General features: G+C 72.6%; 113 protein-coding genes and 1 riboswitch (2 of these 114 cut by a window edge). Of the genes, 49 read left to right on the plus strand and 64 right to left on the minus strand.

The genetic code is table 11. The features are described 5' to 3' along the window. The 10 genes from AC57BS_RS20470 to dacB form a co-directional block, all read right to left on the minus strand. On the minus strand, positions 1-199 hold the beginning of the coding sequence (locus tag AC57BS_RS20470; RefSeq protein ID WP_496413291.1) for a DUF3180 domain-containing protein. It extends 296 nt beyond the left edge of the window; 199 of the gene's 495 nt are visible here — the first part of the coding sequence; the start codon lies at positions 197-199; its stop codon lies off the left edge, out of view. A 14-nt stretch (positions 200-213) separates the two neighbouring features. Continuing rightward, the gene (gene folK, locus AC57BS_RS20475) at positions 214-783 is read right to left on the minus strand and encodes a 2-amino-4-hydroxy-6-hydroxymethyldihydropteridine diphosphokinase (RefSeq protein WP_496413292.1); all 570 of its coding nucleotides are present in this window, start codon (positions 781-783) and stop codon (positions 214-216) included. After that, entirely contained in the window at positions 776-1150 is a 375-nt protein-coding gene (gene folB, locus AC57BS_RS20480) for a dihydroneopterin aldolase (protein ID WP_496413293.1), read from the minus strand. Before folB ends, folK begins: the two co-directional genes overlap by 8 nt. Continuing rightward, a complete protein-coding gene (folP, locus tag AC57BS_RS20485; protein ID WP_496414213.1) occupies positions 1147-1959 on the minus strand; it encodes a dihydropteroate synthase in 813 nt (270 codons plus the stop codon). The genes folB and folP overlap by 4 nt, the downstream gene beginning before the upstream one ends. 32 nt (positions 1960-1991) lie before the next feature. Then, positions 1992-2612, minus strand: a complete 621-nt coding sequence (folE, locus tag AC57BS_RS20490; RefSeq protein ID WP_496413294.1) for a GTP cyclohydrolase I FolE — start codon at positions 2610-2612, stop codon at positions 1992-1994. After that, on the minus strand, positions 2609-4675 hold the full coding sequence (gene ftsH, locus AC57BS_RS20495) for an ATP-dependent zinc metalloprotease FtsH (RefSeq protein WP_496413295.1): 2067 nt from the start codon (positions 4673-4675) through the stop codon (positions 2609-2611). The genes folE and ftsH overlap by 4 nt, the downstream gene beginning before the upstream one ends. 126 nt (positions 4676-4801) lie before the next feature. Further along, entirely contained in the window at positions 4802-5353 is a 552-nt protein-coding gene (hpt, locus tag AC57BS_RS20500; protein ID WP_129454905.1) for a hypoxanthine phosphoribosyltransferase, read from the minus strand. A gap of 116 nt (positions 5354-5469) precedes the next feature. After that, complete coding sequence (gene tilS, locus AC57BS_RS20505; RefSeq protein WP_496413296.1) at positions 5470-6468, minus strand: tRNA lysidine(34) synthetase TilS; 999 nt, start codon at positions 6466-6468, stop codon at positions 5470-5472. A gap of 7 nt (positions 6469-6475) precedes the next feature. Then, positions 6476-7492, minus strand: coding sequence for a zinc-dependent metalloprotease (locus AC57BS_RS20510; RefSeq protein WP_496413297.1), 1017 nt, complete (start codon positions 7490-7492; stop codon positions 6476-6478). 177 nt (positions 7493-7669) lie between these two features. Further along, entirely contained in the window at positions 7670-9181 is a 1512-nt protein-coding gene (dacB, locus tag AC57BS_RS20515; RefSeq protein ID WP_496413298.1) for a D-alanyl-D-alanine carboxypeptidase/D-alanyl-D-alanine endopeptidase, read from the minus strand. A gap of 111 nt (positions 9182-9292) precedes the next feature. Here dacB and AC57BS_RS20520 point away from each other — a divergent pair, with 111 nt between their 5' ends. Further along, on the plus strand, positions 9293-9832 hold the full coding sequence (locus AC57BS_RS20520) for an inorganic diphosphatase (RefSeq protein WP_496413299.1): 540 nt from the start codon (positions 9293-9295) through the stop codon (positions 9830-9832). 1 nt (position 9833) lies between these two features. Here the strand turns inward: AC57BS_RS20520 and AC57BS_RS20525 are convergent, their stop codons facing one another. The 5 genes from AC57BS_RS20525 to AC57BS_RS20545 all read right to left on the minus strand — a co-directional run bounded on the left by AC57BS_RS20525 (position 9834) and on the right by AC57BS_RS20545 (position 14707). Then, positions 9834-10700 carry an RNA polymerase sigma-70 factor gene (locus tag AC57BS_RS20525; protein ID WP_496413300.1) on the minus strand — a complete coding sequence of 289 codons (867 nt, stop codon included), beginning with the start codon at positions 10698-10700 and terminating at the stop codon, positions 9834-9836. Next, complete coding sequence (locus AC57BS_RS20530) at positions 10697-11293, minus strand: carboxymuconolactone decarboxylase family protein (RefSeq protein ID WP_496413301.1); 597 nt, start codon at positions 11291-11293, stop codon at positions 10697-10699. Before AC57BS_RS20530 ends, AC57BS_RS20525 begins: the two co-directional genes overlap by 4 nt. A 67-nt stretch (positions 11294-11360) precedes the next feature. Next, a complete protein-coding gene (locus AC57BS_RS20535; RefSeq protein ID WP_496413302.1) occupies positions 11361-12044 on the minus strand; it encodes a class I SAM-dependent methyltransferase in 684 nt (227 codons plus the stop codon). Position 12045: 1 nt separating this feature from the next. Next, complete coding sequence (locus AC57BS_RS20540; RefSeq protein WP_496413303.1) at positions 12046-12639, minus strand: hypothetical protein; 594 nt, start codon at positions 12637-12639, stop codon at positions 12046-12048. 1 nt (position 12640) lies between these two features. Then, positions 12641-14707, minus strand: coding sequence for an acyl-CoA dehydrogenase family protein (locus AC57BS_RS20545; protein ID WP_496413304.1), 2067 nt, complete (start codon positions 14705-14707; stop codon positions 12641-12643). Between the two features lie 35 nt (positions 14708-14742). Here AC57BS_RS20545 and AC57BS_RS20550 point away from each other — a divergent pair, with 35 nt between their 5' ends. After that, complete coding sequence (locus AC57BS_RS20550) at positions 14743-15618, plus strand: sulfotransferase domain-containing protein (RefSeq protein WP_496413305.1); 876 nt, start codon at positions 14743-14745, stop codon at positions 15616-15618. A 109-nt stretch (positions 15619-15727) separates the two neighbouring features. On the opposite strand, the gene AC57BS_RS20555 is transcribed toward AC57BS_RS20550, so the two are convergent. Next, entirely contained in the window at positions 15728-17209 is a 1482-nt protein-coding gene (locus AC57BS_RS20555; RefSeq protein WP_496413306.1) for a C40 family peptidase, read from the minus strand. A gap of 323 nt (positions 17210-17532) precedes the next feature. On the opposite strand from AC57BS_RS20555, the gene AC57BS_RS20560 reads away from it, so the two are divergent. Then, entirely contained in the window at positions 17533-18504 is a 972-nt protein-coding gene (locus tag AC57BS_RS20560; protein ID WP_496413307.1) for a putative endonuclease domain-containing protein, read from the plus strand. A gap of 103 nt (positions 18505-18607) precedes the next feature. Here AC57BS_RS20560 and AC57BS_RS20565 read toward each other — a convergent pair whose 3' ends face one another. From AC57BS_RS20565 to AC57BS_RS20580, 4 genes are all read right to left on the minus strand, one after another. Beyond that, positions 18608-19654: a phosphatase PAP2 family protein gene (locus tag AC57BS_RS20565; RefSeq protein WP_496413308.1), complete on the minus strand. Its 1047-nt coding sequence runs from the start codon at positions 19652-19654 to the stop codon at positions 18608-18610. Positions 19655-19675: 21 nt separating this feature from the next. Continuing rightward, positions 19676-20680 carry an ABC transporter ATP-binding protein gene (locus AC57BS_RS20570; RefSeq protein WP_496413309.1) on the minus strand — a complete coding sequence of 335 codons (1005 nt, stop codon included), beginning with the start codon at positions 20678-20680 and terminating at the stop codon, positions 19676-19678. Continuing rightward, positions 20680-22314, minus strand: a complete 1635-nt coding sequence (locus tag AC57BS_RS20575) for an ABC transporter permease (protein WP_496413310.1) — start codon at positions 22312-22314, stop codon at positions 20680-20682. Before AC57BS_RS20575 ends, AC57BS_RS20570 begins: the two co-directional genes overlap by 1 nt. Beyond that, a complete protein-coding gene (locus tag AC57BS_RS20580; protein WP_496413311.1) occupies positions 22311-23411 on the minus strand; it encodes a thiamine ABC transporter substrate-binding protein in 1101 nt (366 codons plus the stop codon). The genes AC57BS_RS20575 and AC57BS_RS20580 overlap by 4 nt, the downstream gene beginning before the upstream one ends. Further along, positions 23401-23510: riboswitch (TPP riboswitch) on the minus strand. It overlaps the preceding gene by 11 nt. Positions 23511-23552: 42 nt before the next feature. Here AC57BS_RS20580 and AC57BS_RS20585 point away from each other — a divergent pair. The 5 genes from AC57BS_RS20585 to AC57BS_RS20605 all read left to right on the plus strand — a co-directional run bounded on the left by AC57BS_RS20585 (position 23553) and on the right by AC57BS_RS20605 (position 28170). After that, on the plus strand, positions 23553-24455 hold the full coding sequence (locus AC57BS_RS20585) for an alpha/beta hydrolase (RefSeq protein ID WP_496413312.1): 903 nt from the start codon (positions 23553-23555) through the stop codon (positions 24453-24455). Continuing rightward, complete coding sequence (locus tag AC57BS_RS20590; RefSeq protein WP_496413313.1) at positions 24452-24892, plus strand: GNAT family N-acetyltransferase; 441 nt, start codon at positions 24452-24454, stop codon at positions 24890-24892. The genes AC57BS_RS20585 and AC57BS_RS20590 overlap by 4 nt, the downstream gene beginning before the upstream one ends. Positions 24893-24956: 64 nt before the next feature. Beyond that, the gene (locus tag AC57BS_RS20595; RefSeq protein ID WP_496413314.1) at positions 24957-25604 is read left to right on the plus strand and encodes a hypothetical protein; all 648 of its coding nucleotides are present in this window, start codon (positions 24957-24959) and stop codon (positions 25602-25604) included. A gap of 59 nt (positions 25605-25663) precedes the next feature. Further along, positions 25664-27538, plus strand: a complete 1875-nt coding sequence (locus AC57BS_RS20600; RefSeq protein ID WP_496413315.1) for a putative nucleotidyltransferase substrate binding domain-containing protein — start codon at positions 25664-25666, stop codon at positions 27536-27538. Continuing rightward, positions 27535-28170: a 3'-5' exonuclease gene (locus AC57BS_RS20605; RefSeq protein ID WP_496413316.1), complete on the plus strand. Its 636-nt coding sequence runs from the start codon at positions 27535-27537 to the stop codon at positions 28168-28170. Before AC57BS_RS20600 ends, AC57BS_RS20605 begins: the two co-directional genes overlap by 4 nt. 56 nt (positions 28171-28226) lie before the next feature. On the opposite strand, the gene AC57BS_RS20610 is transcribed toward AC57BS_RS20605, so the two are convergent. Continuing rightward, positions 28227-29912, minus strand: a complete 1686-nt coding sequence (locus tag AC57BS_RS20610) for a sodium:solute symporter family protein (protein WP_496413317.1) — start codon at positions 29910-29912, stop codon at positions 28227-28229. Then, positions 29909-30199, minus strand: a complete 291-nt coding sequence (locus AC57BS_RS20615) for a DUF4212 domain-containing protein (protein WP_496413318.1) — start codon at positions 30197-30199, stop codon at positions 29909-29911. Before AC57BS_RS20615 ends, AC57BS_RS20610 begins: the two co-directional genes overlap by 4 nt. Before the next feature lie 281 nt (positions 30200-30480). Here AC57BS_RS20615 and AC57BS_RS20620 point away from each other — a divergent pair, with 281 nt between their 5' ends. Further along, entirely contained in the window at positions 30481-30933 is a 453-nt protein-coding gene (locus AC57BS_RS20620; protein WP_496413319.1) for a hypothetical protein, read from the plus strand. Here the strand turns inward: AC57BS_RS20620 and AC57BS_RS20625 are convergent. Beyond that, complete coding sequence (locus AC57BS_RS20625) at positions 30861-32000, minus strand: aldehyde dehydrogenase family protein (RefSeq protein WP_496413320.1); 1140 nt, start codon at positions 31998-32000, stop codon at positions 30861-30863. The genes AC57BS_RS20620 and AC57BS_RS20625 overlap by 73 nt on opposite strands. An 83-nt stretch (positions 32001-32083) precedes the next feature. Here AC57BS_RS20625 and AC57BS_RS20630 point away from each other — a divergent pair, with 83 nt between their 5' ends. From AC57BS_RS20630 to icmF, 3 genes are all read left to right on the plus strand, one after another. Then, on the plus strand, positions 32084-32839 hold the full coding sequence (locus AC57BS_RS20630; RefSeq protein WP_496413321.1) for a helical backbone metal receptor: 756 nt from the start codon (positions 32084-32086) through the stop codon (positions 32837-32839). 11 nt (positions 32840-32850) lie between these two features. After that, on the plus strand, positions 32851-33342 hold the full coding sequence (locus tag AC57BS_RS20635) for a MarR family winged helix-turn-helix transcriptional regulator (RefSeq protein WP_496413322.1): 492 nt from the start codon (positions 32851-32853) through the stop codon (positions 33340-33342). Between the two features lie 134 nt (positions 33343-33476). After that, entirely contained in the window at positions 33477-36746 is a 3270-nt protein-coding gene (icmF, locus tag AC57BS_RS20640) for a fused isobutyryl-CoA mutase/GTPase IcmF (protein ID WP_496413323.1), read from the plus strand. On the opposite strand, the gene AC57BS_RS20645 is transcribed toward icmF, so the two are convergent. After that, positions 36747-38708 (minus strand): sensor histidine kinase, encoded by a 1962-nt coding sequence (locus AC57BS_RS20645; RefSeq protein ID WP_496413324.1) that lies wholly within the window; start codon positions 38706-38708, stop codon positions 36747-36749. 122 nt (positions 38709-38830) lie between these two features. On the opposite strand from AC57BS_RS20645, the gene AC57BS_RS20650 reads away from it, so the two are divergent. Beyond that, positions 38831-39196 carry a response regulator gene (locus AC57BS_RS20650; protein WP_496413325.1) on the plus strand — a complete coding sequence of 122 codons (366 nt, stop codon included), beginning with the start codon at positions 38831-38833 and terminating at the stop codon, positions 39194-39196. Here AC57BS_RS20650 and AC57BS_RS20655 read toward each other — a convergent pair. Beyond that, positions 39186-40022, minus strand: coding sequence for a SurA N-terminal domain-containing protein (locus tag AC57BS_RS20655; protein ID WP_496413326.1), 837 nt, complete (start codon positions 40020-40022; stop codon positions 39186-39188). The two genes, AC57BS_RS20650 and AC57BS_RS20655, sit on opposite strands and share 11 nt — an antisense overlap. Before the next feature lie 134 nt (positions 40023-40156). On the opposite strand from AC57BS_RS20655, the gene AC57BS_RS20660 reads away from it, so the two are divergent. Further along, positions 40157-40426, plus strand: coding sequence for a hypothetical protein (locus tag AC57BS_RS20660; protein ID WP_496413327.1), 270 nt, complete (start codon positions 40157-40159; stop codon positions 40424-40426). Between the two features lie 249 nt (positions 40427-40675). Here AC57BS_RS20660 and AC57BS_RS20665 read toward each other — a convergent pair whose 3' ends face one another. The 4 genes from AC57BS_RS20665 to AC57BS_RS20680 are packed head-to-tail and all read right to left on the minus strand — an operon-like array spanning position 40676 to position 44575. Continuing rightward, positions 40676-41086 (minus strand): hypothetical protein, encoded by a 411-nt coding sequence (locus tag AC57BS_RS20665; RefSeq protein ID WP_496413328.1) that lies wholly within the window; start codon positions 41084-41086, stop codon positions 40676-40678. Between the two features lie 32 nt (positions 41087-41118). Next, a complete protein-coding gene (locus AC57BS_RS20670; protein WP_496413329.1) occupies positions 41119-42546 on the minus strand; it encodes an aminobutyraldehyde dehydrogenase in 1428 nt (475 codons plus the stop codon). 23 nt (positions 42547-42569) lie between these two features. After that, the gene (locus AC57BS_RS20675) at positions 42570-42893 is read right to left on the minus strand and encodes a cupin domain-containing protein (RefSeq protein ID WP_496413330.1); all 324 of its coding nucleotides are present in this window, start codon (positions 42891-42893) and stop codon (positions 42570-42572) included. A gap of 50 nt (positions 42894-42943) precedes the next feature. Next, a complete protein-coding gene (locus tag AC57BS_RS20680) occupies positions 42944-44575 on the minus strand; it encodes a PucR family transcriptional regulator (RefSeq protein WP_496413331.1) in 1632 nt (543 codons plus the stop codon). 105 nt (positions 44576-44680) lie between these two features. Here AC57BS_RS20680 and AC57BS_RS20685 point away from each other — a divergent pair, with 105 nt between their 5' ends. From AC57BS_RS20685 to AC57BS_RS20715, 7 genes are all read left to right on the plus strand, one after another. After that, positions 44681-46234: a CoA-acylating methylmalonate-semialdehyde dehydrogenase gene (locus tag AC57BS_RS20685; RefSeq protein ID WP_496413332.1), complete on the plus strand. Its 1554-nt coding sequence runs from the start codon at positions 44681-44683 to the stop codon at positions 46232-46234. Next, positions 46227-47594, plus strand: a complete 1368-nt coding sequence (locus tag AC57BS_RS20690) for an aspartate aminotransferase family protein (protein WP_496413333.1) — start codon at positions 46227-46229, stop codon at positions 47592-47594. The genes AC57BS_RS20685 and AC57BS_RS20690 overlap by 8 nt, the downstream gene beginning before the upstream one ends. Next, the gene (locus AC57BS_RS20695) at positions 47591-49000 is read left to right on the plus strand and encodes an NAD(P)/FAD-dependent oxidoreductase (protein ID WP_496413334.1); all 1410 of its coding nucleotides are present in this window, start codon (positions 47591-47593) and stop codon (positions 48998-49000) included. The genes AC57BS_RS20690 and AC57BS_RS20695 overlap by 4 nt, the downstream gene beginning before the upstream one ends. Before the next feature lie 44 nt (positions 49001-49044). Further along, positions 49045-50259: an MFS transporter gene (locus AC57BS_RS20700; protein WP_496413335.1), complete on the plus strand. Its 1215-nt coding sequence runs from the start codon at positions 49045-49047 to the stop codon at positions 50257-50259. 96 nt (positions 50260-50355) lie between these two features. Continuing rightward, positions 50356-51078 (plus strand): matrixin family metalloprotease, encoded by a 723-nt coding sequence (locus tag AC57BS_RS20705; protein ID WP_496413336.1) that lies wholly within the window; start codon positions 50356-50358, stop codon positions 51076-51078. Between the two features lie 157 nt (positions 51079-51235). Then, positions 51236-52282, plus strand: a complete 1047-nt coding sequence (locus AC57BS_RS20710) for an IS30 family transposase (RefSeq protein ID WP_496413337.1) — start codon at positions 51236-51238, stop codon at positions 52280-52282. Positions 52283-52329: 47 nt separating this feature from the next. Continuing rightward, positions 52330-53835 (plus strand): HNH endonuclease signature motif containing protein, encoded by a 1506-nt coding sequence (locus AC57BS_RS20715; RefSeq protein WP_496413338.1) that lies wholly within the window; start codon positions 52330-52332, stop codon positions 53833-53835. Positions 53836-53909: 74 nt separating this feature from the next. On the opposite strand, the gene AC57BS_RS20720 is transcribed toward AC57BS_RS20715, so the two are convergent. Together AC57BS_RS20720 and fgd are read right to left on the minus strand one after the other, a co-directional pair. Further along, positions 53910-54392 (minus strand): hypothetical protein, encoded by a 483-nt coding sequence (locus AC57BS_RS20720; RefSeq protein ID WP_496413339.1) that lies wholly within the window; start codon positions 54390-54392, stop codon positions 53910-53912. A 101-nt stretch (positions 54393-54493) separates the two neighbouring features. Then, on the minus strand, positions 54494-55528 hold the full coding sequence (fgd, locus tag AC57BS_RS20725; protein ID WP_496413340.1) for a glucose-6-phosphate dehydrogenase (coenzyme-F420): 1035 nt from the start codon (positions 55526-55528) through the stop codon (positions 54494-54496). Between the two features lie 56 nt (positions 55529-55584). Between fgd and AC57BS_RS20730 the strand changes: the two genes are divergently transcribed. Beyond that, positions 55585-56520, plus strand: a complete 936-nt coding sequence (locus AC57BS_RS20730) for a TIGR03619 family F420-dependent LLM class oxidoreductase (protein WP_496413341.1) — start codon at positions 55585-55587, stop codon at positions 56518-56520. On the opposite strand, the gene AC57BS_RS20735 is transcribed toward AC57BS_RS20730, so the two are convergent. Both AC57BS_RS20735 and AC57BS_RS20740 read right to left on the minus strand, forming a co-directional pair. Next, entirely contained in the window at positions 56517-57503 is a 987-nt protein-coding gene (locus tag AC57BS_RS20735) for an LLM class flavin-dependent oxidoreductase (RefSeq protein ID WP_496413342.1), read from the minus strand. The genes AC57BS_RS20730 and AC57BS_RS20735 overlap by 4 nt on opposite strands. Before the next feature lie 101 nt (positions 57504-57604). Next, entirely contained in the window at positions 57605-59131 is a 1527-nt protein-coding gene (locus tag AC57BS_RS20740) for an AMP-binding protein (protein WP_496413343.1), read from the minus strand. Positions 59132-59196: 65 nt separating this feature from the next. Here AC57BS_RS20740 and AC57BS_RS20745 point away from each other — a divergent pair, with 65 nt between their 5' ends. After that, positions 59197-59661 (plus strand): PNPOx family protein, encoded by a 465-nt coding sequence (locus AC57BS_RS20745; RefSeq protein WP_496413344.1) that lies wholly within the window; start codon positions 59197-59199, stop codon positions 59659-59661. A 9-nt stretch (positions 59662-59670) separates the two neighbouring features. On the opposite strand, the gene AC57BS_RS20750 is transcribed toward AC57BS_RS20745, so the two are convergent. Further along, positions 59671-61005: a GAF domain-containing sensor histidine kinase gene (locus AC57BS_RS20750; protein ID WP_496413345.1), complete on the minus strand. Its 1335-nt coding sequence runs from the start codon at positions 61003-61005 to the stop codon at positions 59671-59673. Further along, positions 61002-61718 carry a response regulator gene (locus AC57BS_RS20755; protein WP_496413346.1) on the minus strand — a complete coding sequence of 239 codons (717 nt, stop codon included), beginning with the start codon at positions 61716-61718 and terminating at the stop codon, positions 61002-61004. Before AC57BS_RS20755 ends, AC57BS_RS20750 begins: the two co-directional genes overlap by 4 nt. 123 nt (positions 61719-61841) lie before the next feature. Here AC57BS_RS20755 and AC57BS_RS20760 point away from each other — a divergent pair, with 123 nt between their 5' ends. Further along, a complete protein-coding gene (locus tag AC57BS_RS20760; protein ID WP_496413347.1) occupies positions 61842-64217 on the plus strand; it encodes a bifunctional FO biosynthesis protein CofGH in 2376 nt (791 codons plus the stop codon). Here AC57BS_RS20760 and AC57BS_RS20765 read toward each other — a convergent pair. Next, positions 64192-65052, minus strand: coding sequence for a sigma-70 family RNA polymerase sigma factor (locus AC57BS_RS20765; RefSeq protein WP_496413348.1), 861 nt, complete (start codon positions 65050-65052; stop codon positions 64192-64194). The two genes, AC57BS_RS20760 and AC57BS_RS20765, sit on opposite strands and share 26 nt — an antisense overlap. Positions 65053-65170: 118 nt before the next feature. Then, complete coding sequence (locus AC57BS_RS20770; protein ID WP_496413349.1) at positions 65171-66139, minus strand: AraC family transcriptional regulator; 969 nt, start codon at positions 66137-66139, stop codon at positions 65171-65173. Between the two features lie 187 nt (positions 66140-66326). Here AC57BS_RS20770 and AC57BS_RS20775 point away from each other — a divergent pair, with 187 nt between their 5' ends. Together AC57BS_RS20775 and AC57BS_RS20780 are read left to right on the plus strand one after the other, a co-directional pair. Beyond that, positions 66327-66653 carry an ANTAR domain-containing protein gene (locus AC57BS_RS20775; RefSeq protein WP_496413350.1) on the plus strand — a complete coding sequence of 109 codons (327 nt, stop codon included), beginning with the start codon at positions 66327-66329 and terminating at the stop codon, positions 66651-66653. 9 nt (positions 66654-66662) lie between these two features. Continuing rightward, positions 66663-67373, plus strand: coding sequence for a GAF and ANTAR domain-containing protein (locus AC57BS_RS20780; protein ID WP_496413351.1), 711 nt, complete (start codon positions 66663-66665; stop codon positions 67371-67373). Positions 67374-67376: 3 nt separating this feature from the next. Here the strand turns inward: AC57BS_RS20780 and AC57BS_RS20785 are convergent, their stop codons facing one another. Continuing rightward, a complete protein-coding gene (locus AC57BS_RS20785) occupies positions 67377-68087 on the minus strand; it encodes a GAF and ANTAR domain-containing protein (RefSeq protein WP_496413352.1) in 711 nt (236 codons plus the stop codon). Positions 68088-68256: 169 nt separating this feature from the next. Here AC57BS_RS20785 and AC57BS_RS20790 point away from each other — a divergent pair, with 169 nt between their 5' ends. The 7 genes from AC57BS_RS20790 to AC57BS_RS20820 are packed head-to-tail and all read left to right on the plus strand — an operon-like array spanning position 68257 to position 75051. Then, positions 68257-69387, plus strand: coding sequence for a glycosyltransferase (locus AC57BS_RS20790; RefSeq protein ID WP_496413353.1), 1131 nt, complete (start codon positions 68257-68259; stop codon positions 69385-69387). Next, a complete protein-coding gene (locus tag AC57BS_RS20795) occupies positions 69384-70451 on the plus strand; it encodes a glycosyltransferase family 4 protein (protein WP_496413354.1) in 1068 nt (355 codons plus the stop codon). The genes AC57BS_RS20790 and AC57BS_RS20795 overlap by 4 nt, the downstream gene beginning before the upstream one ends. Then, positions 70448-71479, plus strand: a complete 1032-nt coding sequence (locus AC57BS_RS20800; protein ID WP_496413355.1) for a glycosyltransferase — start codon at positions 70448-70450, stop codon at positions 71477-71479. Before AC57BS_RS20795 ends, AC57BS_RS20800 begins: the two co-directional genes overlap by 4 nt. Beyond that, the gene (locus AC57BS_RS20805) at positions 71476-72357 is read left to right on the plus strand and encodes a glycosyltransferase family 2 protein (RefSeq protein WP_496413356.1); all 882 of its coding nucleotides are present in this window, start codon (positions 71476-71478) and stop codon (positions 72355-72357) included. The genes AC57BS_RS20800 and AC57BS_RS20805 overlap by 4 nt, the downstream gene beginning before the upstream one ends. After that, entirely contained in the window at positions 72354-72791 is a 438-nt protein-coding gene (locus AC57BS_RS20810) for an SRPBCC family protein (protein ID WP_496413357.1), read from the plus strand. The genes AC57BS_RS20805 and AC57BS_RS20810 overlap by 4 nt, the downstream gene beginning before the upstream one ends. Beyond that, positions 72788-74437 carry a phytoene desaturase family protein gene (locus AC57BS_RS20815; protein ID WP_496413358.1) on the plus strand — a complete coding sequence of 550 codons (1650 nt, stop codon included), beginning with the start codon at positions 72788-72790 and terminating at the stop codon, positions 74435-74437. The genes AC57BS_RS20810 and AC57BS_RS20815 overlap by 4 nt, the downstream gene beginning before the upstream one ends. Then, on the plus strand, positions 74434-75051 hold the full coding sequence (locus tag AC57BS_RS20820; protein ID WP_496413359.1) for a methyltransferase: 618 nt from the start codon (positions 74434-74436) through the stop codon (positions 75049-75051). The genes AC57BS_RS20815 and AC57BS_RS20820 overlap by 4 nt, the downstream gene beginning before the upstream one ends. A 3-nt stretch (positions 75052-75054) precedes the next feature. On the opposite strand, the gene AC57BS_RS20825 is transcribed toward AC57BS_RS20820, so the two are convergent. Genes AC57BS_RS20825 through AC57BS_RS20835 form a run of 3 tightly spaced genes read right to left on the minus strand, consistent with a single transcriptional unit; the run spans position 75055 to position 77401 of the window. After that, entirely contained in the window at positions 75055-75264 is a 210-nt protein-coding gene (locus AC57BS_RS20825) for a CDGSH iron-sulfur domain-containing protein (protein ID WP_496413360.1), read from the minus strand. Positions 75265-75272: 8 nt separating this feature from the next. Then, positions 75273-76223 (minus strand): iron-containing redox enzyme family protein, encoded by a 951-nt coding sequence (locus AC57BS_RS20830; protein WP_496413361.1) that lies wholly within the window; start codon positions 76221-76223, stop codon positions 75273-75275. Then, on the minus strand, positions 76220-77401 hold the full coding sequence (locus AC57BS_RS20835) for an alcohol dehydrogenase catalytic domain-containing protein (protein WP_496413362.1): 1182 nt from the start codon (positions 77399-77401) through the stop codon (positions 76220-76222). The genes AC57BS_RS20830 and AC57BS_RS20835 overlap by 4 nt, the downstream gene beginning before the upstream one ends. Positions 77402-77508: 107 nt before the next feature. On the opposite strand from AC57BS_RS20835, the gene AC57BS_RS20840 reads away from it, so the two are divergent. After that, positions 77509-78015, plus strand: a complete 507-nt coding sequence (locus AC57BS_RS20840; protein WP_496413363.1) for a CinA family protein — start codon at positions 77509-77511, stop codon at positions 78013-78015. A gap of 20 nt (positions 78016-78035) precedes the next feature. Here the strand turns inward: AC57BS_RS20840 and AC57BS_RS20845 are convergent, their stop codons facing one another. Beyond that, the gene (locus tag AC57BS_RS20845; protein ID WP_496413364.1) at positions 78036-78464 is read right to left on the minus strand and encodes a CBS domain-containing protein; all 429 of its coding nucleotides are present in this window, start codon (positions 78462-78464) and stop codon (positions 78036-78038) included. Positions 78465-78585: 121 nt separating this feature from the next. Here AC57BS_RS20845 and AC57BS_RS20850 point away from each other — a divergent pair, with 121 nt between their 5' ends. The 3 genes from AC57BS_RS20850 to AC57BS_RS20860 all read left to right on the plus strand — a co-directional run bounded on the left by AC57BS_RS20850 (position 78586) and on the right by AC57BS_RS20860 (position 80322). Beyond that, entirely contained in the window at positions 78586-78996 is a 411-nt protein-coding gene (locus tag AC57BS_RS20850; RefSeq protein WP_496413365.1) for a hypothetical protein, read from the plus strand. 82 nt (positions 78997-79078) lie between these two features. Next, positions 79079-79753, plus strand: coding sequence for a DUF6766 family protein (locus AC57BS_RS20855; protein WP_496413366.1), 675 nt, complete (start codon positions 79079-79081; stop codon positions 79751-79753). Positions 79754-79860: 107 nt separating this feature from the next. After that, positions 79861-80322: a hypothetical protein gene (locus tag AC57BS_RS20860; protein ID WP_496413367.1), complete on the plus strand. Its 462-nt coding sequence runs from the start codon at positions 79861-79863 to the stop codon at positions 80320-80322. A gap of 19 nt (positions 80323-80341) precedes the next feature. On the opposite strand, the gene AC57BS_RS20865 is transcribed toward AC57BS_RS20860, so the two are convergent. The 3 genes from AC57BS_RS20865 to AC57BS_RS20875 form a co-directional block, all read right to left on the minus strand. Continuing rightward, entirely contained in the window at positions 80342-81304 is a 963-nt protein-coding gene (locus AC57BS_RS20865) for a TIGR03557 family F420-dependent LLM class oxidoreductase (RefSeq protein ID WP_496413368.1), read from the minus strand. Further along, complete coding sequence (locus AC57BS_RS20870; RefSeq protein WP_496413369.1) at positions 81304-82050, minus strand: response regulator transcription factor; 747 nt, start codon at positions 82048-82050, stop codon at positions 81304-81306. Before AC57BS_RS20870 ends, AC57BS_RS20865 begins: the two co-directional genes overlap by 1 nt. 70 nt (positions 82051-82120) lie before the next feature. Continuing rightward, a complete protein-coding gene (locus tag AC57BS_RS20875; RefSeq protein WP_496413370.1) occupies positions 82121-82783 on the minus strand; it encodes a hypothetical protein in 663 nt (220 codons plus the stop codon). A gap of 123 nt (positions 82784-82906) precedes the next feature. Between AC57BS_RS20875 and AC57BS_RS20880 the strand changes: the two genes are divergently transcribed. The 5 genes from AC57BS_RS20880 (at position 82907) to AC57BS_RS20900 (ending at position 86964) form a co-directional block, all read left to right on the plus strand. Then, positions 82907-83581 (plus strand): HAD family hydrolase, encoded by a 675-nt coding sequence (locus AC57BS_RS20880; RefSeq protein ID WP_496413371.1) that lies wholly within the window; start codon positions 82907-82909, stop codon positions 83579-83581. Between the two features lie 248 nt (positions 83582-83829). Continuing rightward, positions 83830-84027 (plus strand): hypothetical protein, encoded by a 198-nt coding sequence (locus AC57BS_RS20885; RefSeq protein ID WP_496413372.1) that lies wholly within the window; start codon positions 83830-83832, stop codon positions 84025-84027. Then, positions 84024-85460: an FAD-dependent oxidoreductase gene (locus AC57BS_RS20890; protein WP_496413373.1), complete on the plus strand. Its 1437-nt coding sequence runs from the start codon at positions 84024-84026 to the stop codon at positions 85458-85460. Before AC57BS_RS20885 ends, AC57BS_RS20890 begins: the two co-directional genes overlap by 4 nt. After that, positions 85460-85957, plus strand: a complete 498-nt coding sequence (locus AC57BS_RS20895; RefSeq protein WP_496413374.1) for a transporter substrate-binding domain-containing protein — start codon at positions 85460-85462, stop codon at positions 85955-85957. Before AC57BS_RS20890 ends, AC57BS_RS20895 begins: the two co-directional genes overlap by 1 nt. After that, the gene (locus AC57BS_RS20900) at positions 85954-86964 is read left to right on the plus strand and encodes a cation efflux transmembrane domain-containing protein (protein WP_496413375.1); all 1011 of its coding nucleotides are present in this window, start codon (positions 85954-85956) and stop codon (positions 86962-86964) included. Before AC57BS_RS20895 ends, AC57BS_RS20900 begins: the two co-directional genes overlap by 4 nt. On the opposite strand, the gene AC57BS_RS20905 is transcribed toward AC57BS_RS20900, so the two are convergent. The 4 genes from AC57BS_RS20905 to AC57BS_RS20920 are packed head-to-tail and all read right to left on the minus strand — an operon-like array spanning position 86961 to position 89680. Beyond that, on the minus strand, positions 86961-87425 hold the full coding sequence (locus AC57BS_RS20905; RefSeq protein ID WP_496413376.1) for a hypothetical protein: 465 nt from the start codon (positions 87423-87425) through the stop codon (positions 86961-86963). The two genes, AC57BS_RS20900 and AC57BS_RS20905, sit on opposite strands and share 4 nt — an antisense overlap. A gap of 51 nt (positions 87426-87476) precedes the next feature. After that, a complete protein-coding gene (locus tag AC57BS_RS20910) occupies positions 87477-88067 on the minus strand; it encodes a rhomboid family intramembrane serine protease (protein WP_496413377.1) in 591 nt (196 codons plus the stop codon). Between the two features lie 49 nt (positions 88068-88116). Beyond that, complete coding sequence (locus tag AC57BS_RS20915; RefSeq protein ID WP_496413378.1) at positions 88117-88608, minus strand: PPOX class F420-dependent oxidoreductase; 492 nt, start codon at positions 88606-88608, stop codon at positions 88117-88119. 10 nt (positions 88609-88618) lie between these two features. Then, positions 88619-89680, minus strand: coding sequence for an HNH endonuclease signature motif containing protein (locus AC57BS_RS20920; protein ID WP_496414214.1), 1062 nt, complete (start codon positions 89678-89680; stop codon positions 88619-88621). On the opposite strand from AC57BS_RS20920, the gene AC57BS_RS20925 reads away from it, so the two are divergent. After that, a complete protein-coding gene (locus AC57BS_RS20925) occupies positions 89679-90074 on the plus strand; it encodes a hypothetical protein (RefSeq protein WP_496413379.1) in 396 nt (131 codons plus the stop codon). The two genes, AC57BS_RS20920 and AC57BS_RS20925, sit on opposite strands and share 2 nt — an antisense overlap. A gap of 93 nt (positions 90075-90167) precedes the next feature. Here AC57BS_RS20925 and AC57BS_RS20930 read toward each other — a convergent pair whose 3' ends face one another. From AC57BS_RS20930 to AC57BS_RS20950, 5 genes are all read right to left on the minus strand, one after another. After that, a complete protein-coding gene (locus AC57BS_RS20930; RefSeq protein WP_496413380.1) occupies positions 90168-90881 on the minus strand; it encodes an HAD family hydrolase in 714 nt (237 codons plus the stop codon). Continuing rightward, positions 90878-91570 (minus strand): ComEA family DNA-binding protein, encoded by a 693-nt coding sequence (locus AC57BS_RS20935; protein WP_496413381.1) that lies wholly within the window; start codon positions 91568-91570, stop codon positions 90878-90880. Before AC57BS_RS20935 ends, AC57BS_RS20930 begins: the two co-directional genes overlap by 4 nt. A 58-nt stretch (positions 91571-91628) precedes the next feature. After that, entirely contained in the window at positions 91629-93458 is a 1830-nt protein-coding gene (locus AC57BS_RS20940) for an alpha/beta hydrolase family protein (RefSeq protein WP_496413382.1), read from the minus strand. A gap of 113 nt (positions 93459-93571) precedes the next feature. Beyond that, complete coding sequence (locus tag AC57BS_RS20945) at positions 93572-95176, minus strand: amidohydrolase (RefSeq protein WP_496413383.1); 1605 nt, start codon at positions 95174-95176, stop codon at positions 93572-93574. Positions 95177-95186: 10 nt separating this feature from the next. Then, complete coding sequence (locus AC57BS_RS20950) at positions 95187-95891, minus strand: GAF and ANTAR domain-containing protein (RefSeq protein ID WP_496413384.1); 705 nt, start codon at positions 95889-95891, stop codon at positions 95187-95189. 114 nt (positions 95892-96005) lie between these two features. On the opposite strand from AC57BS_RS20950, the gene AC57BS_RS20955 reads away from it, so the two are divergent. From AC57BS_RS20955 to AC57BS_RS20965, 3 genes are read left to right on the plus strand one after another with little or no spacing between them, the layout of a single operon-like run. Next, on the plus strand, positions 96006-96740 hold the full coding sequence (locus tag AC57BS_RS20955; RefSeq protein ID WP_496413385.1) for an ANTAR domain-containing protein: 735 nt from the start codon (positions 96006-96008) through the stop codon (positions 96738-96740). Positions 96741-96744: 4 nt separating this feature from the next. Continuing rightward, positions 96745-97461, plus strand: coding sequence for a GAF and ANTAR domain-containing protein (locus tag AC57BS_RS20960; protein ID WP_496413386.1), 717 nt, complete (start codon positions 96745-96747; stop codon positions 97459-97461). A gap of 54 nt (positions 97462-97515) precedes the next feature. Further along, positions 97516-97749 carry a DUF7218 family protein gene (locus AC57BS_RS20965; RefSeq protein WP_496413387.1) on the plus strand — a complete coding sequence of 78 codons (234 nt, stop codon included), beginning with the start codon at positions 97516-97518 and terminating at the stop codon, positions 97747-97749. A 3-nt stretch (positions 97750-97752) separates the two neighbouring features. Here the strand turns inward: AC57BS_RS20965 and AC57BS_RS20970 are convergent, their stop codons facing one another. Then, positions 97753-98259: a nucleoside deaminase gene (locus tag AC57BS_RS20970; RefSeq protein WP_496413388.1), complete on the minus strand. Its 507-nt coding sequence runs from the start codon at positions 98257-98259 to the stop codon at positions 97753-97755. A gap of 97 nt (positions 98260-98356) precedes the next feature. Here AC57BS_RS20970 and AC57BS_RS20975 point away from each other — a divergent pair, with 97 nt between their 5' ends. After that, the gene (locus tag AC57BS_RS20975; protein ID WP_496413389.1) at positions 98357-98797 is read left to right on the plus strand and encodes an SRPBCC family protein; all 441 of its coding nucleotides are present in this window, start codon (positions 98357-98359) and stop codon (positions 98795-98797) included. A 108-nt stretch (positions 98798-98905) separates the two neighbouring features. Next, positions 98906-99760: a mechanosensitive ion channel family protein gene (locus AC57BS_RS20980; RefSeq protein ID WP_496413390.1), complete on the plus strand. Its 855-nt coding sequence runs from the start codon at positions 98906-98908 to the stop codon at positions 99758-99760. A gap of 141 nt (positions 99761-99901) precedes the next feature. Here AC57BS_RS20980 and AC57BS_RS20985 read toward each other — a convergent pair whose 3' ends face one another. The 7 genes from AC57BS_RS20985 to AC57BS_RS21015 form a co-directional block, all read right to left on the minus strand. After that, positions 99902-100324: a Fur family transcriptional regulator gene (locus tag AC57BS_RS20985; protein ID WP_496413391.1), complete on the minus strand. Its 423-nt coding sequence runs from the start codon at positions 100322-100324 to the stop codon at positions 99902-99904. Positions 100325-100428: 104 nt separating this feature from the next. After that, the gene (locus AC57BS_RS20990) at positions 100429-100752 is read right to left on the minus strand and encodes an HU family DNA-binding protein (protein WP_496413392.1); all 324 of its coding nucleotides are present in this window, start codon (positions 100750-100752) and stop codon (positions 100429-100431) included. A 118-nt stretch (positions 100753-100870) separates the two neighbouring features. Further along, entirely contained in the window at positions 100871-101536 is a 666-nt protein-coding gene (locus tag AC57BS_RS20995) for a PAS and ANTAR domain-containing protein (protein WP_496413393.1), read from the minus strand. 74 nt (positions 101537-101610) lie between these two features. Then, positions 101611-101982, minus strand: coding sequence for a universal stress protein (locus AC57BS_RS21000; RefSeq protein WP_496413394.1), 372 nt, complete (start codon positions 101980-101982; stop codon positions 101611-101613). Positions 101983-102037: 55 nt separating this feature from the next. Beyond that, the gene (locus AC57BS_RS21005) at positions 102038-104101 is read right to left on the minus strand and encodes a tripartite tricarboxylate transporter permease (RefSeq protein WP_496413395.1); all 2064 of its coding nucleotides are present in this window, start codon (positions 104099-104101) and stop codon (positions 102038-102040) included. A gap of 10 nt (positions 104102-104111) precedes the next feature. Next, on the minus strand, positions 104112-105302 hold the full coding sequence (locus tag AC57BS_RS21010; protein ID WP_496413396.1) for a Bug family tripartite tricarboxylate transporter substrate binding protein: 1191 nt from the start codon (positions 105300-105302) through the stop codon (positions 104112-104114). A 70-nt stretch (positions 105303-105372) separates the two neighbouring features. Then, positions 105373-106494 (minus strand): PrpF domain-containing protein, encoded by a 1122-nt coding sequence (locus AC57BS_RS21015; protein ID WP_496413397.1) that lies wholly within the window; start codon positions 106492-106494, stop codon positions 105373-105375. A 180-nt stretch (positions 106495-106674) separates the two neighbouring features. Between AC57BS_RS21015 and AC57BS_RS21020 the strand changes: the two genes are divergently transcribed. Continuing rightward, a complete protein-coding gene (locus AC57BS_RS21020; protein ID WP_496413398.1) occupies positions 106675-107613 on the plus strand; it encodes a LysR family transcriptional regulator in 939 nt (312 codons plus the stop codon). Positions 107614-107617: 4 nt separating this feature from the next. Here the strand turns inward: AC57BS_RS21020 and AC57BS_RS21025 are convergent, their stop codons facing one another. Both AC57BS_RS21025 and AC57BS_RS21030 read right to left on the minus strand, forming a co-directional pair. Further along, a complete protein-coding gene (locus tag AC57BS_RS21025; protein ID WP_496413399.1) occupies positions 107618-108658 on the minus strand; it encodes an aldose epimerase family protein in 1041 nt (346 codons plus the stop codon). 93 nt (positions 108659-108751) lie between these two features. Next, positions 108752-111833: the 3' portion of an immunoglobulin-like domain-containing protein gene (locus AC57BS_RS21030; protein ID WP_496413400.1), read on the minus strand. Its footprint extends 578 nt past the window's final position; 3082 of the gene's 3660 nt are visible here — the last part of the coding sequence; its start codon lies off the right edge, out of view — the gene reads right to left on this strand; the stop codon is at positions 108752-108754.

The following is a 111833-nucleotide window of genomic DNA, read 5'->3' on the forward strand; positions in this document are numbered from 1 at the left end:
TCGCGGCGACCATCACCAGCGCCAGGGCCTGCACCCAGGACACCAGCGGCGGGCGCCCGGTCAGGGCCGTGGCGAGGGGGTGGATGCCCCAGCCGACGACGAGCCCGAGCACGGCACACACCGTCAGTGCACGTGCCGTCGTGGGGCGCAGGGTGCCGCGCGGCTCCGGCGGGTCGTCCTCGGGTCCGGTCTCGCCCACCTGAGGACCTGGGCTCACTCGACCTCGAGCACGAGGTCGTCGCGCTTCTTGACCCCCGACGTGTCCGCGGACTGCAGCAGCTCGGCGATCGGACCGCGGTCGGGGAACACGGCGTCGGGCTCGAGGTCGTGCCACGGCTGGAGGACGAAGGCGCGCTCGTGGGCGCGCGGGTGCGGCAACCGCAGGAAGTCCTCGTTGGACCGGCGGTCGCCGACGACGATCAGGTCGACGTCGAGGGTGCGGGGCGCGTTGCGCACGTCGCTGCGCTCGCGCTCGAACGCGTCCTCGACGGCCAGGGCACGCTCCATCAGGCGCCTGGCGGGCAGCGTCGTGTCGGCCAGGAGGACCGCGTTGAGGTAAGGGCCGGCGTCGGTCGGGGAGTCGACGGGCTCGGTCTCGTAGACCGGCGAGACGCCGGTGACGAAGAAGTCCGGGGTGTCGGCCAGCGCCTCGACCGCACCCTGCAGGGCCGCCATGCGCTCTCCGAGGTTGGACCCCAGTCCGACCACCACCCGGCGGATCGGGTGCATCTCCCCGGTGAGGGAGTCGGCGTCCACGATGTTGGGGTTGGGGGACTCAGTCATGAGCGTTGCCTCGCGTTCTGGTGATCGTCAGCGCGACGTCCGAGAACGTCGCGTCGATGGGTGCATCAGGTTTGTGGAGCGTGACTCGGGCCCATTCAACACGAGTGTCCAGCAGGCACACATCCGCGATGCGCTGAGCGACGGTTTCTATCAGGTCGACCGGGTCGCGCTCCACGGCGGCCTTCACGTCGTCCACGAGGGTTCCGTAGTTCACGGTGTCCGCGAGGTCGTCGGAGGCGGCCGCGGGCCGCGTGTCGATGCCCAGCACCAGGTCGACCACGAAGACCTGGCCCTCGCGTCGCTCGAAGTCGAAGACGCCGTGGTGGGCGAAGCACTCGACCCCGGTCACGGACAGCTCGTCGCTCATCCCGTTGTGGCTCCCGTCCCCCTCATGGCGTCCGCCACGGCCAGCGCATCCAGCGTGGCGCGTACGTCGTGCACCCGCAACACCTCGACGCCGCGGCCGGCCAGCAGCGCGACCAGCGCGGCGTGTGCGTGCTCGCGGTCGTCGACCGGCCGCGCGACGCCGTCGGCGGCCAGCAGGGCGCCGAGGAACGACTTGCGGCTGGCACCCACGAGCAGCGGGCAGCCGAGCTCGCGCAGCACGTCGAGGTGGGTGAGCAGCTCCCAGTTGTGGTGCGGCTCCTTGGCGAAGCCCAGCCCGGGATCGAGGACGATCCGCTCGCGGGTGATGCCGGCGGCCTCGGCCGCGTCGAGGCGCTCGGCCAGCTCGCGGCGTACGGACGCGACGACGCCGTCGGGCCCGTAGTCGCTGAAGTCGCGCATCCGGTCGGCGTGGGCGCGCCAGTGCATCGCGACGTACGACGCCTCGCTCGAGGCCACGACGTCGAGGATCCGCGGGTCGGCGAGGCCGCCGGAGACGTCGTTGACGATCCGCGCGCCGGCGGCGAGGGCCGCCTCGGCGACCTCGGCACGCATCGTGTCGACCGACACGACCGCACCGCCGGACGCGAGCTCGCGGATCACCGGGACCACGCGGTCGAGCTCCTCGGCGACGAGCGGGCGGGTCGCGCCGGGGCGGGTGGACTCGCCGCCGATGTCGAGGATGTCGGCGCCCTGGGCGAGCAGGGTGCGGCCGTGGGCGACGGCGCGCTCGGTGGTGTCCCAGCGCCCGCCGTCGGAGAAGGAGTCCGGGGTGACGTTGACGATCCCCATCACCCGGGGAGTGGGCGGCCGGTGGGCCACGGTCACCTGGTGCTCGCGTGGATCAGCGCCATCGCCTCGGCCCGGGTGGCCTGGTTGGTGAGGAAGGCGCCGCGCACCGCGGAGGTGATCGTGCGGGCGCCGGCCTTCTTGACGCCGCGCATCGTCATGCAGAGGTGCTCGGCCTCGATCACCACGATCACGCCGCGGGCACCGAGGATCTCCATCAGCGAGTCGGCGACCTGGGTGGTGAGCCGCTCCTGGACCTGGGGCCGCTTGGCATAGACGTCGACGAGGCGCGCCAGCTTGGACAGGCCGGTGATCTTGCCGGTGTCGGCGGGGATGTAGCCGACGTGCGCCACCCCGGTGAAGGGCACGAGGTGGTGCTCGCACATCGACCACAGCTCGATGTCGCGGACGAGGATCATCTCCTCGTGACCGAGGTCGAACGTGGTGGTCAGCACGTCCTCCGCGGCCTGTCGCAGGCCGTGGGTGAGCTCGGCGTACGCCCGCGCGACGCGCGCCGGAGTCTCGCGCAGGCCCTCGCGGTCGGGGTCCTCGCCGATGGCGTACAGCAGCTCGCGCACCGCCGCCTCTGCGCGAGCGTGGTCGAAGTCCGGGACGTCCTCGGGGGCACGCTCGGGCACGGTGATCGGGTCGGTCACGGCGCGTCCGGGCGGGGTGGGACGGGCGTGTCGCCGCCGAGCTCGGGGGTGCCGTGGACGTCACCACCTGCTCCGGGCGGGGTCAGGATCGCCCCGGCGCTGCGCGTCTCCTCCTCCTGGGCCGTCGCGTCCGCGAGGACCCGGTCGCGGATCTCCTGCGGGATGTCGACCGGCGGGATCGTCGACGGCACCCGCTCGGGCGAGCCGGTCCACGCCGGACGGGCCGGGCGCCTGGTGAGCGGCTCGAAGATCTCGGCGATCTCCGCCTTGTCGAGCGTCTCCTTGTCGAGCAGCGCGAGGACCAGCGCGTCGAGGACGTCGCGGTTGGTCTCCAGGATCTCGAAGGCCTCCTGGTGGGCGTGGCCCAGCAGGGTCTTGACCTCCCCGTCGACGGCGGCTGCCGTCTCCTCGGAGTAGTTGCGGGTGTGGCCCATGTCGCGACCGAGGAAGGGCTCGGAGTTGCTGTCGCCGAGCTTGACCGCGCCGAGGCGCTCGGTCATGCCGTACTGGGTCACCATCGCGCGGGCCAGGTTGGTGGCCTTCTCGATGTCGTTGCCGGCGCCGCTGGTGACGTCGTGGAAGATCAGCGCCTCCGCGGCCATGCCGCCGAGCATGTAGGCGAGGGAGTCGAGCATCTCGCTGCGCGTCTGGGAGTACTTGTCGCGGTCGGGCAGCACCATCGTGTAGCCCAGCGCGCGACCGCGCGGCAGGATCGTGACCTTGTGCACCGGGTCGGTGCCGGGCAGCGCCGCGGCGACCAGGGCGTGGCCACCCTCGTGGTAGGCGGTGATGAGCTTCTCGCGCTCGCTCATCAGGCGCGTACGCCGCTGCGGGCCGGCGATGACGCGGTCGATCGCCTCGTCGAGGGAGGCGTCGGTGATCATCTTGGCGTTGCTGCGCGCGGTGAGCAGGGCGGCCTCGTTGAGCACGTTGGCGAGGTCGGCGCCGGTGAAGCCGGGCGTACGGCGGGCGATGCTCAGCAGGTCGATGTCCTTGGCGATCGGCTTGCCGCGGGAGTGGACCTGGAGGATCTTGTGACGGCCGTTGAGGTCGGGGGCGTCGACCTGCACCTGGCGGTCGAAGCGGCCCGGGCGCAGCAGTGCCGGGTCGAGGACGTCGGGGCGGTTGGTGGCGGCGATGAGGATGACGCCGCCGCGCACGTCGAAGCCGTCCATCTCGACGAGCAGCTGGTTGAGGGTCTGCTCGCGCTCGTCGTGGCCGCCGCCCATGCCGGCGCCGCGGTGGCGGCCGACGGCGTCGATCTCGTCGATGAAGACGATCGCGGGCGGGTTCTCCTTGGCCTGCTCGAACAGGTCGCGGACGCGGGAGGCGCCCACGCCGACGAACATCTCGACGAAGTCGGAGCCGGAGATGGAGTAGAACGGCACGCCCGCCTCGCCGGCGACGGCGCGTGCGAGCAGGGTCTTGCCGGTGCCGGGCGGGCCGTAGAGCAGCACGCCCTTGGGGATCTTGGCGCCGACGGCCTGGAACTTGGCCGGGTCGGTGAGGAACTCCTTGATCTCGCCGAGCTCCTCGATCGCCTCCTCGCACCCGGCGACGTCGCTGAAGGTCGTCTTGGGCATGTCCTTGGTGATCAGCTTGGCCTTGGACTTGGCGAACTGCATCACGCCGCGTCCGCCGCCGCCCTGGGCCTGGTTCATCAGGAAGATGAACAGCAGGATGATCAGCGCGAAGGGCAGCAGGGTGGCGAGCAGCGAGCCGAGGAAGCTGGGCTGCGGGTTCTTGGAGTTGTAGGTGTCGAGGGTGTCGGCGGCCTTCGCCTCCTTGACCGCGGCCAGCAGCACCTCCTGCTCACCCTGGATGTAGTAGGCGACGACCTTGTCGCCCTCCTCGCGCGTGCCCTCGTCGAGGGTCGCCTGGATCTCCTGGTCGCCGTCGATGAAGGTGATCTTGTCGACCGTGCCCTCCTCGATGTAGGAGGCGAGGGTCGAGGTGTTGACCTCGTCGTAGCCGTCACTGGGCGCGAGGAACTGGATCGCCAGGAGCACCGCGAAGGCGGACAGGACGATCCACAGCCAGGGACCCTTGAATATGCGCTTCACAGGCAACTTTCACCGGTTCGGAGTTGAGGAGGCGACGCTACACGCCGCCGGGGCCCACATTGTTTCAGGCGGGGTGAAGCGGGGCGACCCGCCGAGGCCCGTCGTGGGCCCCTCCCGTGCCGGGCCTCAGGAGTAGACGTGGGGCGCGAGGGTGCCGATGTCGCGCAGGTTGCGGTAGCGCTCGCGGTAGTCGAGGCCGTAGCCGACGACGAACTCGTTGGGGATGTCCCACCCGACGTACTTGGGCTCGACGGGCATCGACAGCGCCTCGGGCTTGCGCAGCAGCGTGGCGATCTCGACGCTGGCGGGGTTGCGGCTGGAGAGGTTGTTGACCAGCCAGCTGAGCGTGAGACCGGTGTCGATGATCTCGTCGACGATCAGCACGTCGCGACCGCTGATGTCGGTGTCGAGGTCCTTGAGGATCCGTACGACGCCGCTGGACTTGGTGCCGGACCCGTAGGAGCTGACCGCCATCCAGTCCATCTCGAGGTGGCGCGGCATCGACCGCGCCAGGTCGGCCATCACCATGACCGCACCGCGCAGGACACCGACCACGAGCAGGTCACGCCCCTCGTAGTCCTCGGTGATCTGGGCGGCCATCTCGGCCAGTCGCTGCTGGATCTGCTCCTCGGTGAAGAGGACGTTGACCAGGTCGTGCTCCACGTGGGACGTGTCCATGGGCTGCAGCCTAGGGCGTCCGCCCGGAGCACCGTGCAGGCAGTTCGAGGTCAGCAGCCTCCGCCTGAGCGTGCGTCACGTGCCGGCGCGCGCGAACTGCCTGCACGGTGTCGCGGTCAGGCGCTCGTGAACACCAGCAGCCCGTCGCTGCGGAGCGCGCGCAGGTGGCCGGGGAGGTCGATCCACTTCTGGCCGCGCCAGCTGGTGAGGAGCGCGTCGACGGCTAGCACGTGGTCGCGGGTGAGCTCGGAGGCGGGCGAGCCGGCGTCGAGGGCCGCACGGTGGACGACCCGGTGGCGGATCGCGGGCGGCTCGGCGGCGAGGGCTGCCACGTCGAGGCCGAAGTCGAGGCCGGAGCCGGAGTGGCCGTCGCGCCAGGCCCGCGCCAGGGCCTCGGCGGCGAGGCCGTCGAGCAGGGCGGTGTCCTCGCGCAGCTGCCCGGCCGTACGGGCCAGCGCCTCGGCGACACCGGGCCCGAGCTCCGCCTCGAGGACTGGCAGCACGCGCTCGCGGACGCGTACGCGGGTGTAGCCGGGGTCGTGGTTGTGCGGGTCGTCCCAGGTTTCGAGCCCCTCGACCAGGCAGGCGGTGACGGTGTCGGCACGGCGTACGCCGAGCAGCGGGCGCGCGAACACGCCGAACGCCGGGCGCATCCCCTGCAACGACCGGCCGCCGGAGCCGCGGGCCAGGCCGAGGAGCACCGTCTCGGCCTGGTCGTCGAGGGTGTGGCCCAGGAGCACGAGCCGCGCCCCCAGGTGCTCGGCGACCTGCTCGAGGACGGCGTACCTCGCCTCCCGCGCGGCCGCCTCGGGACCCAGACCGGACGCGACGTCGACAGCGACGCGAGCGGCCAGCGTCTCGTCGACCCCCATCCCCGCGAGCTGGGCGACCACGCGCTCGGCCTGGTCGGCCGAGCCGGCCTGCAGGCCGTGGTCGACGGTGACGCCGACGACGCGCAGGCCGAGCTTGCGGGCCTCGAACACGGTCGCGGACGCGAGCGCCAGCGAGTCGGCGCCGCCGCTGCACGCCACCGCGACGGTCTCCCCCGGGGCGAGGTCGGACAGCGCCGCCCGGACCGGGAGCCGGACCGCGGCGACCGAGGGGTGCAGGGTCACCAGAGGGTCACAGCACCCGGGCGACCCACGCGTCGGGGTCGCTGATCTCGGCCTTGGACGGCAGCGTCTCCGGGCCGCTCCAGACGGCGTTGAAGTCCTCCATGCCGACCTTGTCGACGACGTGGCGGACGAAGACCGCGCCGTCGCGGTACTGGGCCATCTTGGCGTCGAGGCCGAGCAGTCGGCGGACGAGCTTGTCGAGCGAGCCGGCGCCCTTGCGCCGCTGGTTGAACTTCGTGCGGATCTCGGCGACCGACGGGATGACCGTGGGGCCGACCCCGTCCATCACCACGTCGGCGTGACCCTCGAGCAGCGACATCACGCCGGTGACCCGGTCGAGGATCACCTTCTGCTCGGGCGTGGAGACGAGGTCGAGCACGCTGCCGTTGCCGCCGCGGAGGACCTCGGCCCCGCGGCGCAGGCCGTCGAGTAGCGCGCTGGGCTCGATGGTGTCGGCGACGGCGTGCATCTGGGCGAGGAGGTGCGGGCCGAGCCACGGGTTGGCGGTGAACTGCACCCGGTGGGTCTCCTCGTGCAGGCACACCCAGAGCCGGAAGTCGGTGGGGTCGGCGCCGATCTCGCGCTCGACGTGGACGATGTTGGGGGCGACGAGGAGCAGTCGTCCGTGGGGGTCGTGGAACGGGTCGAACTGCCCGAGCACCTTGCTGCTGAGGAAGCCGAGCATCAGCCCGACCTCTGCGCCGGTGACCCGCGAGCCGAACGCCTCGGCGAACGCGGACGGCGGGCCCTTCTTCTCGACGAGCCTGTCGACGATCGGGCTGAGGATCGTGGCGAACCCGTCGGCGTTGGCGCGCAACCAGCCCGTGCGGTCCACGACGAGCACCGGTGCGGTGCCCGTCTCGGTGTGGAGGCCGGTGAAGTCGCGTACGAGCGGGGTGGAGCGCTCGGCGCCCTGGCGGAGCTCGACCACCGCCGCGGCGGCCTCGTCGGGCGAGACGTCAGGCCCGGGCCCCGCGATCCGGGATCCCACGGTGACGGCGAAGTCCCAGTCCACGAGGTTCATGTCCCGACCCTAGCCGGGAGCGAAGAATGAGCTCCCGGCGTGGGGAGGGAGGTCGAGTGGCCCCACGACCGAGCCTGCGAGGTCGTGACAGGGCGTATCGAGACCCGCGTCCCCGCGTGGGAAGGTCTCGATACGGCCGCTCGCTGGCGCTCGCGACCTACTCGACCACCGAGACGCCTACTCGGCCACCGAGGTGCTGCAGCGGCAGGCGGCGAGCGCGGCGGCGGCGCGGTCGAGGGCCTCTTGGGCGTCGTAGCGCTCCTCCGGGGGCGACTTGTCGGCGCCGAGGACGAAGGCCATCGGCACCCCGTCGCGGCCGACGGCGATGCCCGCGAGGGCGTGCACGCCGGTCAGGGTGCCGGTCTTGGCGCGGACCAGCCCGCGCGCGACAGGGGGACCCTCGGCGAAGCGGTAGGTGAGCGAGCCGGTGAAGCCGGCGACAGGCATGCCGGTGACGAGGCTGCGCGCGACCTCGCCCTCGGGCCCGGCGGCGTGCTGGAGCAGCCCGATGAGCGTGGAGGTGGCGACGCGGTTGCGCCGCGACAGGCCGGAGCCGTCGTAGACCTCGTCGCGGGAGACGTCGATGCCGAGGCCCGCGAGGGTGTCGAGCACCCCGGCGGCGCCCGCCTCGAAGGACCCCGCGCCGGAGGTGGCGAGGCCGACCTGGTGGGCGACGACCTCGGAGCCCTCGTTGTCGCTGACGTCGAGGATCCGCTCGGCGATCTCCGCGAGCGGTGCGCTCTCGGCTGACGCGAGCTCCTCGGCAGCGGCCGGTGCCACGACGCGGCGCGGCTCACCTGCCACCCGGAGCCCGGCGGCGCGCAGGGCGTCGGCGAAGACCCGGGCGGCGGCCTGCGACGGGTCGTCCTGCTTGAGGTCGCTGTCGGGCTCGTCGCCCCCGTCGACCATCAGCGCGGTGATGGGGCTGACGATGTCGTCGGGGACGTAGTCGCGGCGCCAGGCCGGGTTGTCGGTCGGACCGGTGAAGAGGCTGTCGTCGAAGCGGACCCGCACCCGACCGCTCCCCCCGAGCGCCTCGGCGGCCTCGAGGGCCAGCGTGGTGACGTCGGCGCGTGCGGGATAGGTGGACTCGGCCTCGGCGAGCGTGAGCGGCTTGCTGGCCAGGAGCGGGTCGCCGCCACCGACGAGCACCAGCTCGCGCGGGCGCTCGCCGCGCACGACCCGCGTGGTGAAGGTGTGGTCCGGGCCCAGCATCTCCAGCGCGGCGCCCAGGGTGAGGAGCTTGGTGGTCGAGGCCGGCAGGTAGCGGCCGTCGCCCGAGGTCCAGGTGGGCGAGCCGGGCGACAGCGACGCGACCTCGGCGACGACGTGACGACCGAGGTCGGGGTCGGCGAGGTCGGCGGAGAGGGCCGCGGCGACCTTGTCGGTGTCGATCGCGGGCGACGAGGTGGGAGCCGGGTCGAGCGGGGCGTCGTCGACCGCAGGCGGCGACCACTCGGGCAGGTCGAGGCCGGCCGGCGCGAGCACCTGCTCGGGCTCGGTCACCGGGTCGGCTGCCAGCCACGGGAGGTAGCGCTGGCCCCACTCGAAGCGGTACGCGCCGACCCCGGCGGCCAGCAGCGCGAGGACCAGGAGCGTCGGGACCCACACCGACAGCCAGCGGCGCGCGCCCCCGTCGGAGTGGCGTACCTCACGTCGCCGGACTTTCGACCCTCTCGCTTCGCGCATCGGGGCCATTGTGCGCGACACTGCCCCGAGGAAACGCGTCGGGCCATCGCCGGACGCGGCGAGCTTTGACTCGGCGACGGCCCGACGGCGTGCCGGAGAGTGGAGGAAGACGTGCAGACGTTCGACGTGCTGGTGGAGATCCCCAAGGGTGAGCGCAACAAGTACGAGGTCGACCACGAGACCGGGCGCATCCGCCTGGACCGCATGCTCTTCACCTCGACCGCCTACCCGGCCGACTACGGCTTCATCGAGAACACCCTCGGCCAGGACGGCGACCCGCTCGACGCCCTCGTGATCCTCCAGTCGCCGACCTTCCCGGGCTGCCTCATCGAGTGCCGCGCGATCGGCATGTTCCGCATGACCGACGAGGCCGGCGGCGACGACAAGGTGCTGTGCGTGCCCGCGCACGACCCGCGCCTGGAGCACCTGCGCGACATCAACCACGTCTCCAAGTACGACCGGCTCGAGATCCAGCACTTCTTCGAGGTCTACAAGGACCTCGAGCCCGGCAAGTCCGTCGAGGGTGCCGACTGGGTCGGCCGCACCGAGGCCGAGCTCGAGGTGCAGGCGTCCTTCGAGCGCTTCAAGACCGAGGGCCACGGCAACGACCTCGACAACATCGCCGACGAGAGCCTCGGCGAGGACGCCTGAGTCACCGGCTGAGGCCGACCTCCTCGCCGACCGCTCCCAGCTTGTCCGGGTTGCGGACGAGGAACAGCCGCGTCACGACGCCGTCCTCGACGAGCATCGTGCCGACCCCGTCGCGCTGCCCGGCGACGACGAACTGGATCGCCGGCGAGCCGTTGAGCCAGACCGGCTCGAGCTCGAGCGCGTCCGGGGTGACGGCGGTGAGGAAGCGGAGCACCTTCTCGCGGCCCAGGATCGGGTTGAGCGCGGCCTTGACCTTGCCGCCGCCGTCGGTCATCAGCACCACGTCCGGGGCGAGCACGTCCATCAGCCCCTGGAGGTCCCCGGTCTGCGTGGCCGCCCGGAACCTGTCGATCACCGCGTCGCGCTCCGCGGCGCTGACCGAGGCCCGCGGACGGCGCGCGGCCACGTGCGTACGCGCCCGGCTGGCGACCTGCCGCACCGCCGGCTCGGACTTCCCGACCGCCTCGGCGATCTCGGCGTACGGCACGTCGAAGACCTCCCGCAGCACGAAGACGGCCCGCTCGGTGGGCGGCAGCGTCTCCAGCACCAGGAGCATCGCGGTCGACACGCTGTCGGCGAGCTCGACGTCCTGCGCCACGTCGGGAGCGGTGAGCAGCGGCTCCGGCAGCCAGGTGCCGACGTACTCCTCGCGGCGGCGTGCGAGGGTGCGCAGCCGGTTGAGCGCGAGACGGGTGGTCATGCGCACGAGGTAGGCGCGCGGGTCGCGCACCTCCTCGGTGTGGACGTCCGCCCACCGCAGCCAGACCTCCTGGAGCACGTCCTCGGCGTCGGCGGCCGAGCCGAGCATCTCGTAGGCGACGGTGAACAGCAGGTTGCGGTGGGTGGTGAAGGCCTCGGTCGTGCTCACCCCTCGATGCTCCCAGCACCGGCGAGCGGCAGCTCGCACACGTCGCTGAAGCCCTGCGAGGCCAGGCCCATGGCCGCGTTGAAGCGCGAGCGCTCGTTCTCCACGGCGACCATCATGGTCAGCTCGACGACCGCCGCGTGGCCGAGCTGCCGGTCGAGGCTGGCGACCATCTCGTCGGTGACTTCCGGCGGCGTCGCGGTCATCGCCTCGGCGTACGCCATCACCTCGCGCTCGAGCCCGGTGAAGACGTCCGACTCCCGCCAGCGCGGGACCTCGCGCACCTTGGCCTCGTCGAGGCCCCTGGTGTGGGCCAGGAAGTAGCCGAAGTCCAGGCACCACGAGCAGCCGATCGCGCCGGCGCTGGCCATCTCGGCGTACGCCTTGAGGTGCGGGTCGAGCGCCTTCCACCTGCCGACCTTCTGCTCGAACCCGAAGACCGCCCTGAGGACCGGCTTGTTGTGCCAGAGCACGTAGGCGTTGTCGGGGACCTGGCCCCACATCCGCGTCGCCACGCGGGTCATGATCGCGCCGTAGGCCCCGTCGAGGGTGGCCTTCGGCAGTCTCATCTTCTGGGGCGGGAACTGGCTGGGCATCGGTCTCTCCTTCTCATCGGGTGTCGATGACATGGAGACACCGCCCGGGCCGGACCTGTGACAGCGACTACTCCTTGACCGCGCGGAAGTAGCCGATGCCGCCGCTCATCTCGAGCCGGGCGCCGGGAGCACCCGCCTCGGCGAGCCAGCGCCGCGCCTCGGCCGCGGTGCACATCGGCCCGAGCACCTGCGAGAGCCGGCCGGCGGCGTGCACCAGGCCGTAGCGCCGCTCGAGGCCGCGGAACGACCCGGCGAACAGGGCGCTGCCCGTGATGGCCGCGCCCGGCCGCAGCACCCGCACCATCTCGGTGATCGCGCGGTGCGGGTCGGGGAAGACGTGCAGCCCGGTGAACGAGACGACGAGGTCGAACGAGTCGTCGGGGAACGGGAGACGGCCGACGTCGGCGAGCGACGTCGTCACCTGGTCGGCCACCCCGCGGGTGCGGGCGGCTTCGCGGGCACGCTCCAGCATGCGCGGTGAGATGTCGGCGGCCACGAATCGCAGGCGACCGCCGGGGCGCAGGCCGCGTAGCGCCACCCCTCCCCCGACGGGCACGTCGAGCACGCGCGCACCGTCGGGCAGCTCTCCGATCTCGCGGATCGCGGCGTACAACCGGGTGATGTCGGTGCCCAGCCCGATGCGCCACAGCGGCGCACCGACGGCCGGGTGCTCCACCAGCAGCGGGTAGACCTTCGCCCACAGCGGGTCCTCGCTCCACGCCCCGACGATCCCGTTCCTGCGGACGCGCATGTCAGGTCCCGGCCGGACCCGACAGGAACCTCTCGACGGCCCGCGCGACCTCGAGGTGGATCTCGGCGGTGCGGACGGCGTCGGCGGTGCCCATCGTGTGGTCGGCGTCGGGGACCTCGAGCACCTCGCAGCCGTTGTCGGCGAGCTCGCGGGCGATCCCCGCGTCCCACAGCTCGTCGTCCAGCCCGCCGACGAGCAGCTGTCGGCCGGGGTTGGCCGCGATCGCCTCGGCGACCGCTGCGTCGACCAGCAGCGGGGTGAACCAGATCGCGTCGAGCCCCCGCTCGGCGGCGTACGACGCGGCGCGGGTGCCGAGCGACTTGCCGACCACCAGCACGTGGTCGGCCTGCTCCTCCGCATGGGCTGCGGCCACGTGCCGGCGTACCCAGCGCTCGGGGTCCGCCTCGTCCTCCCGGCCGCGGGTCGTGGTGTCCCACCACAGCTGCCGGACCGTGAGGTCGTGCTGGAGCAGCGCCCGGCGGGCGAACTCGAGCAGCGGCGCGCTCGGCGGGTAGGCGCGCCCGGGGGCGACCAGGGCGACGCCGCGGCTCGCACCCTCGGGTTCCCACCGGGTCGGCGCCCCGCCGAAGGTCACCTCAGGCGTCCTGCCCGATCGGCCACCCCAGCAGCTCGGGGCTGCGCAGCATCTCCTCGGGCACGCCGAAGGCGTCGACGAGGTCCACGGCGAGCGGCCGGAGCTTGCGGCACAGCGCGTTGATCTCGCGGCTGATCGCCTTGGAGCGCGTGCTGGAGAGCCGCCCGTGCTCCATGAACCAGGCCCGGTCGGCCTCGATCGTGGTGAGCGCGTGGAGGTCGCACAGCAGGTTGACCGTGACCTTGAGGTCACCGTCGGGCAGCGCCGCGGCCTTCATCACGAACGCCTCCAGCACCAGCCGCTCGGTGTGGGCGCGCGCGGCGGCGATGACGTGGTCCTGGACGCGGGAGAAGACGGCGCCGGGGTTCATCCCCTGGTCGATGCCGCGCTTGAGCCGGCGGGCCACGCCGCCGATCATGTGCTCCTCGCGGAAGCGGAGCATCGCGAGCTGGTAGTTGGGGTCGAGCAGCCCCGCCTCCTGGTCCCAGCGGTCGCCGCCGGGCAGCAGGTCGCGTACGGACTGGACGAGCTTGTGCACCGCGGTGCGCTCGACGACGGTCTCGACGGCGAGCCCCGCGACGAAGCGGGCCATGCCGAGCTGGTCCATCTCCTCGAACTCGCCGGCGTAGTCGGTGAGCAGGCCCTTGGCGACGAGCTGGAGCAGGACGTGGTTGTCGCCCTCGAAGGTGGTGAACACGTCGGTGTCGGCCTTGAGCGCGGCGAACCGGTTCTCGCTGAGGTAGCCCGCGCCGCCGCACGCCTCGCGGCACTCCTGGATGGTGCGGGTGGCGTGCCAGGTGCCGAGCGCCTTGGTGCCCGCGGCGCGCGACTCGAGCATCCGCCGCGCGTGCTCGTCGCTGCCCTCCTCGGTCGGGCCGGGGCCGGAGAAGACCTCGTGCAGCTGCCCGGCGACGACCTCCTGGGCGAAGTGCAGGGCGTACGTCCGCGCGATGAGCGGCAGCAGCCGGCGCTGGTGCATGCCGTAGTCGAGGAGCACCTGCTCCTCGTCGGGCGAGACGGCCTCGAACTGTCGGCGGCGCACGGCATAGCGCGTGGCGATGGTGAGCGCGACCTTGGCGGCGTTGATGCCGGCGCCGCCGACGCAGACGCGGCCCTGGACGAGGGTGCCGAGCATGGTGAAGAACCGCTTGTTGGGGTTGTCGATCGGCGAGAGGTAGCGGCCCTCGGGGGTGACCTCGGCGAACTGGTTGAGCAGCGCGGTGCGCGGCACGCGTACGCCGTCGAACCACAGCCGTCCGTTGTCGACGCCGTTGAGCCCCATCTTGGGCCCGCAGTCCTCGATGCGTACGCCGTCGACGACCCGGCCGTCCTCACGGATCGGGACGACGAAGGCGTGCACGCCGTGGCCGACGCCGTCGACCTCGAGCTGGGCGAAGACCACCGCGAGCTCGGCGTGGGCCGCGGCGTTGCCGATGTAGTCCTTGCGGCTCACGTCGTCGGGCGTGGTGATCACGAACTCCTGCGCCGCGGAGTCGTACGTCGCCACCGTGCCGAGCGCCTGGACGTTGGAGCCGTGCCCGCTCTCGGTCATCGCGAAGCAACCCATGGTGCGGCCGCTGACGAGGTCGGCGAGGTGGGCGTCGTGGTGGGTCTTCGTGCCGAGCTGGAGGATCGCGCCGCCGAACAGGCCGAACTGCACGCCGACCTTGACCAGCACCGAGAGGTCGCCGAACGCGAGGGTCTCGAAGGCCGCGATCGAGGCGCCGATGTCGCCCCCGCCGCCGTACTCCTCCGGGAAGCCCATGCCGGTCTGCCCGGTCCCGGCCATCATCACGACGACGTCCTTGACCCGCTCGCGGAAGTCGGCGGTGGTCATCTGCTCCTCGTCGAGCAGGATCTGCGCGTGCTCGGCGAGGTTGGCCCGGACGAGGTCGCGGACCTCGCGGTAGGGGCCGTCGAGCAGCGTGCGGAGCGCGTCGACGTCGACCTCAGGCTGCCGGTAGCCCTTGTCGGCCGGGACGTCGGCGTCGTCGATGTGGGCCGTGGCAGCCTCGGGCTCCACGGTGGGCATCTCGTCGGCGATCGGAGGGACCTGGTCGGTGGCCATTCACCAAAGGTAGCCATGCCGGTAGGTTCACCGCGATGAACGTGTCAGATGCCACCCCTCCGGGCGATGCGCTCGGGTCGATGGCCTACAACTTCGCGGTCGTCGGCGTGCAGAAGGGCGGCACGTCGACGCTCGCGGTCACGCTCAACCAGCACCGGCTGGTGTGCCAGGCCCCCGACAAGGAGCGCCACTACTTCGACGACGAGACGGTCGACTGGTCGTCGCCGGACTACGGGCGCGACTACACCGCGCCGCGCCGCGCCCGGGTCCACCGGCTGCTCGGGGACGCCTCCCCCACCTATCTCTACTGGCCGCACGCCCTCGAGCGGATGCGCGCCTACAAGCCCGACATGCCGCTCATCGCCGTCTTCCGCGACCCGCTCGAGCGGCTGTTCTCGCACTGGGTGATGCTCCGCTCGCGCAACCTCGCGTGGCCCGACTGGCCGGACTTCCTCACCGAGTGGCCGCACACGTCGCTGCCCGACGAGGTGCCCGACGACGTACGCACGATGCGGTGGCGGCACATGACGGGCCTGGCCCGCGGCTTCTACGGCGAGCAGCTGCAACGGGGCTTCGAGCTCTTCGACCGCCGGCAGTGGCTGCTGTTGGAGCTGCGCTCGATGCTGGGCGACTTCGAGGCCACCGTCCACCGCACGACCGACTTCCTGGACCTGCCACGCTTCGAGCACGTGCCGCCGCTGAAGAACTGGCACGCCGGGGCCGAGCAGGTGCCCGGCACCGCGCCGACCGCCGACGACCTGGCCCGGGTGGCCGAGGTCTACGCCAAGGACCTCGCGCTCTTCGAGGAGCTGTCCGGGATCGACACCTCGGCCTGGCCGACCCGCCTGGTCCTGGACGGCGGGATGGACCCCGGGGAGCTGGCCGCCCGGTTCGCGCGGAAGGTGCGCTGAGGCCGGGCGGGTGTTGATGCTCTTCTGGAGTCCCCGGATATCCGGTGACCGCCCTGCTTACAGGTAGGGATCTCGACCTAGAAGCACGAAACTCGGGTGCGAAGCAGCGTCAGGGCCGGGCGAAGAAGTTCGGGGCCCGCCAGTAGTACATCGACTCCTGGGTGACCGGCCGGCCCGTACGCGGCGCGTGGATGATCTGGCCGTCACCGATGTAGATCGCGACGTGGTAGATCGAGCTCGCGCTGCTCGACGAGCCCCAGAACACGAGGTCGCCGGGGGCCAGCTGGCTCGCGCTGATCTTCGTCGACTGGGTGTACTGCGCGACGGAGTAGTGCGGCAGCGACTTGCCACCCTTCGCCCACGCTACCGACGTCAGGCCCGAGCAGTCCCAGGCGTCCGGCCCTGCAGCGCCCCACTTGTAGGGGTCGCCGATCTGCGAGGCGGCGAACGCGATCGCTGCCGACGCGCCGCTCGAGGCCGGCGGCGGGGTGGGCGTGGGGGTGGGCGTGGGGGTGGGCGTGGGGGTGGGCGTGGCGGTGGGCGTGGAAGTGGGGGTCGGCGTCGGGGTGGGCGTCGGGGTCGGCGTCGGGGTGGGCGTGGGGGTCGGCGTCGGAGTTGGGATCGGGGTCTGCGTCGGAGTGGGGGTCGGGGTCTGCGTCGACTGCTGCTCCTGCTCGGCCTGCGCCTCCGCGTCGGCCTCTGCCTCTGCCTCTGCCAGAGCTTCTGCCTCCGCCTGTGCTTCTGCCTCCGCCTGTGCTTCTGCCTCCGCCTGTGCTTCTGCCTCCGCCTGGGCCGCTGCTGCGGCTGCCTCGGCCGCCGCCAGCTCGAGCGCGGACTGCCGCTTCTCCGCCAGCCGGACGCTGATCCCCTCGAGCTCGGCGAGCTCGGCGATCAGGTCTGCCTTGGTGGCCGAGATCGCCTCGGCCTGCGCTCCGGCCGCCGCCTCCGCGGCTGCCGCGGTGTCGCGGGCCGCCTGTGCGTCGGCCTCGGCCGCGGCGGCTCGCTCAGCAGCCTGGTCAGCCGTCGACGCCGTGACCTCGGCGACGGCGGAGGAGGCGGTGAAGGAGTCGTACTGGTCGTCCAGCGCGTCGGACGTGTTGCCCATCGTGACGGTGCGGTCGATGAGCGCCTCGATGCCGTCGGCCTCGACGATGGCGGAGAGCCCTTGCACCTGGTTGCCGTCCTCGTAGGACTGGACGACCGTCGCTGCGTAGAGCTCGCGCTGCCGGTCGACGTCCTCGCGAGCGGCGTCGGCGGCCGCCTCGGCCGCCTCGGCGTCCCTGCGTGCCTCGTCAGCCCGCCAGCGGGCGCCGTTCCACGCCTCGGCGGCCTGGGCAGCCTGGTCACCCGCCGTGGTCATCGCGAGGTTGGCGCGGATGAGGTCGGCCTGGACGGCCGCCACGTCGCGACCCTTCTCGGCCGCTCGCTCCTGCGCCGCGGCGACGTCGCCCTCGCTGGGCACTGGGTCGTCCGCGTACGCCCCGTGCCCGCCACCGACGGCCAGTCCCGCGACCAGGACGACGGCGCTCGTCCAGCGCGCGGTCGTACGCCGTGGCGCGTGCTGGTGGTGCGGTGACGGTGCGAAGGGCACGGGGGCTCCCCTGGGTGGTCTCGGGCCCGTGCGACTTCCCCATCGCACGGGCAACTCGAGGCACGTTAGTGAACTTTCGTCACACTGGGAACACTTTCCTCAAGTTTTTCACTGTCGCGCGGCGTGTCGACTTGACGAATCTCAGACATGTAATTCCGAACTACAGGGTTGTCATTCGTCTGGAGTCCCCGGATATCCGGGGACCGCCCTGCTTCGAGGTACGGATCTCCACCACCAGGCAGGGAACTCGGGTGCAAACCTCCGTTGTCCACAGATCGCACTCGGGATGCGTACGCCGTGAAACGGCCGGGAAGACACCGCGCATGAACCGACCGCCCACCATCCCGATGCCACCTCGCGACCTCACCGGACTCGTACGCCTGCGCCGCGACCTGCTCGCCGAGGGGATGACCGACACCCAGATCGACTGCCAGGTGCGGACCAAGCGCCTCCGTCGCGTGCGGTACGGCGCCTACGTGCCGCACCACGTCTGGGAGGACTGTTCGCCCGAGGACCGGCACCGACTCCTCGCGCGGGCAGTGCTCGCCCGCGCGCATGACGAGACAGTGCTCACCCACGTGTCGTCGCTGGTCGAGCGCGGCGTACCGCTGTGGGGCGTACCGCTGGACGTCGTCCACACCACGCGCGAAGGACCCGAGCGAGCCGGCCGCCGGCAGGGCGACTGGGTGCCGCACCGCGGACTTTTGGGGCCGACGGACGTCGAGGTCCTCAACGGTGTGGCGGTCAGCACCGCGGCCCGGTCTGCGTTCGAGCTGACGACCATCGTCGGCGTCGAGGCGGGACTCGTGGCGGTCAACCGGTTGCTGCACGCCGGTCTGATGACGATGGAGGAGTTCAAGGCCCAGATGGAGGCCCACACCTACTGGCCGGGGAGTCTCACTGCCAACCTCGTCGTGCACCTCGCCGACGGCCGGCTCGAGTCGGTGGGTGAGGACCGGTTCCTCTACATGGCGCACCGGCAGGGCCTGCTCATCCCCGAACCCCAGGTCGAGGTCCTCGACGAGCGCGGACGACTCGTGGCGCGGGTCGACTTCGCCTGGGTCGAGCTAGGAGTATTCGTCGAGTTCGACGGGCGGCTGAAGTACGAGAAGTTCCGCCGCGAGGGCGAGAGTCTCGAGGAGTTCCTGATGCGGGAGAAGAAGCGCGAGGAGCTCGTGTGCTTGTTGACCGGCTGGACCTGCATCCGCATCACCTGGGCAGATCTCGCCCGGCCCGAGCGACTGGCGGCACGGATCCGGAACGTTCTCAGGGCACGCGGACTCAAGGCTGGGTGACCTGCTTCGCACCCCAGTTGCGGGGTTACAGGTAGAGATCTCTACCTCGAAGCAGGGCGGTCCCCGGATATCCGGGGACTCCAGCCGGCCGACCCGGCCACCCTCACTCGGCGTCGACCGGCACCTGGCGGGTCGTCGACGTCGGGTGGGAGGACAACCCGCGTCTGTCGAACTTCTGCCCGCTCGCGAGCCCCCCGAGCCAGAAGGAGAACAGGGCGATCACGACGCCGGCGAGGTCGTCGGCGATGTAGTGCCAGCCGAAGTAGAGCGTGGCCACGACGGTGATCGCGAAGTTGGCCCAGAAGACGATGTGGAGGATCCGGTTGCGCAGCGTGTACTGGACCATCAGCGCGACGAGCAGGGTGATCGCGACGTGCAGGGACGCGAAGCCGGCGACCGACTGCACCGCCCCCTCGGCGCCCTTGCGCAGCACGCCGTCGCGTCCGTAGGACAGGGCGTCCATCAGCGCGCTCGAGCCGGTCTCGGGGAGGTCGGTGTAGAGGTAGCTGTACTGGAAGCCCGGGCCGAGGGTCGGCAGCGCGTAGTAGGACGCGGTGCCGATCGACCAGGCCAGGCACTGCGAGGTGGCGAACCAGTAGCCGAAGGTGATGTTGCGCGACCACACCAGCCACGCGGCGAGGGCGAGCGGCACCAGCGGCAGGAACCACAGGTAGATCGTGGACAGGAAGTGCGCGGAGAACCCGGTGCCGAAGATCGTGTGCAGGATCGTGGCCGGCTCGTGGCCGAACATCAGCGCCCGGTCGATCAGGTGCAGCTCGCGGTCGTACTTGTCCTCGCCCATGATGAAGGGGAGGAACGACTTGAGGTTCCGGTAGCAGACGTAGGTGATGTAGAAGCACACCAGCCCGAGCACCACCAGGATGATCCGCTCGCGGTCCCAGTGGGTGCGGATCCGCTCGCGCACGATGTCGGGCATCAGCGCGGGCTTCATCCGCGAGTACCACAGCGTCCGCGGCAGCAGGTCGAGCAGGAACGCGCCGAGGACCAGCAGCGGCAGCCTCAGCCAGGACGGGCCGAGGAAGCCCTCGGGGTCGACGAGCGGCCGGTCGAGCGTGAACGACGCAGCCAGCGCGAGCACGCCCATGAGGGCGGCGACTCCCACGAGCAGGGCATAGGCCGGTCTGTACACGGACGTCAGTGTAGGGACGGGTCAACCCCCCGCCGCGATCGGCAGCACAGCGAGCCGCGTCACGTCGACCCGCAGCGCGACCTCGTCGCCCGGCGAGACCCGGCTGCCCAGCGGCGCCACCGCGTCGACCGTGCCGATGCCGTCGGCGGCGACCACCAGGCGGACGACCTCGGGCGTCACCCGCGCGGACTCGACCACGGCGCGGAGGTCGCCGGCCGGGTCGACCACCAGGGCCGAGCGGCGCAGCGCGACGGCGTACGCCGGGGGCAGGTCGGTTGCCGCCAGCACCCGCGCTGCCGCGTCCTGTCGCACGACGCGCGCGTAGCCCAGGAACAGCGCGGTCTCCTCGTCGACCGGCTCGCGCCACACCTCGTCGATCGCCCCCTGCTGCACCACACGGCCGCCGCGCATCACCGCCAGCCGGTCGGCCAGAGCGAACGCCTCGTCGTGGTCGTGCGTCACCAGCAGGGCCGTCGTCCCCGCGGCGTGCAGGATCTCGCGCAGGTCGCCGGCCAGGCGCTCGCGAAGGGTCGCGTCGAGCGCCGAGAGCGGCTCGTCGAGCAGGATCAGCCGCGGCTCGACCGCGAGGGCGCGGGCCAGCGCGACCCGCTGCCGCTCGCCTCCGGAGAGCGTGCCGGGGAGCCGGTCGTCGTAGCCGGCGAGCCCGACCAGGTCGAGCAGCTCGCGCACCCGCGCCGCGACCCGCGCGGACGGCGTACGCCGCAACCGCAGGGCGTACGCCACGTTGCGGGCGACGGTGAGGTGCGCGAAGAGCTGGCCGTCCTGGAACATCAGCGCGAAGCCGCGCTTGTGGGTCGGCACGCCCGCGAGGTCGGCGCCGGCCCACGAGATCGAGCCCGACGTGAGCGGCTCGAGCCCGGCGACAGCGCGCAGCAGGGTGGACTTGCCGCAGCCGGAGGGGCCGAGGACGGCGAGCACCTGCCCGGGGTCGAGGGCGAGGGACACCTCGTCGACGGCGACGGTGTCGCCGTAGCGGACGGTGACGTCCTGGAGCCTCAACACCATCAGAACGCTCCCACACCGGGGACGCGGAGCCGTTCGACGGCCAGCATCACCACGGCGGTGGCGACCGCGAGGACGACGGACGCGGCCAGGGCCATGCCGTAGTTCATCTCGCCCGGGTGGCCGATCAGCCGGAAGATCACGACCGGCAGCGTCAGGCTCTCGTCGCGGGCGAGGAAGGACGTCGCCCCGAACTCCCCGAGCGAGGCGGCGAACGCGAAGCCGCTGGCGGCGAGCATCGGCTTCCACACGACCGGCAGGTCTACGGTGAGCAGGGTGCGCCAGGCGGACGCGCCGAGCGAGGCAGCGGCCTGCCGCTGGCGGTCGTCGATGCCGCCGAGGACCGGGGCGAGCGTGCGCACCACGAGCGGCAGCGCGACCAGGGCCTGCGCCATCGGCACCAGCAGCGGCGAGTCGCGCAGGTCGAGCGGCGGCCGGTCGAGGGTGATGAGGAAGCCGAAGCCGAGGGTCACCGCGCTGACGCCGAGCGGCAGCATGAAGAAGCCGTCGAGGGTGGAGCGGACCCGCCGCTCGGCGACCGAGTGCGAGCGCCGCGTGACGATCACCGACACCATCACGCCGACCAGCAGCGCCATCCAGGTCGCGTCGACGGCGGTCCGCAGGCTGGTCGCCAGCGCGGCGGTGACCGGCACCAGCAGCGCCTGGTTGTCGCCGACGGTCGTGAGCGCGCGGTAGTTGTCGAGGCCCCAGCCGTCCCCCACCGCGAGCGAGCCGAGCACCAGCGTGAGGATCGGCAGGAGCATCGCCCCGAGCACCAGCAGCGTGGCGACGACGACGGGCGCGTCGGAGCGGCGTACGGCCCGCGCGGGCGACACGGTGCGCTGGGCCGTCGGGTCGGGCGTCGCGCGCAGCCGCGCGGCGAGGGCGAGCAGGCCGACGACCACCACGATCTGCAGCACCGACAGCGCCGCCGCCGCCTGCAGGTCGAAGATCGTCGTGGTCAGCAGGTAGATCTCGGTCTCGACCGTCGCGTAGCGGACGCCGCCGAGGGTGAGCACGATGCCGAACGCCGTCGCGCAGAAGAGGAAGACGATGCTGGCGGCGCCGACGATCGCCGGGCGCAGCGCCGGCAGGGTGACCGTGCGGAGCACCTGCCACGGGGACGCGCCGAGCGCGGCGGCCGCCTGCCCGGGGCGGGGGTCGAGCGACTCCCACGCCGCCCCGACGGTCCGCACCACGACGGCGACGTTGAAGAACACCAGTCCGGCCACGATCGCGACCGGCGTCCCGTCGAGGCCGAGGAATCCGAGCGGGCCGCCCTCGCCCAGCAGCTGCCGGAACGCGACGCCCACGACGACGGTCGGCAGCACGAACGGCACGAGCAGCGCCGCCCGCACCGCCGCGCGGCCCGGCAGCGCGAGCCGGTGGAGGGCGTACGCCGCGGGCAGGCCGAGCACGACGGCGAGCAGCGTCGCGGTGCCGGAGGTCCACACGGTGAACCACGCGACCCGGCGCACGCGCGACCGGGCGAGGACGTCGAGCACCGCCCCGGGCGCGAACCGGCCGTCGACGACGAACCCCTCGGCGACCATGCCGGTCACCGGCAGGACGAACAGCACGCCGAGCACCAGCACCGGCCCGGCGGCCAGCGCGAGGAGGGCGAGGACCCGCCTCACCTGGAGATGACGTCGGTCCACTCGGTCAGCCACTGCTCGCGGTTGGCGGCGATCTCGTCGGGGGAGACCTCGAAGGGGTCGGTGGGCTGGGGGGCGAACTCGGCCCAGTCGTCGGGGACGGTCGCGCCCGGCATGACCGGGAAGACGTACATCGACTCCGGGAGCGCGCTCTGCACCTCGTCGGTCAGCATCCAGTCGACGAGCGCCGCGGCGCCCTCGGGGTTGTCGGCACCCGCGAGCACCCCGGCGTACTCGACCTGGCGGAAGCAGGTGTCGAGCAGTGCCGCGGTGGTGGTGCGGCCGTCGGCGACGGTGAAGGCCGGGGAGGAGTCGTAGGAGACCACGATCGGGCGGGTGCCCTGCTCGGACCCGGCGGTGAAGTCACCGTAGTAGGCGTCCTCCCACCCGTCGACGACCTTGGCGCCGTTGGCCAGCAGGTCGGTCCAGTAGTCCTGCCAGTCGTCGCCGTAGGCCGCGACGGTGGCGAGGAAGAAGGCCATGCCGGGGCTGCTCGTCGAGGCGCCGGGGGTCACCATCAGGTCGGCGTACGCCGGGTCGGTGAGGTCGTCGAGGGTCTCCGGCGGTGCGAGGCCCTCGGCGTCGAACCAGTCGGTGTCGACGTTGACGCAGACGCTCGCGGAGTCGATCGGCACGAGCTTGTCGCCGCCCTCGGCGAGGACGTACTCCTCCGGCGGGGTCGCCGTGGTGGTCACCTCCGCGAACGCGCCCTCGCCCAGAGGCCGCGAGGCGAAGGTGTTGTCGATCCCGAAGGCCGCGTCGGCGATCGGGTTGTCGGCGGTGAGGCTGAGCTTGGTGGCCAGCGTGCCGGCGTCGCCGGCGGCGCGGACCTCGAGCGTGTAGCCGGACTCCTCCTCGAACGCCCGCACCAGCTTCTTGGGCAGCGTGAACGACTCGTGGGTGGCGAGGACGACGGTGCCACCGGGCTCGCCGGTGTCCCCCGGCTCTGCCGACGAGGTCGACGGCTCGGTCGCGGTCGGACCGTCGCCCCCACCTGCGAGGCTGCAGCTGCCCAGCAGCAGGGTCGCCGCGGTGGCGGCCCCCGCGGTCAGGGCAGCGCGGACGCGTACGTGCTTCATCTGGACTCCCTTGCGCCGGTGCTAACCGGATCAGGTTCGGAGGGTCTGCGGCTGGTCCGCACTCTCAGCACGCCTGCGCGTGCTCCCCTGTCTTCTGTCCCTCAGCCTAGCGCCGTCCCCGCGGGCCCCTACGCTGCGTCCATGCCGAGCCGCCGCCACGACCTCCTGGCCACGCTTGTCCCGCGGCTGCGCCGCGCGCAGGAGATCGGGAGCGAGCCGGAGGAGCGGGCCCGGGTCGAGGCGTGGCACCGCACCCTCGACCGGTCGCTGCCGACGCGCGCCGTGCCGGACTTCGCGAAGCGGTGGGAGCACGCGGTGACCGACCTCGGCTTCCCGTGCCACGTCCTGACGCCGCGGGACCGGCCGGCGACGCGGACGCTCTACTACGTGCACGGCGGCGGCTACATGGCGCCGATCGACGCCTTCCACGTGCGCTACGCGACCCGGCTGGCGTCCGCGATCGGCGCCCGGGTCGTGCTGCCCGACTACCCCCTCGCCCCCGAGCACACCTGGCGCGACTCCCACGACGCGCTCGTCGACGACCTGGCCCGCTGGACCACCGAACCGGGCGGCGTGGTGCTGGCCGGCGACTCGGCCGGCGGTGGCCTCGCGCTCGCCCTGGCGCTCTCCGTGCGAGACCGCGGGCTGGTGCCCGCGACCCACCTGGTGCTCCACGCGCCGTGGGTCGACCTGACCACCTCGACGGCAGAGGAGACGAGGGCCGCCGACGCGATCGACCCGTGGCTGTTCATCGGCAAGGTCGAGGCGTACGCAGGGTGGTGGGCCGGCTCGCCCGACGACCTGGGCCGTCCCGAGGTCTCCCCCGCCCTCGCCGACCTCGCCGGCCTGCCGCGCACCCTCATGCTCTACGGCACCCGCGACCTGCTGGCTCCGGGGTGCCGCCTGCTCGCGCGGCGCGCGGCCGAGGCTGGCTGGGACCTCACGTGGGTCGAGGAGGCCGACCTCATCCACGTCTACGGGCTGCTGCCGATCGCCCCCGAGGCACGGCGGGCGTTCGACCAGGTCGTGGAGTTCGTCCGGTGAGGGTGCTCGTCGCCGGCGTCGACGACCTGCCGGCGCGCACGGCGTACGGCGTGTGGCGGCTGCGGCAGCAGGTGTTCGTCGTGGAGCAGGACTGCCCCTATCCCGACCTCGACGGCCGCGACCTCGAGGAGACCACCCGCCACGTCGTGCTGCTCGACGACGACGGCTCGGTGCTGGGCACCCTCCGCGTGCTCGACGACGGCGACGCCGCACGGATCGGCCGGGTCGTGGTCGCGCCGGCCGCCCGGGGACGCAGGCTCGCGGCGCTGATGATGGACGAGGCGATGGCGCTGTGCGGCAGCCGCGAGGTGCGCCTCGACGCCCAAACCGAGCTGACGGGGTTCTACGAGGCGTACGGCTTCGCGGTGACCGGGCCCGAGTTCGACGAGGACGGCATCATGCACGTGCCGATGCGTCGGCCGGCAGAGATCCTCTAGGCCTTGCGCTGGGGCCGGGACGAGCGAGACTGGAGTGACACGGCTTCCGAAGGAGATGACCGCCGTGATCACCCTCGCCCACGATCTAGAGAGCATCCACCACGACCTCGCACACCGCCTGGCCCTGGCCGCCGACGCACGACCCGACGTGCGCCACCCCCGCGACCACTACACCGCCATCGACACGTTCCTGGCAGCGGCCAGCCGGCACAACGCCGCCATGGTCGACGCGATCGCGCCACTCGTTCGCCACCTCCCCGGTGGTCACGACCTCGCCCACGAGTTCCTGGCCGCCAGCCGCTCCTACGAGGAGTCCCTGGCCCAGGTGAAGGCCAAGCTGTACGGCTCCACGTTCGCGGTCGGACGGCCGTGGCCGCCCATCTGGCAGGACGTGCGTCACGAGTTCGCGTTGGTGTGCGACCTGGAGCGACGGCTTGCCGCAGCCCTGCTCGACGCGGAGCCGGACGACCCCCGGGACCTGGGCATGGTGCTCCACCACGCCGAGCTGGCCTCCCCCACGCGGCCGCACCCGTGGATCCCGCACCGGGGGGAGGTCGGCCGGATCGCCCGCGCGGTGGCCCGTCGGGTCGACAGCTTCTGGGACGCCGCCGAGGGACGCATGGTCCCTGAGCCGGTGCGCCACCACGACCGCGAGCACCAGGGTCCGCTGACGCAGTACCTCCTGGCCGACCCGCACCTGGAGGAGGAGTGACCGCTCGAACGTCGCAGCAATAGCCAGCACCAGACCGTGCCGGTCGTCATGATGGGTCGGTGCCCCTCAACGTCGAGCTCGCGGAGATCCGGGACTTCCTCGTGGCCCACGCACCGTTCGACTCCCTCCCGGCCGCGGTCCTCGAGTCGATCCCGCCGCGGCTGAGCATCGGCTACCACCGCCGCGGGACCGTGGTGCTGGCCGAGGGCACCACCCCGGTGGAGCTGCTGGTGGTGAGGTCGGGGGCCGTCGAGCTGCGCGCCCGCGACGGCGAGCTGGTCGAGCGGGGCGCCGCCGGCACCTGCATCGGCGGCGCCGCGCTGGCGACCGGGTCGCCGCAGCCGGTCACCGTCCACGCGATCGAGGACACCCTGGTCCTGGCCTGCCCGGCCGACCTGTTCGACCAGCTCCGCGGGCAGCACGCCGACTTCGCGTCCTTCTTCGAGCACCGCGCCGGACGGCTGCGCGAAGCCGTCGCCCGGCAACGACGGGAGGTGACCGGCCCGGAGCGGTCGATGCTGTCCAGCACGGTGCGCGACCTGGTGAGCCGGGCGCCGGTCAGCATCCGTGCCGACGCCTCCGTCCTGGAGGCTGCCCGGTTGATGTCGGCCGAGCGGATCTCCTCGGTGCTGGTCACCGACGGCGAGGCCCTCGTCGGCATCCTGACGGACCGCGACCTGCGCACCCGGGTCCTGGCCGCCGCCGTGGACCCGGCTGGTCCCGTGTCCGCGGTGATGACGCCGGACCCGGCGACCACCCGCCCCGACTCCCCTGCCCTCGAGGCGCTGCTCGAGCTGGTGCGCCGCAACATCCACCACCTTCCCGTGGTCGACGACGGACGACCTGCCGGCATGGTCACGGCCACCGACCTGCTCCGGCTCCAGCAGGCCAACCCGGTGTTCCTCGTCGGCGACATCGCCAAGGCCCCTGACGTCGCTACGATCGCGGAGCTGGCGACCCGTCTGCAGCGAGTGGTCGCCGGGCTCGTCCGGCAGGGCACGTCGGCCCACGACGCCGGTCGCGTCGTCACCACCGTCGGGGACGCGATCGAGCAGCAGGTCATCGCGCTCGCCGAGGCCGAGCTCGGCGCGCCACCGGTGCCGTACGCCTGGCTGACCCTGGGCTCCCGGGCCCGCTTCGAGCAGGCCCTCGCCCCCGACCAGGACCATGCCCTGCTGCTGCACGACGACTACCGGCCCGACGAGCACGGGCCCTGGTTCGGCGAGCTCGCCGAGCTCGTCACGGGCGGCCTGGAGGCCGTCGGCTACCCCCGGTGCCGCGGCGACAAGATGGCCACGAACCCCAGGTGGCGCCAGCCCCTGGTCACCTGGCGCGGCCACGTGGCGCGCTGGGTCGGCACCCCCACCCCGGAGGCGATCCTCGAGGCCAGCGTGTTCTTCGACCTGCGGCACCAGTACGGCGACCCGGACCTGACCGCCGAGCTGGTCGCCGACCAGCGCCGGGCAGCCAAGGGCGCGCCGATCTTCCTGGCCCACCTGGCCGCCGCCGCGGCGTCGCACCACACGCCGCTCGGCTTCTTCCGCGGCCTGGTCGTGGACCGGTCCGGCGAGCACCGCGACACGCTCGACGTGAAGCGGGGCGGCATCAACACCATCGTCGAGATCGCCCGCCTGCACGGGCTGGCGTGCGGGTCGCAGGAGATGTCGACCCTCGCCCGGCTCGAGGACGCCGTCGCCGCCGGCCTCGTCAGCCCGACGCTCGGAGCCGACCTGCGCGACGCGTGGGAGTTCCTGGCGCACCTGCGGCTGCGGCACCAGGTCGAGCAGGTCGGCGCCGGGACACCGGCCGACAACTGGGTCGACCCGTCGTCGCTCAGCCACTTCGAGCAGCGCCACCTCAGGGCGGCGTTCGGCGTCATCAGGTCCGCCCAGGGCGCCATCGCGCAGCGCTATCCCGTCCGCGAGCTGACGTGACGCCCGACGACCGGACCCCGCTCGACCGGCTGCCCCTGCTGGCAGTGGACCTCGAGACCACCGGGCTCTCCCCGGCCCGCGACCAGGTGCTGGCCGTGGGCTGGGTGCCGGTGGACGGCCTGCGCATCGATCTCTCCGGGGGCCGGCGCCACGTCGTACGCCGCGACGACCCCGGCGACGCGGTCACCATCCACGGCCTGACCCACGACGACCTCGAGGAGGGCCGGCCGCTCGCGGAGGTGCTGGCCGAGCTGCGACGTGCCCTGGCGGGACGCGTGCTCCTCGCCCACCACGCCCCGTTCGAGCTGGCCTTCCTCGACGCGGCCTTCCGCACCGTGGGCGAGCGTCCGGTCCTGCCGCCGGCGGTGTGCACCCTGGAGCTCCAGCGGCGCCTGCTGGTCCGCCACGGCGAGGTCCGCCCCGGGGAGCTGCGCCTCTGGAGGGCCAGGGAGCGCCACGGGCTGCCGGTCACGGCGGCCCACGACGCCCTCGGGGACGCGCTGGCCTGCGCCGAGCTCTACCTGGCGCAGACGGCCGAGCTCGGCGCGAGCGGGCCGCTGAGCCTGCGGGACGTACGCCGCCGCGAGCCGTGGTTCGACCGCCTCAGGTCCTGGCTGCGCGGACGCCGCTGAACGACGTCGACGCCGGGGCGGCGGGCGCCCCGGCGTCGACGGTCCTCAGCGTTGCGTCAGTGGATCTCGCCCTGGGCGTGCTTGGCGACGAGCTCGGTCTTGCCGGGGTAGCGGATCTCCTCGACCAGCTCCTGCATGACGGGGCTCGGCTTCGGGGTGAACTGGGAGACGATGATCGTCACCGCGAAGTTGATCAGCATGCCGATCGTGCCGAAGCCGGTCTCCAGGATCCCGAAGATGCCCTCACCGTTGCCGTAGATGTCGATCGTCCACAGCATGTAGGCCATCGTCGTGACGAGTCCGGCGAGCATGCCCGCCGTCGCGCCCATGGCCGTGCAGTTCTTCCAGAAGATGCCGAGCACCAGGATCGGGAAGAAGCTCGCTGCCGCCAGCCCGAAGGCCAGCGCCACCACCTGGGCCACGAATCCCGGCGGGTTGATGCCGAGGTAGCCCGCGACCACGATCGCGCCGCCCATGGCGATGCGGCCGACCATGAGCTGTCGCGCCTCGGTGGCCTGGGGGTTGATCTTCTTGAAGTAGACGTCGTTGGCGACGGCGCTGGAGATGACCAGCAGCAGTCCGGACGCCGTCGACAGCGCCGCGGCCAGCGCGCCCGCCGCCACCAGGCCGACGATCGGGGCCGGGAGACCGCCGATCTCGGGCGAGGCCAGCACGATGATGTCGTTGTTGATCAGGATGTCGCTGTAGTTGACGACCGTGTCCGCGCCCAGGTCGGAGACAGGAGAGCCGTCGGCCTGGGTGATCAGGCCGACCTCGGACCACGTGTTGAACCACGACGGCATCTCGCTCAGCGCAGTGCCGTTGACGTCCTCGATGATCTGCAGCTTGCTGAAGGCCGCCACCGACGGGGCGGTGGTGTAGAGCAGGGCGATGAAGAAGAGCGCCCACAGCGCCGAGTACCTCGCGGCCCGCACGCTCTTGGCCGTGTAGAAGCGGACGATCACGTGCGGCAGGCCCGCGGTGCCGAACATCAGCGACGCGGTGATCAGCAGCATGTTGAGCATGTTGGTGCTGCCGAAGGCGGCGGTGTACTCGGGGATGCCGAGCTCGGTCTGCAGCGCGTCGAGCTCCGCGAGGATCGTGCCGAAGCCGATCTGCGGGATCGGCACGTCGGTCACCTTGGCGGAGACGGCGAACGCCGGGATCAGGTAGGCGATGATCAGCACGGTGTACTGGGTCACCTGGGTCCAGGTGATGCCCTTCATGCCGCCGAGGACGGCGTAGAAGAACACGATCGCCATGCCGATGATGACGCCGGTGGTCGGGTCCACCTTGAGGAACCGGGTGAAGACCAGGCCGACGCCCGCCATCTGACCGGCGACGTAGACGAACGAGACGACGATGGCGGCGACCACCGCCACCAGCCGTGCGGTCTCGTTGTAGCGGTCGCCGACGAAGTCCGGGATGGTGTACTTGCCGAACTTGCGCAGGTACGGGGCCAGCAGCAGCGCGAGGAGCACGTAGCCGCCGGTCCAGCCCATGAGGTAGACCGAGCCGCCGTAGCCGTTGCCGGCGAAGGCGATGATGCCGGCCATGGAGATGAACGAGGCGGCGCTCATCCAGTCGGCCGCGATGGCCGCGCCGTTGGCCGGCGCCGGGATGCCGCCACCGGCGACGTAGAAGCCGGACGTCGTGCTGACCCGACTCCGGTAGGCGACGAAGATGTAGATGCTGAAGGTGAGGATGACGAACACGAGGGTCCAGGTCTGGATGTCGCTCACGAGTGGTGCACCTCCTCCTCGTACTCGTCGATGCCGTACTCGGCATCGAGCTTGTCCATCCGGACCACGTAGACGGCGATGAGGATCACGAACGTGATGATCGAGCCCTGCTGGGCGAACCAGAAGCCGAGCGGGAAGCCCGCGACCACGACCTCGTTGAGGGGCTCCACGAACAAGATGCCCGCACCGAACGACACGAGCGCCCAGATCGTGAGCAGCACTGCCATCAATCTCAGATTTCGGCGCCAGTACTCCCGGCGCTGGTGTTCATCCACGGTGTCCTCCACTGGCTGACGACTCGGAGTTGCGTGCCCGGCAGCGAAACAGCGCCGTCACCGCTGGTCAAGACGCAGATGTGACCGCCGTCACACTTTTCGCCGAGCGGTCGGAAATCGTCGTCCGGTGGCGGCGCGGCTCCTGCGAACGCCGGTGGCGTCCGGCGTGGGTGCCGTTGGTCGCACGGGATCGACCGTTCGTCGCGTGACGGGCGACCGTTCGCCGCGCGCGACGGCACCCCGTCGTACGCCGGTCCCGCCCGATCGCGCGCGCCGTTCCGTACAGTCCCCCCATGACCGGAGCAACGGCGACGAGGGTGGTCCGAACGCGACGCGGACCCGACCCGGCGAAGCGCCGCCTGGCAGGGGCCGTCGCGATGGTGCTCTTCGGCTCCTTCCTCCCCTGGATCGACACCGCCGTCGGCTCGGTGTCAGGTGCCCGCGGCGCCGGCCTGTGGACGTTCTACGCGGCGATGCTCGGTCTCGCGGGGGCACTGGTCCCGATGCGCCGGGTGGCGGCGGTGCAGGCGGCGATCTTCGCCCTCGTGGCGCTGGTCGTCCCCGCCTGGCAGGTGGTGCACCTGCTCACCCTGGTCGGCACCGACGGCTGGGTCCCCGGCCCCGGTCTGGTGCTGGTCCTCGGCGGGGGCGTGCTCGGTGCGACCGCGGCCGCTCAGCTGTTCCGACCGTCGGCCACCACCATGAGCACCGGCCCGAGCACCTCCTCGCGCACCAGGCGGGACTGACGCGACAACCCACCGATCACCGTCGGGGCGAACCACCACCCGTCGCGGTCGAGGACGCCGCCGCCGAGCGCGACGTCCCCGCCCTCGGACCGCGCGAGGTCCACGTAGCGGCGCACCCGGTCGCGGGCCACGCCCGAGCGGAGCGGGCCGCACAGGGTGTCCGACGCCGACGGGTCGCCGGGCACCACCTCCGCCATCGCCTCGACGGCTGCGCGCAGGGCCTCCGCGTAGCGGTGCCGGGGCACCACGACGCTCGCGGGCACCCGGCACGCCTGGCCGGCGTTGGCGGCGACCGTCACCGCCGCCGCGGACACGACCGCGGCGAGGTCGTCGTCGTCGGCGGCCTCGATGGTGAGCGGACCGCCGACGTCGAGGCGTACGCGCTTGCCGGCCCGCTCGCCCGCGACCTGCACGCGCTCGCCCGTGACCGCCGACCCGGTGAACGAGACCTCGTCGACGCGGTCGTCGAGGGTGAGGGTGATAGCGACGTCGACGTCGCGGGTGGCCAGCACGTTGAGGACCCCGCGCGGCAGGATGTCGAGGGCGATGCGGCCGAGCTCGATCGCGGCGCTCGCCGCCTCGGGCGCGGGCTTGAGCACCACGGTGCCGCCGGCCGCGAGGACCCGGCCGACCTCCTCGATCGCCACCGCGAGCGGCGAGGTGGCGGGCGTGACGACGGCGGTGACGCCGGCCGACCGGCCGGGCTCACCGGGCAGCTCAGCGCGCATGAGGGCGATCGGCGCGTCGAGGTGGGCGGCGCGGAGGGACACCGGCACCCCGGTCTCTGCGGCCATGAGGGCGGCGAGGTCGTCGGAACGCTCGGCGATTGCGGCCTGCAGGCGCCGGAGCGCGTCGGCGCGCAGGCCGACGTCGGTGCTCCACTGGGTCGCGTCGAAGGCGCGACGCGCGGCAGCGGCCGCCGCGTGCGCCTCGGTGACGCCGGCGTCCGGCACGTCCCAGAGGGTCTCGGCGGTCGCGGGGTTGCGGGCGGCGTACGTCCACCCCTCCGCCGTCGGCTGGTCCACGCCGTCGATCGGCAGCCCCCGAGGCCGGGCGTGCTTGCTCATGAGAGAACTCCATCATGCGACCGGTCCGGATCCCATCACCCGGTCGTCCTGTTGCCCGCACCCCATCTGACTAGCCTCGACTCATGCGTGACGACCTCGGTGCCGACGTCCCCCTGAACGGCCCCGCACGACGGATCGTCTCCCTCGTCCCCTCGCTCACCGAGGCGATCGCGGCGACCGCGCCCGACCGCCTGGTCGGGGCGACCGACTGGTGCACGCACCCCGCCGACCTCGACGTGGCGCGCGTGCGGGGCACCAAGAACCCCGACCTCGCCGCGGTCCGGGCCTTCTCCCCCGACCTCGTCGTGGCCAACATGGAGGAGAACCGCGAGCTCGACGTGCGCCGGCTGCGTGACTCCGGGGTCGCGGTCTGGGTGACGCGGATCGAGACCGTGGAGCAGGCGCTGGAGTCGATGTCGCGGCTGTTCACCGCCGCCCTCGACCTCGCCGATCCGCCGTGGCTCGTCGAGGCGAGGTCGCTGTGGTCGACCCCCGTCCCGCGACGGCTGGCGGTCGCCGTGCCGATCTGGCGCGATCCGTGGATGGTCGTCGGCTCGCCGACCTACACCGACGACCTGCTCACCCGGGCAGGGCTGGCCAACGTGCTGGCCCATGGTCCGGCCGAGCGCGACGGGCGTTACCCCACGGTGACGCCCGGCGAGATCGACGACGCGGGCGCGGACGTCGTGCTGCTGCCCGACGAGCCGTACGTCTTCACCGCCGACGACGGCCCGGAGGCGCTGCGCACGCCGACCCGGCTCGTGTCGGGGAGGCTGCTGACCTGGTACGGGCCCGCCATGGTCGAGGCGCACGCGGTGCTGTCCGGGCTGTCTGGATAGCCTCCGGTGCCATGACGCGCGACCCGATCAGCGAGGCCCACCGGCAGTGGGTCGCCCACGGGTGGGGCGACGCCGCCGACGGGATGGCGATGGTGACGTCGGTCGTGCGCGCCCAGCAGTTGCTGATGGAGCGGATCGACGCCGTCCTGCGCCCGCGCGGGCTGACCTTCGCCCGCTACGAGGTGCTGCGGCTGCTGTCCTTCACCCGCGACGCGGCGATGCCGATGTCGCGGCTCGGCTCCCTGCTCCAGGTGCACCCGACCAGCGTCACCAGCGCCGTCGACCGGCTCGTCGCGCAGGGCTACGTCGAGCGCGTGCGCAGCGACGAGGACAGGCGGGTCGTCCGCGCCGTGCTCACCGACGCCGGTCGCGACGCCGTCGAGGAGGCGACGGCGGCCCTCAACGGCGAGGTCTTCGAGACGCCCGGCGTGCCCGGCCCCGACGTACGCGCCCTCACCGATCGCCTCACCGCGCTGCGTACGGGCCTCGGGGACGGGTCGTGATGCTCGCGGGGTTTGCACCCGCGTTGCGTGCTTGCAGGTAGAGATCTGGACCTGTAAGCAGGGCGGTCCCCGGATATCCGGGGACTCCCGCAAGTGACTCGCCGGTAGATACTTGGATGTCCTAGTATCTGACCATGGCCGACCTGCCCCGCCCTGAGCTGCACCGTCCGAAGAACCCGATCCGCCTCGTCACCGCGTCCGCGCTGTTCGACGGGCACGACGCGTCGATCAACATCATGCGGCGGATCTTCATGAGCCAGGGCTGCGAGGTCATCCACCTCGGGCACAACCGCTCCGTGCAGGAGGTCGTCGACGCGGCGCTCGAGGAGGACGTGCAGGGTGTCGCGGTGTCGTCCTACCAGGGCGGGCACGTGGAGTACTTCGAGTACCTCGTCGAGTCGTTGCGCGCCGCCGGGGCCGACCACGTGAAGGTCGTCGGCGGCGGTGGCGGCGTGATCGTGCCGTCGGAGATCACGCGGCTCCGCGAGTCGGGCGTGACCATCTTCTCGCCCGAGGACGGCCAGAAGATGGGCCTCGTCGGGATGATCAACTCCGTCGTCGCCGACTGCGACACCGACCTGTGGGCCGACCGGGCGGTCACCGTCGAGCAGGTGCTGACCGGCGACCGCTTCGCCGTCGCCCGCGCCATCACCGGGGCCGAGGAGGGCCGTCTCGACGAGGCGATGCTCGCCGAGCTCCGGTCCGCGGCCGCGCGCCGCGTCGTACCCGTCCTCGGCATCACCGGCACCGGGGGGTCGGGCAAGTCCTCGCTCACCGACGAGGTCGTGCGCCGCTTCCGCACCGACCAGCAGGACAAGCTGCGCATCGGGGTGATCGCGGTCGACCCGACCCGGCGCAAGGGCGGCGGCGCGCTGCTCGGCGACCGCATCCGTGCGAACTCGCTGGACGGGGACCGGGTCTTCTTCCGCTCGCTCGCCACCCGTGGCGCCCACGAGGTGCCCGGGCACCTCGCCGACGTCGTCGACGTGATGAAGGCTGCCGGCCACGACCTCGTGATCATCGAGACGCCCGGCATCGGGCAGGGCGACGCCGGCATCGTCCCGCTCGTCGACCACTCGCTCTACGTCATGACGCCGGAGTTCGGCGCCGCCTCGCAGCTGGAGAAGATCGACATGCTCGACTTCGCCGACACCGTGGCGATCAACAAGTTCGAGCGCCGCGGCGCCAAGGACGCGCTGCGCGACGTCGGCCGCCAGCTCGTCCGCAACCGCGAGGCCTTCGGCAAGCAGCCGCACGACATGCCGGTCTTCGGCACGAGCGCCGCGACCTTCAACGACGACGGCGTCACCGCGCTCTACCAGCACCTGCGCGACGAGCTCGCCGCTGTGGGGCTGGTGGTCGGCGAGGGCACGCTGCCGCACGTCGACGTACGCCACTCCTCCGGCATCCGGCAGGTCGTCCCGGCCGACCGGGTGCGCTACCTCAGCGAGATCACCGAGACCGTCCGCGGCTACCACGCCCGTACGGCCGAGCTGGCCGAGGCGGCGCGCAACCTCCAGCGGGTCCAGTACGTCGCCGACCAGCTGGGTCTCGATACACCCGCCTCGTCCCTCGGCGGGCACTCGACCAACGATGGGTTGACCGCGCTCCTGGACGAGGCCCGCAAGGCCGTGCCCCACGAGGTCGCCGACCAGATCGAGCGCTGGCCGGCCGTCGTGGAGTCCTACTCCGGCGACGAGCAGGTCGTCGTGGTGCGCGACCGGGAGATCCACACCAAGCTCACCAAGGAGTCGCTCAGCGGCAACAAGATCCCGCGCGTCTCCCTCCCCCGCTTCACCGACCACGGCGAGCTGGTGAAGTTCTGGCGCAACGAGAACCTCCCGGGCTACTTCCCCTTCACCGCCGGTGTCTTCCCGTTCAAGCGCGACAACGAGGACCCGGCCCGCATGTTCGCCGGCGAGGGCGACCCGGCGCGCACCAACCGCCGCTTCAAGATCCTCTCCGAGGGCAACGACGCGACCCGTCTGTCGACGGCGTTCGACTCGGTGACGCTCTACGGCCGCGACCCCGACCCGCGCCCGGACGTCTACGGCAAGGTCGGCACCTCGGGCGTCAGCGTCGCGACGCTCGACGACATGAAGGCGCTCTACGACGGCTTCGACCTCGTCGCGCCGACCACGAGCGTCTCGATGACGATCAACGGTCCCGCCCCCACGGTGCTGGCGTTCTTCCTCAACACCGTGATCGACCAGCAGGTCGACGCCTTCCGCGAGCGGGAGGGCCGCGAGCCGTCCGAGGAGGAGCGCTCCCAGGTCGCGGCGTACGCGCTCGCCAACGTGCGCGGCACGGTGCAGGCCGACATCCTCAAGGAGGACCAGGGCCAGAACACCTGCCTGTTCTCCACCGAGTTCTCGCTGCGGATGATGGCCGACATCCAGGAGTGGTTCATCGAGCAGAAGGTCCGCAACTTCTACTCCGTGTCGATCTCCGGCTACCACATCGCCGAGGCCGGGGCGAACCCCATCAGCCAGCTCGCGTTCACCCTCGCCAACGGCTTCACCTACGTCGAGGCCTACCTCGCGCGAGGCATGGACATCGACGACTTCGCGCCGAACCTGTCGTTCTTCTTCTCCAACGGGATGGACCCCGAGTACAGCGTCCTGGGCCGCGTCGCGCGCCGCATCTGGGCGGTCACCATGAAGGAGAAGTACGGCGCCTCCGAGCGCTCGCAGAAGCTGAAGTACCACGTCCAGACGAGCGGCCGCTCGCTGCACGCGCAGGAGATGGACTTCAACGACATCCGCACCACGCTGCAGGCGCTGATCGCGATCTACGACAACGCCAACAGTCTCCACACCAACGCATACGACGAGGCGGTGACGACCCCGACGGAGGAGTCCGTACGCCGCGCGCTGGCGATCCAGCTGATCATCAACCGCGAGTGGGGCCTGGCGATGAACGAGAACCCGCTCCAGGGCTCGTACGTCATCGACGACCTGACCGACCTGGTGGAGGCCGCGGTGCTGGCCGAGTTCGACTCGATCAACGAGCGCGGCGGCGTGCTCGGCGCGATGGAGACCGGCTACCAGCGCGGACGGATCCAGGACGAGTCGATGCTCTACGAGCACCGCAAGCACGACGGGTCGCTGCCGATCATCGGCGTCAACACGTTCGTCAAGGAGTCGGCCGCGGACGCCCAGCCCCAAGAGATCGAGCTGGCCCGCGCGACCGAGGCCGAGAAGGAGTCGCAGCTCTCGCGCGTGCGCGCCTTCCAGGCGGCGCACGCCACCGAGGCGCAGGAGGCGCTCGCTCGGCTCAAGGACGCGGCGGTCTCCGGCGAGAACGTCTTCGCCGTGCTGATGGACGCCGCTCGGGTCTGCTCGCTCCAGCAGGTCACGGAGGCGTTCTTCGAGGTGGGCGGGCAGTACCGGCGCAATGTCTGACTAGTCGGCCGCCGGCAGGTCGAACCGGAAGACCGACCCGTTGCCGGCCGGCCGCGCCAGGCACTCGATGGTGCCCCCGTGCCGCTGCACGATCGTCTGGCAGATCGTGAGTCCCATGCCGGTGCCACGGAAGTGCGCGCGCACGGCGCCGCTGCGGTGGAAGCGCTGGAAGATGAGCGAGCGCTCCTCCTCCTCGACCCCGACCCCGCGGTCCTCGACCTCGACCACCACCCGGGCGCCGTGGCGGTGCGCGCGCACCGTGATCATCGCGGGCTCGCCGGGAGTGGCGTACTTGACGGCGTTGCCGATGAGGTTGCCGAAGAGCTGGCGCACCGCGACCGGGTCGGCGTGGACCGCGGGCAGGTCGGGGTCGACCTCCAGCACGTCGTCGGGCCCGAGCAGCCCGGCGGACTGGGCGAGGACGCCGTCCGGACCGCCGAGGCGCACGTCGGTCGCGCGGAGCTCGCCGGACTCGGCGAGCGCGTGCTCGAGGAGGTCGCCGATCAGGTCGGCCATCTGCTCGGCGGAGCGCTCGGCGCGGCGCAGCGGCATCATCGCGTCCGAGTCGGGCTCGAGGTCGTCGACCGCGAGGGAGAGCCAGGAGCGGATCGCGGACAGTGGCCCGCGGAGGTCGTGCGCGGCCGTTGAGGCGAAGCCGGCCAGCGGGCGCAGGCCGGAGCGGTGCTCGGTCACCTCCCGGAGCACGAGCAGCACGCCGGAGCGCCCGCCGCCACGCGACAGCGACGCACGGGACACCGCGAGCACGATCTCCTCGCCGCTGCGCAGCGGGATGACGACGTCGCCGACGCCGAGCTCGGCGCGCGCGGCGTCGGTGTGGGCGGGGTCGGGCTCGAGGAGCAGCCTCACGAGCTCGCAGAGCGCGGCGTCGTCGGCCGCTCCCGGGCTCACCCGGTGGGCGAGCCGACGGCTGGCGCCGTTGCTGCGCTCGACCCGACCGAAAGGGTCGAGCACGACGAGCCCCTCGCCCATGCTCTCGGTCATCTCGGCGAGCAGCTCGGCCTGCTCGGCCGCGTCCTCCCGGGCACGGGTCGCCGCGGCGAAGAGTGCGTCGACACGGTCGCCCAGCGCGCCCACCGTCAGCCCGGTGAGCAGCATCCCGACCACGAAGAGCTGGGAGACCAGCACCTCGGCCACCGGGTCCACGATCGTGTCGAACGGGCCGTGGCCGGTGAGGCTCAGCGTCAGGGCGATCAGGCCGAGGGTCAGGCAGTGCAGCGCCGCCGGGTAGGTCCGGAAGCGCGCGGCCGACCACACGGCGAACCCGATCGGCAGGAAGGTCACCGGGTACGGCTGGGTGAACACGATGAGCACGACGACCACCGAGACGATCCAGAGCACCGCCAGCTCGACGCGGCCACCCTCGTGGGTCCGGGCCGGGATGTCCTGGGTGTACCACTCCCAGGCGAGGTGGCCGACCGCGCCGACCGTGAGGACGCCGACGACGTGCCGAGCTGACCACGCCACGGCGGTCATCACCGTCGCGTCCGCGGCGTCGGCCCAGATGCCGGCGGTGCCGATCAGTGCCCCCACGACGCAGCCGGCGGCGGCAGCCGCGCCGGCCATGGCGAGCGTGCGCGGCGACCGGATGCTGGCCGTGCCGCCGGCGCCGAGCATCTCGGGGCACCACCGCCGGATGAACAGGCCGATCACGGCCGTCTGCACGGTGACCGAGAGGGCACCGAAGAAGCCGAGGACCGGTGAGACCCCGGTCGCGACCACCAGCACGCCGTGGATCGCCATCAGCGGAACCAGCACGCGGGCGAGGTGGCGGGGCGACTCGGCGAGCAACCACAGGATCGCCACACCGGATCCCGGCCAGATCAGGCTCAGGACCTGTCCCTCGATCGCGGTCAGCCGGCCGACGACGGTCAGCAACGCGTACGCGAGAGCGAAGCGTGCGGCCCGAGCCGGCGACAGGGCCGTCGTGGGGGCCGTCGTCATGGCGCACAGACTACGTTTCGGATCGGCCGCGCGCCCCCGATCCCGGTGTGCCGAGGTCACGATCTGCTCAAGGCTCGGCGTGCGCGTAGGCAGCGGCCGCTGATCGGGTCCACACTCGGACCATGGGCGTGCGCAGCCTCGTGGCCGACGACGAGCCGGACATCCGCGACTTCATCGGCCACGTGCTGGCGCGGGCCGGGCACGACGTCACCACCGTGGGCGACGGGGCGGAGGTCCTCGAGCTCGCGTCGGAGGTCGACTTCGACCTGGTCGTCGTCGACCACCACATGCCCCGGATGACCGGTCTCGCGGTGGCCGACGAGCTGAGCCGGGCGTGCCCGGACACGAAGGTCCTGGTCATGTCGGGCGACCTCGACGTGGGTCGCGCGCACCCGCACTTCCTGCCGAAGCCGTTCAACCGCGGCGAGTTCATGGCCGCGGTGGACAGCCTGCTCGACCCTCCGGGCCGATCCGGACCTACAGGTTGATCGTGATGTCGGCGTCGGCGCGCAGGTCCTCGACGAGCGCCGTCGCGACCTTGCCGATCTCCTGGTTGGTGGCCTGCTCGACGAGCTGCTCGCGCACCTGCGCGAACGGCGGGATCTTCTGCCCGCCCTGACCCGACTGGCCGGCCTGCGCCTGCTGCTGCTTGGCCTGCTCGTAGAGCGCGCGCAGCTCCTTGTCGGTCGGCTCGATCGGACCGTTCTCGTCCGCGACGAGCTGCTCGACGAGGACCTGGGTCTCGACCTGGTCGCGGGCCTGCTCCGCGGTGACGCCCTGCTGCTCGACGGCCTTCAGGAGCTCGTCGGCGGACTTCATGCCGTTCTGCTCGGCGAGGTCGGTGAGCTCGGCATCGACGTCCTCGTCGCTGACCTCGAGCCCGCGCGCCTCGGCCTCCTGGGCGAGGAGCTCGGTGTCGACGAGGTCGTCGGCGGTCTGCTTGCGCAGCTGCTCCTCGTCGGGTGCCTCGCCGCCCATCTGCGCCTGGGACGCCGCCTGGGCGAAGGCCGCCTCGTAGATCGGGACGAACTCGTCCTTGGTGACCTCCTCGCCGTTGACCTCGGCCACCACGTCGGGGATGGCGTCGAGGTCGGGCTGGGTGCCGGCGGCGGCACCGTCCGAGGCGCCGTCCGACGGTGAGGCGCTCGAGGAGGACTCGGCCGAGGCGTCGTCGGAGCCGGAGTCGGAGCCCGACCCGCCGCCGCAGGCGGAGAGCGTGAGGACCGCAGCGACCGAGAGGGCACCGAGGGCCGTACGGGTGCGGCGACGGGCAGAGGAGGTCAGGGACGTCAGGGAGGTCTTCGTGGAAGTCATCGCCGTCGACGGTACGCACCGAACCTGAGCGCGATCCTCAGGGTTCTCAGAGGGTGTGTCCCTATTGGCGACGCCGTTCTACCGGATCTGCCGAGTTGAGTGCGATTGGATGGCCACCTCCGTACGCTCACCTGGTGCCTGACGAAAAGTGCTACACCTGCGGTCACGTCATGTCGGCTGCCCGACCGGTGCTCTTCGCGTGCCGCGAGGATGGCGACCTGATCATGGCCTGTGGCGGTGACGATCACGAGCAGAGCATTGAGGATTGGAATGTCGTCCATCGCGAGCATTTGCTGGACCTCGACTCCAGCCTGACGACAATCACAGACCTCACCGAGAACGAAGAGGCGACACGAGCCGGGGTGGGCGAGCCTTGGACCCGGGGGCCCATCACGGACTGCTAACAGCGTCCGACTTACCGCTCATGCCGCGATCAGTGCGGTGGCTGTGGTGCACGTGGTGCGTCACAGCCACCGCACAGCTGAGCCGACGCCGAGGACGTGGGCTCAGTGACTGGATCCCGCCGCGTTGAGGCGGTCCGCACAGCGTCCTCAGGCTCGGGTACGGCATGCCCGGGGACTACACGACTCGTCCAGGCAATAGGGACACACCCGGTCAGACCGGACGCCGCTGAGCTGGGCCAGCAGGTCAGGTCACAGGTCGTCGAGGGAGTCGGGGACGATGAGCGCGTCGGGGTCCTGGCGCACGGGGAGCTGGGCGAGGGCCGTACGGACGAGGGTGAGGCGCGCGGCGACGGCGACCTTCTGGCGCAGCCGGCCCACACCGCTCTCGCCGAGGGTCTGCTCCACCGCGGCCGCGATCTGCGCGTCGGTGAAGGTGGGCCGGGTGCCGGCGGGGACCTCGACGTCGGGGAGGGCGAGCAGCACGGGCAGCACCTGGCTGCCGACCGCCTCGAGCAGGTGGTAGCGGTCGATCTTGCTCATCGACTCCCACGCCGCCTCGCCTGCCGCCCCGCCCCTGGCGCGGCGCCCGACCTTGCCGCCGGCCACGATCTTGGCGGCAGCGGTGACGGCGACGGTCAGCTCGTGCTCGGTGAAGCGCATGGGTCCCAGCATGCCGGATGCCGGACGGACGCTCAGTAGTGCGCGGTCATCACGTGCTTGATGCGCGTGTAGTCGTCGAAGCCGTAGCCCGACAGGTCCTTGCCGTAGCCCGACGACCCGAAGCCGCCGTGGGGCATCTCGGAGACGAACGGGATGTGGGTGTTGACCCACACGCAGCCGAAGCCGAGCTCGCGGGTGAGGCGGTCGGCGACTCCGACGTCGCGCGTCCACACGCTGGCGGCGAGGCCGTACGGCACGCCGTTGGCCATGGCGACCGCGTCGGCCTCGTCGTCGAAGGACTGCACGGTGAGCACCGGCCCGAAGACCTCCTCCTGCACGATGCGGTCGTCCTGGCGTACGCCGGTGACGACGGTCGGCGCGAAGAAGAAGCCCGCGTCGCCGTGGCGGCCGCCGCCGGTGCGGACGGTGGCGTGGTCGGGGAGGCCGGCGAGGAACGCCTCCACCTTGGCGAGGTGGGCGGCGTTGTTGAGCGGGCCGTAGTCCGCCTCGTCGTCCGACGGAGGCCCGGGCCGGGTGCCTTCGGCCGCCTTCACCAGCAGGTCGACGAGCTCGTCGTGGACGCTGCCGTGGGCGACGACGCGGGTGGCGGCGGTGCAGTCCTGGCCGGCGTTGAAGTAGGCGGCCGCCGCGATCATCTCGGCGGCGCGGGGCAGGTCGGCGTCGGGCATCACGACGACGGGAGCCTTGCCACCGAGCTCGAGGTGCACGCGCTTGAGGTTCCTCGCCGCCGAGGTCGCGACCTCGATGCCGGCGCGCACCGACCCGGTGATCGCGACGAGCCCGGGGGTCGGGTGCTCGACGAGGTAGCGGCCGGTCGAGGCGTCGCCGTTGACCACGTTGAGCACGCCCGGCGGCAGGATCGCGCCGGCGATCTCGGCGAGCAGCACGGTCGAGCGCGGGGTGGTGTCGCTGGGCTTGAGCACGATCGTGTTGCCGGCGGCGAGCGCGGGCGCGATCTTCCAGATCGCCATCGCGAAGGGGTAGTTCCACGGCGTCACCTGGCCGACCACGCCGATCGGCTCGCGGCGGATCGCGGAGGTGTGGCCCTCGAGGTACTCCCCCGACGACTTGCCCTCGAGCAGCCGCGCCGCGCCTGCGAAGAAGCGCAGCTGGTCGACGCCCTGGTCGACCTCCTCGCTGGCGATGTAGCGCACCGGCTGGCCGGTGTCGCGGGCCTGCACCTCGCTGATCTCGTCACGGCGCTCGGCGATCGCGGCGGCCAGGTCGAGGAGGTACGCCTGTCGCGCCCCGGGGGTGAGCCGCTTCCACGACGCCGACGCCCGCTCCGCGGCGGCGTACGCCCGGTCGACCTCGGCGTGCGTCGAGACCGGGGAGCGGCCGTCGGGCTCGCCCGTCACCGGGTCGACGAGGTCGATGAAGTCGGTGGTGGCCGAGGCGACCAGCTCGCCGTCGATGAAGTTGTGGATCGTGTGGGTCATCAGGACTCCAGGGTCGGTCGAGGTCAGGCGACGTAGATCTTGCGGATGGTCTCGCGGACGACCCAGGTGGTGTGCTCGCCGGCGCGCAGCCGTACGACGCTGCCGGGGCCGAGGTCGACGCGCTCGCCGTCGTCGAAGGACACGGTCCCGGAGCCGGACAGCACGACGAACACCTCGTCGACCTCGACGTCGGTCGCGGTGCCGGGGGTCATCTCCCACACCCCGACCTCCACCCCGGCCACGGCGGCGAGGGCGCGCGAGCCGGCCTCCGGCGCCCCGTCGACGACGGTGCCCGCGTCGAGCGGCGTGGTCGGCACGAGCGCCTCGACGTCCAGCACACGGTTCATGCCGAGCATCGTCCCCAGTGGCGCGGCCGCCGCGGCCCGACGATCTGTCGTCACTTCGCCGGCCTGCCCAACAGTTCGTCGGCGACCAGCGCCACGTGCAGCGAGACACGGACGTCAGGGTCGTCGAGGTCGGCGCCCAGGACGGCCTCGATCCGCGCCAGCCGGTCGTAGAAGGCGGCGCGCGACAGGTGCAGGCTGGCCGCGGCCTCGGTCTTGCTGGCGGGGTGGAGCAGCAGGGCGCGGAGGGCGGCGAGCAGCTCGGTGCGCGAGCCGTCGGCGCGGTCGTGCGCCTCCAGCGGGCCGAGCTCGCGCTCGACGAACAGCCGGACCCGGTCGTCCTCGCCGAGCAGCGCCAGCAGGCCGCGCAGGTGCAGGTCGGCGAGCCGGTGCACGTCGGGGTCCTCTGTGCGCCGGACCTGCGGGGCGGCGTCCGCGACCTGCCCCGCCTCGGTGACCGTACGCGCGACGCCGCCGCGGTCGGTGACGGCGCGGCCGGCGGCGACCACGACGTCGTGGTGGGGCAGCACGCGGGCGGCGAGCCGGTCGACGAGGTCGTCGGCGTCGGCGGCCGGCGCGGCCGAGACCAGCACGCGCAGGTCGCGGTCGACCTCGCAGACCAGGGCGGGCAGCCGCAGGCCGTGGGCGGCGCGCACCACGGTGGCGGCGACCTCGTCGAGGTCGGCGGGCGCGCCGGTGCCGATGCGCGGACGGACCACGAGGCCGACGAAGGTGCGCCGGCGGACGGGGAAGCCGGCGAGCTCGCAGCGGCGCCCGACCTCGTCGGAGCCGGTGTCGTCCGGGTCCGGGTCGGCCATGAGCCCCGTCAGCAGCTCGAGGTGCGTGCGCCGCATGAGGGTGCCGCGGTCGCGGTCGTGCAGCCGGTGCAGCGCGAGCGCCGCCGCGGCTCGCTCGGCGACGGCGACGAGCCGCTGCGAGGGCGCCTCGGGCGAGCCGATCACGAGCCGCCCCCACGCCTGGTCGGCGGTGCCGAGACGGGTGACGAGCCAGCCGTTGGTGGCGTCCCACCTGGTGCGTCCGGCCACCTCGACCCGTCGCGAGCGGGCGGGCCAGCCGTCGAGGAAGCCGCCCGGGTCGTCGGGGCCGGCGAAGTAGTCGAGGGGGCGGTGCTGGGCGTTCTCCACGACGACCGGGCCGTCGGAGAGCCGCTGCACCGCCCGGAGGATCTCGACGGGGCCGGCCTGGCCGAAGCTGAGCTCGGTGAAGGTCTCGTGCACCCGCTGCGCCTCGCGGAGCTCGGAGACCTGCTGGTCGACGACCCGCTCGCCGATCTCCTGCGCCAGCGCGGCGAACCGTGTCTCCCGGCCCAGCGCGACCAGCGGCAGGCCGTGGCGCTCGCAGGCCGCGACGAGGGCAGCGGGCAGCGCGGACCCCCAGCGCCGGCCGAGCTCGACGACCATCCCCGCGCTGCCGACGTCGGCGAGCTCGTCGACGAAGGCCGTCAGGCCGGCCACGTCGTCGTCGGCCGGCAGCCCGGTGCCCATCGTCAGCAGGAGGTCTCCCTCGCGGAGCAGCGCACCGACGTCGAGGCGCTCGGTGGCGTGCACCCAGCGGATGGGCCGGGCCGACCCCTCGGCGCCGGCGACGACCTCGGGCGCGGCCCGGCGGAAGGCGGGCAGCGCCAGCGCCTCCCGGAGCGTGACGCCGGGCGTCCTGTCGACCACGGGCGCAGCCTACGCGTGAGCAGGGTGACGAAGTGTCCGACAACTGCCGTCCATGCCGACGATCCGACACCCGCGCCGCCGCGCGGCGGCGAGCAGGATGGCGGCATGACCGACCCGATCGACATCGTGCCCTCCGACATCGTGCACTGGGCCGACGGCGCCCCCCTGACCGGCGAGCCCACAGGCTGGGCCGACGTGACCAACCCCGCGACGGGCGAGGTGACCGGTCGCGTCGCGCTGGCGAGCGAGGCCGACGCCGCCGCCGTCATCGCCGCCGCGGCCCGCGCCGCCCGCGCCTGGGGCACCACCTCGCTCGCGCGGCGTACGCAGGTGCTGTTCGCGTTCCGCGAGCTGCTCAACGCCCGCAAGGACGAGCTGGCCGCGATCATCACGAGCGAGCACGGCAAGGTGCACTCCGACGCGATGGGCGAGATCGCCCGCGGTCTCGAGGTCGTCGAGTTCGCGTGCGGGATGTCGCACCTGCTCAAGGGCGGGCACAGCGAGGAGGCCTCGACCGGCGTCGACGTGCACTCCAAGCGGGTGCCGCTCGGCGTGGTGGGCATCATCAGCCCGTTCAACTTCCCGGCGATGGTGCCGATGTGGTTCTTCCCGATCGCGATCGCGGCGGGCAACACGGTCGTCCTCAAGCCCAGCGAGAAGGACCCGAGCGCGGCCGGCTGGATCGCCGCGCTGTGGCAGGAGGCCGGGCTGCCCGACGGCGTCTTCAACGTGCTGCACGGCGACAAGACGGCCGTCGACGCACTCCTCACCAGCCCGGACGTGCAGGCGATCAGCTTCGTCGGCTCCACCCCGATCGCGGAGTACGTCTACGAGACCGCGAGCCGCCACGGCAAGCGCGTCCAGGCGCTCGGCGGCGCGAAGAACCACATGGTCGTGCTGCCCGACGCCGACCTCGACCTGGCTGCCGACGCGGCCGTCAACGCCGGGTACGGCAGCGCGGGCGAGCGCTGCATGGCGATCAGCGTCCTCGTCGCGGTCGACCCGATCGGCGACGAGCTGGTCGCCCGGATCGCCGACCGCACCCGCACGCTGCTCATCGGCGACGGCGGCCAGGCGGCCACGGGCGCGGACTCGTCCGGCAAGGAGGCCGACATGGGCCCGCTCGTCACCAAGGCCCACCGCGACCGGGTGAGCTCCTTCATCGACTCCGGCGAGGCGGCCGGCGCGAAGGTCGTCGTCGACGGCCGTGACGTGCAGGCCCGGGGCGGGGAGGAGGGCTTCTGGCTCGGCCCGACGCTCTTCGACGACGTCACCCCCGACATGGACATCTACCGCGAGGAGATCTTCGGCCCCGTGCTGTCGGTGGTGCGCGTGCCGTCGTACGACGAGGCGGTCGCACTCGTCAACGCCAACCAGTACGGCAACGGCACCGCGGTCTTCACCAACGACGGCGGCGCGGCCCGCCGCTTCGAGGCCGACGTCGAGGTCGGGATGATCGGCGTCAACGTCCCCGTCCCCGTGCCGGTCGCCTACTACTCCTTCGGCGGGTGGAAGCGCTCGCTCTTCGGCGACACCCACGCCCACGGCTCCGAGGGCGTGCACTTCTTCACCCGCGGCAAGGTCGTCACCACCCGGTGGATCGACCCCGCCAACCGCCCCGAGGGCGGCCTCGAGCTGGGGTTCCCGCGCAATGACTGACCTCCTCTCCTCCACCAGCGACCTCAGCACGACCCACGACGCAGAGCGGGCGTACGAGCTCGACCGCGCGCACGTCTTCCACTCCTGGTCGGCGCAGGCCGAGATCAGCCCGATGGTGATCACCCGGGCTGAGGGCAGCCACGTCTGGGACGGGGCGGGCAGGCGCTACCTCGACTTCACCTCGCAGCTGGTCTTCACCAACCTCGGCCACCAGCACCCGCGCATCGTCGCCGCGATCCGGGAGCAGGCGGCGACGCTGTGCACGGTCGCGCCGGCCTTCGCCAACGGCACCCGTTCCGAGGCCGCCCGGTTGATCGCGAGCCACACGCCCGGCGACCTCGACCACGTCTTCTTCACCAACGGCGGTGCCGACGCCAACGAGCACGCCGTACGGATGGCGCGGCTGCACACCGGCCGGCACAAGGTGCTGACCACCTACCGCAGCTATCACGGCGGCACCCATCTCGCCGTCAACATGACCGGCGACCCGCGTCGCTGGGCCAGCGACCACGGCTCGACCGGCACGGTCCACTTCTTCGGCCCGTTCCTCTACCGCAGCGCGTTCCACGCCACCACCGAGGCCGAGGAGTGCCAGCGCGCGCTGGAGCACCTCGAGCAGGTCGTCGCCCTCGAGGGGCCCTCGACGGTCGCCGCGATCGTGCTCGAGGCGATCCCGGGCACCGCCGGGATCATGGTCCCGCCGCCGGGCTACCTCGCCGGCGTCCGCGAGATCTGCGACCGGCACGGCATCGTGCTGATCGCCGACGAGGTGATGTCGGGCTTCGGCCGCTCGGGCCGGTGGTTCGCGGTCGAGCACGCCTCTCACGGGTCGGTCGTCCCCGACCTGCTGACCTTCGCCAAGGGCGTGAACTCCGGCTACGTCCCGCTCGGCGGCGTGGCGATCAGCGACGAGATCCACGCGACCTTCGCCCACCGCGCCTACCCAGGCGGGCTGACGTACTCCGGACACCCGCTGGCCTGCGCCGCGGCCGTCGCGACGATCCGCACGATGGAGGACGACGACCTCGTCGGCCGTGCCGACCGGCTCGGCGCCGAGGTGATCGGCCCCGGCCTGCGGGCGCTCGCGGAGAAGCACGACTGGATCGGTGAGGTGCGCGGCACCGGCGCCTTCTGGGCGGTCGAGCTGGTCAGCGACCGGCAGACCCGCGAGCCGCTCGCGCCGTACGGCGGGTCGAGCCCGGAGATGTCCGCTGTCGTGAAGGGCTGCCAGGAGCGCGGGATGCTGCCGTTCAGCAACTTCAACCGCATCCACGTCGTGCCGCCGCTGACCACCACCGACGACGAGGCCCGCGAGGGCCTGGCGATCCTCGACGCGGCGCTGGCAGCTGCGGCGGGGTGAGCAGCCACCTCACTGCGTACGAGCGCAACGCGCCCGACCCGCGGCTCGTCTCGCAGTCGCTGGCCGGCAGCGAGCTGGGCGTCTTCTGGCTCGACGACGCGGGTGCTTCCCCGGCGTACGACCCGCTCACCGCCTCGACCCGCGCGGACCTGGCCGTCGTGGGCGGGGGCTACCTGGGGCTGTGGACCGCGGTGCACGCGAAGCGTCGCGACCCCGGGCGGCGGGTCGTGCTGCTCGAGGCGCAGACCGTCGGCTGGGCGGCATCGGGCCGCAACGGCGGCTTCTGCGACGCCTCGATCACCCACGGCGAGGAGAACGGGCGCTCCCGCTGGCCCGAGGAGTACGACACCCTGGCGCGGCTCGGGCGGGAGAACCTCGATGCCTTCGAGGCCGACGTGCGCGACCTCGACCTGGCCTGCGAGTGGGAGCGCACGGGCGCGCTGTCGGTGGCGGTCGAGGAGCACCAGGTCAACTGGCTGCAGGGGTCGACGCAGGTCCTCGACGCGGCCGCCGTACGCACCGAGATCGACAGCCCGCTGTTCCTCGGCGGCGCGCTCGAGCCCGACACGTCCGCGCTGGTCCACCCCGCGCGGCTCGCCCTCGAGCTGGCGCGGGTCGCCGCCGACCTCGGCGTCGAGGTGCACGAGCACTCGACCGTCACCGCGCTGCGCCGCGAGGGCCGTACGGTCGAGGTGGCGACCGACCGCGCCACGGTGACCGCCGACCACGTGGTCCTCGCCGGCGGTGTCTTCCCGTCGCTCGCGCGGCGCAACCGGCTGATGACGGTGCCGGTCTACGACTACGTGCTGATGACCGAGCCGCTGTCGGCCGAGCAGCTCGCCTCGATCGGCTGGGCGGGCCGCCAGGGGCTCGGGGACCTCGCCAACCAGTTCCACTACTCGCGGCTGACCCGCGACGACCGGATCCTGTGGGGCGGCTACGACGCGATCTACCCCGCCGGCGGGCAGGTCCACGTCCGTCACGAGGACCGCCCGGAGAGCCACGCCCGGCTCGCCTCGCACTTCCTCGCGACCTTCCCCCAGCTCGAGGGCATCCGGTTCACGCACCGGTGGGCCGGGGCCATCGACACCTCCACGCAGTTCGCGGCGTTCTACGGGCTGACCCACGGCGGCCGGGTCGCCCACGCGTCCGGCTTCACCGGGCTCGGGGTCGGGGCGACGCGGTTCGCCGCCGAGGTGCTGCTCGACCTGCTCGCCGGGCGGCCGACGGAGCGTACGGAGCTGCGGATGGTCCGCGAGCGCCCGCTCCCCTTCCCGCCCGAGCCGCTCGCGTCGGTCGGGATCAACCTCACCCGCTGGTCCCTGGACCGCGCCGACCACCGCGAGGGGCGGCGCAACGGCTTCCTGCGGGCGCTGGACCGGGCCGGGCTGGGATTCGACTCCTGAGTGGGGCGGGAGGGTCCTCGAGTGGTCGCCGTAGGCTGCGGGCCGTGAGCGAGCGGGGGCCGATCTGGCGACAGCCGGGCATGGCGCCGCTGATGGTGATGACGTGCGCGGGGTTCTCCGGGTACGCAGTGCTGCTCACGGTCGCGCCGCTGTGGGCGGTCGAGGGCGGAGCGACCACCGCCGGTTCCGGGCTGGTGAACGGCGTGCTCCTGCTGTTCACCGTGCTGACCCAGCTGCTCGTCCCTCGTGCGTTGCGGACCTTCGGGTGGGGACCGGTGCTCGCCGTCGGCCTCGCGCTGCTGGGGATCCCCGGCGTCCTGATGTCACTGGACGACGGGCTCGTCGTGGTCCTGGCGCTCTCGGCGGTCCGGGGAGTCGGGTTCGGCGTCCTCACCGTCACCGGGAGCGCCGCCGTCGCCGCGCTGGTGGGTGCGAGGCGCCGCGGGGAGGCGATCGGGGCCTACGGCCTGGCCGTCGCCCTGCCCAACCTCGTGCTGCTGCCCGCCGGACCGTGGATCGCCGAGAGCGTCGGCTTCTGGGTGGCGTTCACCGTGAGCGCCCTGCCCCTGGTCGGCATCCCGGCGGCCCTCCGGCTCGCGTCGGCGCTCCGGGTGAGCGCGCCCGACCTGCACCCCGGCACGACGGCGGCGCCCGACCCGGCCGACCCGGAGTCGACCGCCTACCGACGACTGCTGCGGCCGATGCTGCTGTTGCTGGTGGTCACCTTGGCCGGCGGCGCGCTGATCACCTTCACGCCCCAGATGGTCGAGAGCCCTGTGGTCGTGGCGGGCGGCCTGCTCCTGATGGGGCTGTCGGCTGCGCTGAGTCGTTGGCGCATCGGGGTGCTCGCGGACCGCTACGGCCCGCAGCGCTTCCTCGTGCCGCTGGTCGTCCTCACGGGGGCGGGGATGGCGCTGGTCGCCTGGTCGATCGCGAGCTCCGACGACGTCCGCGTCGGACCCTTCCTGGGCGCCATGCTCCTGGTCGGCCTCTGCTACGGAGGGCTGCAGAACCTCACGCTCGTGATCTCCTTCGCAGCCGTCTCGCGTCGGCACCACAACCTCGCCAGCGCGGTGTGGAACGTCGGTTTCGACGCGGGAACGGCGCTGGGCTCGGTGGCCGTCGGGGGGATCGCGGGCCTCACGTCCTTCGCCACCGCCTTCCTGGTGACGGGCGCGATCGCCGTGGCGACGCTGCCGCTCGCGTGGCGGCGCCCGGGCGCCGTCGACGTGAACGCCCCTGCACCCTCTCGGGAGTAGTCGACCTCTTCCCGATCATGTCCCAGCGGCGTAGCGTCGAGAACCCCACTGGAGCCTGCTCTCGGTCGGGCTCCCCCGACCTCCCTGGAGCGCGCGATGAGCGTTCGACGACTTCTTCTCGTGCTGGCCCTCCTGCTGGGCAGCCTCGGCCTCGCGGCTGCTCCCGCGACGTCGGCCAAGCCGGGATCGACCGCCGAGAGCGGCGCGGACTGCAACCTTCCCGAGTCCGACGCCGAGGAGCTGGTGATCCTCAACTACTACTACCCCAACAAGTACGTCTGGGACGACACGCACCTCACGGTCTCCGTGCAGGCCGCGCCCAACGTCTCCGACGCCCATCTCGCGGCCGTGCGCGACGCCATCGAGTCCTGGGACGAGGTGCTCCGCTCCTGCTTCGACGGGGAGATCACGTTGACCGACGTGACGGGCTCCAAGCGCAGGTCCGCCGACATCGTCCTGCACTACGTGCCGCACGCAGGCGGGGTCGTCTTCGCCGGGTACGCGATCTGCGGCGCCACGGGCTGCGGCAACATCATCGTCTCCTCGGAGTTCGCCACCGAGGAGGGCTACACGCCGGAGTACCTCTACTACGTGACGCTCCACGAGCTCGGCCACGCCCTCGGCCTCGGCCACGCCACCAACCTGCGTGAGAGCACGGACCTCATGGGGTACGGCTGGATCGGCGACGCCCCCGACCCGCTGTTCTCGCAGTGCGACCTGGACGCCCTGGCGTACCTGTTCGGACCGGTGCTCACGGGGGCGGAGCCCGCGGCCCCCGGACCGAGTGAGCTGGGCCCCACATTCGACTGCTCGGGCTGACTCGCGGGACGCGTGATCGCCCCCAGCCGTGTCGTTGGTTGAGGTGCGAGCGCAGCGAGCCTCGAAACCACGCCGATCTCGCAGACCACGAACCGTTCGCACCCGGCGAACGCAATCGGTTGTTGCAACTCGATCGTGAGGTGAGAGGTTGCGGCGCATGCCGGGAGTGAGGTTGACCGCGAATCAGCGGTTGGTGATTGAGCGGGCGTATCTGGCGGGACTGGACCAAGTCACGATTGCGGCGTTGGTGGACAAACACCCTTCGACGATCTCGAGGGAGCTGCGTCGTGCTGGGTCGTTCGGGACCAGGTCCCCGCGTGCTCGTACGGCCCGCGATCGAGGTCGGGGGTATCGGGTGAAGTACAGCGCGAAGTGGTCCCAGCGCGAGGCCGCGCGCAAGGCGCGCCGGCCGAAGGCCCGGCGGCTGGATCACGCGCCGTTGCGGGAGAAGGTGTGGGAGCTGTTGCGGGACAACTGGTCGCCGGAGCAGATCGCGGCGATGCTGCCGGTGTTGTTCCCACGCGATCTGAGGATGCGGGTGTCGCACGAGACGATCTACCAATCGCTGTTCGTCCAGACCAAGGGCGAGCTCAAGCGTGAGCTGACCGCCCACCTACGCACCCGGCGGCAGCGCCGCAAGGCCCAGACCGGCGGCGCCAAGCGCGTCACCCTCGGGATCACCGACGACATCCGGATCTCTGCGCGCCCGGCCGAGGCCGAGGACCGGGCGGTGCCCGGGCACTGGGAGGGCGACCTTCTGCTCGGCGGCACGGGCAAGGGCGCGGTGATCACACTGGTGGAGCGGTCCTCGCGGTTCGTGCTCCTCGCGCCGCTACCGGGTCGCCACACCGCGGAGATCGCGCGGATGAAGCTGAGCGAGATGATCGCGACTCTGCCGCTGGAACTCAGGAAGTCGATCACTTGGGACCGGGGATCGGAGATGGCCCAGCACGCACGGTTCAAGACCGAGACCCGGATCCCGATCTACTTCTGCGATCCCCAGTCGCCGTGGCAGCGCGGCACGAACGAGAACACCAACGGGCTGCTGCGCCAGTACTGGCCCAAGGGCGCGGACCTGCGCCAGCTCACCGACACCGACTGCGACGCCGTCGCCCTGCAGCTCAACACCCGACCCCGCAAGACCCTCGAATGGCAGACTCCAGGTCAGGCACTCAACAAGAGGCTCGTTGCAGCAGCCGGTTGAACTAGCGCCCATGGTCGCTGTCGGTGGGTGTCCGTAGACTCGAACACATGATCGACGGACTGGCAGCAGAGGCACGAGGGGTCGCAGACGACCTCTCGGCCTCCGAGGTGCTGTCAGAGATCCGCGACCGCAAGGCTGCCGAGGAGCGGGCTGCGGCCGACCAACTCGTGCTTGCCGCCCGGTGGGCGGACCTGCATCCGCCGGAGTCGATCCACGACGCGGCCTCGTTCACGGTGCCGGGGTGTGAGCACGAGGAGCCCATCGCCGGCGACGGCGCCCCGCTGGTCGCAGAGTTCTGCGTCGCCGAGCTCGGCACCACCCTCGGCATCTCCACCACCGCGGCGAAGAAGCTCATCGGTCACGCCCTCGAGCTGCGACACCGCCTGCCCCGGCTGTGGGAGCAGGTCCACGCCGGCCAGGTGCCAGCGTGGCGGGCCAGGGTGGTCGCGGACACGACCATCCACTCCTCGCCCGCCCTGACGGCCGAGGCGGCAGGCTTTGTCGACGCGCAGGTCGCCGCTGTCGCCGGACGTATCGGCACCGCGCAGCTCGACCGGCTCATGGCGGAGACGATCAAGCGCTACGACCTCGCCACCGCCGACCCGACGAAGGACCCCGAAGACGGGTGGCAGCACGTCGACCCCCGTCACGTCACCGTCAACAAGGACGACGTGCACTACGCCGGCACCTTGCACGTGGAAGCCGACCTCGACATCGCCGACGCCCTCGACCTCGACCGCGCCGTCGCCCACCACGCCGCCACGCAGAAGGCCCTCGGATCCCAGCTGCCCCTCGACGCACGCCGCGCCAAGGCCCTCGGCGACCTCGCCCGGACGCAGACTGCCCTGGACCTGGCGTTCCAGGATGGTGCGGCCCAGGACGGTGCCGGCATGGACGGTGCAGCTCAGGCGGGTGCAGCCCAGGAGGACGATGCCGAGGCTCGTACCTCAACCACCGAGGACACCAGCACCGACGCCGACCAGCCGAACCTCCCGGCCGCTCGCGAGGTCGTGATCCACGCCCACTTCGACGCCAGCATGTCCGGCGACGCCACGGTGTTCGGGCCGACCGGGCGCATGGAGAACGGCCAGCGCCTCGTCCTGCTCGACCAGATCAAGTCGTGGTGCGCCGACACCCGGACGAAGGTCACGATCAAGCCCGTCATCGACCTCAACACCAACCTCACCGCGCAGGGCTACGACATCCCCGACCGGATCCGCGAGCAGGTCCAGCTCCGCGACCGCACGTGCGTGTTCCCCCGGTGCACCCGCCCCGCCCGGGCCTGCGACATCGACCACGTCATCGCCTACGACCACGACGCCGAAGCAGACGGCAGACCACAACCCGGCCCGAGTCGGACCGACAACCTGGCCTGCCTGTGCCGGTTCCACCACCGGCTCAAGACCCACTCCGCCTGGCGCTACGAGACGACCGCGAACGGGGTGTTCGAGTGGACGTCCCCGCACGGCCACCGCTACCGACGCGACCACACCGGCACGACGGCAATCGCCCCACCCGATCCGCCCGGCATTCCGCGACCACGCCGACGATGACCCCGCCCCACACCCCGCCGAAACAGGTCCGGCGGGGCTGGTGGCACGTCCGGCTCAGGGAGCTCGCGCCTTCGTCAAGAGCTGCCGCCTGTCCCCTGATCCGGCGTCGCCGGCTCGATGTCGGAGAGCATGACGTCAGGGCATACCTCGACCTCGATGGCGCCGCGATTGGTGTTGAGCACGAGGTAGGTGCCGGCCTCGACGTCGACGACTCCGGGCATCCGGAGCGAGGTCCTGACCCGGAAGAGGGCCTCGGTGGGGGCGGCGGGGTCGCTGAGCTGGACCTCGGTGTCCTCGATCTCGCCGAAGATCGATCCGGTGGGCAGGCTCTCGACCGTGAAGCGGTGCCGCCCGCCCGACGTGGTGAGTCGAGCGGGCCGCCGGACTGTCGGGACGCCCAGGCCGGTGGCAACGGTGTCGTCGCACGACATCTCCAGTGCTGGCCCCGGCGGAATGTCGGACGTCGTCCGGCACCCCCCGGCGACCATCACGAGGACTACCGACCCGACGCCCAGACCTGCCATGACCGGCCCACCGCTCCGCAGCAAGACGTTCACGGCACAAGGATGGACCAGACCGAGCCCGGGCACCGCGGTTCTCGGCAGGTACGAGCGACTGGCGTCGTCGACAGGGACACGCCTCGGTGACCACTCGCCTGCTACTCGACCAACGAGGGACCGCCCAGTGCCCGCACCCCCGGCAGCACCTCGTCGGCGAAGGACGTGAGGAACTGCTCCTGGTCGTGGCCGGGGCCGTGGAAGACCAGGTGGTCGAAGCCCGCCTCGACGTAGGGCCGGACCGCGTCGACGACCTCCTCGGGCGTGGTCGCGACGATCCAGCGGGAGGCGACCTGCTCGATCGGCAGTGCGTCGGCGGCGGCGGCCATCTCCATCGGGTCGTCGAGCTGGTGCTTCTGCTCGGCGCTCAGCGACAGCGGTGCCCAGAAGCGGGTGTTCTCGAGCGCCTCCTCGCGCGTCGGGGCGTACGACAGCTTGATCTCGATCATCCGCGCGATGTCGCCCGAGGCGCGTCCGGCGGCGGCGAGGCCCTCCTCGACCGCGGGCAGCAGCTTGTCGGTGTAGAGGTCCATCCCCTTGCCGCTCGTGCAGATGAAGCCGTCGCCGACGCGCCCGGCGTACTTCGCCATCTGCGGACCGCCCGCGGCGACGTAGATCGGGACGCCGCCCTCGGGCCGGTCGTAGATCGTGGCGTCGACGGTGCGGTAGTAGTCGCCGTCGAAGGTGACCCGCTCCCCCGCCCACAGCTCGCGAAGCAGGCGTACGGCCTCGCGCAGCCGCGCCCAGCGCTCCTTGAACTCCGGCCACTCGGCCAGCCCGACGGAGATCTCGTTGAGCGCCTCGCCCGTGCCCACGCCGAGCACCACGCGGCCGGGGTTGAGCAGGGCGAGCGTCGCGAACTGCTGCGCCAGCACGGCCGGGTTGTAGCGGAACGTCGGCGTGAGCACGCTGGTGCCGAGCACCACCCGCTCCGTGCGCTCACCGATCGCGGCCATCGCGGCGAGGGCGTTGGGCGCGTGGCCGCCCTCGTGGCGCCAGGGCTGCAGGTGGTCGCTGATCCACACGCTGTCGAGGCCGACCTCCTCGGCGCGGACGCCGAGCTCGACGAGCTCGCGCGGGCCGAACTGCTCGGCGGAGGCCTTGTAGCCGACGGCGAGGGGGGAGGTCTGGTTCACGGGCGGGTCCGTTCGTTCGGGGTGCGGGTTCTATGAGGCGGTGTCATCGTGGCCCGATGGACGACGATCTCCCCGCGCTGGGCTTCGGGCTGCCAGTCTCCGGGAGCTGGGCAACACCGGCCGCGATGATCCACGTGGCGCGCCTCGCCGAGGAGCTCGGCTACGACTCGCTGTGGACCTTCCAGCGGGTGCTCCAGCCGGTCGCCGACGCCACCCCGGCGTACGCCGCCGTCCACGACGCCGTCCTGCCGCTGGCCCACGTCGCCTCGCACACCACGCGCATCGGCCTCGGCACGGCGACGCTGTGCGCACCGTTCACCCCGCCCGCGCTCCTCGCCAAGGCGATGACCACGCTCGACCACCTCTCGGCCGGACGGTTGACGGTCGGCGTCGGGATGGGGTGGATGCCCGAGGAGTACGAGGCCGCGGGGGTGCCGTACGCCGGGCGCGGGGCGCGGTTCGAGGAGTACCTGCGCTGCCTCGTGGCGCTGTGGACCGAGGACCCGGTCGAGCTCCACGGCGAGCACTACTCCGTCCCGCGGTCGCACCTCGGCATCCGGCCGGTCCAGCGCCCGCACCCGCCGGTGCTCGTCGGCGGCGCCGCGCCGGCCGCGCTGCGGCGGGCCGGCCGGCTGGCCCAGGGTTGGATCGGCAGCACCCGGCAGGACGTCGACACCCTCGGCGACTCCGTGGAGCTGGTGCGCGAGGGCGCACGCGAGGCCGGTCGCGATCCCGGAGCCGTACGCGTCCTGCTGCGCGCGGTCGTCGACCTGGTCGACGTCGACCCTGGTCCCGGACGGCGCCCCTTCCACGGCACGCGCGAGCAGGTGCTCGAGGACCTCGCAGCCGTACGCCGCCAGGGTGCCGGCGAGGTCCTCGTCGACCTCAACTTCTCGCCGCGGGTGGGCTCGCCCGACGTCGATGCGGAGGGCGCCGTGGCCGAGGCCGAGCACGTCCTGCACGCCCTCGCCCCGGCCCGCCGGGGCTCCTAGGACGCCTCCACCTTGGGCATGATGTCGTTCTTGAGGCGCTTGAGGTCGTCGAGGGTCTTGGACACCGGCACGTCGGCGAAGGGGGGCCACAGCAGCGGCATCGTCATCCCCGCCTCCTGGTAGGTCTTGAGCATGTCGACGATCTGCCGCTCGCTGCCGACGAGGATGTTGGAGACCTTGCCGTTGTCGGTCTGGTCGACGTCCTCGTCGGTGATGGTGAACCAGATCATCGAGCACATGTCGAGGTCGTCGATGGACTTGCCGAGCTCCTCGAGCTCGCGGGCGATGGCCGTGCGCCACTCGGTGAACTCGCGCGGGGTGTCCTGGATGCCGATCCAGCCGTGCAGGCCGTACTTCGCGACGCGGTTGGCCGAGCGCTTGGGGTCGCGCAGTCCGCTGAAGTAGATCGGCGGGTGCGGCTGCTGGAGCGGCTTGTGGCCGAAGCCGCACGGCTCGAAGTCGGCGTGCTCGCCGTGGTACTCGAAGGTCTCGTTGGTCCAGATGCCCTGGGCGATCTCGATGGTCTCGCGGACGTGGGAGTGCCGGCGCGCGAATCGCTCGGGGACGCTCGCCGCGGCGAACTCCTCGGGCATCCAGCCCGACCCGATGCCGACGTTGAGGCGGCCGTTGGAGAGGTGGTCGATCGTGGCGCACTCGGCGGCAAAGAGGGCAGGGCTGCGGAAGGGCGTGTTGGTGATGCTCATGCCGAAGCGCAGCTTCTCGGTGCGTGCCGCCAGCCACGGCAGGATCGGCCAGCCCTGGAACCACTTGCCGCGCGACTCCACCGGCAGCTGGGTCGGAAACTCCTTCATCATGCCGAAGGGGAACTGGAGCTCCCCGCGGTCGGAGGCCTCGGGGACGACGAGGCGGTCGAGGGTCCACACGGAGTCGAAGTCGAGCTCCTCGGCCAGGTCGGTCAGGTCGGCGAGCTCCTGCACCGTGACGTGGTTGCGGAAGGTCGGCAGGTAGAGGGCGAGCTTCATCTCACAACATCTCCTCGGGGGGATCTGGCCCGGGTCGGCCCTTGTGACGTATCCCACAGTCGAGCCCCGCGCCCCGCAAGGCCGGGGCGCTCATGGTTTCCTCAACGCTGCTGCAGGCGCTCCCGCAGCTCGCGCTTGAGGACCTTGCCGTAGTTGTTCGTCGGCAGCGCGTCGACGAAGCGGTAGTCCTTGGGCCGCTTGAACCGGGCGATGCTGTCGAGGCAGACCCGGTCGAGCTCCTCGACCGGCGGCTCGGTGCCGTCGGTGACCACGAAGGCGACCACGGACTCGCCCCACTCGGGGTCGGGCCGGCCCACGACGGCCGCCGCCTCGACGTGGGGGTGGCGCAGCAGCGCCTCCTCGACCTCACGGGGATAGATGTTCATCCCGCCGCTGATGATGAGGTCCTTGGACCGGTCGTGCAGCGTGAGGAACCCGTCCTCGTCGAAGCTGCCGACGTCGCCGGTGTGCAGCCACCCGTCGCGCAGCGCCTCGGCGGTCTCCTCGGGCTGGTCCCAGTAGCCCGCCATCACGACGGCGCCGCGGACGAGCACCTCCCCGGGCTCGCCCGCAGGCAGGGGTTCACCGTCGTCGTCGGCCACCCGCACCTCGACGTCGGTGCGCGGGAAGCCGACGGACTGCATCCGCTCGCGCCACCGCGGGTGGTCGGTGTCGGCGTGGTCGCGCATCGAGAGACCGGTGATCGTCATCGGCGTCTCGCCCTGCCCGTAGATCTGCGCCAGCCGCGGGCCGAAGGTGGCCAGCGCGGCCTCGAGGTCGGCGAGGTACATCGGGGCGCCGCCGTAGATGATCGTCTTGAGCCCGCTGAGGTCGGCTCCGGCGAGCGCGTCGTCGCCCGCCAGCCGCCGGACCATGATCGGCGCGGCGAAGAACGACATGCCGGGCCAGCGTCGGGTCAGGTCGAGGAGCTCGCTGCCGGCCAGCGGGCCGTGGGAAGGGAACACGCTGACCGCGCCGCGCGCGACGTGCGGCAGGCCGTACAGGCCGGAGCCGTGCGACAGCGGCGCGGCGTGCAGGACGCTGTCGTCCGCCGAGACCGGGCCGATGTCGGCGAAGTAGCTCAGCGAGGCCATCAGCAGGTTGCCGTGGGTGAGCGTCGCGCCCTTGGGCCGCCCGGTGGTGCCGCTGGTGTAGAAGAGCCACGCCGGGTCGTCGCTGCCACGGGCGGTCATCGCCGCCGGCTCGGACGCGGTGAACCGGTCCCAGCCGGGTCCGGGCGCCAGCACGACCTCCTCGACGGTGTCGATCCGGTCGCGCAGGGTCCTCACGTCGTCGGCGTGCGCCTCGTCGGTGACGACCGCGCGGGCGCCGGAGTGCTCGAGGATGTAGGCGACCTCGTCGCGGTGCAGCCGCGCGTTGACCGGCACGGCGACCAGCCCCGCGTGCCACACGGCGAACTGCGCCTCGAGGTACTCCGGGCGGTTGTCCATCACGAGCGCCACCCGGTCCCCCGGCTCCAACCCGAGGTCCTCGCGGAGGCCGCGGGCGGCGCCCGCGACGCGCGCGGCGAGCTCGGCCCAGGTCGCGTGCACGTCCTGCCCGGCGGCGAGGGCCGGACGGTCGCGCAGCCGGCGGCCCTGCCGCTCCACCCAACTGGCGAGATTCATGGCGACAACCTCTCCGGCAACCGGGTGCGGGTCAAGGAGATCGGGCCGGCGTTGAGGAAGGCGTGATGGTCCGGCGCCCGCGGGTGGTGGAGGCTGGCGGCATGCGGCTCGACGAAGAAGTGTCCCGGTCCCGGCTCGGCGCACACGTGCACGGCGTGTTCTGCACGCTGCACCCCGAGCGCGGCCCCGACCCCCAGCCCGTGGTCTACGCCGTCACCGAGGACGGCTACGTCGGGGTCCCGATCGACAAGGTCAAGCCCAAGAAGTCCTCGCGACTGCAGCGCGAGGACAACCTGGCCGCCGACCCCCGGGGCTCGCTGCTGGTCGAGCACTGGGACGCCGACGACTGGTCGCGGCTGTGGTGGGTGCGCGCCGACTGCGAGCACGTCCCCGACCCGCCGGCGGCCGTCGTCGACGACCTGGCCGACCGGCTCGCCGGCACGGTCCCGCAGTACGCCGACAAGCCGTTCCACCGCGTGCTGGTGTGCCGCATCGTCAAGGTCACCGGCTGGGCCGCCGCCGAGGGCTGACCGGGCCGGTCACGCCCCCACGCTGGGGGATGGGCGCGGCAGGCGGAGGTGCATCGAGGTGCCGTCGGGCCCGGAGCTGCCGACGGAGAGGTCGCCGTCCATCGCGCGGACCAGCCCGTGCGCGAGCGCCAGGCCGAGCCCGATGCTCTCCGTGCTCGGCTCGGCCGCGTCGTCGTCGGCGGCGGCCCGGGCGTACGGGGTGAAGATCCGCGGCAGCAGCTCGGGCGGGATGCCCGGGCCGTCGTCGTCGATGGTCACGAGCACCGACGAGCCGTCGGACGCCGGGCGACAGGTGACCTCCACGCGCCCGCCGGGCCGGCCGTGGCGCACCGAGTTCGCGACGAGGTTGATCAGCACCTGCCGCAGCCGCCGCCGGTCCCCGAGGACCCGGTGGTCGCCACGGAGGTCGTCGCAGTGGTCGTGCACCAGGCGGCACTCGCGCCGGCCCGCCTGCGCCGAGAGCAGGCCGAACGCCTCGTCGACCACCTCGCCGAGGTCGACGGGCTCGAGGGCGACCGGCAGCACGTTGGCCTCGAGGCGACTGAGGTCGAGGACGTCGGAGAGCAGGTCCATCACGTGCCCGGCCGCAGCGCCGATGTGCTGCAGCGCCTCGCGGCGGCGGGGCTCGTCGAGGTCCATGGTGCCGAGCAGCTCGGCGAAGCCGACGATGGCCTGGATCGGCGTACGCGCCTCGTGCCCGACGGCGGCCAGCAGCTCGAGCCGCGCGTGGGAGAGCTCCTCGGCCGTGCGTCGCGCCGTCTCGGCCTCGAGCCGCGCCCGGCGCTCCTGGACGAGGCGGGCGTGGTCGATGGCGACCGACGCGAGGTGGGTGAAGCGGTCCACGAGGAGCTGCTCGCGGGGGTTCGGGCAGTGAGGGCGCGCGTGGTAGACCGCGAAGGTGCCGACCGGGCGGCCGTCGCGGCCCTCGATCGGGGTGGACCAGCAGCTGCGCAGCCCGGCGGCGGCGGCGATCTCGCGGTAGCCGGCCCACCGCGGGTCGGACCGCACGTCGGTGGCGACCACCGCGACGTTTAGCGAGGCGGCCGTGCCGCACGAGCCGGCCGCCGGCCCGATCGCCATCCCGTCGATCGCCCCGACGTACGTCTCCGGCAGGCTCGGCGCCGCACCGTGGTGCAGCGTGCCGCGCTCGCGGTCGAGCAGGAGCACCGAGCACCGGGCGCCGGGCATGAGGTGCTCGAGCGAGGCCAGGATGCCGGTGAGCACCTCGGTCAGCGGCGCGGCGCGGGCGATCATCTCCAGGACCTCGGTCTGCCGCTCCAGCAGCTCGCGGGCGTCCTCGGCCCACAGGTCGGGCGTCGGCTCCGCGCGATCAGGGGAGGTCATTCGTCCACCAGCTGGTAGCCGACGCCCCGCACCGTGCGCAGCAGCCGCGGGCTGGACGGGTCCGCCTCGAGCTTGAGCCGCAGCCGGTGGACGTGCTCGGTGACGGTGGCCTCGCCCAGCCACTCCGACGAGGAGTTCCAGACCTGGTCGACGAGCTGGGGCCGGGTGAAGACGTGGCGCGGGTGGGTGGCGAGGAACAGCAGCAGGTCGAACTCCTTGGGCGTCAGCTCCTTCTCCTCCGCGCCGAGCAGCACCCGCCGGCTCGCGGGCTCGATGCGCAACGGCCCGACCACGACCGCCTCCACCGACGGGTCCGGCGCGCTGCGGCGCAGCACCGACCGCACCCGCGCCGCGAGCTCGCCGGGGGAGAACGGCTTGACGAGGTAGTCGTCGGCGCCGAGGTCGAGCCCGGCGATGCGGTCGCTCTCGCCGCTGCGCCCGGACAGCACGATGATCGGGGTGTCGGAGCGACCCGCCTGCCCGCTGCGTACGGACCGCAGCACGTCGAGACCGCCCAGGCGCGGGAGGGAGAGGTCGAGCACGACGAGGGTCGGGTGCTCGTCGCGGATGCACTTGAGCGCGGAGGAGCCGTCGTCCGCCTCGAGGACGCGGAAGCCCGCGTCGTCGAGCTGCCAGCGCACGACCGTACGGATCGCCGCGTCGTCGTCCACGACGAGGACGACCGGCGCGCGCGGGTCCACCGCCTGGCTCATGCCTGATTGATACCCCACGGCACCGCCGACCGTCACCCGCTCGACCCCGCCCGCCCCGGGCCGTTGTGGCTCCGTTGAGCGCCTGGTGGTCGACGGACGGGCCGCGTTCCCGACAATGGACGCATGCCGCTGCCCAGCACGGACCTCAGCCCGGACCTCACCGAGCTCTCCACACCCGCCCTGCTCGAGCTGGCCGCGGCCCGCCGCGACGCCCTCTTCGGCACCCGCTTGACCTACTCCCCCAAGGTCTTCATCCCGCTCACCCACCTGTGCCGCGACCGCTGCGGCTACTGCACGTTCGCCGAGTCGCCACGCACGACCGTCCCCTACCTCACGCCTGAGGAGGTCCTCGCCGTCGCGGAGGCCGGGGCAGCCAGCGGGTGCCACGAGGCGCTCTTCACCCTCGGAGAAGCGCCGGAGCTGCGCTATCCCGAGGCCGCTGACTGGCTGGCCGCGCGCGGGCACCGCACCACCGTCGACTACCTCGTCGAGGCGACGGCGCTGGTGCTCGAGGAGACCGGCCTGCTGCCGCACGCCAACGCCGGGGCGATCGGCCGCGACGACCTCGCACGGCTGCGCCGGACGTCCCCCTCGCAGGGGATGATGGTCGAGAGCCTGCGCGACGACCTGCCCGCACACCGCGGTGCCCCCGACAAGGCCCCGGCCCGCCGCCTCACCACGCTCGACCACGCCGGGCGGCTCTCGATCCCGTTCACCACCGGGATCCTGGTCGGGATCGGCGAGACGGAGGCCGACCGGGTCGAGGCGCTCGGGGCGATCGCCCGCAGCCACCGCGAGCACGGCCACGTGCAGGAGGTGATCGTCCAGAACTTCCTGCCCAAGCCCGGCACGGCGATGCGCGGCGCCCCGCCGTGCCCGCACGAGGACCACGTGCGCGCGATCGCGCTGGCCCGGCTCGTCCTGCCCGACGACGTGCACGTCCAGGCGCCGCCCAACCTGTCCGCCCCCGAGGAGCTCGCCGGGCTGCTGGCCGCGGGCATCGACGACTGGGGCGGGGTCTCCCCCGTCACCGCCGACCACGTCAACCCCGAGCGCCCGTGGCCGTCGCTGGACTCGCTCCGCGAGGCGACCGAGGCCGCCGGCCACCAGCTCGCGCCGCGCCTGACGGTGCACCCGGCGTACGCCGCGGAGCCGGACCGCTGGCTCGACCCGGCCCTGCACTTCCCGGTCCTCGACCGGGCCGACGCCGACCTGCTCGCCCGCGACGACCCGGGCGCGCTGTGGCCTGAGCGGCACCGCGACGCCGCCAATGTCGGCACCGGCGCGGAGGTCGTGCAGATCGGCCGCCGCTCGACCGCGTGGTTCTCCGGGGCGGGCGTCGACCCGACGCCGCTGCCGCGGACCGGTCGCGCCATCACCGGCCGGGTGCGCGAGGTGCTCGACGGCGTACGCGCCGGGCAGGACACCGGACCCGCCGAGCTCGAGGCGCTGTTCGCCGCGCGCGGCCAGGAGGTGGCAGCCGTGGCGGAGGTCGCCGACGAGATCCGTCGCCGGGTCGTCGGCGACGAGGTGACCTTCGTGGTCAACCGCAACATCAACTACACCAACGTCTGCACCTTCCGGTGCACCTTCTGCGGCTTCTCCAAGGGCCCGCTGTCGCTCAACCTGCGCGGCGCCCCGTACCTCCTCGGCCTCGACGAGATCGCCGGGCGCAGCGCCGAGGCGTATGCGCTGGGGGCCACGGAGGTCTGCCTGCAGGGCGGCATCCACCCGAGCTTCGACGGCGACTTCTACGTCCAGGTCGCGCGGGCGGTGCACGAGCGGGTGCCGGAGATCCACATCCACGGCTTCACCGCGCTGGAGGTGCTGGAGGGGTCGCGACGGCTCGAGGAGCCGCTCGAGAGCTACCTCCTCCGGCTCAAGGACGCGGGGCTGCGGTCACTGCCGGGCACCGCGGCGGAGATCCTCGACGACGAGGTCCGCGCCGTCCTGTGCCCCGACAAGATCACCACCGACGAGTGGCTCGAGGTGCACCGCACGGCGCACCGGGTGGGGCTGCGCAGCAACGTCACGATGATGTTCGGCGCGGTCGAGCGGCCGCACCACTGGGTGCGGCACCTGCTCCGCACGCGCGGGCTGCAGCGCGAGACGGGCGGCTTCACCGAGTTCGTCGGGCTGCCCTTCGTGCACATGGCGGCCCCGATCTACCTCAAGCGCGGTGCCCGCCGCGGGCCGACGTGGCGCGAGACGGTGCTCGTGCACGCCGTGGCCCGCATCGCCTACGCCGGCGACATCGACCACGTGCAGGCGTCGTGGGTCAAGCTCGGCCGGGTCGGCGCCCAGCAGCTGCTCGCCGCGGGCGTGGACGACCTGGGCGGCACGCTCATGGACGAGAACATCAGCCGCGCCGCCGGCGCCAGCCACGGCCAGGGCCTCACGCCGGCCGACCTCGCCGCCATCGCGGCGGAGGCCGGCCGTCCCCTGCGCCAGCGCACGACCCTGTACGGGGAGGTCAGGCAGCCGGCGGGTGCTCGATGAGGTCGGCGCGCAGGTCGGCGAGGATGCGGGCGAGCACGCGGGACACCTGGGCCTGCGTGAGCCCGACCTCCTCCGCGATCTCCTGCTGCGTGTGCTCGTCGTAGAACCGCAGCCGGAGGATCATCTGGTCGCGACCGGACAGCCCGCGCACGAGCGGGGCGAGCATCACCTTGGCCTCGACGTGCTCGAGTGCGCGGTCCTCGCCCCCGAGGAGGTCACCCAGGGTGGACGAGCCGTCGGCGACGGTCGCGTCCAGCGAGGTGGGGGTGAAGCACCCGTCGGCCGCCAGGGCCTCGACGACGTCGGACAGCTGCTCGTCGAGGTGCTCGGCGATCTCGCTCGGCCGCGGTGAGCGACCCAGCTTCGACTCGAGCCGGCCCTGCGCACCGGCGATCCGGGTCTGGAGGTCCTGTACCCGGCGGGGCGGGCGGACCGTCCAGCCGGCGTCGCGGAAGTGGCGGCGCAGCTCGCCACGGATCGTCGGCACGGCGAAGGACAGGAAGTCGTGCCCGGCCGAGGGGTCGAACCGCTGAGCGGCCTTGGTCAGGCCGAGCAGCGCGACCTGCTCGAGGTCGTCGAGGTCGATGCCCCGGTTGCGGTAGCGCGACGCCATGCTGCGGGCCACGGCGGCGTTGGTCTCGATGAGCTGACGGGTCAGCTCGTGGGTGTCCGCGTCGCGCAGCGTGTCGCGGAGGTCGTTGACGATGGCGTCCGTACGACGGGCGCGGGCCTTGCCCTCCAGCGGAGGGACGGCGGAGAGGGTGCGGGTTCGGACAGACGCGACGTCAGTGACGGTGGTGGTGTCAGGGACAAGTGCGGCAGAGGCGATCGACATGGAAACCACGGCTCGCTTCCTGGGATGTTGATGGTGCTTGCCGTGGTCTCCAGCAAGACGATCAACTCCACAGTCGCATGGTCTGGACCAGTACGACAGCCGGAAAGCGAACCATCCGTCAGGGCGTGTTGCTGGACAAGGTCTGTCCAGGGTTCTCGCCGTAGACCTGCCGGTAGTCGGATGCGAACCGGCCGGGGTTGAAGAAGCCGAGACGGGCCGCCGCATCGCCCACCGTGGCCACCGAGCCGGCGCGCAGGAGCTGGTGGACCAGGTCGAGGCGGACCTGCCGGAGGTAGGTGTTCGGCGTGCAGTCGAGGTGGCGCCTGAAGGCGTACTGCAGCGTCCGTGGCGTGACACCGCACTCGCGGGCGATGTCGGCGAGCGAGATGTCGTCGTGGGCCCGGTCGTGGATGATCCGCTGGGCCTGCCACACCGTGGCCTGCGTCGCGTCGCGGAGGTCGCGTGCGAGCGTCGAGTCGTCGCTGACGAGGTTGTTCTCGAAGGTGTGCAGGAGGGTGTGGGCCAGCATCCGGGACGCCTGCCCGCGCGCGATGGGGCTGTCGTCGACCGACGGGGCGCTGAGCCGGTCCACGACGGCGCGCCACTGGGCGGCCGCGGCCGGCGAGCGCGGGACGAACCTGTCGAACCGGAGGTCCGCGCTGGTCCGCTCCGGGGTGACCTCGGCGATGGCCGCGGTCAGCACGTCGCCGGAGATGCCGGTGTTGCGCACCTCGTAGCCGTTGCCGCCTCCCGTGAAGGGCTGGTCCCACCCCGCGGCCAGGACCGTGTCCCCCTCGCGCCCCCTGTCGGTCACCTTGCCGTGGGTGTACTCGACCTCACCGCCGAGGACGTCCACGACCACGAGGACCGGCATCGCGTCGGCGTCGAAGCGCACGGGAGCGTCGATCCGGAGGCGGTCGAACGAGACGCCGCCGAGGTCTCGTCGCCGGTGGTGGATGGTCCCCATCCGGCCGCTGAGGCCCAACGAGGTGCCGTAGGCGGAGTCGAGCCACTGGCGTGCGTCGTCGCCGTCGCCCTCGAAGTCGAAGGCGTCGACGGGATCGCAGCGGGAACGGAGCTCGGGCACGGGCACCTCCAGGGAAGGAGTGTGCGGACGACCCGGTGGCTTGAGTCTCATCGAGGGTAACCCAGAAGTACGTACCTCGCCCACCGGGGCGACCGGGCCTCCACCCTGTAGGATGGACTCCAAGTAGCTGTTCGACTTCCGCCCTGTGTCCGCGGACCTACGTCATGTGAAGGTGACGATGTCTGGGATGCCCCTACCTCCGGGCGAGCCTGCTCCGCAGGCGGACGCCCTGCGCGACGAGGTCGCGCACCTGCACGAGGCCGTGCGGTCGCAGCGCGACATCGGCGTGGCCATCGGGCTGATGTCGGCCCGTTTCGGGTGCAGCACCGAGCAGGCGTGGCGCACGATGCTGCGCGTCTCGCAGGACAGCAACACCAAGGTCCGCGCCGTGGCGCGCGTCCTGGTGAACACCCACGACGGCACCGCGGACGCGGAGGACCGCGACCTGCTGGAGCGGTTCGTGCACCACCTCCCCGTGTCGGGGTGGCCGGGAGGGCCCCCGCCCCGGGGATAATCACCTCCCATGAGCATCGACGACGCCGCCCTGGCCGAGAGTCTGCGCCGGCTGTCCCAGCCCCGTGACGACGACGGGACCCTCACCGCGACGCTCCACGTCGTGGTCGCGGCCTGCGTCGACCTGTTCGCCGTCGACGGCGCCGGGATCCTCGTCGCCGACGAGCAGGACATGCTCACCTACGCCGCCGCGAGCGACGGCCCCGGCCGGCTGCTCGAGCAGACCGAGGCCGAGGCCGGTGAGGGCCCGTGCACCGAGGCGTTCGTCACGGGACAGGTCGTCACCTCCCGCGACATCACGGCGGAGACGGACCGGTGGCCCACGCTGGCCCGGGTGATGGCCTCGCAGCCGGTGCGGGCCGTGCTCGGCACGCCGGTGGTGCTCGGCGGCGTGCCGATCGGCACGCTCGACGTCTACAAGGAGCGCCCCCACCACTGGGACGACAGCGAGGTGGCGGCGATCGGGAGGTACGCCGAGGTCGTCTCGACGACGCTCGGAGCCGCGCTGCAGGCGCACACCGCCGGCGAGCTGGCCCGCCAGCTGCAGTACGCCCTCGACTATCGCGTGGTGATCGAGCGCGCCGTCGGCTACCTGATGGCCAAGGAGTCGCTGGACGCGGTCGGCGCCTTCAACGCGCTGCGCACCGCCGCCCGCAGCCGGCGTACGAAGATCGGGCTCGTGTCCGAGCACGTCCTCGAGACCGGCACGCTGCCGACCTGAGACTCAGTCGACCGGTTCGCCGACCCGCTCGTGCGGGATCGCGCGTGTCTCGACGATCTGGGCGGCGACGTCGCGCAGCTTGACGTTGGTCGTCGACGACAGCCGCCGCAGGAGCTCGAAGCTCTGGTGCTGGTCGATGCCGTAGCGCTCCATCGCGATGCCCTGCGCCATGCCGATCACGTGCCGCGAGCTGACGGCCGTCTGGAGGGTGCTCGTCCGGCGCGCCGACGACAGGGCCGTCGTGGCATGCACGGCGTAGACGAGGGCGAGGTCGACGACGTCGCGGTCCGCGAAGGCCCCCGTGCGGGCACTGTAGACGTTGAGCGCGCCGAGCGGTCCCTCGCGGTCGGCGACCGCGACGGCCAGCAGCGAGCCCACCCCCAGCTCCGCCGCGCGCGGCCCCCAGGTGGGGTAGCGCGCGTCGGCGCCGACGTCACCGCTGCGCAGCCAGCCGCCGGTGTCGGCGATCTCGACGCAGGGGCCCTCGCCGAGGGCGTACTGGAGGGCGTCGGCCTCCTCCGCGAGCGGGTCGCTGCTCGCGAGGGTCTTGTGACCGCCGCGCGAGGTGCGGATGGTGAGGCTGACCTGGTCGGCCTCCGGGACGAGCTCGCGCATCCGGGTGACGATCGCGCGCGAGGTGAGGGCCTCGTCAGGCTCCTGCTGCAGCTCGGCAGCGAGTGCCGCGAACACGGCCAAGGAGTCGTGGGACGACAATGCGGATCCTTGAGGACGATCTGCTGAGACCCGTGTTCTGGAGTCGGGAGGAATTTATCCTCCCGACCCGCCGGAGCCCAACGCGACACCGGGAAACGGGACAGATCGTGGTGCTGCTCGCGCATGCCGGCGCGCACCGGGGGTACATCTGCGTGTGACCACCTCGGACGTGACCGGCGCACCCACGACGCCGCTGCCGCCCCGCCCCCGGGGCGCCGGCCGCATCGTCGTCGCCTCGGTGCCCGCCAACCACGTCTACGTCCGGCACCTGGCGCCCGAGGACGGTCCCGGGCCCGTACGCCTCCCCGACCCGCCGCCCGCCGAGGCCGCGTCCACCCAGCAGTGGTGGCCGCCGGTGATGCTCGACGCCGCGTGGGTCGAGGACAACGACTTCGACGTCTTCCACCTGCACTTCGGCTTCGACGCCCGGAGCCCCGCCGAGCTGCGCGAGCTCGTGGCCGCGCTGCGGCGGCGCGACAAGCCGTTCGTGTTCACCGTGCACGACCTCCGCAACCCGCACCACCCGGACCGTCGCGACCACGACCGCCAGCTCGACGTCCTGGTCCCGGCGGCGGACGCGCTGGTGACCCTCACGCGGGGAGCCGCCGAGGAGATCCGTACGCGGTGGGGACGGGACGCAGTGGTGGTCCCGCACCCCCACGTCGTGCCGTTCGAGACGATGCGACGTGCCGCCGCGATGCGGGAGGTCCGGCGCCGCGGGCCGCGACCTCGGGAGTTCCGCGTCGGCCTGCACGTGAAGAGCCTGCGCGCCGGGATGCACCCGCACCCGATGATCCCCGTGCTCGTCGACGCCGTCCGCGACCTGCCGGGCGCCGTGCTCCAGGTCAACGGGCACACCGACGTGCTGCACCCGGACGGGAAGCGCTACGACGCCGCGCTCGCCGAGGCACTGCAGCACCACGCCGCCCGCGGCGAGGTCGACCTGCGCATCCACGACTTCCTCGACGACGACGCCCTGTGGGCCTACCTCGCCTCCCTCGACGTGTCGGTGCTGCCCTACCGCTTCGGCACCCACAGCGGCTGGCTGGAGGCCTGCCGCGACCTCGGGACCGCGGTCGTGGCGCCCTCCTGCGGCTACTTCGCCGACCAGGCGCCCGTGCTCACCTACGGCCACGACGAGGACCACCTCGACGCGGCCGGGCTGGTCGCGGCGGTGCGCGAGGCGTACGCCGGCCACGTCCCGCCTCCGTCCGGGGTGGAGGAGCGGCGGGCGCAGCGCGCCCGGGTCGCGGCCGCGCACGCGCGGCTCTACGAGTCGCTCGTGGGGGACGGGCGGTGAGGGTCTGCCTCATCGCCTCCAGCCGCTACCCCATCCGCGAGCCGTACGCCGGGGGGTTGGAGTCGATGACGGCCACCATCGCGCGCGGACTGGCCGAGCGCGGGCACGAGGTCACCCTGTTCGCCGGCGCCGGGTCCGACGAGTCGCTGCCGGTGCGGGTCCTGCCGCTGTCGGCCGTGGAGGTCAGCACCGCGGCGATGGCGGACAAGTTCGCCCCGGGCCCGGACTGGCTCGCCGACCACCACGCCTACCTCGCACTGATGCTCTCGCTCTCACGCACCGGGGCCGAGGACTACGACGTGGTGCACAACAACAGCCTCCACCACCTCCCGATCGCGATGGCCCCCGCCGTCGACGTGCCGATGCTGACCACGCTGCACACGCCGCCGCTGCCGATGCTGGAGTCCGCGCTCGCCCTCTGCCCGCGCCCGCCGCACTTCGTCGCGGTGAGCGAGTGGACCGCCGCCGCCTGGCGCCACGTCGTGGACAGCGACGTGGTGCCCAACGGGCTCGACCTGCGCGACTGGCCCGCCGGCGAGGGCGGCGGACCGGCGGTGTGGTCGGGCCGCATCGTCCCGGAGAAGGCCCCCCACCTCGCCGTCGAGGCGTGCCGTCTGGCCGGGGTGCCGCTCCTGCTCGCCGGGCCGGTGCAGGACCGCGACTACTTCGACCGCGAGCTCGCCCCGCTGCTGGGCGGCGACGTGCGCCACGTCGGCCACCTCGGGGGTCGCGAGCTCTCCGCGCTGCTGCGCGCGGCATCGGTGGCGCTCGTGACGCCCGTGTGGGACGAGCCCTACGGGCTGGTCGCCGCGGAGGCGATGGCCAGCGGCACGCCCGTCGCGGGCTTCTCGCGCGGCGGCCTCAACCAGGTCGTGTCACCCCGCTCCGGCGTCCTGGTGGGCGCCGGCGACGTCGCAGCACTCGCCGAGGCGGTCCTCACCGCGTCCCGCCTCGACCGGCACGAGGTCCGCGCCCACGCCGAGGCCTCGTGCAGCGCAGACGTGATGGTCGAGCGCTACCTCGACCTCTACGCCGAGCTCGCCCGCCGGGACGACGCGGCGTGACCGGGGTCGTCGGCTACTACGTGCACCACGTCGGCAGCGGGCACCGGCACCGCGCCGAGGTGCTGGCCGCCCGTCTGGCCTGCGACGGCATCTCGGTGACCGGGCTGTCGTCCCTGCCCCGCCCGCCGTCCTGGACCGGTGACTGGGTACGGCTGCCGCCCGACGACGACGGCCACCCGCGGGACGTCACCGCCCACGGCCACCTGCACTGGGCTCCGCTCCGGCACGACGGAACCCGCTCCCGCGCGGCGGCGATGTCGGCGTGGCTCGAGGCTGCGCGTCCCGACCTGGTCGTCGTCGACGTGTCGGTCGAGGTGCTGCTGCTCACCCGGCTGCACGGGATCCCTGCCGTGGCGGTGGTGCTCCCCGGCCGTCGCGACGACCCCGCCCACCTGCTCGGCCTGGGCGTGGCGGAGGCACTCGTCGGCTTCTGGCCGCGGGCGGCCCGCGGCATGACACCGGGCCTGCCGGACGACCTGGCCGAGCGCCTGGTGCCGGTGGGCGCACTCTCGCGCCACCCCGTACGCCCCGCGCTCCGCAGCCAGCCGCACGACGGCGAGCGCAGCGTCGCCCTGCTCCTCGGGTCGGGCGGGCACGACGTCGGCGCCGACGACGTACGGGCTGCGCGGCGCGCCACCCCCGACTGGCAGTGGACCGTGCTCGGGGCGGATCGCGACACCTGGGTCGACGACCCGTCCGCGGTGCTCGCCGGCGCGGACGTCGTCGTCACCCACGCCGGGCAGAACGCGCTGGCCGAGACCGCGGCTGCCCGCCGCCCCGCGGTGGTCCTGCCGCAGCGACGGCCGCACGCCGAGCAGCGCACCACCGCCGACGTCCTCGCGGGCGACTGGCCGGCCGTCGTCAGGTCGGCCTGGCCCGCCGCCGAGGAGTGGCCCGGCGTTCTCGACCACGCCGCGTCGCTCGACGCCCGCGGCTGGACGCGGTGGTGCGACGGGTGGGCGGCCGACCGCTTCGCCGACGTCGTCCTCACCACCCGAGCGCGCGTGCTCGACGGAGGCGCGTCGTGACCGAGGCAGGACGAGCCCACGTCGCCGTCGTCACCATCGCGCACGGGCGCCACGACCACCTCGCTGCCCAGCACCGCTCACTCGCCCGCGGGTCCGTGCTCCCCGACACCTACCTCGCCGTGGCCATGGACGACGCCGGCATCGTCGAGGACCGCGTGGAGGCCCCGGCAGGCGCGCTGACGCGCGAGGTCGTGCGCATCGGCCGCAGCCGGGAGGGCGCGCTGCCGCTGGCCGCCGCGCGCAACCTCGGAGTCCGTACGGCGCTCGAGCGGGGTGCCGACGTGGTCGTGCTGCTCGACGTCGACTGCCTGGCCGGCGACCGCCTCGTCGAGGCGTACGCCGAGGTGGTCACGGCACGACCGCGGTGGATCTGGTCGGGCCCGGTGACCTACCTCCCCCCGCCCCCGCCCGGCGGCTATCCCGAGGACCCCGCGGAGCTCGCGGCGTGGGACGACCCCCACCCGGCACGGCCCCGGCCCGAGCCCGGCCAGCTGGTCCACTCGGTCGACCCCGACCTGTTCTGGTCGCTGTCCTTCGCCGTCGACGCGCGCACCTGGCGGCACCTGGGCGGCTTCTGCGAGGACTACGTCGGCTACGGCGGCGAGGACACCGACCTGGCCCGTACGGCGCTCGCCGTGGGCATCGGCCTGGGCTGGGTCGGAGGCGCGCGGGCCTTCCACCAGCACCACCCGGTCAGCAGCCCCCCGGTGGAGCACCTCGACGACATCCTGCGCAACGGGCGCCTGTTCCACGAGCGGTGGGGCGAGTGGCCCATGGGAGGGTGGTTCGAGGAGTTCGAGCGGCGGGGACTGGTCCGGCGCGTGAATGGGCACTGGGTGCGGGAGACGTCCGACCCCAGCCCGAAGGAGACAGCGTGAGCACCACGAGCCGCCCGATAGCAGCCACCCCCGAGCAGGTCTGGGAGGTCCTGTCCGACGGTTGGCTCTACCCACTCTTCGTCGTCGGCGCCTCCCGCATGCGCGCCGTCGACGACTCGTGGCCCGCGGTCGGTTCGCGGCTGCACCACAGCGTCGGCAGCTGGCCGCTGCTGATCGACGACACCACGGAGGTCCTCGAGGTCGAGGAGGACCGGCGGCTGCTGCTGCTCGCCCGCGGCTGGCCGGCCGGCCAGGCGCACGTCGACATCACGCTGCAGCCGAGCGGCGACACGACCGTCGTCACCATCACCGAGGACGCCACCGCCGGGCCCGGCCTGCTGATCCCCAAGCCGCTGCGCGACGCTCAGCTGCACCTGCGCAACGTCGAGACCCTGCGCCGCCTCGCCTTCGTGGTGGAGGGCCGGACCCGGTGACCACCGGTGCGACGGGTGGGTACGACGCCGTCGTGGTGGGGGCCGGGCCGAACGGCCTGGTCGCCGCCAACGTCCTCGCCGACGCCGGCTGGCGGGTGCTGGTGCTCGAGGCGCAGCAGTCGCTGGGCGGTGCGGTGCGCAGCGACCGCGAGGTGCACCCCGACTTCGTGCACGACACCTTCAGCGCGTTCTACCCGCTGGCGGTGGCCTCGCGCGCGATGGTCTCGCTGCGCCTGGAGGACCACGGGCTGGTGTGGGAGCACGCACCGGCCGTGCTCGGGCACCCGTTCGGCGACGGCCAGTGGGCCGTGCTCCACCGCGACCGCGAGGCGACCGCCGCCGGGCTCGACGACCTGCGCGCGGGCGACGGCGACGCCTGGCTGGACCTGTGCCGCACCTGGGACCGGATCGGCGGGTCGCTGGTGGAGGGCCTCACGTCGCCCTTCCCGCCCGTCCGCGCCGGCGCCCGACTCGTGCCCGCCGTCGCGCGCTCCGGCGGGCTCGACACCGTACGCCGCCTGGCCACCCCGGTCTCCTCGCTCGGGCGCGAGCTCTTCTCCGGGCCGGCCGCGCAGCTGCTGCTCGCGGGCAACGCCGGGCACGCCGACTTCCCCCTCTCCTCCCCCGGCTCCGGCGTCTTCGGCGTCCTGATGTCGATGCTGGGCCAGACGGTGGGCTTCCCCGTCCCGCGCGGCGGCGCCCAGGGCCTCACCGACGCGCTGGTCGCGCGCGCCACGAGCGGCGGCGTCGAGGTGGTGACGGGCGCCGAGGTCACGCAGGTCGACGTCCGCGGTGGGCGCACGGTCGGCGTACGCACCCGCGACGGTCAGGCGTACGCCGCGCGCGCCGTCCTCGCCGACGTGTCGGCCACCCACCTCTTCGGTCGCCTCGTCGCCGACGAGCACCTGCCCGCGCGGGTGGTGCGCGGGATGCGCGACTTCGAGCTCGACCCGGGCACCGTCAAGGTCGACTGGGCACTGTCGGGGCCGGTGCCGTGGACCAACCGGCCGGCGCTCGTGCCCGGCACGGTGCACGTCGCCGACTCCGTCGAGGAGATGACCCAGACCCTGGCGCAGGTCGCGTCCGGCGTCGTGCCCGACCGGCCGTTCCTGCTGACCGGGCAGATGACGACCAGCGACCCTTCCCGCTCGCCCGCCGGCACCGAGTCGTTCTGGGCCTACACCCACGTCCCCCAGCCGGGGATGACCCGCCACGACGCGGGCGGGGAGGTCGGCGGGGAGGTGTCCGGGGACTGGGGCCACGACGACTGCGAGCGCTTCGCGGACCGCATGCAGGCGCGGATCGAGGCGGTGGCCCCGGGGTTCGGCGACCTCGTCCTCTCCCGCCGCGTCCTCGGTCCGCACGAGCTCGAGGCGCGCGACGCCAACCTCGTCGGGGGCGCCGTCAACGGCGGCACGTCGCAGCTGCACCAGGAGCTGTTCTTCCGGCCCGTGCCCGCCATGCGCGGGCGTGCGGCCACCGGCGTGCCGGGGTTGTTCCTCGCCTCCGCCTCCGCGCACCCGGGGGGCGGCGTGCACGGCGCGGCCGGCGCCAACGCAGCCCGCGCCGCGATCTGGGAGCATCGAACGGCGCGCCTGCGCCCGTCGCTCTCCCGCCTGACCCGTCCCGGAAGGACGCCCGCATGACCGAGCACCTCACCTTCGGGTCGCTGACCATCGCCTTCGACGACCGCGTGCTGCGCCCGCGCGAGTGGACGACCGCACAGTCGAAGTGGGCCGCGAGGCTTTCGGCGACCACCCCGGACGGCACCGTGCTCGAGCTCTGCGCCGGCGCCGGCCACATCGGCCTGCTCGCCGTCGCGTCCACCGAGCGGCGGCTGGTCTGCGTCGACGCCAACGGCGTCGCGTGCGACTACGCCCGCGCCAACGCGCTCGCCGCCGGGCTCGCCGACCGGGTCGAGGTCCGCGAGGGCCGGCTCGAGGAGGTGATCGGCGCTGACGAGACGTTCCCCCTGATCATCGCGGACCCGCCGTGGGTGCCGCGCGAGCAGACCGACCGCTACCCCGAGGACCCGCTGACCGCGATCGACGGCGGCGACGACGGCCTCGACGTGGCCCGTGCCTGCCTCGCGGTGATCGACGCCCACCTGGCCCCCGGCGGCTCGGCCGTGCTCCAGGTCGGCACCCGCGAGCAGGCCGCCGTGCTGCGCCGCGAGCCGTGCTTCACCGAGGACCGGCTGGCGATGGTCGAGGTGCGCCAGGAGGAGCGCGGGGTGCTCACGCGCATCGACCGGGCCTGAGCCTCAGCGCGGGATGACCTTGTGCGTCCCGTCGCACCAGGGCAGCCGGCTCGACTTCTCGCAGCGGCACAGCGCGACGACCGGCCGCTCGACCGCGTGCACCGTCCCGTCGAGGTCCTGCACCGACTCCACGCCGCGCAGCAGCATCGGCCCGTGCGGCACGAGCACCACGTCGGGGTGCTCGAAGTCGCGCGCGGACGCGGGGCCGCTCACCGGCCCGGTCACTGCGCACCCCAGGACGCCAGCAGGGCGGTCGCGAAGCGGGCCTCGACGTCGAGGCAGGTGTACGCGCCGAACAGGATCTCCCCCGCCTGGTCGGGCTCGTCCTCGGCGAGGGTGCCGCAGATGTCGCGCGAGGCGAGGTGCTCGTGGATGGCGTCTGCCTCGACGTGCTCGTCGTAGTAGGCCGACATCGGCCCGTCGAGCTCCAGCCGCTCGAGGCCCTGCACCATCTTGCGCGAGGGCAGCGAGCTGGTCATCTCGAACGCCGCGAGGTGTCCCATCGCCGCCCCGCGCAGGCGCCGGTGCAGCCCGAGGAGGGAGCCGGCGTTGTTCATCTCGAGGGTCTCGGGCATCGCGTCGTCGACGTATGCGCCGTACTCGGCACGCAGCCCGACGGCCTCGAGGCCGCGGGCGAAGAGGTGGGAGTGCAGCCGGTTGGGGTCGCCGTCGCCGTACTCGTCGAACTGCAGGGCCATCAGCGCGGCCTTGGCCCGCACCGGCAGCCGCGGCACGACGAAGGCCGACGGGTCGGACTCCTTGAGGTGGTAGACCGAGCGCTGCCGCAGCAGCTCGAGCACCTGGTCGCGGTCGGCGTGGCGGCGTACGTGGTCGGCGAGCGACGGCCCGTCGTCCTCGGCGACCACGGCCTCCAGCGCCGCCGGGACGTCCGCCGGTGCCACGGGAGCCGGGTCCGTGCGGGCCCACCGCTCGCGCAGCCGCCCTTCGAGCGCAGTCTCGAGGTCGTGGCGCACGCCCAGCAGGCCCGGGTCCCACTCGGCGCGGTCGTCGGCGTCCTCGAACCCGCGAAAGGACAGCTCGTGCAGGGTCCACAGGGAGATGCACTCGTCGTCCCACGAGTCGGCGGCGGGCGCGGTTCCCGCCGCGCCCGTGCCGGCCAGGCGCGCGACCAGCCACTCGCTCAGCGGGCCGCGCGGCTTGGGCAGCCTCATGGGCGGAACACCACCTTGACCATGCCGTCCTCCTTGTCGCGGAACTTGCGGTAGGCCTCGGGGGCGTCGTCGAGCGGCAGGTGGTGGGTGGCGAAGGACTCGACGCCCAGGTGGTCGTCCTCCTGCTGCAGCAGGTCGAGGATGTCGTCGCTCCAGCGGCGCACGTTGGCCTGGCCCATCCGGATCTGCACCTGCTTGTCGAAAAGCTCGAACATCGGCAGCGGGTCGGTCGGGGCGCCGTAGACGCCCGAGATGCTGATGGTGCCGCCGCGGCGCACGGAGTCGATGGCGCTCATCAGCGCCGCGAGCCGGTCGACGCCGACGTTGAGCATGACCTTCTCCTGCACCTTCTTGGGCAGCAGGCCGAGCGCCTTCTGCGCGGTCTCGGCGACCGGCGAGCCGTGCGCCTCCATGCCGACGGCGTCGATCACGGCGTCGGCACCGCGGCCGTCGGTCAGCGCACGCACCGCGTCGCCCACGCCGTCGACCTCGGTGAAGTCGATCGTCTCCGCGCCGCGGCCGTGGACGCGCGCGAGCCGCTCGCGCACGGAGTCGACCACGATCACGCGCAGCCCGCGGTGCATGCCGATGCGCGCGGCCATGTCACCGATCGGTCCGGCACCGACGACGAGCAGGGTGCCGCCGTCCTCGACGTCGGCGTACTCCACGGCCTGCCACGCGGTCGGCAGCACGTCGGAGAGGAAGAGGAAGCGGTCGTCCGGCGGGCCGTGCTCCACCTTGATCGGCAGCGTGTCGGCGAACGGGACGCGCAGCAGCTCGGCCTGACCGCCGGGCACCCGGCCGTACAGCTTGCTGTAGCCGAACAGGCTGGCGCCGGTGCCGGTGTCGCGGTTCTGGGTGGTCTCGCACTGGCTGTGGAGGCCGCGGCTGCACATCCAGCATGTGCCGCAGCTGATGTTGAACGGGACGACGACCCGGTCGCCGGCGCTCAGCGTGGTCACCGCCGAGCCGACGTCGCGGACGATGCCCATGGGCTCGTGGCCGACGATGTCGCCCGCGGTCATGAACGGGGTGAGCGGGTCGTAGAGGTGCAGGTCCGATCCGCAGAGCCCCGTCGACGTCACCTCGATGACGACGTCGGTGCGCTCCTCGATCCTCGCGTCGGGGACCTCCACGACCTGCATGTCCTGCTTGCCTTGCCAGGTGACTGCCTTCATGGAGTGACCAGTGCCCCAGCCGCGCTCGTCCATGCATGGGATCGAGTGCGCATGGCAGCGTGGGCCGCGGGGAACCGACGTGCGACCAGGACGTGCAGGAGGCGCAGATGGCCCAGGTGGACGGGATGACCGACGAGGAGCGCGCCGACCGCGTGGCCGAGCTCGCCACCGACAGCGGCGTACGGATCGCCGTGGCGGAGTCGCTGACCGCCGGGCGGATCTCGTCGGTGCTCGGTCGGGGTGCCGCGGCGTCGGAGTGGTACCGCGGTGCCGTGGTGGCCTACGACGAGGAGGTCAAGTTCGAGGTGCTGGGCGTGACCCGCGGCCCGGTGGTGACCGACAGCTGCGCACGCGAGATGGCCACGGGCGTACGCGCCCTGCTGGGCGCCGACGTCGCGCTCGGCATCACCGGGGTCGGTGGCCCCGGCCCGCAGGAGGGGTGCCCGCCCGGGACGGTGCACCTGGCCGTGGCCGAGGCCGACGGCGTGGAGTCGCGGCACGTGGTGCTCGAGGGCGACCCGACCGAGGTGGTCGCCGCCGCGACGTCCCTCGCCCTCGACGAGCTGCTCCGGGTGCTGACCACCCGGCCGCCGGGACGTCCGACGGCCGGGTGAACGGCTGATCGAACCTCGGGTCAGTCGGTCGACGGGGCCGCGGAGATGGCCTCGACGAGTCGGCCGGCGTGCTCCTCGGGGAGGTTCTTGGCGATGTCGGCCTGGCTGATCATCCCGACGAGGTCGTGCCCGTCGATGACCGGCAGGCGGCGCACCCCGGCGCGCGCCATGGTGTCGAGCGCCTCCTCGATGTCGTCGTCGGCACCGATCGTGACCACCTCGTCGCCGGCGTAGTCCTTCACGCGCACCGTCGTGGTGTCCATGCCCTCCGCCACGCAGTTCAGGACGATGTCGCGGTCGGTGATCATCCCCGCGAGCCTGTTGTCCTCACCGCAGATCGGCAGGGCGCCGACGCCCAGGTCGCGCATCTTGCGAGCCGCCTCGGTGACGGTGTCGTCCACCGATGCGCACTCTGCGCCCGTCGTCATGATGTCTCGTGCGGTCGTCATGTCCTGTTCCTCCCTCGATCCGGTGGTGCTGTTGTCCGAGCACGTTCGGTACCCACCGTCGCCCACGTGATCCGCCTGACGGGCGGTGCGTGTGAGCAGGCCGCCGTGGTAGACGTCGTACGTGCCCCAGCCGCGCTTCGACCCGCACCACCTGGTTCTCGCCCTCCCGGTCGCCCTGCTCCTCGCCGGGTGCGCCGGCTCGCAGGACGCCGCAGCGGGGTCCGCGGCCCAGGACCTGTTCGACGCTGTGAGCGACCGGGACGGAGCCGCCGCGTGCGCGGCGCTCGCGGCCCCGACGCGGGACGAGCTGGAGCAGACGAGCGGCAAGGCGTGCCCGACCGCTGTGCTCGAGGAGGACCTCGCCGGGGGCACGGGTGACGTCCGGGTGCAGGTCTTCGACTCGATGGCGCAGGTGCGCGTCGGCACCCAGACCGTCTTCCTCTCCCGGTTCGACGGCCGGTGGCTGGTGGTGGCGGCCGCGTGCACGGACGTCCCGCGGGAGCCGTACGACTGCAGCATCGGACTGCCCTGATGCGCGCCGTGTTCGTCGTCTACCTGCTGCTCATCTGCGGCGGGCTGGCCGTGCTGCTCCTCCTCGCCCTGAGGCACTCGTGATGCGCACGTTCCTCCGGCACAACTCCCTCAGCCTGTTCTTCCTCGCGCTGTTCGTCCTGAGCCTCGCCGGGCAGTCCGTCGCGGGCTGGCACCAGGCCAACGCGGTGCTGGCCGCGGAGCACCTCGACCGGCTCACCTGGGCCGGCTACGTCACCTCGTCGGAGTTCGCGGTCGACGTCGCGGAGAACTGGCAGAGCGAGTTCCTGCAGTTCTGGGTCTACCTGATGGCGACGGTGTGGCTGCTGCAGCGGGGGTCCCCGGAGTCGAAGGAGCTCGACAAGGTCGGCAGGGAGTCGGACGAGGACCAGAAGATCGGCTCCCACGCCCGAGCCGACTCGCCTGCGTGGGCCAGGACCGACGACTGGCGCACCCGCGTCTACTCCTCCTCCCTGGCGATCGTCATGGGAGCGATCTTCCTCGGCTCCTGGCTCGTGCAGTCCGTGGCGGGATGGGCCGCCTTCAACGAGGACCGCCTGCAGCAGCTCCAGGACCCGATCAGCTGGACGTCGTACCTCGCCAACGCGGACTTCTGGGCCCGCACGCTGCAGAACTGGCAGAGCGAGTTCCTGGCCGTCGGCACGATGGCCGTCCTCGCCATCTACCTCCGGCAACGCGGCTCGCCGCAGAGCAAGCCGGTCGGCGAACCCCACGACTCCACCGGTGTGGAGGGCTAGGACGACCGGGCCACCGACCCACCCTGGCCCGTCCGGGCGCGGACGAGGGTACCTACCCGCCCCTTCGCAGGTGGCGGACCAGGGCAACACCCTGTGACGCTCGGACCATGAGCGACCAGCCCTCCCCCGAGCACCGCCGCCCCGACGGGGTCACCGACGCCACCGTCGAGGCCGTCGGCAAGCTGTCGGCCGCCCTCGACCACGTCGAGGACGCCCGCGGCCACCTCTACGCCTTCCACCGGCTGATGGGCAGCGCAGAGAGCACCCTCGAGGAGGCGACCGAGCTGGTGCGCGACGCAGGCCACGACGACCTGGCCGACGCCCTCGACCACGACGCGCTCGGCCAGAACCCGCTGCCGGGCATGTGGTCCTTCCAGATGGTCGAGGCCTTCGACGACGGCTTCTACGCCCGCACCAAGGGCCTGCACCAGCGCGCCCTCGACGAGCTCATGAACGGCCAGCGCCACGTCTTCGAGGCGGAGATGAAGGAGCTGCGCCGCACCCGCGGTCGCGAGGGCCACGAGGCGCGCCCGGCGGACGTCGAGGGCCACCCCGAGTACGACGACTGACCACGTCGTACGGACAGTCCTAGCGCCCGCGCAGCTGCGGCAGGACGTCGGAGCCGTACGCCGCGAGCATGTCGGCGTAGTGCGGACCCATGTTGGCGACGTACACCTCGTCGAAGCCCGCGTCGACGAACGGTGCGTACGCCTCCACGTGCTCGGCGACGTCGGGACCGAAGGCGCCCTTCTCGGCGAACTTCTCGCGCGTGACGAGCTCGCTGGCCTGCTCGAAGTGCTGCGGGCTGGGGAGCACCTGGGCCAGCTCGCCCGGGACGCCGGAGTTGGGCCACAGCTCGTACGCCGCGTCGATCGCCTCGTCGCGAGAGGGTCCCCACGCGACCTTGAAGCCGGCCTGGGCCGGGGCGTCGGCCCCCTTGGCCGCGCGGAACGTCTCCACGGACTCGGCCTCGGGCTGCGTGGTGATGAACCCGTCGGCGATCCGGCACGCGACGTCGAGCGCCTTGGGTCCGAACGCGCTCATGTAGATCGGCGGCGGCTCGTCGGGCAGCGTGTAGATCCGCGCGGTGTCCACGGTGTAGTGCCGTCCCTCGTGGGAGACCACCTCGCCGGTCCACAGCTCGCGGATCACCTCGACCGCCTCCTCGAGCATCTCGAGCCGCAGCTCGGTGTGCGGCCAGACGTCACCGAGCACGTGCTCGTTGAGCGCCTCGCCGGAGCCGACCCCGAGGGTGAACCGTCCCTCGCCGAGGAGCACCGCCGACGTCGCCGCGGCCTGCGCGATGATCGCCGGGTGCGTGCGCACGGTCGGGCAGGTGACGGCCGTCGTGACCGGCAGGTCGCACACCTGGGCGACCGCGCCGATCATCGACCACACGAAGGGCGACTGCCCCTGGGCGTTGGTCCACGGGTGGAAGTGGTCGCTGATCCAGAGGCTGTCGAAGCCCGCCCGCTCGGCGAGCCGCGCCTGCTCGAGGAGCTCCTCGGGCGCGTACTCCTCACACGACAGGAAGTAGCCGAAGCGGGTCATCAGCGGGCGGCGGGCATCCCGGGCCGGACCGGCGGGACGGCCGACTGGCGGACGGGCTGGCGCACGGGCTGGCGGGCCTGCTGGCGCACGGGCTGGCGGGTCATCGGCGGACGGGCCGGCTCGGGCTCGCTCGACATGAGCAGTCCGTGCTGGATCGCCCAGAGGACGGCCTGCGAGCGCGAGCTCACCTCGATCTTGGAGTAGGCGCCGCGGATGTAGGACTTCACCGAGTTGATGCTGAGGTTGGTCTCCTCGGCGATCTCGCGGTTGGCCTTGCCGGCGGCGATCATCGACAGCACCTCGGTCTCGCGGTGCGTCAGCGGCCAGTTCTGGGCGGCGGCCTTCTCCGCGTCGGCCTGGCTGGTCCACGCGTCGACGACGGTGCGCCCGTCGGCGATCTGGAGGAGGTCCCAGACCAGGCGCCGGCCGGGCAGCCATTTGCTGACGAAGCCCGCGGCGCCGCGCGACATCTCGGTCGACACCGCCTCGGGGCTGCAGTCCCAGCCGAACGCGACCATGCGGGTCGGGAACCGCTGCGGGGCGGGGCGTACGCCGGCGGTGCGGCGCTGGGGTTCGTAGAGGGTGAGGTCACACAGGGGGGCAGGACCGTCGGCCCGGTGGGCCACGACGGAGATCAGCGCGGAGTGCGGCTCGAGCATGGCGCGGAGGCCGTGGACGACGAGCTCGCTCTCCTCCATGATCGCCACCTTGACGTGGCGCGAGGCGGGGGCAGTAGGTCGTTGCATGACCCCGCAGTACCCCCATGGGCGAGGGACATACACGGGCGATTGCGGTAGTGGTTCGTCGCGGCCGCGGCTACCCGAGCAGGACCCGGGCCACCCCCGCGGCCTGGATCCGGGTGACGCCGGCCTGCTCGGCGGCCTCGCCGAGCAGCGCACCCGCAGCGTGCGTGGTGACCGCCATCCGGGCGGCGACGAGTCCCACGGCCACGTCGACGAGGCGCTGCTCGCGCAACAGTGCAGGGGCCAGCTCCGCGCGCCGGAGCGTCTCGAAGGACAGGTCGGCGTTGGTCACTGCACCGGCCTGCCAGGCACCGAGCGCCTGGACCAGCCCGTCGATGCGGTCGCGGAAGGCATGGGCCGTGGACGCGTACAGGTCGATGTTGAGCACCGCCCGGCCGTGCTCGACGACCGGCAGAGAAACCGTGCTGGCGATGCCGGCGAAGGCCCGCTCGCGGGCCATGTCGGCCCACCCGCTCTCGTCGAGCGCGTACGCCTGCTCGGGCGCCGCGTCGCCCGCGCGTCCCCGCGGGTCGGCGCCCTCCTGCGGCCGCGTGGCCTCCTCGTCGACCAGGGTGAAGGTCAGGTCCTCGTCGAGCAGGGTGACGCTGAGCGCCACGCAGTCGGGGACGGCCCTGGTCGCCCACCCCTCGATCACTCGCAGCAGTCCCTCGACGTCGTCGACCGACTCCGCGACGTACTCGTCCAACGCCTCCCGGCTCTGAGGCAGCAGCTCCATGACGATCCCCTCATCACATTGTGTTGCCTGAGCCCTCGATGGTCCTCCGCCCGCTGCGCCCACACCACACCCGCCCGGGCGACTGCGGCGCATGCCACCCCGCCCGACGGGGTACGTGCGGGCGTGACTGCTGAACCCCTCCTTCACCCCGTCGTCGTGCTCGACCTCGACGGCACCCTCGTCGACTCCGTCTACGAGCACGTCGCCGCGTGGCACGCCGCCTTCCACGACGTCGGCCTGCACGTCAGCGCCGTCCGGGTCCACGAGGCCATCGGCATGGGCGGCGACCGCCTCGTCGCGCACGTCTCCGGCGACCCGGCCGAGGCCGCCGTGGGCGACGACGTGCGCGAGCTCCACGACAAGTACTTCCGCGCCGGCCTGCGGGCCGTCTGCGGCCTCGACGGCGCCTCCGAGCTCGTCGAGGCACTCGTCGGGACCGGCCACCGGGTCGTCGTCGCCAGCTCCTCGGAGGCCGACCTCGTCGACGAGATGCTCGACCTGCTCGACGTGCGCCGAAACCTTGCCGGGGTCGTCACCGGCTCCGACGGTGCCGCCACCAAGCCCGCTCCCGACATGGTGCAGCTCGCGATCGAGCGGGCCGGTGGCGGCAAGGCCATCGTCGTCGGCGACGCGGTGTGGGACGCACTGTCCGCCGAGGCCGCGGACGTCCCGTGCATCGGCGTGCGCAGCGGCGGCATCGGTGCCGAGCGCCTGCGGACCGCTGGCGCGTCCTGGGTCTACGACGGCCCGCGCGACCTGCTGGCCCACCTCGAGGACAGCCCGCTGCGCTCTCGCTGAGCTCTCGCTGAGCAGCGCCGACCCCGCGGCGCGAGGGGGTACGACACCCGCCGAGGCCACCTCGCACGGCGTACGGGAGGTCGGCCCCGGCGGGTCTCGCGCCTGGCCGCCGAGATCGTGGCGGGACGACCCCGGCGTGCCGTCAGGTACCCCTTGACCGCGGATGCATACGCACGTCGTACGCATCCGTGCTCGACATCCGGGTACGGGAGGGGCGTTCCGCTCCACCGATCCTCGAGGAGACGACGATGAGTGCCCACGACGACGCCACCACCGGTCCCACCACCGACCCGCAGGGCGACCCGCAGACCCACCTGGACACGGACCCGGTGAACCAGCCCGACTCCTCCCCCGACTCCGAGGACGACCCGGCCCACGACACCCGCGACGAGGGCTGGGAGTCCGAGGGCGGGGCCACCCCCGCCGGACCGGCCACCGACACGTGACGTCCCTTTGGCTCGACCGCGCCGACGCGGTCCCCGACGACGAGCTGCCCGCACCCGGCGCCCCGCTGGACGTGGTCGTGGTCGGCGCCGGCCTCACCGGCCTGACCACGACGCTCCTGCTCGCGCGAGCCGGCCTGCGGGTCGCCTGCGTGGAGGCCCGCCACGTCGGCGCGGTGACCACCGGGCACACGACCGGCAAGGTCTCGCTGCTCCAGGGCACCCACCTGTCCCGGATCCGGCGGCACGGGTCGGAGTCGACGGCGCGCACCTTCGTCGACGCCAGCCGTGAGGGCATGGAGTGGCTGCTGCGGTTCTGCGACGACCACGGCGTCGCCACCCAGCGGCGCGCTGCCGTGACGTACGCCGCGACGACAAGCGAGCTCAGCGCCGTCGAGCGCGAGCACCGGGTCGCCGGCTCCCTCGGCCTGCCGGTGGAGTGGCGTGATCGCCTCGACGTGCCGTTCCCGCACGTCGGCGCCACCGTCCTCGCCGACCAGGCCCAGCTCGACGCGGTGGAGGTGCTGGTCGCCCTCGCCGCGCAGGTGCGCGAGCACGGCGGCACGATCCACCAGGGCCGCCGGGTCCGGTCGGTCTCGACGTCCGGCGACCCCGTCGCGCACCTCGAGGACGGCCGAGACGTCCGCGCCCGGCACCTCGTGCTGGCGACCGGGGCACCGATCCTCGACCGAGGGCTGCACTTCGCGCGGCTCGAGCCGCAGCGCTCCTACGCGCTGGCGTTCACGGGCGGCCCGGACCTCGACGGCATGTACCTCTCCGCCGGCAGCGACTCCCGCTCCGTGCGCGACGCGCCCGGCGGGGTGCTGCTGGTCGGCGGCAGCGGCCACGTGGTAGGCCGCACCCGCTCCGAGCAGGCCCACGTCGAGGCCCTCCGCTCGTGGGCCGCGAGCCACTGGCGCGGCGCCGTCGAGACGCACGCCTGGTCGGCGCAGGACTACCGCACGCCCGACGGGCTCCCGTTCATCGGGCACCTGCCGGGCGGCGGCGGCCGGATCCACGTCGCCACCGGCTACGAGAAGTGGGGCATGGCCACGGCGGTCGTCGCGGCCCGCGCCATCTCCGGCGACATCCTCGGCGCGGAGCCGTCGTGGGCGAAGAGCCTGCACCGGCGGATCCCGCACCCGTCGGGCGTCGCCGAGGTCGCCCGCTTCAACCTCGGCGTCGGTGCCTCCCTCGTCACGGGCGCGGTCCGGACGGTGCGCGAGCGGCTCCCCGGCGCCGGCGGGTCCGCCCAGGCACACGAGTGCGGCGTCGTCGGCGTCTGCACCCACCTCGGCGGCCTGCTGCGGTGGAACGACGCCGAGGACACGTGGGACTGCCCGCTGCACGGGTCGCGCTTCTCGCGCGACGGCGAGGTGCTCGAGGGGCCTGCCACGCGGCCGCTGCGCAGGCGCTCGGCGGACCTACCGGACTGATGGCCGGGCTGATGCTGCGGCGCCTGCTCGTGCTCGTGGCCGCGGCCGTGCTGCTCGCCGGCTGCGGCACCTCCCTGCTCCCAGACGACTTCCCCGCCGATCCTGACGGCACCCTCGACCGCATCCGCGCCGACGGAGTCGTACGGGTCGGCGCCTCGCCGCGGCCCGGCTGGGTCGAGGTGGGCGACGGTGCCCCGACCGGGCGCGAGCCCGAGCTCGTCGAGGCCTTCGCGGAGTCTCTCGGCGCCGACGTCGAGTGGACCGTCACCGGCGAGGAGGAGCTGGTGCGGCTGCTGGAGGACGGCGAGATCGACCTCGCCGTCGGCGGCTTCACCGAGGACAACCTCTGGGTCTCCAAGGTCGGCCTCACCCGGTCGTACGCCGAGGTCGAGGTCGCGGGCACCACGGAGGCGCACGTGATGATGGTGCCGATGGGCGAGAACGCCCTGCAGTCGCGCCTCGAGCGCTGGCTCGATGATCAGGGCGGTGCCCGGTGAGCCCCGCGGCCGAGCCCGGCGGGTCGCGCCAGCACTTCGGGCACACCGAGCTGCCGCCGAGCCAGGCACACGCGCTGCGGCGGGCCAAGCGGCTCGAGGTCATCACCCTGCTCTACATGGCCAGCGCCGTGGCGGTGGTCTTCGCGACCGCCGGCAGCTCGCAGGCGATGAAGACCGCCTGGGTCGAGGACAGCCTCGCGCTCGTCCCCCCGCTCGCCTTCCTGGTCGCGGTCCGGTTCGGCCGTCGCCGTCCGGACGCCGACCACCCCTACGGCTTCCACCGGGCGACCGGAGTCGGCCACCTGACGGCCGCGGTCGCGCTGCTCGCGGTCGGGCTGCTGCTGGCCGTCGAGTCGGCGATGGGGCTCATCCGCGCCGAGCACCCGCCCATCGGCACCGTCCAGCTGCTGGGCCAGACCTTCTGGGCGGGCTGGCTGATGGTGGGCGCGATGACCTACACCGGCATCGGTCCGTTCGTCCTCGGCCGGATGAAGCTCCCCCTCGCCGAGGAGCTGCACGACAAGGTCCTCTATGCCGACGCCGACATGCAGAAGGCCGACTGGATGACCGCCGCCGGCACCATCCTGGGCGTGCTCGGGATCGGCGTGGGGCTGTGGTGGGCCGACTCCGGCGTCGCGCTCCTCATCTCGCTGTCGATCGTCCGCGACGGCTGGACCAACCTCCGCCACGCCACGTCTGCGCTGATGGACGAGCGCGCCCGGACGTACGACGACGAGCGCCCGCACCGGCTCACCCGTCAGGTCGACGAGGCCCTCACGAACCTGTCTTGGGTCGAGGACAGCCGCAGCCGGGTGCGCGACCAGGGCCACGTGTTCCACGTGGAGGCGTTCGTACGCCCCTCAGCGGACCGCGCGCCCACGCTCGAGCAGCTCGAGGCGGCCGTCAGCGTGCTGCGCGACCTGGACTGGAAGATCCACGATGTCGTCGTGATGCCCGTGCGCGACCTGCCCGACACGATCCCGGCGGCTGACGGGGTCGGCGACTAGCGGTTCGCGCAGACGAGGTCGGCGGTGAGCGCGGCCTCGGCGGGCAGCTCGACGCCCGGGCCGCAGACCAGGTCGAGCGGGTCGGCGGCCTGCTCGACGGTCGCCACCGCCTCGTCGAAGGCCGGCACCACGTCCTCGCAGGCGTGCTCGAGGCCCACGCGCGTCAGGGCCGACGTCGACAGGTCGCCGCTCAGCGCCAGCTCGACGGTCCACGCCGCGGCGTCCGTACGCGCACAGTCGGCGGCCGCGGCCTGCTGGAGCGCGGCGAAGTCGAAGGTGTCGGTGCCCAGCTCCTCCTCGAGCGCGGCGCGCCACTCGGCAGCCTCCTGGCTCTCGGCCTGCGAGGCCTTGGTCGCCGTACCGCTCCCCTCGCCGGCCTCTCCGTCGCCGCCCGAGCAGGCCGCGAGAGCGGGGACGAGGAGGACGGCCAGGACCAGGGAGCGGAGGGTGTCAACGCGCATGCCCCGCAGGCTAGGAGCGCCCGGCGGGCGCCGTCCGGCGTTCGTTACTGATCAGTACGTGATGCTCGACTCACTGCGCTGCCGCGTGGTCAGCATCCGCGCCGCGACGAAGCCGCCGATCGCGCCGAACAGGTGGCCCTGCCACGAGACGCCCGGCTGGCCGGGGAGGACGCCGAGCAGCGCGCTGCTGTAGAGCAGGAAGACCGCGACGCCGATGAAGATCTCGGTCGTGCGCTTGTTGAGGAAGCCGCGCACGACCAGGTAGACGATCCAGCCGAAGATCAGCACCGAGGCCCCGGCGTGGTTGCTGCCCGGCTGCGCGAACAGCCACACGCCGAGCCCGCCGACGACCCAGATGATCGCCGTCGCGGCCAGGCCGCGGGCGACGCCGGTGGCGAGGGTGAGGAACCCGAGGACCAGCACCGGGACGGTGTTGCTGACGAGGTGGTCGAAGCCGAAGTGCAGCGTCGGGGCGGTCGCGATGCCGACGAGCCCGTCCTCGCTGCGGGGGCGCACGCCGTACGCGTCGAGCGGGTTGCCAGTGGCGGCGTCGAAGATCTCGAGCACCCACAGCACCACGACGAACCCGCCGGTGAGCAGCGCGGCGCCCTTCCAGGCGGGCTCCCGGGCGGTGGTCTGCATGCCGTTCATCGTGACAGGCAGGCTGAAAGACGGCGGTCGCTCAGGTGGCTCAGGCTCGCTCGGCGACCTCGGGCGGGAAGCCGCCGGTCGAGACGGTGCCCCAGCGGGTCGGGGTGATCCGCAGCAGCGACTTGCCCTGGTCGACCATCGCCCGGCGGTACTCGTCCCAGTCGGAGTGCTCGCCCGCGATGTTGCGGAAGTACTCCACGAACGCGTCCAGGGCCTCCTCGTTCTCGCTCTCCCCCTCGCTCGCGTCGAGCACCTCGCAGGTGCCGTCGACCTGCACCCAAGCGCCGTCCCACTCGTCGGAGAGCACGACGACCGAGACGTCGGGACGCCGGCGCGCGTTCTTGGTCTTGGCGCGCTGCGGGTACGTCGCCACGACGATCCGGCCGCTGTCGTCGACGCCGCCGGTGACGGGCGAGGCCTGCGGACTGCCGTCGGCGCGTTCGGTGATCAGCAGCATGTGGTGGCGCGGACGTACGAACTCCAGCAGCTCGTCGAGCCCGACCTCGGTGTTCGTCGCGATGGTGGGTGCCATGGCGTCGAGGTTATCTGCGTCGGTGGAACCGGAAGTCACCGCTGGCGAGCCGTTCGACCCGGTAGGCGTCGTCGTGGATGCGGTGGTGGTGATGGCTGCACAGCAGCACGCCGTCGGCGAGGTCGGTGGATCCGCCCGCGGACCACGGGTCGAGGTGGTGGGCGTCGCACCAGGTGCCGGGGACGTCGCACCCCTCGGCGCGGCAGGTGCGGTCGCGGACCAGGAGGGCCTTGCGCTGCGCGGGGCTGAACAACCGGCGCGCGCGGCCCAGGTCGAGTGGGAGGCTCTCGCCACCGAGGACGGCCGGCAGGATCCTGGCGGTGCACGCGAGCCGGCGCGCGTGTGCGGCACTGATGTGGTCGCCGGTGAGGTCGTCGCCGGGGACGAGCCCGCCGCCGATGAGGCCCGCGGCCGCGAGCTCGGCCTGGAGCGCGGCGAGCTGGACGGTCACGACCACCGTGGTCGCGTCGCCGCCGTGGAGCGGCATCCGCGACGGGTCGGCCGACTCGAGGAACCGGACGAAGGCCTCCCCCATGCGTCGTGGGTAGGCGAGCCGGGCGACCGCGTCGCCGGGCTGCTCGGTGCCGGCTCCGCGCGGGTTGTCGTACGACTCGAGGTAGGTCGCGAGCCGGGTGGCGGCCGCGTCGGGGAGCCGGCCGGAGACGCGGGTGGTGCCGTCACCGAGGCGGCGCAGGGTGAGCCGGGTCTTCTGCGCGGCGTTGGCCTCGAGGTCGGCGAGCCGGGCGGCCTCTGCCGCCTCGGCGACGCCGGGGGCGACGACCTCGAGGATGCGCCGCCCGATGCGGCCGAGCTCCTTGGGCCCGAACTCGTCGGCACGGTCGACCAGGTGCTCCTCGGCGCGGGAGACCGTCTCGGCGTCCACGACGGCCGGCAGCGCGGTGAGCGCGCGATGGATGACGTGGGCCTGCGCGAGGGTCACGGCGCCCTCGCGCATCGCGGCGGCCAGCGTCGGGCGCTCGCGGTCGAGCGCGGTCGCGAGGGCGAGGTCGGCACGCGCCTCGGCGACCCGGGTGCGGGTGTCGTGCGCGAGCCACCCCGCAGCGTCCNCGATGGATGACGTGGGCCTGCGCGAGGGTCACGGCGCCCTCGCGCATCGCGGCGGCCAGCGTCGGGCGCTCGCGGTCGAGCGCGGTCGCGAGGGCGAGGTCGGCACGCGCCTCGGCGACCCGGGTGCGGGTGTCGTGCGCGAGCCACCCCGCAGCGTCCTTGGCGGCCGTCTGCTCGGCGAGGTCGCCGGCGTCGGCCAGGATCCGCAGCCGCAGCTCGGCCAGCTGGGACTCGGCGGCGACGAGCTCGCGCAGGGCGACGGCCTTGTCGTCGACGGTCATGAAGGTCGGGTTCGCGTCGGCCACGGCCTTGAGCGACGCGCGTACGTCGGTGGCGGCAGCGACGATCGGGTGGGTCACGATCGGCCTCCTCTCGACGACGGGTTCCACACCGCGTGAACGCGCGGCTGGTAAACGGTCGTCGCTCCTGGAGGCCCCCCGGGGGGCTATTACTTACCCTCGCAACTCGCCCGCCTCAGCTCCGGCAATCGACTACCCGGATGACCTAGGGACGTGCCAACCACCATACTCCCGCTGGCCACTATCCGCAAGGGTGTTCGACAGACTGGTGCGAAGATCCTTGACCGTCCGCCCGTCCAGCGTCGGCCACAGCAGGAAGTCACCGCTGGCCGGCAGCACCGCGTCGTTGGGCACGGCGATGGTGGTCGCGCCCGACGCGATCGCCGCAGCCAGGCCGTTGGGCGAGTCCTCGACGGCGACGCAGTCCTCCGCGCGTACGCCGAGCAGCTCGGCGGCACGGGTGTAGGGCTCCGGCGACGGCTTGGTCTGCGCGACGTCCTCGGACCCGACGACCACGCGGATCGCCCCGTCGGGCGCGGCCGCGGCCACGAGCGCCGCCATCTCGTGCGAGGACGTCGTGGCGATCGCGCAGGGAATGCCCTCGCGCACCAGCTCGGCCAGCAGCTCGCGTACGCCGGGCCGCCACGGCACCTCGACCCGCAGCGAGTCGATGACCGCCCGCTCCAGTGCGGCGACCAGCTCCGCGGCCTCCATCTCGACGCCCGCGGCCTGCATCGCGACCGCGGTGTCGTGCATGTCGGCGCCGACCAGCGCCAGCCCTTGCTCGTACGACCACGTGCCGCCGTGCCGCTCGGCCAGGACGAACTGCTGTGCGATCCAGATCGGCTCGGAGTCGATGAGGGTGCCGTCCATGTCCCACAGGACTGCGGCGAGGCGGGAGGTCATGGGATGAGGACGATGCGGTCCTTGACGGCGTCGTAGGCCCTTGGCTCGAGGCCGGCGAAGGTGACCAGGTCGTCGGGGTGCTCGAAGCCGCCCAGCTGGGTGCGGGTCTCGGCGACCTGAGTCGACTGGTCGGCCGTGAGCCCGAGCGACTCCCTCAGCACCTCGACGGGAGCGCTGTTGATGTCGACGAGCCCGCCATCGTCGTACTGCCGCGGCAGATCGGGGCGACCGATGCGGAGGTCGCGCGCCATGTGCGGGTCGCGGCGGGCCAGCTCGCGAGCCTCTTCGCGCTTGCGGCGGCCAGCCTGCGCCTGCGCGACGGCGGCCATGTTGGGGTCGTACGGAGGGGGCGGCGGTGGCCCCGCGGGCACGTAGGCCTGCTTCGGCGGCCAGATGACCTTCGGCCCCATGACGAGCGCGTAGATGACGGCGCCGATCCACGCGGCGAAGTAGATCGTGATCCCGACGTCGGAGAGTGCACCGTCCTCGTCGGTGCCGACGAGCGAGAATCCGACGAGCCAGGCTGCAGCAAGGCCGCCGGCCCACCACCACGCCTGGGTGGTCTTGGCCTTCGCCGCGATCGCGATCGGAGGCACGAACGCCAGCAGGCCCATCGAGAACACCGGGAGCGCCCAGAGCCACTTGGGCGGCTTGCTGACGTAGTGGCCGGCGGGCGGGATCTGCTGCATGCGCCGATCGTAGGTGTCGCTCCCGACACCCGGGAGCGAACCGCGAATCGAACGAGACTCACGCCCGCCGACCCGCCTCCGCTCCGCTCAACTGCTCAGTCGGGAGCTCGGCCGAGTCCTCCGGCGCCAGGCCGTGGCGGTGTAGATAGTTCAGTGCACGGTCGATCGAGTCGAGCTTCTGCCTGAGCTGCTTCAGCGCAGGTGCGGAGTCATCGGAGAACGGCTCGAGTCGAGCGTGCTCACGACGGACCTCGATGGCTGTCTCCACCAGGCTGTTCCATGTGGTCGGATCCTGCTCCAGGCCCTGCGACTTGCGGAGGATGGCGGCAGCCAGTTGGGTGGTGACCACGGCCTCGACGGTGGCAGCGGTGGTGACTGGGCTCGCCAGTCCGATCGCGATGCTGCCACCACCAGCGCTCACCAGCGTGCCCGCAGTCAGCAGTCCTCCGATCATCCCGCCGGGCCCGAAAGCTGCCAGCGCGCTCGTGATCGCGGCGGCGCCAATGGCACCCGGAGCAGCGAGCAGCGCCAGGCCTCCCGTAGCAGCCACGACGGCGGCGGCGCCGAGGCCGAGCGTCGCCCACTTCACCCAGTTGGTACCTCCGCCTGCCTTGATCGCGTCCCGCGCCTGGATCACCGCATCGAAAGCGTCCGCACCCATCTGCCGCCCGATGCCCATCGTCAAGGTCAGATCCTCCATCGCTCGTCGACGCTGCTCACGCGGTACGTCGATCTCGAAGGGTCGAATCACGTTGGTCGTGGCAATGCTGATCAGCGGGATGACTGCCTCGGCCTTGGAGAGCACGGAGATGGAGCGTGGCTCCGGCGCCGCAGAAGCGGGATCCGTCAGATCGACTGCCAGCTTGGCGATGTCGAGCGGCAACGGACGCACCTCGCGGGCATTGCGGCTGCTGATGAGGTCGAACGTGGCGGCCTGCACCTGCCGCAGCGCTGCCGCGTATCGCTCCTGCTTGTCTCCGACAAGACGGTCCTTGGTCAGGTGCGCGAATCGCAGAGCGAGGAGCCCGATGGTCTCGGCATAGTCCAGCGGAATGTCCACGCCGGCCTCTGCTGCGACAAGCTCCTTGGAACGCGAGCCGAACAGGCCGAATCCGATCGCAGTCGCGACGAGACCGTTCTTCAGGTAGGTCGTCGCATCGTGCACCTTGAGACCCAGTGGACTCTGGATTCGATGATCGATCATCCAGGGGAAGATCGAAGAAACGCCTCTGTGGGTCGTGACCGGGTCTGCGACGTTCCAGAAGTTCACCCACCAAGCGAGGTTGGCCGGTGGCCCCTCGAGGGTCTGACGCAACTTCTCCACGTGGAAGTTGGAGTTGGCCAGAGGGCTGCCCAACGTGACCAGTCCGGTCACCTCGAGATCGGGCGGGAGTCGGCGGAGCAGGTCTGCAGCGATCACCGACCCCAGGCTGTGGCCGACGATGAGAAGGCGGCCGGAACTGGGCAGATGACGGAGCACGCGATTCAGTACCTGAGCGCGGATGTGTGGGTCGGACACGTAGTTGTTCGCCTGGATGAACTTCTGGTGCCCGATGACAACCTCCACGAGGGCGTCACCACCCGCCCAGCCGTTGCCCCGATCATGCCGGCCGAGCAGCGCCTCCAGCGCGCCCGTCCGTCTCTCGAAGGCACGACGGTGCCGAGCGGCTGCCTCTCGCCTCAGTGCCTCGATCGTGATCCTGGGCAGCGGATCTTGGTCGTCCGCACCTCGCAAGGCGTTCGGGTACTTCGGAGCGATCACATTGACCGCATCCAGCTGTGGATATCCCGCGTTGGTCAAGCTCTGGTTCAGGACATCAGCCCACTCGTCCTCCCGATCCCCCGCCCCCACGCCGTGGAGGAAGAGCAAAGTGGGCTGGTCAGACATGAGACCTCCGAGATCATGGGACGCACTGGCAGTCCTGCGCTGCGTCCTTTCTAGACGATGTTCATCGATCGGGCGGTCGACTTCGCAGAGATCGGGGACAGAGCCGCCCGCCCTCAGACCACCACCCCACCCCCCACCCACACCCGCTCGACCCCCGCCGCCCCCACCTCGTCCGGCGACTCGAAGACATCCCGGTCCAGCAGCACCAGGTCCGCCACGGCCCCCGGCTTGACCATCCCCGCGTCGTCGCGGTGGCACACCCAGGCCGAGCCCGAGGTGTACGCCGCGAGGGCCACCTCGAGGGAGAGCGCCTGATCGGGGAGGAACGGCTCGCTCCCAGCAGGCCCGGACTCCCCGTAGGCCATGCGGTGCACGGCGACGTGGATCGCCGCGAGCGGGTCGGGGGTGCTGACGGGCCAGTCGCTGCCGGCGACGAGGCGGGCGCCGGCGCGGTGGAGGTCGCCGAAGGGGTACTGGCGTGCGCCCCGCTCAGCGCCGAGGAACGGGATGGTCAGGTCGACCATCTGCTCGTCGTAGCAGGCCCACAGCGCCTGGATGTTGGCCGCCACCTGCAGCTCGGCGAACCGCGGGACATCGAGGGGGTGCACCAGCTGGAGGTGCGCGACGTGGTGCCGCCGCAGCGGATCGGTGCCCTCCAGCGCGTCGAGCGCCTCGCGCACCCCGCGGTCGCCGAGGCCGTGGAAGTGGACCTGGAAGCCCTCCGCGTCGAGCGCCGACACGATGGACGGAAGCACCGAGGGCGGGACGAAGGAGAGGCCGGAGTTCGACGTCGCGTGCCCGCACCGGTCGAGGTACGGCTCGACCAGCGCCGCCGTGCCGTTCTCCGCCACGCCGTCCTGCATGATCTTCACTGCCGTCGCGGCGAACCGCCCGTGCGAGTAGGCCTCCCGCTTCTCCACCAGCTCGGCCACCTGCTCGAGGCCGCGCTCGCGCTCCCACCACAGCGCGCCGACGACGGTGCCGGTGAGGTCGCCGGACCGCGCCGCCCGAAGATAGGTGGGCCCGGTGTCCTGCATCCCGGCGTACGCCCCGACGATCGCGTCCTGCCAGCCGGTGACGCCGAGGGAGTGGAGGTGGCGCTGGCCCTCGAGCAGTCCGGCGTACAACGCGTCCGCGCCGGGCACGGGCAGCACCGCCAGCACCAGGTCCATCGCGCCCTCGTGCAGCACTCCTGTCGGGTCGCCGGCGGCGTCGCGCTCGATGCGGCCGTCCGCGGGATCCGGGGTGTCGCGGGTGATGCCGGCGACGGCCAGCGCGCGGGTGTTGACCCACATCCCGTGGTGGTCGCGGTTGACCAGCGCGGCCGGCCGATCGGCGACGACCGTGTCGAGCTCGGCCGCGGTCGGCAGCCCGTCCGGGAAGGCCGCCATTGCCCAGCCGCCGCCCTGCACCCAGTCGAGGTCGGGCCGCGACGCGGCGTACGCCCCCACGTGCGCGAGGTAGGCCGCGCGGTCGATCGCCAGCCCGCTCAGGTCGCAGGTGAGCCGCTCGAGCCCGCCCTGGACGGGGTGGACGTGCGCGTCGACGAAGCCCGGCAGCAGCAATGCCCCGCCGCAGTCGACGACCTCAGCGCCGGGCGTACGGTCCGCGCCGCCCACCGACACGATCCGCCCGTCGCGCACCAGCACGTCGCCGGCCTCGCCGAGATAGCGGAAGCCGTCGAAGACCCGCGCCCCGGTGAGGACGAGATCGTTCACGGGAAGCCGGTCAGCTGTCGGTGCGGTAGCGCTCGACGCTGGACGTCACGACCTCGTCGGCGACGTCGCGGAGCTTGATGTTGCTGGTCGACGAGACCCGCACGAGGAACTGGAACGCCGCGTCCGCCTCGATGCGGTAGCGCTCCATCAGGATCCCGACGGCCTGACCGATGACCTTGCGGTTGTGCAGCGCCTGGTTGAGCTGGTCCTCCTCCTGCGCGTGCCCCAGGATGATCGCCGCGTGTGCGGCGAAGAGCCGAGCCGTCTCCGCCGAGCAGTCGTCCACGTCGTCGCGCTCGGTCGAGTAGAGGTTGAGGCCCGCGATGTGCTTCTTCTTGGTGAACAGCCGGACAGCCACCTGGCTGCGCACTCCGCGAGCGACAGCGGCGGGGACGTAGCGCGGCCACCGCTGGTCGTGCGCGAGGTGCTTGACCACCACGACGGGCTCGGCCTCGATCGCCTGCACGCACGGTCCCTCGCCCAGCTCGTACTGGACGCCGTCGAGCTCCCAGGCGAGCTGGTCGGTCCCGGCACTGGTCTCGAACGTGCCTGCGCCGTTCCGGACGGAGATGCTCACGTGGGCGAACTCGGGAAGGGACGTACGGGTCGCGTGCACGATCGCGTCGAGGGTCTCGGCGAACGTGCCGCAGTCGTTGATCGACTCACTGGCACGGGCGAGCTCCTTCGCCAGCGCCAAGGTGGAGGTCGTGTCCATCGAGTCACCTTCCCTCCACCGCGAGCCTACTCCGTCTGCCGCGTTCCGGCGACGCCGTCCGGGGAGGACAGGCGTAGAGTCGACAGGGTCCGTAGCGGACGTCGGAAGGGGGAGATGAGCGTGCACGATCTTCCCCTTGCCGAGCGTGGGCGACTGCTCTCCGAGCTCGCCGCGACGCTGGCGACCCTGCCCACCGACCGGGCCCAGACCTGGCGGCTGGGCGAGGCCATGCGCCTGATGCTGCGAGCCGACGGGGTGGCCATCACCTTGGAGTACCTGTCCGACAACCGGGTCACCCTGTGCGCCAGCGACGAGGTCGCCGCCGCGCTGGAGGGCCTCCAGGAGGTCCTCGGACAGGGCCCCGGCTTCGAGGCGGCGAGGACCGACAGGGTGGTCGTGGCCGACCTGGACGGGGCGGCCGACCAGCGGTGGCCGATGCTCGCGCAGACCCTCGAGTCGAGGTACGGCCCGCTCCGGGTGTACGCAGTCCCCGTGCACGCCAACGGCGGCCTGGGCGGGGTGGCGACGCTCCACACCGGCCGCCAGCAGTCCCTGGCCGAGCCGGATGACCGCGTGGCGTTCCTGGTCAACGCGGTCGGCGCCGCCCTGGTGACCGAGGCCGCCGAGCACCCGGAGGGACACCTGCAGTCCGGCGAGGGGTGGAGCTCTCGCAGCCTGGTCCACCAGGCCACCGGCATGGTCATGGCCCAGGTCGGCGTCGCGGCGGACGACGCCCTGGCGCTGCTGCGTGGGCACGCCTATGCGCTGGCGACCGACATCGACGACGTGGCCCGGCGCGTCGTCCGCCGGAGCATCAACTTCTCGAACTTCGACGTGGAGGGAGACTGACGTCATGAGACCGACCACCAGCGGCGCCGCGTTCGCGGCGGCCAGCGCGGCGATGATCCAGGGGGTCGACGGTGCGAGCACCGTGCACGTGCTGCTGGCCGACTGTCTCGGCTTGCTCGGCGCCGACTCGGCGGGCGTGCTGGTGCGGGTGGACCGCGGGCTCGAGCTGATGGCGGCGACGTCCCACAAGGTCACCGAGCTCGAGCTCTACCAGGTCCAGATCCACGACGGCCCGTGCGTCGAGACGATCGAGAGGGGCAAGAGCGTCGCGGTGACCGGCGAGTCCGAGCTCTCGGACCGGTGGCCCGACTTCGGCCGCGTGATGGCCGCCGCGGGGTTCACGACCGTGCTCGCCTCCCCCATGCGCTGGCACGAGCGCGTGCTCGGCGGGCTCAACCTGTTTTGGCGCACCTCGAAGGTCCTGAGCCAGGACGATCAGGACCTCGCCCAGGCCTTCGCCGACATCTCCACCGTCGCGCTCATGCAGTCGCCGACGGCCGACGACCCCGACGCGGTCGCGCACAGCCTGCGGGTCGCCCTGCAGGGCCGGGTCGTGATCGAGCGGGCCAAGGGCGTGCTGGCCCAGACCGAACACCTCGCGATGGACGAGGCGTTCGCCCGCTTGGTCCAGGTCAGCGACGAGGCCGCGCGACCCCTGTCGCAGGTGGCGCAGGATGTCCTCGACGAGGTCGTCGCGGCGCGCCGCCGCGACCAGGCATGACCTCTGGCACCACGGGTACGGGAGATGACCGATCCACCCAGCGATGGAGGAGTCATGCCTAGCAAGTCCGCCAACGTGAACAACGAGAAGCAGTACGAGGCGCTCAAGGACAAGGGGATGTCCAAGGAGCGCGCGGCCAAGATCGCCAACACCCCCGACGCCTCGAAGAAGGGCGGCAAGGCCAGCGGGAGCGGCAAGAAGAACAGCGACAGCAGCCAGGGCGGGACCACCGCCCAGAAGAAGGAGTCCGGCCGCAAGGGCGGCAAGGCCACGGCGAAGAAGGACTGAAGGCTAGGCCGGCGTCGATCCGCGCTCGTGCAGCGCGCGGATGCGCTCGTCGTACGGCGCGACGGGGCCGTGGACGCGTACGCCGGGCGCGACCTGGGTGACCGGCAGCGCCGCGACGGGCGCGGCGGGCAGCCCCCACTCCGTACGCCACTTCACCAGCTGGGCGGACGAGGCGGCGTAGACGATCGGGCCGAGGCCGACCCACGCGTGCGCGGCGGCGCACATCGGGCAGTGCTCTCCGGAGGTGTAGACGACGCACGACGCCCGCTCCTCCGGGGCGACGTGGGCGGCGGCCCACTGGGCGAGCTCGATCTCCGGGTGCGCCGTCGGGTCCGCGCGCGAGATCTCCTCGTTGTGCCCTGTGCCGAGGACCGTCCCGCCCGCGTCGACCAGCACCGAGCCGAAGGCGGAGTTGCCCGCCTCGAGCGCCTGCTCGGCCAGGCGCAGGCAGAGCTCGAGGTGCTCGTGGAAGCCGGGGAGGCCGGAGAGGTCGGTCAGCTCGTGCGACATGGCGCCAATCTCTCCGATCCGGAGGGGTGGGGCAAGGCAATTGCGCGCACCCCTTCGGGCGGTCTGCCCCGAGAGGACCCGTGCCTACTGTCGAGTCATGACCACAGTGAGCCGCACGTTCGACGTCCGCCCCGAGCCCGCCGTCGTGGTGGACTACCTGAAGGACTTCAGCCACGCCGAGGAGTGGGACCCGGGCACCGAGTCGTGCACGCGGATCGACCCCGGTCCGGTGCAGGTGGGTTCCACCTGGCACAACGTCTCGAAGATCGCGGGCGTGAGCACCGAGCTGACCTACACCCTCCAGCAGCTGACCGACGACACGATCGTCCTCGTCGGGAGCAACGACACCGCCCGGTCCGTCGACACGATCACCGTCGTCCCCAACCCGGACGGCACCGGCAGCCGCGTCACCTACGAGGCCGTCATCGAGCTCAAGGGCGCCGCGAAGGTCGCCGACCCGATCATGAAGATCGTCTTCGAGAAGATCGGCAGCGACACCGAGGACGACATGACGACCGTCCTCGACCGCCTGGCCTGACCGACCTACCCGATCCGACCGAAATCATTCGGATCCTCGGGGTGTGTCGTCGCCGGGCCCCGGCGTTGCAGCGTGGAGTCCTCCATCACCGGATGAAAGGACACCCCCATGGACATCGGTGACAGCTTCCAGAGGACGACGGACGGGATCTTCGACTTCCTGCCCAACCTCGTCGGATTCCTCCTCATCCTCCTCGTCGGCTACCTCGTCTCGAAGGTGGTCGCCAAGATCGTGAAGACGGTCCTCGACAAGGTCCACCTCGACAGGCGCCTTCACGAGAGCTCGGCCAACAGGTACGTCGACGCCGTCCTGCCCGGGGCCTCCCCGGCCAACGGCATCGCGCGCGTCGTGTTCTGGCTGATCTTCATCTTCTTCATCACCGCGGCGATCGGTGCCCTCGGCATCCCGGCCGCGACGAGCTTCATGAACGAGGTGCTCGCCTACCTGCCCAACGTGATCGTGGCGATCCTCATCTTCATCGTCGCCGCGCTGGTCTCGGGTGCGGTCGCCGGCGCCGTCGTGCGCTTCATGGGTGACACCCCGACCGGCAAGGTCGTCGGTGCGGTCGCTCCCGCGGTCATCATGACCATCGCCTTCTTCATGATCCTCGAGCAGCTCCAGATCGCTCCCGAGATCGTGCGGATCGCCTTCACCGCGATCATGTTCGCCCTGGCCCTCGGCCTCGCCCTCGCGTTCGGCCTCGGCGGTCGCGAGCTCGCCGCCGACCTGCTCCGCCAGGCCAAGGACAAGGGTGGCAAGGCGGCCGACCAGGCCAAGCACGACGCCCGGGTGGGCGCCGACCGTGCCCGCGACGAGATGAGCAGCCACACCGGCAGCAGCCACACCGGCAGCTCGCTCGGCGGCAGCAGCACGTCCGGCACCGCCACGACCACGAACTACCCCACGAGCGTGGACCCGGAGGCGACCCAGCACATGACGCCCCCTGCCCCGCCCAACCGCTGACCCCTCAGCCAGAGGCGTACGCAGACGGCCCCCACCGGAGCACCGGTGGGGGCCGTCGCACGCGTGGTCGGCGGGGGGCTGCTGGTGGCCGACAACGGCGCGCTGACCGCGGTGGTGCCGAGCCAGCCGGTCGGTCAGTGCCTAGCGGCGCGAGCAGGCCGCGCAGAGGCCGAACAGCTCGACCACGTGCGTGACCTCGGTGAAGCCGTGCGTCTCGGCCGCCTGGACGGCCCACTTCTCGACCGCGGGGCCGTCGACCTCGACGGTCACTCCGCAGCTGCGGCAGACCAGGTGGTGGTGGTGCTGCGGGCCGCACTGGCGGTAGAGCACCTCGCCGTCGTCGGAGCGCAGCACGTCGAGCTCGCCTGCCTCGGTCATCGCCTGGAGGGTGCGGTAGACGGTGGCCAGACCGACCCTGTCACCGCTGGCCCGGAGGTCGTCGTACATCTGCTGGGCGCTGACGAACGCCTCCTGCCGCGACAGCTGGTCGCGCAGCAGGCGGCGCTGGCGGGTGTCCCTGCGGCCGGGTCCGGCGGGTGCGGTGCCGGAGGTGCGCGCTGTCATGGCGGTCATGCTACTGGGGTGGTGCCGACCACGACCCGCCCCCGAAATGCCGAGGAGGCCGCACCGTGAACGGTGCGGCCTCCCCGTAGTACGGGGGCTGTACGTCAGCCGTTGAGGCTCTGCTTGAGGGCAGAGGCCGGCTTGAACCCGGCGCTGCGCGACGCGGCGATCTCCATCGCCTCGCCGGTCTGCGGGTTGCGGCCCGAGCGCGCGGCGCGCTCGCGGACCTCGAAGGTGCCGAAGCCGGGCAGCGTCACCTTGTCGCCGTTGGCGAGGGCGGACGAGATGGCCTCGACCACGGCGTCCACCGCGGACTCGGCACCGGACTTGGACAGGTCGGCGCCCTGGGCGACGGCGTCGACGAGCTCACGCTTGTTCATCTGATTCTTCTCCTTGATGCTGCAGACATTGGGAATGATTCTCATCATAGTCGGAGAGGTGCGGCTCTCCACCGCCCCACACTGTCAGAGCGCGCGGACATCCGCGTGCGCAGGTCACCTCTCAGGGCGGTCTCGCCGTCACCCGAGGTCGCGGTCCAGGTGTGCGTCAGCCGGTCTGGGCAGCCGCGTCGGGCGCGTCGACGTAGAGCCGCTTGAGCATGACGTGCGGTGACGGCGAGTGGCCGCGGGTGGGGGTGAGGTTGTCCCCCGCCGCCTCGACCAGCAGGCCCGCGATGTCGCGGACCTTGCGGTTGGAGTCGGCACTGAAGGCACGCAGCACCGCCCACGCGGTGTCGGGGTCGACGCTGTAGAGCTGCACCAGCACTCCCTTGGCCTGCTCGATCACCGCCCGGTGCTCGACGAAGTCCTCGACGGCGCCGTCGAGCTCGCGGGCGACGGCCTCCTGCCGGACGTCGGTGATGTCGATCAGGTGGCCGACGATGACCAGCCGCTCGTCGATGTGCTCCACGTGCCCGGCCGCGACGACGACGCGGTCGCAGCCGGCGGCGGTGGTGATGCGGTGGACGAAGGAGAACGGCTCGCCGCGCTCGAGCGCCGCCTTGCGCGACTCCTCCGCCGCCGTACGGTCGTCGGGGTGGACGTGGCTCATCACCAGCGACGTGCTGGGCACGACCTCTCGGGGCTCGAAGCCGTGGATGCGGTACATGCCGTCCGACCACCACCACTCGTCCGCGTCGGGGCGGTGGGAGAAGTGCCCGACGAGAGCGGCGTGCGGCGCCCTGATCGCGCCGCCCGGGGGACGAGTCGTCATGACGGGATTTTGCCCGCTCAGGGGCCGCGGCGACAAGCCGAGGTGCCACCCGGACTGCGTCGTGCGACAGGTCTTTACCCGGGCGCGGGCTTCACCGCCAGCACCGGGCACGTCGCGTCCAGCAGGATGCGCTGCGCCGTGCTGCCGAAGACGAGCTTGCCGACCGGCGTACGGGCGCGGAGGCCCAGGACCACCAGACGCGCGTCGCGACGCTGGGCCACCTGCACGACGGCGTCGCTGGGGTCCCCGAGGTCGCCCCGTGACACCTCGATCCGGCCGGTGGCCTCGGGCCAGCGCCGCTCGAGGTCGGCGACCTCCGGCGGGGCCTCGCCGCGCACGGCCGGCACGAGGACCACGGCCTCCTGCTCCCGGGCGGACTCGGCGACGGCGGCAGCCACGGCTGCGTGCCCGGGCGGGGTGTCGGCGTAGGCGACGACGACGGTCATCGGTGGTCCTTCCTGGAGGTGGGGTCGAGGTGGGGGGCGGGGCCCGGCCGGCCGGTCACTGGAGGAACCCCAGCGGGAGGTCGACCGGCAACAGCGTGGGCAGCGACAGCAGAACCACGCCGAGCACGAGGGTGTAGACGATCGCCGTGCGCGGACGCACCCGGGAGGCGTACAGCAGGAACGCCGGGGTGAAGACCAGCGTCGCCGCGAGGTAGCCGCCGACCATGGCGAGCCCCAGGAACACCGCCATGGCGACAAAGGCGCGGGCAGCGATCCTGAGGTCCTGCGCGCGGGCGAGGGCGTGCTGGTCGGCGACCGGCTCGACCCGCGTGGCGACCATCGTGGACCCGCCGGTCCCGAGCGGCTCGTCGGGGACCTCCGCGACGGGCCGGGTGGGACGCGAGCGGCGGAGCCTGAGCTCCTGCCAGACGAGCACCAGCGCGGCGACCAGGCCGCAGGTGGCCACCAGTCGCGGCATCAGGCGCGCCTCCTCGGAGAAGGAGCCGCTGACCCACAGGGCCCCGGCGAAGACCAGCACCGCGATGACGGCGAGACCGGCGGACCAGGCGGTGCCGGCCAGCGAGCCCTCGAGCTCGTCGGCGTCGGCCTCTGGACCATCGTGCTCGTCGCGGTGACCGTCGTCGGCCTGGCCGGAGGTGCCGCGGAGCTTCTTCAGCAGCGACCAGAGAACCGGGACGACCAGCACGGCGGCGAACACCAGGACGCCGGGCCGCAGCATCCACGACGCACCGTCGTAGAGGTTGGCGGTCAGGTAGTAGTAGCGCTCCATCGGGATGGCCAGGACGAAGCCGATGAGGAAGGGCGCCCGCGGCGTGCCGGTCGTCTTGAGGAAGAACCCGACGACGCCGAGCAGGACCATCACCCACAGGTCGCCGATCTGGCCGCCCTCCTGGAAGGCGCCGAGCAGCATGATCACCAGCAGGCCGGGGCCGAGCACCGCGAACGGCACGCGGGTGAGCTTGGCGAGCGTGCCGGTGGCGAGGAAGCAGAGGAACGCGCCGGCCACCGAGGCGATCGCGAAGGCCCAGACGATGAGGTACATCAGGTCGAGGTGCTCGGTGACGATCGCGGGACCCGGCTGGATGCCGTACGTCAGCAGCATCCCGAGCAGCATCGCGGACGGCACGCCGCCGGGGATGCCGAAGAGGAAGGTCGGGATGAGGTCGCCGGCCTCGACGGAGTTGTTGGCGCTCTCGGGGCCGACGATGCCGCGGGGGTCGCCCTTGCCGAACTTGCGCTTGTCCTTGGCGGTCGCCACCGCCTGTCCGTACGCCAGCCAGGTGCCGGCGGTCGCGCCGACGCCGGGCAGGACGCCGGCCCAGATGCCGATGAGCGAGCCGCGGACGACCTGGGTCCAGTGCGTGAGCCACTCGCGGATGCCTGCTCCCCAGCCGCCGGTGAGCTCGACCGGCGTCTCGGTGACCTTGCGCTGCCCGACGCGGCTGGCGATCTCGGCGAGGCCGAAGATGCCGAGCGCGACCGCGACCAGGGAGACCCCGTCGCTGAGGAAGAGCGAGCCGAAGGAGAAGCGCTCCTCCGCCGTCGTGGGCGAGGTGCCGACCAGCCCGAGCAGCAGGCCGAGGAAGCCGGCCATGAGGCCCTTGACCACGTTGCCGCGCGAGAGGACCGCGGCGAGGGAGACGCCGAGGATGGTGAGCATGAAGAGCTCGGGGCTGCCGAAGGACAGCACCAGGGGGCGTGCGAGCGGGATCGCCAGGGTGAGGCCGACCGCGCCGATCAGCCCGCCGGCCATGGACGAGAGGAACGCCAGCGAGAGGGCCCGTTTTGCCTGCCCCTGCCTCGCCATCGAGTAGCCGTCGAGCATCGTGACGCTCGCCGACGCCGAGCCGGGTGCGCCCAGCAGGACCGCGGCGACCGTGTCGGAGGTGTGGACGACGGCCAGTGCGCCGATGAGCATGGCGAGGGCCGCTTCGGGCTCCATGCCGAAGGTGACGGGCAGGAGGATCGCCACGGCGCCGGTGCCGCCGAGGCCCGGGATCAGTCCGATGACCAGGCCGGCGACGACGCCGATGGCGAGCATGAGCAGGAGGGAGGGGTCGGCCAGGGAGGCCAGTGCCGAGAAGGCTGCGTCGGTCATGGTGGCGTCCTCAGTCGATCGTGATGTCGTGGTCGGTCTCGAGCAGCTCGAGGACGTCCTCGCGGACGGAGTCGTCCACGCGGTAGGCGTCCCCGATGCGCTCGGCGAGGTCGGGCGAGGCGTCGAGCGGGTAGCCGCCGAGCACCTCCGCGGCCGCCTCCTGGAACTCCGGGTCCGCCCCCATGTCCTCAGCGGTCGAGCGGAGCAGCTCGAGCGCCTCGTCGGGGGTGTCCTCGGGCACCCAGAGCGCCTTCTGGTACGTGTAGGTCAGCGCGAGGATCGCGCGGTAGGTGTTTAGCTCGTCCGCGTCGGGCTGCTCGCCGTGGATCTCCTCGTGGACCTCGACCACGGTGGGGAGGTCGGGGAAGTTGGGGTCGCGGACGATCTCGCCGGCCTCGTCGACCTGGCCGAGGGAGAACAGCGGCACCGCGGTGCCGTCCTCCACGAGCGGCTCGACGGCGGGTCCGTACGACGAGGTGGTCTGGTAGTCGATGTCGACCTCGCCGCGCTGGAGCGCCAGGTTGACCGGGCCCCGGCCCTCGAAGCCGAAGGTGGACTCGACGTCGGCGCCCAGCAGGTCGAAGGCGAGCAGCGTCGTCAGGTCGAGGCTGGTCGCGGCGATGCCACCGAACACCAGCGGACGGTCGCGGTCGACGAGGTCCTGGACGCCCTTCACACCGGCGGCCGAGCGGGCGTAGACGACCGCGCCGGTGCCGTTGGCCAAGATCGGCCGGAGGTCGGCGAAGTCGTAGCGGACCGCCGGCATGTCGAGCAGGTAGGGCACGACGGTCGACGCGGTGCTGACCAGCACCTCGGTGCCGTCGGTGCGCGCGGAGGTCATGAAGTGGTTGGTGCCGAGGATGCCCTCGCCGCCGTCGTCGTTGACCGGCGCGAGGCCGGGCGAGCCGGGGACCTTCTGGGTGAGCTCGGTCGCGACGAACCGGGCCCACGTGTCGGTCCCGCCGCCCTCGGCGAGCGGGATCATCATCTCCACGGTCTCGCCGGCGTAGTCGCCGTCCGTGGTGGACGCAGCGGGGTTGAGCAGGTCGCCACCGAGGACGGAGACGCCCACGGCGAGCGCGGTGAAGCCCGCCACCACCGCGGCCGCGAGCCGCGGACTGGGTGGGGTCCGGTCCTCCCCCGGCTGCGGGTCGTGCGTGGGCACGGCGGTCACGTCCTTCACATCGACGTGCTGGGTCATGAGTTCCTCCAGGTGAAGCGAGCCTCGTGCGGGCCCGCCATGTCAAGTGGTCGGTCGAACGGTGGGGTGGTCACGCTGAAGCCGATGGCTGGAGCGGCGGGTCGGGCAGCAGCACCGAGCCGCTGGCCAGTCGTCGATAGGTCCGTACGACGCCCACGACCGGGACGCCGTCGTGGTCCTCGACGAACGTGCTGACGCACCCCGCCGGGGTGGCGAGACGGAGCCCGAGGACGGGGCCGTCGACGGCACCCTCGGGCGCGACGAGGTCGTGGACGATCGTGCCGGCGGCTGCCGCGGCGAGGGTGAGGGCGACGGACCCGGTGACCGGGACGGCGGGGTGGAAGCGGCCCATCGACAGCATCCGGACGGTCAGGTCGGTCTCGGGGGCGTCGTCGGAGACGGCGACGGAGACGAGGGCCAGCTTGGGCACGGCCCGCGCGACCGCCCCGGGGGTCTCGGCCAGGCCCATGCGGACGCCGGCCTCGCGACGTATGGCGTCGAGCCGGGCCAGCAGGCCCGGCGTGGCGTCGAGCGCCGAGATGTCCTCGTCTCCGCGCACGCCGACGTCGGTGGCGCGGACCGCGACCACCGGGGCGCCGGCGTCGACCAGGGTCACCGTCACGCCGCCCACCGCGTCGGACAGCCGGTCGCGCTCCCGGCCGGTCGGGAACAGGCGGCCGGTGCTGCGCCCGGCCGGGTCGACGAACCCCATCCGTACGGGGGCGCCGGGGAAGGGGACGCCGGGGATGTGCTCGGTCGCGGCCTCGTCGAGGCGACCGTCCGGCGTCGGCACGCGCTGCACGATCAGCTGGCGCGTGTTGGTGTTGAGCACCCGGACCGAGGTCTCGGCGGCGCCGGTGTCGACCCAGCCCTCACGGATCGCGAACGACGCCACCACGGCCGAGCAGTTGCCGCAGTTGCTGCCCCAGTCGACCTTGGCCTCCTCGATGCCGACCTGGGCGAACGTGTACTCCACGTCCACCTCCGGGTCGGTCGAGGGCGCGAGGATCACCGCCTTGCTCGTCGTCGAGGTGCCACCGCCCACGCCGTCCACCTGGCGGTGGTCGGGGCTGCCGTAGAGGCGCAGGAGGACCTCGTCGACCGACAGGTCGGGGATCGTCAGGTCGTCGCGGCGGAAGACCCAGCACTTGCTGGTACCTCCCCGCATCCACGTCGCGTCGATCTCGCGCATCGGGCCTCCTGGGGTGAGCGTCCGGGCCGTCCGGACAACCACAGGTTGCGCTCCCGTGACCTGTAGCACAATCACGGATCTACACAGGTCCATGAAGCATCGCTACACACTCTCCGCCGCCGGTCGCACCTGGGCACCCACTGCGCACCTTCAACCGCGGGTGGACCGATCTTCATAGCCGTGAAGCAGTTCTTCAGGCAGACTGGTGCGGTGCTCGACGTCAAACGCCTCCAGGTGCTGCTCGCGATCGTCGAGGAGGGCTCGGTCACCGGAGCCGCCGCCGCGCTGGGCTACACACCGTCCGCCGTCTCCCAGCAGCTGCTGCGCCTCGAGCGCGAGGCCGGGCAGCCCCTGCTCGACCGGCACGCCCGCGGCATGCGGCCCACCGACGCCGGGCTCGTGCTCGCCACCCACGCGCGCAAGGTGGTGCGCCAGCTGGCCGCCGCCGAGGCCGACCTGCAGGACATCGCCGGCGTGCGCCGCGGCAGCGTCACCCTCGGCACCTTCCCCACCGTGGGCAGCTCGTTCCTGCCACTGGCCGTGCGCCGCTACCGCGAGCTCTACCCCAACATCGCGCTCACCATCAGCAGCGGTCGCGAGGACCACCTGGTGCGGATGCTCGAGGAGGGGGCGGTGGCGATGTCGTTCCTCTGGGACTACGAGTGGGACCGCGTCCACAACGACGAGCTCGTGCTGACCGAGCTCTTCACCGACCCGACGGTGCTGCTCGTCGGCGCCTCGCACCGCCTCGCCAGGCGCCGCACCGTCGACATCGCCGCGCTCGCCGACCAGCCCTGGATCATCCGTGCCGGGGGCCATCCGGTCGTCGAGGTGCTCGAGCGCAGCGCGGTCGCCGCAGGGTTCTCCCCCACGATCGCGTTCCAGGCCAACGACTACCAGGAGGCCCAGGCGATGGTCAGCGTCGGCCTCGGCATCGCGCTCGCCCCGCGTACGGCGACCGTCAACCAGCACCCCGACGTCCGCGTCATCTCGCTGGGCTCCAGCGCGCCGTCACGCAGGGTGCTCGTCGCGCACCGGGCCGGACGGGTGCGCGGCGCGGCCGAGCTCGCGCTGCACGACGTGCTGGTGGAGACCGCCTCGGGCTACACCGGGCGCTGAACCCTCAGCGCGTCGAGCCGAACCGCCACTCGAGGCGGGAGACGTACGCCTCCCCGGGCCGCAGCACCGCGGACGGCCACTCCGGCCGGTTGGGCGAGTCGGGGAAGAGCTGCGGCTCGAGCGCGACCCCGTCGCCCTGGCGGTAGCGGCCGCCGCTGGTGGAGCGGCGGGTGCCGTCGAGGAAGTTGCCGGTGTAGACCTGCAGGCCCGGCTGGTCGGTCCACACCTCCGCGCTCGTGCGCGTGGCTTGCGAGGTGAGCACCGCGGCGCGGCGCAGCCCGGTGCCGCGCACGACGTAGTTGTGGTCGATGCCCCTGGCGTCGGCGACCTGCGGGTGCTCGGTGCGCACCGCAGGTCCGATCGGCGTCGGCACGCGGAGGTCGAACGGCGTGCCGGCGACGGGCGCGTGCCCGCCGACCGGGATCCCGGTCGCGTCGACCGGCGTGAACTCGTCGGCCTCGACGAGCAGCTCGTGGCCGTCGATCGTGCCGGAGCCCTCGCCGCCGAGGTTGAGGTAGGCGTGGTTGGTCAGGTTGACGACGGTGGGCGCGTCGGTCGTCGCCTCCATCGTGACGCGCACCGCGTCGCCGTCGACGACGTAGCGGACGGTGGCCGTCACCGCGCCGGGGAAGCCCTGGTCGCCGTCCGGGCTGACCAGCGCCAGCACGACCTCGTCGGCGTCGTGGGTGACGACGTCCCAGAGGCGTACGTCGAACCCGTCCGGGCCGCCGTGCAGGCTGTTGCCACGGTCGTGGGTGCCCACCTGGACGTCGCGGCCGTCGAGGGTGAAGCGCCCGGCATCGATGCGGTTGGCGTAGCGGCCGATCGTCCCGCCGACGTAGTCGCCGCTCGCCAGCCGCTCCTCCACATCGGGGTGGCCGAGCACGACGTTGCGCCGCTCGCCGTCCCCGCACGCGACGACCAGCCGGTGGACCGTCGCGCCGAGGGTGAGCACCTCGACCACCGGGCCGGGCTCGGCGCCGATCGTCAGCAGGCGCACGTCGCGCCCCTCGGGCAGCTGGCCGAACACACGGTCTCGGGTCACAGGACCATCCTCAGGCATCGGGCGTTGCGGGCGGCGGGTGGATCCGACCGGCCGGGGTTGATCCTCACACCATCCCCGGCCGGCCAGCCTGTGTCAGCGCAGCCGCAGCCGCGCCGAGTCCTTCGAGCCGGCGAGCGTCTCCGAGCGACGCGTCACCACGCGGACGACGTAGGCGCCGGGCCGCTTCGGTGCGACCGTCCAGCGCGCGCGTCCGGCGTCGGAGAGGTCGAGCCAGGTCGACCGCAGCACCCGCTGGTTGCGGACCAGCACGGCGCGCACGCGCTCGGGCGCCTGCCCGGCCGGGTCCGTGACGACCCGTACGCGCGCCGCCAACCGCGTGCCGCCCGCCGTGCGCTCGACCCGCACCCGGGTGCTGGACCCGGCCCGGACCACCCGCAGCGGCACGGTCGCCGTCGACGCGGCGTGGCCGGAGCTGCCGTCGTACCTCACCTGCAGGTCGTGGCTGCCCACGCCCAGCACGGTGGTGTCGACGGGCAGTCGTACGCGTCCGTCCACGAGCTCACCGGTGCCGACGAGCCGGTCGCCGCTGACGACGCGGACGGTGCCCGCAGGCACCCCGCTCGCACCGGCGACCCGCACCACGACAGGGACCTCCGCACCGAAGCGCGAGACCTCGCGGACGGCGGCGGCCACGGAGGTCACCACCTGCTCGCCGCCGACTGCCGGGAGCGACAGGGTGTTGGCGGGCTCGACGTTGCCGGCACGGTCGACCGCGCGGTACTCCACGGTCCGGGCCGCACCGACCGCGACCGGGCCGTCGTACGCCGTCCAGGCACCCGACCCGACGCGGGTCTCGACCCGCAGCAGGCCGGAGGTGGCGTCGGCGGCGCGCACGGTCACGCGGCGCCCGGCGTCGTACGTCGCGCGGCTGACCGGGTCGGTCGCGTCGACCCGCACCTCGAGCGACTCCGTCGCCGACTGGTTGCCGGTGACGTCGACCGCGCGGGCCCGGACCGTGTGGGTGCCGTCGCCGGTGACCGCGGCCGAGGCCGTGGCACCCGTCGTGGTCGCCCACGGCGAGCCGTCGACGGACGTCGAGACGCTCTCGACCCCGGACGCGTCGGTCGCCGTGGCGGTCACGGGCACCGGGTCGGTGACCCACCAGCCGGCCGTCCCGCTCGGCGTGCCGGCGGACAGGGCGACGACCGGGTCGGCGGCGTCGGTGACGGTGACCGTCGCGACCGGCTGGTCGGCCGACCCGCGCACGACCGTGCCGGTCACGGTGAACGTGACGGGCTCGGCGTACGCCGCGGGGTCGACGTCGTCCCACCGCACCTCGACCTGCTCGGTCGACCCGTCGCCCAGCTCGGCCGCGACCGTGGCGGGCAGCGCGGGCGCGGTGCCCTCGCGCGTCGTCACCGTCGCGTCGGCGACCGACTCGATGAGGAGGTCGGGCTGGTAGGCCGCGCGCATCGTGTCGAGCTCGGCCTGGGTCACCGGGATCACCGTGCCGTGCCGCGGGCTGCTCGGCAGGTCGGCGGTCGGCACGGACTGCCAGTCGCCGCTGTCGATGTCGTCGGTGCGGAACGCGAGGTAGCCGCGACCGCCGTGGTAGCTCGGCTGGTCGATGAACATGTACCACCGGTCCTCGACCTCGTTGTCGGGGAAGACCGTCGGGCCCTCGCCCTGGGTGTAGGTGCCGCCCCACGGGTTGGGCTGGCCGACGCCGACCTGGTCGCGCACCAGCTGCCAACCCGGCGTCGACGTCGTCGTCGGGAGCGAGCCGCTGACGGTGGCCCGCAGGTCGGTCGAACGCTCCTGGCGCGGGGTCATCACGGCCTCGTCCTTGACGAACCGGTGGAAGGTGTCGCCGTCGCGGACGATCGTGGCGTCGATCATCCCGCGGCCGGTGCCGCGCTTGACGTCGATCCACGGCTGCGGCTCGCTGAAGGTCACGAAGTCGCGGGTCGTGGCATAGACCATCCGCTGGTAGGACGTGTTGATGTCACGGTTCGTCGCGTCGGCGCTCGGGTAGAACGCGGACGCCCAGTAGACGACGTACTCGCCCGCCTCCGCGTCCCAGAACGCCTCGGGCGCCCACGTGTTGCCGGCGAGGTCGGAGGAGACCTTGACGTGGCGCTGGTCGGACCAGTTCACGAGGTCGGTGGACTCCCAGACCTCGAGGTACTTCGAGCCCGTCTCCTGCGCCTCACCGAAGTCGACGGCCGGGTAGGCCTTGAGGTCGGTGGCCAGCAGGAAGAAGCGGTCGCCCTCGGCGGAGCGGATGATGAACGGGTCGCGCAGGCCCTTCGTGCCGAGCTGCGACTCCAGCACCGGCCGGCCGTCGTTGAGCACGTCGTAGTCGAGCGGGTCGTTGCCGCGGCTCGCGCCGAGGAAGATCTTCTCGCCGTCGTCGGTGCTCTCACCGGCGAAGTAGGCGAAGGCGTACGCCTCGTAGTCCGCGGGCGCGGGCAGCGGGCGTACGCGGACGGTGATCGAGCGGGTCGCGGTGGCGTCGCCGAGCGTGCCGGTCACGGTGAGGACCACGTCGACCGGGTCGCCGCCGTGGGCGGGGCGGCTGACCTCGCCGGTGGCCGTGACGACTGCGGGGTAGTTGCTGGCCCAGTCGAACGTCGTGCCGTGCAGGCCGGCGGCGGGCAGGGTCAGGTTGCCGCGCACGTCGTCGGGGTGGACGAGCTCGACGGCGTCGATCGCGGCCTGCGCCTTGCCGGCGTCGTCCTGCTCCTCGGCGAGCACGGTCACGGCGAAGGGGCCGGCGGTGCGGGACACGTCGCCGCGGGTGACGGTCGCTGTCAGCGTCGCCTCGCCGTCGGGGGCGCCGTACGCCGGGCGGTGCACCGTGCCGTCGGCCTCCACCACGGCCGCGTCGCTCGTGGCCCAGGTGATCGTGGTGCCGCGGGTGCCGGTGGCCGGGAGGGCCAGGTCGGACGTGACGGCGGTGTCACCGAGGTCGAGGGCGGCGGCGTCCGCCTCGGCCGCGGCGGTGTTGGTGTCCGCGGCGCTGGCCGAGGCTTCCTCGCCGGTCAGGGCGCGGGAGTAGACGCGGAAGTCGCGCAGCCGACCCTTGAAGGACAGGTCGCCGCCATAGGCGGAGCGGCCCAGCACGTTGCGGGTGGTGGTGCCGTCCGGCTCCCCGAGCAGCCCGGGGTTGGTGGTGAGGTTGGCGTTGGACGCGACCAGGACGCCGTCCTCG

It is taken from the genome of Nocardioides sp. BGA-UO-ETr-FS32 (assembly GCF_059567905.1).

Bases quoted from the DNA above. Each gene is read 5' to 3' on its own strand.
- folK (WP_496413292.1), bottom strand. From the start codon at position 783: ATGACTGAGTCCCCCAACCCCAACATCGTGGACGCCGACTCCCTCACC.
- folB (WP_496413293.1), bottom strand. From the start codon at position 1,150: ATGAGCGACGAGCTGTCCGTGACCGGGGTCGAGTGCTTCGCCCACCAC.
- folP (WP_496414213.1), bottom strand. From the start codon at position 1,959: ATGGGGATCGTCAACGTCACCCCGGACTCCTTCTCCGACGGCGGGCGC.
- hpt (WP_129454905.1), bottom strand. From the start codon at position 5,353: ATGGACACGTCCCACGTGGAGCACGACCTGGTCAACGTCCTCTTCACC.
- AC57BS_RS20510 (WP_496413297.1), bottom strand. From the start codon at position 7,492: ATGAACCTCGTGGACTGGGACTTCGCCGTCACCGTGGGATCCCGGATC.
- dacB (WP_496413298.1), bottom strand. From the start codon at position 9,181: ATGCGCGAAGCGAGAGGGTCGAAAGTCCGGCGACGTGAGGTACGCCAC.
- AC57BS_RS20530 (WP_496413301.1), bottom strand. From the start codon at position 11,293: ATGCCCAGCCAGTTCCCGCCCCAGAAGATGAGACTGCCGAAGGCCACC.
- AC57BS_RS20535 (WP_496413302.1), bottom strand. From the start codon at position 12,044: ATGCGCGTCCGCAGGAACGGGATCGTCGGGGCGTGGAGCGAGGACCCG.
- AC57BS_RS20545 (WP_496413304.1), bottom strand. From the start codon at position 14,707: ATGGCCACCGACCAGGTCCCTCCGATCGCCGACGAGATGCCCACCGTG.
- AC57BS_RS20550 (WP_496413305.1), top strand. From the start codon at position 14,743: ATGAACGTGTCAGATGCCACCCCTCCGGGCGATGCGCTCGGGTCGATG.
- AC57BS_RS20560 (WP_496413307.1), top strand. From the start codon at position 17,533: ATGAACCGACCGCCCACCATCCCGATGCCACCTCGCGACCTCACCGGA.
- AC57BS_RS20570 (WP_496413309.1), bottom strand. From the start codon at position 20,680: ATGGTGTTGAGGCTCCAGGACGTCACCGTCCGCTACGGCGACACCGTC.
- AC57BS_RS20580 (WP_496413311.1), bottom strand. From the start codon at position 23,411: ATGAAGCACGTACGCGTCCGCGCTGCCCTGACCGCGGGGGCCGCCACC.
- AC57BS_RS20585 (WP_496413312.1), top strand. From the start codon at position 23,553: ATGCCGAGCCGCCGCCACGACCTCCTGGCCACGCTTGTCCCGCGGCTG.
- AC57BS_RS20620 (WP_496413319.1), top strand. From the start codon at position 30,481: ATGACCGGAGCAACGGCGACGAGGGTGGTCCGAACGCGACGCGGACCC.
- AC57BS_RS20625 (WP_496413320.1), bottom strand. From the start codon at position 32,000: ATGAGCAAGCACGCCCGGCCTCGGGGGCTGCCGATCGACGGCGTGGAC.
- AC57BS_RS20630 (WP_496413321.1), top strand. From the start codon at position 32,084: ATGCGTGACGACCTCGGTGCCGACGTCCCCCTGAACGGCCCCGCACGA.
- AC57BS_RS20635 (WP_496413322.1), top strand. From the start codon at position 32,851: ATGACGCGCGACCCGATCAGCGAGGCCCACCGGCAGTGGGTCGCCCAC.
- icmF (WP_496413323.1), top strand. From the start codon at position 33,477: ATGGCCGACCTGCCCCGCCCTGAGCTGCACCGTCCGAAGAACCCGATC.
- AC57BS_RS20645 (WP_496413324.1), bottom strand. From the start codon at position 38,708: ATGACGACGGCCCCCACGACGGCCCTGTCGCCGGCTCGGGCCGCACGC.
- AC57BS_RS20650 (WP_496413325.1), top strand. From the start codon at position 38,831: ATGGGCGTGCGCAGCCTCGTGGCCGACGACGAGCCGGACATCCGCGAC.
- AC57BS_RS20655 (WP_496413326.1), bottom strand. From the start codon at position 40,022: ATGACTTCCACGAAGACCTCCCTGACGTCCCTGACCTCCTCTGCCCGT.
- AC57BS_RS20665 (WP_496413328.1), bottom strand. From the start codon at position 41,086: ATGCGCTTCACCGAGCACGAGCTGACCGTCGCCGTCACCGCTGCCGCC.
- AC57BS_RS20670 (WP_496413329.1), bottom strand. From the start codon at position 42,546: ATGACCCACACGATCCACAACTTCATCGACGGCGAGCTGGTCGCCTCG.
- AC57BS_RS20675 (WP_496413330.1), bottom strand. From the start codon at position 42,893: ATGAACCGTGTGCTGGACGTCGAGGCGCTCGTGCCGACCACGCCGCTC.
- AC57BS_RS20685 (WP_496413332.1), top strand. From the start codon at position 44,681: ATGACCGACCCGATCGACATCGTGCCCTCCGACATCGTGCACTGGGCC.
- AC57BS_RS20690 (WP_496413333.1), top strand. From the start codon at position 46,227: ATGACTGACCTCCTCTCCTCCACCAGCGACCTCAGCACGACCCACGAC.
- AC57BS_RS20705 (WP_496413336.1), top strand. From the start codon at position 50,356: ATGAGCGTTCGACGACTTCTTCTCGTGCTGGCCCTCCTGCTGGGCAGC.
- AC57BS_RS20710 (WP_496413337.1), top strand. From the start codon at position 51,236: ATGCCGGGAGTGAGGTTGACCGCGAATCAGCGGTTGGTGATTGAGCGG.
- AC57BS_RS20715 (WP_496413338.1), top strand. From the start codon at position 52,330: ATGATCGACGGACTGGCAGCAGAGGCACGAGGGGTCGCAGACGACCTC.
- AC57BS_RS20730 (WP_496413341.1), top strand. From the start codon at position 55,585: ATGGACGACGATCTCCCCGCGCTGGGCTTCGGGCTGCCAGTCTCCGGG.
- AC57BS_RS20735 (WP_496413342.1), bottom strand. From the start codon at position 57,503: ATGAAGCTCGCCCTCTACCTGCCGACCTTCCGCAACCACGTCACGGTG.
- AC57BS_RS20740 (WP_496413343.1), bottom strand. From the start codon at position 59,131: ATGAATCTCGCCAGTTGGGTGGAGCGGCAGGGCCGCCGGCTGCGCGAC.
- AC57BS_RS20745 (WP_496413344.1), top strand. From the start codon at position 59,197: ATGGTCCGGCGCCCGCGGGTGGTGGAGGCTGGCGGCATGCGGCTCGAC.
- AC57BS_RS20750 (WP_496413345.1), bottom strand. From the start codon at position 61,005: ATGACCTCCCCTGATCGCGCGGAGCCGACGCCCGACCTGTGGGCCGAG.
- AC57BS_RS20755 (WP_496413346.1), bottom strand. From the start codon at position 61,718: ATGAGCCAGGCGGTGGACCCGCGCGCGCCGGTCGTCCTCGTCGTGGAC.
- AC57BS_RS20760 (WP_496413347.1), top strand. From the start codon at position 61,842: ATGCCGCTGCCCAGCACGGACCTCAGCCCGGACCTCACCGAGCTCTCC.
- AC57BS_RS20765 (WP_496413348.1), bottom strand. From the start codon at position 65,052: ATGTCGATCGCCTCTGCCGCACTTGTCCCTGACACCACCACCGTCACT.
- AC57BS_RS20775 (WP_496413350.1), top strand. From the start codon at position 66,327: ATGCCCCTACCTCCGGGCGAGCCTGCTCCGCAGGCGGACGCCCTGCGC.
- AC57BS_RS20780 (WP_496413351.1), top strand. From the start codon at position 66,663: ATGAGCATCGACGACGCCGCCCTGGCCGAGAGTCTGCGCCGGCTGTCC.
- AC57BS_RS20820 (WP_496413359.1), top strand. From the start codon at position 74,434: ATGACCGAGCACCTCACCTTCGGGTCGCTGACCATCGCCTTCGACGAC.
- AC57BS_RS20830 (WP_496413361.1), bottom strand. From the start codon at position 76,223: ATGAGGCTGCCCAAGCCGCGCGGCCCGCTGAGCGAGTGGCTGGTCGCG.
- AC57BS_RS20835 (WP_496413362.1), bottom strand. From the start codon at position 77,401: ATGAAGGCAGTCACCTGGCAAGGCAAGCAGGACATGCAGGTCGTGGAG.
- AC57BS_RS20840 (WP_496413363.1), top strand. From the start codon at position 77,509: ATGGCCCAGGTGGACGGGATGACCGACGAGGAGCGCGCCGACCGCGTG.
- AC57BS_RS20845 (WP_496413364.1), bottom strand. From the start codon at position 78,464: ATGACGACCGCACGAGACATCATGACGACGGGCGCAGAGTGCGCATCG.
- AC57BS_RS20855 (WP_496413366.1), top strand. From the start codon at position 79,079: ATGCGCACGTTCCTCCGGCACAACTCCCTCAGCCTGTTCTTCCTCGCG.
- AC57BS_RS20860 (WP_496413367.1), top strand. From the start codon at position 79,861: ATGAGCGACCAGCCCTCCCCCGAGCACCGCCGCCCCGACGGGGTCACC.
- AC57BS_RS20865 (WP_496413368.1), bottom strand. From the start codon at position 81,304: ATGACCCGCTTCGGCTACTTCCTGTCGTGTGAGGAGTACGCGCCCGAG.
- AC57BS_RS20870 (WP_496413369.1), bottom strand. From the start codon at position 82,050: ATGCAACGACCTACTGCCCCCGCCTCGCGCCACGTCAAGGTGGCGATC.
- AC57BS_RS20875 (WP_496413370.1), bottom strand. From the start codon at position 82,783: ATGGAGCTGCTGCCTCAGAGCCGGGAGGCGTTGGACGAGTACGTCGCG.
- AC57BS_RS20885 (WP_496413372.1), top strand. From the start codon at position 83,830: ATGAGTGCCCACGACGACGCCACCACCGGTCCCACCACCGACCCGCAG.
- AC57BS_RS20895 (WP_496413374.1), top strand. From the start codon at position 85,460: ATGGCCGGGCTGATGCTGCGGCGCCTGCTCGTGCTCGTGGCCGCGGCC.
- AC57BS_RS20905 (WP_496413376.1), bottom strand. From the start codon at position 87,425: ATGCGCGTTGACACCCTCCGCTCCCTGGTCCTGGCCGTCCTCCTCGTC.
- AC57BS_RS20910 (WP_496413377.1), bottom strand. From the start codon at position 88,067: ATGCAGACCACCGCCCGGGAGCCCGCCTGGAAGGGCGCCGCGCTGCTC.
- AC57BS_RS20915 (WP_496413378.1), bottom strand. From the start codon at position 88,608: ATGGCACCCACCATCGCGACGAACACCGAGGTCGGGCTCGACGAGCTG.
- AC57BS_RS20925 (WP_496413379.1), top strand. From the start codon at position 89,679: ATGGATGACGTGGGCCTGCGCGAGGGTCACGGCGCCCTCGCGCATCGC.
- AC57BS_RS20930 (WP_496413380.1), bottom strand. From the start codon at position 90,881: ATGACCTCCCGCCTCGCCGCAGTCCTGTGGGACATGGACGGCACCCTC.
- AC57BS_RS20935 (WP_496413381.1), bottom strand. From the start codon at position 91,570: ATGCAGCAGATCCCGCCCGCCGGCCACTACGTCAGCAAGCCGCCCAAG.
- AC57BS_RS20940 (WP_496413382.1), bottom strand. From the start codon at position 93,458: ATGTCTGACCAGCCCACTTTGCTCTTCCTCCACGGCGTGGGGGCGGGG.
- AC57BS_RS20950 (WP_496413384.1), bottom strand. From the start codon at position 95,891: ATGGACACGACCTCCACCTTGGCGCTGGCGAAGGAGCTCGCCCGTGCC.
- AC57BS_RS20955 (WP_496413385.1), top strand. From the start codon at position 96,006: ATGAGCGTGCACGATCTTCCCCTTGCCGAGCGTGGGCGACTGCTCTCC.
- AC57BS_RS20960 (WP_496413386.1), top strand. From the start codon at position 96,745: ATGAGACCGACCACCAGCGGCGCCGCGTTCGCGGCGGCCAGCGCGGCG.
- AC57BS_RS20965 (WP_496413387.1), top strand. From the start codon at position 97,516: ATGCCTAGCAAGTCCGCCAACGTGAACAACGAGAAGCAGTACGAGGCG.
- AC57BS_RS20970 (WP_496413388.1), bottom strand. From the start codon at position 98,259: ATGTCGCACGAGCTGACCGACCTCTCCGGCCTCCCCGGCTTCCACGAG.
- AC57BS_RS20975 (WP_496413389.1), top strand. From the start codon at position 98,357: ATGACCACAGTGAGCCGCACGTTCGACGTCCGCCCCGAGCCCGCCGTC.
- AC57BS_RS20980 (WP_496413390.1), top strand. From the start codon at position 98,906: ATGGACATCGGTGACAGCTTCCAGAGGACGACGGACGGGATCTTCGAC.
- AC57BS_RS20985 (WP_496413391.1), bottom strand. From the start codon at position 100,324: ATGACAGCGCGCACCTCCGGCACCGCACCCGCCGGACCCGGCCGCAGG.
- AC57BS_RS20990 (WP_496413392.1), bottom strand. From the start codon at position 100,752: ATGATGAGAATCATTCCCAATGTCTGCAGCATCAAGGAGAAGAATCAG.
- AC57BS_RS20995 (WP_496413393.1), bottom strand. From the start codon at position 101,536: ATGACGACTCGTCCCCCGGGCGGCGCGATCAGGGCGCCGCACGCCGCT.
- AC57BS_RS21000 (WP_496413394.1), bottom strand. From the start codon at position 101,982: ATGACCGTCGTCGTCGCCTACGCCGACACCCCGCCCGGGCACGCAGCC.
- AC57BS_RS21005 (WP_496413395.1), bottom strand. From the start codon at position 104,101: ATGACCGACGCAGCCTTCTCGGCACTGGCCTCCCTGGCCGACCCCTCC.
- AC57BS_RS21010 (WP_496413396.1), bottom strand. From the start codon at position 105,302: ATGACCCAGCACGTCGATGTGAAGGACGTGACCGCCGTGCCCACGCAC.
- AC57BS_RS21015 (WP_496413397.1), bottom strand. From the start codon at position 106,494: ATGCGCGAGATCGACGCGACGTGGATGCGGGGAGGTACCAGCAAGTGC.